Source organism: Aeromonas sp. sif2433 (assembly GCF_019218705.1).
Classification (GTDB): Bacteria; Pseudomonadota; Gammaproteobacteria; order Enterobacterales; family Aeromonadaceae; genus Aeromonas; species Aeromonas encheleia.
In genome coordinates this window covers 1-113388 of record NZ_JAHUXD010000004.1, presented here as the reverse complement: position 1 = coordinate 113388, position 113388 = coordinate 1, and the positions used below count along the sequence as shown (strand labels likewise).

Sequence of the window (113388 nt, the reverse complement as noted above, 5' to 3'; positions counted from 1 at the left end):
ATCGTGCTGTTTCACCAGCCGGTACTTCGCCTTCACCTGCTCGTGGCTCACATCTTTGGGAGGGGTGAACTCGTCTTTGATCACCTTGAACACCACATCGTAGGAGGGGAGGGTGAACACGCTCATCACCATCCCCTTGATGCCGGGGGCGATGACGAACTGCTCCCGGCTCTGGGCCAGGTGCTGCTGATAGTGGCGGTAGAGCTCGGTCTTGCCGTGTTTCTGGCAGCCAATGGCGTTGTAGATCTCGTAATCGGGCTTGCGGGGCATGATCTGGCGCAGGAACAGCACGAACAGCGCCGGCACCGGGGCATAGACCATGAAGTAGGCGCGGGCGAAGCCGAACACGATGGAGGCGAGCTCCGGCTCGAAGATGACGGTATCCACATAGATGCTCTGGCCGGTGCTGAGCAGCGGCAGGATGAAGGGGTGTACCTCGCCCTTTACCCGGATAAGCCCCACCAGATAGGCGCCCTTGTTACGGTAGAACACCTCCTTGAGCAGCTCGATGGCGAACGGCTCATCGTGCAGAATGCCCGGGCCGTTCTCGGCCAGATGACGGTGGATGTCGACGATGTCCCGCTGCTTGTCCTCAAAGGGCAGGGTGAAGCTGTAATCCCCCAGCAGTCGGCTCAGGGTCTGCGGCAGATGGGCGAGGTCGGTGCGATAGACTCGCAGCAGTGCGCTCAGATCGGGGTGATCCCCCCGGCTGCGAAACGGGTGTATGTAGAGGTTCTCGTCGCGGATGTTGCGATGGCGGAAGATGCGGCGGTAGACGGAGTTGAAGAAAGACTCCGCCACCTCGAAGTTGTCACAGCGGGGCAGCAGATCGCTGAAGGCCCCCTTCACCTGCTTGAGCAGCGCCTGGCTCGGCAGCTGCTCCCCCATCATCTGCTTGATCAGGGCCGTGGTGGCACCGACATGATGGTCATAGAGACGGATACGCTCGCGTCCGGCGAGCTGCACCCCCAGCCAGTCGCCGTGCTCGAAGCGGCTCTTGCTGCCCTGGGTGATCTCGAGAAACCGGCTGTAAAACGACTCGAAGCGCTGCAAGATCGTCTCGGCGACGGCCTGTTCCAATGGCTGCTGCATCTCTCTCTTCCTTGTGATGAGCCGGCCCGATAGCACGGCGGTGGTGGCCTGTCTGTCGGCTCGTTCCCGATCCGCACACCGCCGGTCCATCGCGGTAACTTCGTGGATCATTGACGGCAATTTGGCCACCTATTGGGTCACTATGGCAACATTCAAACGTCTGTTCAAGTGGCAATTTTCGGGGATAAACGGTAGATTGCGCCCCTGTTTTGCCGATGCTTTACCCTTGATGAGAGAGGTCGGCCCTGCCCAAGAGGAAACCCAATGAAACTCTATTTTGTCCTGGTGGCACCAGCCCGGGCGGCCAACGTCGGGGCGGCCGCCCGCGCCATGAAAACCATGGGCTTCGATGCCATGCGCCTGGTGGCCAGCCGGGTACACGAAGAGGAAGAGGCGAGTTGGGTCGCCCACGGGGCGCAGGAGATCCTGGCCGAGGCTGAGGCCTTTGATAGCTTGCCTGAAGCCCTTGCCGACATGGATCTGGTGATTGCCACCACGGCTCGCCAGCGAGGTCGCTACCAGCACTACCTGACGCCGGGGGAGATCCGCGACCAGATCCGCGCCAAGCCGTCGGTGAACAAGGTCGCCATCGTGTTTGGCTGCGAGGAGTCAGGCCTCTCCAACGAGCAGCTCGCTCAGGTCGACCTCATCAGCTACCTGCCGCTCAAGGTGAGCTATCCCTCCTTGAATCTGGGCCAGGCGATCATGCTGTATGCCTACGAGATGAGTCCCTTGCTGGACGAACCCCAGGCCGTAGCAGAAAGTTTTGATAGCGCCGGGCAGGTTCGGGTACTCAAATCAAAAACAGCAGAAATTCTCGATGAACTCGGGGTTTCGCAGGATGAAAAACTGCATCAATGGGTGATGGACCGAGTGCCCATGCTGCCGCAGCGGGATTTGAATATGCTGCATCTGCTCTGCAAAGACCTCGCCCGCCGACTCGGCAAAGAGGTTTAAGTTGACAGCCCGGCGCCCGGCGCGGTATTGCTAAAAGCCAGCTTCGTTCAAGAGTGTTCGTCATGCAGTCATTCATCAACGTCATCACCACCACCATTATTACCGGTACCACCACAGGTGGCACTGGGGCCGGTTGATGCGCTGACGAACAAGCACAGAAATCAGAAAAGGCCCGTACCCACCCAGTACGGGCCTTTTTGTTGGACAGTTTTCAGGCCGATTTGCCGGTCACTTTGCAGGGAATACAGGGAGAGAATGCGATGAGAGTATTGAAGTTTGGCGGGTCGTCACTGGCCGACGCAGAGCGTTTCTTACGGGTAGCCGATATCGCGGTCAATACCCACGGTCAGTCCCAGGTTGCCCTGGTGTTGTCGGCACCGGCCAAGGTGACCAATCACCTGGTGGCCCTGGTGGAGCAGACCAGTCGCGGCATGGATGCCAGCAGTACCCTGTTTGAGATCAACGGCATCTTCTCCCGCCTGCTGGCCGGGCTGAAGGCGGCCTATCCGGCGTTGGACGACAAGGCGCTGCAGGCTCGTCTCACCGCCGAGCTGGATCAGGTCGAGCGGCTGATGCAGGGCATCCGCCTGCTGGGGCTCTGCCCGGACAACGTGCAGGCCCGCATCCTGAGCCGGGGCGAGAACCTCTCCATCGCCTTCATGCACGAGCTGCTGCGGGTGCGTGGGGTCGAGCTAGGCTCGATCGTGCCGGAGCAGTTGCTGGTCACCGACGGCGGCTACCTCGAGGCTCACGTGGACATCGAAGCCTCCCGCCTGCGCTTCGCCGCCCATGGGCTTCGCTCAGACTGCCTCTACCTGATGCCGGGCTTCACCGGCGGCAGCGACAAGGGTGAGACCGTGCTGCTGGGTCGTAACGGCTCCGACTACTCCGCCGCCGTGCTGGCCGCCTGTGTCGATGCCGAGTGCTGCGAGATCTGGACCGACGTGGAGGGCTGCTACAACTGCGATCCCCGCCTGGTGCCGGATGCCTATCTGCTCAAAACCCTCTCCTACAAGGAGGCGATGGAGCTCTCCTATTTCGGCGCCAAGGTGCTGCACCCGAAAACCATCGCCCCCGTGGCCCAGTTCCACATTCCCTGCCTCATCAAGAACAGCTTCAACCCTCAGGGGCCTGGTACCCTGATCGGGGTCGATCAGGGGGATGATGACCTGAAAGTGAAGGCCATCTCGGATCTCTCCGGCATGTGCATGTTCAACGTCTCCGGCCCCGGCATGAAGGGCATGGTGGGCATGGCCGGTCGCATCTTCTCCGCCGTCTCCCGCGCCGGGGTCAGCATAGTGCTGATCACCCAGTCATCCTCCGAGTACAGCGTCAGCTTCTGTATCCACAGCTACGACAGCGACAAGACCCGCAAGGTGCTGGAGCGCGAGTTCGAGCTGGAGTTCAAGAACCAGCTGCTGGATCCGCTCGAGATCATGACCGATCTCGCCATCATCTCCCTGATCGGGGATGGTATGCGCACCAGCAAGGGGATGGCGGCCCGTTTCTTCACCTCCCTGGCCCAGGCCTCTATCAATATCGTCGCCATCGCCCAGGGGTCGAGCGAGCGCTCCATCTCGGCGGTGGTGCGGGATCGCAAGGTGGCGGAAGCCATCAAGGCGTGTCATCAGAACTTCTTCGGCAGCCAGCAGTTCATCGACCTGTTCGTGGTCGGTGTGGGCGGCGTCGGCGCGGCCCTGGTGGATCAGATTGCGCGCCAGCAGCCGGTGCTCGCCGAGCAGGGCACTGGCCTGCGGGTGGTCGGCATCGCCAACAGCCGCCAGATGGCGGTCAACAAGGATGGGCTGAGCCTCGCCAACTGGCGTGAGCAGCTGGTGGAAGCCCGTGACAGCTTCAGCCTGGAAGCGGTGAAGAAGCTGGTGGAAGAGAGCCACCTCATCAACCCGGTGATCGTCGATTGCACCTCGAGCGAGGCCGTCGCCGTCCAGTACGCCGACTTCCTGGCCGCCGGTTTCCACGTGGTGACCCCGAACAAGAAGGCCAATACAGGGTCGCTCGATTACTACAAGGCGCTGCGTCGCACCGCCCGCCAGACTCGCCGCAAGTTCCTGTACGAGACCAACGTCGGTGCCGGCCTGCCGGTCATCGAGAACCTGCAGAACCTGATCAAGGCCGGTGACAAACTGCGCGCCTTCGACGGCGTCCTGTCCGGCTCCCTCTCCTTCATCTTCGGCAAGCTCGACGAGGGCATGGCCTTCTCCGAGGCCACCGGCATCGCCCGTGGCAACGGCTTCACCGAGCCGGATCCCCGCGACGATTTGAACGGCATGGACGTGGCGCGCAAGCTGCTGATCCTGGCCCGTGAGTCCGGCATGGCGCTGGAATTGTCTGATGTGGAGGTGGAGCAGGCGCTGCCACCTGGCTTCGATGTGAGCGGTGACGTGGCGGCCTTCATGGCCCGCCTGCCCGAGGCCGACGGCTGGTTCCGCGATCAGTTCGCCCTGGCCCAGAGCGAGGGCAAGGTGCTGCGCTACGTCGGCTCCATCGAGGGGGGCAAGTGCAAGGTCGCCATCAAGGCGGTCGGTGCCGATGAGCCGCTGTTCAAGGTCAAGGACGGGGAGAACGCGCTCGCCTTCTTCTCCACCTATTACCAGCCGATCCCGCTGGTGCTGCGCGGCTATGGCGCGGGCACCGAAGTGACTGCCGCCGGCGTCTTTGCCGACGTGCTGCGCACCCAGAACTGGAAGCAGGAGCTATAAGCATGAGTTCAGACATGAACCCCTATTTGGAAAAGAAAGGCAGTGTGGTTGCCTATGCTCCCGCCTCCAGTGCCAACCTGAGCGTGGGATTCGATGTGTTGGGGGCGGCGCTCGCCCCCGTGGATGGCTCCCTGCTGGGGGATCGGGTGCAGGTCAAGGCGGCGTCAGCAACCGCCGAGCCCTTCGCGCTCTCCTCCGTGGGCCGCTACGCCCACAAGCTGCCGGATGATCCCAAGAAGAACATCCTCTACGACTGCTGGCTCGCCTATGGCGAGGCGCTGGCCAAGATAGGCCGCGAGATGCTGCCGCTGGAGATGGTACTGGAGAAGAACCTGCCGGTGGGCTCGGGCCTCGGCTCCAGCGCCTGCAGCGTGGTGGCGGCGCTGGAGGGGCTCAACGCCTTCCACGGCGATCTGCTGGACGAGCACGCCATGCTGCTGCTGATGGGGGAGATGGAAGGACGCATCTCCGGCTCGGTCCACTACGACAACGTGGCGCCTTGCTATCTCGGTGGCCTGCAGCTGGTGGTGGAGGAGGGGGGGGTCATCAGCCAGGGTATTCCGGTGTTCGAGCAGTGGTACTGGGTGGTCTGCTACCCCGGCACAGTAGTGTCGACCGCCGCCGCCCGCGCCATCTTGCCGGCCCAGTATCGCCGCCAGGATTGCCTCACCTATGGCCGCCGGCTGGCCGCCTTCGTGCACGCCAGCTACACCCAGCAGGAGCCGCTGGCGGCGAGCGTGCTCAAAGACGTGATCGCCGAACCCTATCGCGCGGCGCTGATCGAAGGCTTCAACGAGGTGCGGGCCCAGGCCGCCCAGAACGGGGCGCTTGCCACCGGCATCTCGGGCTCGGGTCCCAGCGTGTTCGTGGTGATGAAGGATCTGGCCCAGGCCGAGCGCATGAAGGATTGGATGGATGCACATTTCGTGCAGAACGAAGATGGATTTGCCCGGGTCTGCAAACTGGACATGGCCGGGGCACGGGTAACAGGAAGCGAGCTATGAATCTTTACAATATCAAGGACAAGAGTGAACAGGTCAGCTTTGCCCAGGCGGTGCGCCAGGGGCTGGGTCGCCAACAGGGACTCTTCTTCCCCGAAACCATTGCACCCCTGACTGACGTGGATGCCCTACTGGCCCTGCCGCTCGCCGAGCGCTCCGCCCGCATCATCAGCCACCTGCTGGGGGACGAGGTGCCCGCCGCCAAGGTCAGCGAGCTGATCGACGCCGCTTTCACCTTCCCGGCGCCGCTGGTGAAGCTCAAAGACGGCACCTACGCCCTCGAGCTGTTCCACGGCCCGACCCTGGCATTCAAGGACTTCGGTGGCCGCTTCATGGCCCAGTGCCTGGCCAGCTTCAGAACTAACGACAAGATCACCATCCTCACCGCCACCTCGGGCGACACCGGCGCCGCCGTGGCCCACGCCTTCTACGGGCTGGAGGGGATCGAGGTGGTGATCCTCTATCCCAAGGGCAAGATCAGCCCGCTGCAGGAGGCACTGTTCTGCACCTTGGGGGGCAATATCCGTACCATCGCCATCGACGGCGACTTCGATGCCTGTCAGGCGTTGGTGAAGGATGCCTTCGATGATGCAGAGTTGAAACAGGCCATCGGCCTCAACTCAGCCAACTCCATCAACATCAGCCGCTTGCTGGCACAGGTCTGCTACTACTTCGAGGCCCTGGCCCAGTTGCCCAAAGCCGATCGCGCCAAGGCGGTCATCAGCGTGCCGTCCGGCAACTTCGGCAACCTGACCGCAGGCCTCATCGCCAAGGCGCTGGGGCTGCCGGTGAAGCGTTTTATCGCCGCCACCAACGCCAACGACACCGTGCCGCGCTACCTGAAAACCGGCAGCTGGGAGCCGCACCAGACGGTGGCGACCCTGTCCAATGCCATGGACGTGAGCCGCCCCAACAACTGGCCGCGGGTGGAAGAGCTGTGCCGCCGGGAAGGCTGGGCGCTGGAGACCCTGGGCTCGGGCATGCGTGACGATGCCCAGACTCGCGCTGCGTTGCAGCGCCTGCACCAGCTCGATTACCTGTGCGAGCCCCACGGCGCCATCGCCTGGGATCTGCTGAACGAGCAGCTCGCCGAGGACGAGGTGGGCCTGTTCCTCTGCACCGCCCACCCCGCCAAGTTCAAGGAGTCGGTGGACGAGATCCTGGGGCTGGATGTGCCATTGCCAGCCCCGCTGGCCAAGCACGCCGCCCTGCCGCTGCTCTCCCACAACTTGCCCGCAGACTTTGGCCGCCTCAAAGCCTTCCTGCTCGGTTAAGTACCCATGAAAAATGAAAATCCCCCGCCTTTTTGCAAAGAGCGGGGGATTTTTTTATCCGGCATAGGGCGGGGAATCCAGCCCTGGATGATTCCCCTGAAACAAAGGAGCACGGTATGAGTCAGCATCCCCTTCGCATATTGATCGAGACCTGTGACGCCGCCATCTCCCGGCGCGACTTCGACGCCCTGATGGCCTTCTATGCCGAGGACGCCGCCCTGGTTATCAAACCCGGCATGGTGGCGCACGGCATTCCCGCCATCCGCCGCGCCTTCACCGCCATCTCCGATTACTTTGACGGCCAGCTTGAGGTGACCCAGGGGGCTATGGAGGTGTTAGAGGGGGCCGACAACGCCCTGGTGATCATGGAGACCCGACTGCGTTATCCCGACGGGCATGGTAGCTGGATCGACGAGAACCGGCGTGCCACCTATGTATTTCGCAAGGAGGCCGATGGGCAGTGGCGCTGCACCATAGATAACTCCTATGGGACTTCATTGCTGGATGTAATCCTATAAGTTGCAGATCCTGCTGATGGTGATGGCCCCACAGACCGGGTTGTGGTTGCTTTATGAGCTGGATAGCCATCTGGATCAGGCTTCCCGCCAGTTGCTCACACAGGTGCTAGTCGACTACCTGGGCACCTTGCTGCTGGTTTTCCACGATCCCGAGTTTGTCGCCGGAGTGGGGATTGGGCGGGAGTTTTGGTTGGATGGATAGGGATAAAACATGAGCCAGCCGAGTAATGGCTGGTTCAGAAAGGTGGGTGTCCTGGACTTCTAGATTTCCTTCCCTACAAATTTATTTATGCCCCAGATTTCATTCCCTTTGAGTAAACAAGACACCGGTTTTAGGCCGGTGTCAGATTATATTTAGAACTGTACAAATAAATTATTTTAATGCAGATTTAATATACTCTATAGTTTCCTGAGAATATCGTTTTAAATTGACATCTATATATGACGCCCCAGTTATTTCACCTAGTGCATTAGCATCGAGATAATACATGTGCTTCTCCAACTTTATTATCCTGTCTTCTTGTAACTTGGATAATAAAGCCTTTCCTTGGTGGCCTTTTAGCATCCGAGAGTGCTCTATCTTATCTTTATATCTAGCAAGTCTGCCTTTACTGTGAGACCTGAAAGCCATGATTATGCGGCGAAACACACGAGTCAAACCATCTATTGAGTCATCTTCTGATATAGCACTGGAAAGACTATAAGGTGTCCAAGGAAATATGTGAGAATTAGGCCAATTCACCATGAAATTAACTCGCCCTCTTATTGTTGGCTGGCTTGTTATTTCTGTAGTAGAGGCATCAGTAGCTTCCAGAACTATTGAGGAGTGTTGTACGCTGCTCTCTCCTTTTATAATTATGTTTTTACAGTGCAAGTCTAGATAATTGCAGTTCACTGAAGTGGGAGATATTATCTCCAGCGTATCCCCATCTCCTAGAGTGACATATAAATCCTCTGCATCAATCATGACATTGGATACTCGACGGCCTAAGCTTAATACCCCAGATAGGTCAGTATGGAACTTTTCAATATATGGATTTTCGCAGTCACTTGTAACTTTAGATATTTCGACATCAAGAGTATCATCTTCACTTTCATCAATATTTAGGCCTATCACCTCTCCCATTCTAGACTTTGCGAGTACAGATTCATAAAGAAGTCCAACATGAGATACAGGAACAACACTATCTTTTTGGTGTTGATAAAAATCGAATAAAAATGGGTTTGGAGCATGGTGCATGTGATTAGAATATGACTCACCACAGCTAACCAGCTTTTGTTCTTTGCTTTTCAAGGCCGCAACAACAATATGTGCTGCAAAGACAGCATTCGATGGATTAGTTCCACTGCCATCTAAAAATGGGTGTTGTGGCAGTAAGCTATTTACAGCCTCCATGTAAGAAGTTGAGTTCTGAGGAGGGATGTTATCAGGTGCTGTGGGGGATGGTAGTTTGAATAAACGGCATGCTAACCTATGTAATTGCTCTGAAGGGGAGTACAAATTCTCGGGTAAGTTTTCTATGCTTAGCTTTAGCTGATCTTCAAGTTTCTTAGACTCCCGATGTAGAATTTCATCACTGAGCCTAATCAATACATCGCTATTCAGGATTCCTCTAAGCTCTTCACCCAAGCGAGATGGGTTTGACTCTAGTGCTATAACTTTTGTAATTGCATCTAAGACAGGAGCGTAACCAACGAAATGATCAAGGGCATTGCTAGATATACTATTCAAACCATCAATAACAATATCTATTGCATCGGAGTAAACCTGCTGGTGTTGATCTAATAGTTTACCCAAATGAGGATACTCAAGTTCACCATCATGGCGCATCAATGTCGTAAGCTTGCTTAATCTTCTTTCTATAAATATTTTTGCTTGTGTAATATCGAATAATTCGATATTAAATATTGGTGGTTCGAAACCATGTAGCTCTGATATGGTTGCCCATGTCTCTTCAATGATCCCCACTCTTCCAAGTAATACAATAGGATATTGACCCATGCTTGATACTTGATAAACATCTTTCAGAAAATCTTCGAAAGCCGGTTGCGTTACTCGTAGTCTAGCTTCATCTAGAGCATCAATAACAAGTGCTGTTTTGCCGGCGCGCCATAAATCCAATGTATTTGTGTAAACTAGACCACCTGTAATGCAACTGCCCCCTACTGTGGCTGCTGTAGCTAGGTCTAGATATATGGCGCCAGTTTTAGCGCATAACTCTTTTGCAAGTGTTGATTTACCAACTGCGCCAGGTGCTGCAATTAACCAGATTGGTTTGGAAATATCATCGTAGCCCTCGCGCAAGCTAAGGTTAGCTTCTACATAAGATTCATCGTGATTATTATCTGAATGCCAACCACTGTAATTTGAGATGGTGATTTTCTTTTGGATATTCGAAAAGGTTGACTGCCAAAAATCATCTACTGAATATTGCATGTTATCCCTTATTTTTTACCTAGGTGTCAAAAGTAAAAGCTCTGAAATTAAGGTGCTTCAATCACTCCCTCTATGCGCTCCATCAACAACCAGCGGGCGGGGCCCGGATGGTGCTGTAGGCGCCGAATGACCAGCATATCCTCAAGCCTCATATGCAAACCAGTCAGAAAGTGACGCAACTATCAGGAAGATCTGCGTTTTTTGCGCCAGCTCAACAATCGCAGGGGCTGAACGGGGAGGAAAGGGCGGGATGTGGGATGGCGTATTCGGCGAGCCGGTGCGCTTTTTGTTGTCACGGGGCGGGGGGACTATAGTGCAGCGAGGCGAGAGTGCCTCGTTTGGCCCGCGTGAGTGGGGGCTAACCACAATGGATAGAACGAAGGGAGTTGGTCATATGAAGCGGATCCTGATGGTGTTGAGTCTGTGTGTGACGGTAATGGGCATGGGAATGGGGGTGGCCCAGAGCGCTACCTCTGGGGCGCAGCAGGAGTGCGAGGCGCAGGCTGCGGCCAAAAAGCTGGCCGGGGCAGCCAAGACCAGCTTTGTGGGCAAGTGCGTCAAGGATGCCCCGGTCAACGCCAAGGCGAGCCAGTGCGAGCAGGCGGCCGCCGACAAGAAGCTGGCCGGTGCCGCCAAGAACAGCTTTATCCAGAAATGCGTGAAGACGGATGCGGCGACCGACAAGACGGCTCAGTGCGAGAAGGCGGCGGCCGACAAGAAGCTGGCGGGGGCGGCCAAGAACAGCTTCGTCCAGAAGTGCGTCAAGACGGCTTGAGTACCCGCATCTGCCGGTCAGTCATGAGATCTAAAGGGGGCCCGCTGGCCCTTTTTTTGGCCTGTGATGCGGGGAGGGCGGCGCGAGATAGCGGGCCTGGGATCATCGCGCTCTGGCCTCTGCGCGGGCGGCCGCCTTGGCTGCGCTCGGTACCCTGTCATCCGATCTGGTTTTAAAACAAAGCGTTAGCGTTATTGCATCTGTTAGTAACGCGTTAATGCAATTTGTTGGGAATAATTTCCCCCGTCTGCCGGTTTTATTGCAGGTAGCCGGATGCCAGACACCGGAGACGCCATTCCCAACGATAAGGATGACTGACATGAACGTGAAAAAGAGCACTGCCATCGCCTCTGCCATGACGGGTCTGCTGGCCCTCGGTGCCCAGTTTATCGCCGCCCCGGCCATGGCGGCCGACGACAAGGAGAAGTGCTACGGCGTGGCCAAGGCGGGGAACAACGACTGCGCCACCAAGAGCAACTCCTGCGCCGGCACCGCCAAGATGGATGCCCAGGGGGATGCGTTCCTGGTGATGCCAAAGGGCCTGTGCGAGAAGCTGACGGGCGGGTCGCTGCAACCCAAGTAAGCGCCATGCCATGATGTGGCGCCCCTGCCACATCATGGTTCCCACTATGACAGCGAGCCCCGCCATGAACCCATTGATCGGTATAGGTTTACGCACCCCCCATCAGGACGAGATCCGCCAGACCCTGCCCGGGGTCGGCTGGCTGGAGGTGCACAGCGAGAACTACTTCGAGCGCCACAGCCGGGGTTTCGAGGTGCTGACCGAGCTGGCCGGGCATTACCCCATCAGCCTGCACGGGGTCGGCATGTCGCTCGGTTCGGCCGATCCGCTCGATCCCCTTCATCTGCGCCAGCTGGCGGCCCTGATCGCGGCCATCAAGCCGGTGCGGGTCTCGGAGCATCTGAGCTGGGGCAGCATAGGCGGGCGTTACTTCAACGACTTGCTGCCGGTGTCCTATACCCGGGCCGCGCTCGGCCATCTGAGCGACAAGATAGAGCGGGTGCAGCAGAGCCTGGGTTGCCAGCTGCTGATCGAGAACCCCTCGTCCTATCTGCAACTGCCCGGCGAGATGAGCGAGTGGGCCTTCCTGGCCGAGCTGCAGCGCCGCAGTGGCTGCGCCATCCTGCTGGATCTCAACAACCTCTATGTCAGCAGCGTCAATCACGGCTTCGATTGCGCCGACTATCTGGCCGCCATCAACCTGGACACCGTCGGCGAGATCCACCTCGCCGGCTTTACCGATCAGCGCCTGCCCGAGGGCCACCTCTATATCGACACCCACAGCGCCCCGGTGGCGCCGCCGGTGTGGGCGCTCTATCGGCAGGTCTGCCGGCAGCGCGCCATCCCCACCCTGATCGAGTGGGATCTGGATATTCCCCCCTTGCCGGTGCTGCTGGAGGAGGCCGAGCGCGCCCACCAGATCCTGAGCGCGGCGCAAGGGACAGGGCAGGAGGCCGCCCATGTCTGAGCTCGCGCAGTTGCAGCAAGCCTTTGCCCGCGGCCTGCTCGGCGAGGATGACGCCATACTGGCGCAGATCCACTCCAGCTTCCTGCCGGCCGAGTCCGTGCTGCGGGTCTATCGCAACCACTTCATCCTGAGCCTGACCGAGGTGCTGGCCGGCAGCTATCCCGCGGTCAAGGCCATGGTGGGGGAGGCATTCTTCGCCGCCGCGGCGCGCGGCTTCGTGCTGGCCGAGCCGCTGCGGGAGGGGAGCGTCATGCACTATGGCGATGGCTTCGGTGACTGGCTCGCCCACTTGCCGACCACGGTCACGCTGCCCTGGCTCGGGGAGCTTGCCCGCTTCGAATGGGCGCTGGACAGGGCCGCCCTGCTGGCGCCCGAGCCGAGGCGCTGGCCCGCCGAGCGACTCGCCGCAGTCCCTCCCGAGCGCTGGGAGCAGCTGGTGCTGCTGCCCGCCAGCGACCTCCTGCTGTTCGAGAGTTCCTACCCCGTGCTGGGGCTGTGGCAGATGGCCCTGCATCAGGGGGCCACCGTGACCGAGCTGGATGCGCCTTGCCACTTGGTGCTGAAGAAGCAGCGGGATCACAGGGTGATGCCGCTCCCCCTGGATCTGGCTGCCTGGAGTCTGCTGCTGGGCTGCCGGCAGGGTGAACCCCTGGCCAGGCTGCTGGCGCAGACGCCCTCTGCGGCCGAGCACCTGACCCCACTCATTACCCTCGATCTGCTGGTCGATCTGGAGCTAATGCCATGACGGAACACCAGCTCTCCAAGCCGCTCTGCCTCTGGGCCGGGCGCATCCAACCCTGGCTCAGCGGCGGCGTGCTGCTGCTGGCGAGGCTGTGGGTGGCCTCGGTCTTCCTGCGCTCGGGCTGGCTCAAGCTGAACGCCTGGGACTCCACCCTCTATCTGTTTGAATCCGAATATCGGGTGCCCCTGCTGCCCTGGCAGTGGGCGGCCTATGTGGGGACGGCGACCGAGCTGCTGCTGCCGCTGTTCCTGCTGGCCGGCCTGTTCACCCGCCCCGTCGCCGCCCTGCTGTTCGCGTTCAACATCATGGCGGTCATCTCCTACCCCACCCTGTGGGCGGGGGGCTTCCACGATCACCAGCTGTGGGGCTGGATGTTGCTGACCCTGGCGGTGTGGGGCGCAGGCCCGCTGGCGCTGGATCACTGGCGCCTTGCCAGGGGGGCGGGCGCCCATTAACGTGAGAGTCAAATGAAGGGGCCTGCTGGCCCCTATTGTCATGGTGACAGGGGGCGAGCCGCCCCGGTCGTGCAACCCGAGGAAGAGACATGATAATTCGCGAGGCCAAGGCCGCCGATATCCCCGCCCTGGTGCGGCTGCGCATGGCGCTGTTCTGCGAGCTGGGGGAGCTCGATGATCCGCTGGCGGATGGGGCGCTGTGGCAGGCGACCGAGGCCTATTTTAGCGCGGCAGAGAGGGATGGCAGCGCCCGCTCCTGGCTGGTGGAGGTCGATGGCGAGGCGGTGGCATGCGGCACCCTGGCACTCTTCGTGCGGCCGCCCTATCCGGGCAACCTGGCGGGGCGCGAGGCCTATCTGCTCAACATGTACACACAATCGGCCTGGCGCAAGCGGGGCATGGCGAGCGCCCTGCTCGATGTCATGGCGGCCTATGCCCGGGAACAGCGGCTGGGCAAGCTGTGGCTGCACGCCAGCGAGGAGGGACGCCCGCTGTACGAGCGGCTCGGCTTCGTGGCGAACCCGGCCTGCCTGGAGTGGTGCCCGGTCCCCTGATCGATCCCGGGTGATCCAGGAGCGATTCTTCTACGTACTGGCGGTCTTGGCGGCGACGCCGCTTTTCTCTACACTGCGCGCCCCGCGCCCCCTCGAGTCATCAGACCACTCATATCGGCGCCCGCGCGGCCGATACCGTCCGGCAGTGGGCGGGCGTGTTGGCCCGGTTCGTCAGTTCAAGGAGTACCATGTTCAATCACAAACTTAAGGCGCAACTGCTGGCGTGCCAGAGCCGGCTCGGCGAGCAGCAGGGCTTCGTCGAGGCCATTCAGCAGGGCATAGCGACCATCATCTTCACCCCGGAGGGGGCGATCCTGGAGGCCAACGAGGCGTTCTTGAGCCTGATGGGGTACGGGGCGGCCGAGCTGCAGGGGCAGCATCACGCTCTGTTCTGCCGTCCGGAGGCGTCCCGCTCGGCGGATTATCAGCAGTTCTGGAGCCGGCTTCGGCAGGGGCAGGCCCAGTCCGGCCTCTTCGAGCGCATCGATCACAAGGGCGAGACGCGCTGGCTGGAGGCGAGCTATTTCCCGGTGAAGCAGCAGGGCAGGGTGACCCGGGTGATCAAGCTGGCCACCGACATGACGGCCCGGCAGCAGCACCTGCAACGCCAGGAGGCACTGGCCCAGGCGCTGGACAGATCCCAGGCGATGATAGAGTTCACCCCGAGCGGCGACATCATCACCGCCAATGCGAACTTCCTCGCTTGCATGGGGTACGGCCTCGGCCAGTTGCAGGGCAAGCATCACCGGCTCTTCTGCGACGACGCCTTCTTGCGTGAGCAGCCGCACTTCTGGGAAGAGCTGGCCCGCGGCCAGTTCAAGTCCGGCCTCTTCAGGCGCTATGACAGCCGGGGCGAGGTCATCTGGCTGGAGGCCACCTACAACCCGATCCGGGACGAGGGCGGCAAGGTGGTCAGGGTGGTCAAGTTCGCCAGCGACATCACCACGCGTATCCACCAGAGCCATGCCACCCGGGAAGCGGCCCGGCTCGCCCACAGCACGGCGCAGGAGACCCTGCACAGCGCCGAGCAGGGAGCCGAGTTGCTGCGCGCCGTGGTCGATACCTCCTCCCTTATCGCCGGCCAGGTGGATCAGGCCATCGCCCTCATCGGCCAGCTCAACGAGCAGTCCAGGCATATCGAGGCCATCGTCTCGACCATCAGCGCCATCGCCGGTCAGACCAACCTGCTGGCGCTCAACGCGGCCATCGAGGCGGCGCGGGCGGGGGCGCAGGGGCGGGGCTTCGCGGTGGTGGCCGACGAGGTGCGCCAGCTGGCGGCCCGCACCTCGCTGTCGACCGGTGAGATTGCCAAGGTGGTGCAGAAGAATCGCGAGCTGACCGCCAGGGTGACCGGCGACATGGCCGGGGTGGCCGACAGCGCCGAACTCGGCAAGCAGCAGATCGCCGGCGTCGATCGGCTGATGAGCGAGATCCGGCAGGAGGCGACCCGGGTCTCGGAGACGGTTTCCAGTCTATCCATCTGAGCCCGGCGGTTCGCCCCGCCGGCCCTTGCGACGGTATCTGGCGAGAGTGCCAAAAGTGTGAGCGGTCGAGCGGCGAAACTGAATCCTGGCTGTACCGCCCCTGCCTTGTGAATTGTCCCGCCCTGCCGGCTTGTTTAGGCTGCCGACTCCTTTTTTTGAGCGGGTAGAGAACGATGGCAGTACGACAGAAAGGCAGGGCAGCGGCCCTGTTGCTGGGGATGGTGGCGAGCATGGGGCTCAGCGGTTGCATGGGACAGATGGGGCTCTCCGCCATGCTGACCAAGGGCAACCTCAGCGTGGTGGACAACCGCTATGGCCGTGCCGGTGTCTTCGTGCTGCTCTCCCCCGTCTATGGCCTGGCGGCGACGGCGGATCTGTTCGTGTTCAACACCATTGAATTCTGGTCCGGCAAGAACCCCATCACCGGCAAGTCGCCGGCGCTGGTGGATCAGAAGGCCGATGCGGTGATCAAGGTCAACCAGCATCTGGATCCGGCCCTCAACAAGGTGCCGCTGGCCATGCTGCCGCAAGGGGTGCGTGAGGTGAAGGTCAGCTATCCGGGCGAGCGCACGGCCCAGATGGAGATCCACTACATCGACGGTCGCAGCAGCATGATGCGCGGCGAGATGCGCGGCGAACTGCTGGACCTCTATCTCGACGACAAGCTGGTCTCGACCCTGACCCAGCGGCAGCTGGCGGAGATGACCCCAGAGGAGCGCCCCCTCGTCTGAGTGCCGGCGACCGGCAGGATGGACGGCACCTCAGGAGCCGTCAGTCAGCAGAAAAAGCCCCGCCTCGGCGGGGCTTTTTCATGGCCACGGCCAGGGCTGGTTGCGGGGCGGCGCCGCGACTCCTGCGGGCGCAAATGGTGCTCTGTATGGCATTTATGTCATTAATTATTAAAAGGTTTGGCCTGAAATCGAGGTGAGGGGTTAATCTTGGTTGATTTACCCCGCTCCTGCGTCCCGGCTGGCGGTAAACAGACATGGACGGCCGGGGTCTGATCCTGATGTTACGGGATGGTGATATGAGAGTTTCTGCTATGCGTCTGCGAGCCTTCATGAGCTCGCGCTTCTCCCGTCTGGCGGCCAGACGGGATCTGCTGTTGCTGGTGCTGCTGGTCCAGAGCGCCGTTACGGCGGGCTACCTCTATCTGGATCGCTACTGGATTGAAGCCGGGGTGGTGCAGAATCTGAGAAACGTGTCGGCGATGCATCTGCGTAGCTTTGAACGGCTGCAGGAGATCCTGGATCATCGGCTCGGCTCGATCGGTACTGCTACTCTGACCAGGCCGGCGCCGCAAGACAAGCAACTCCTGTTGCAACAGGAAGTGAAGCACCCCTGGCTGGATACCGTCGCCGTCCTGGATCCCGATGGCGGCATCCTGAGCATCGCATCCAGCATACCGCTGGCATCGATGCTGCCGCCGACCCTGCTGAAGACCGGCTCCTTCCTGCATTCACCCCGTTATCGGGCCTTCCATGAGAGCGGGGCCGACTCTTCCCTCTTCTTTGTGTCCAGTGATCAGGACAGCGAACAGGGGGGCGGGGGCATGGTGATGTTCAGAAAGATACAGTCTGCGGACGGGCAGTTGCTGGGCAGTGCCATCGGCTATCTCAGCCTGCAGAGCCTGTCAGCCTGGCTCAATACCGATGACACGCGCGGCTTCAACCTGGGGGAAAACGTGGTTCTTGCCATGTTTGACCAGCGCACGAGCAAGCTGCTGTATCGCTATGCGAATTCAGGGGCTCCTGCCGATGGGGTGGCGGGGTGGCAGGCCAGCCACAAACCCTCTTTTCAGGAGACCCGGCACGGTTCGGATGTGAAATTCTACCGCTCCACGGTAGACGGCGTGGAGCGGCTTGCGGTGTTGACTCCGCTGCACCTTGGGCAGTGGCAGCAAGTGGTGGCGGTGAGCAAGGCGGCGTACCTGTTCCACTGGTGGAATCAGGTGATCTTCTCAGTGGTGGCGCTGGTCTGTCTCTCCGTCCTGCAGTGGCTGCTGGTGGAATTCTTGCGCCAGAATCACCAGCAGCGCGAGTTGCTGAACCTGGTCCTCAACACCCTGGACGCCCATGTGTATTTCAAGACCAGCGAGCGGCGCTTCGTCTACGTCAACGCCAAGACCGCCGAGATGTTTGGCCTGCCGGCCGAGCAGATCATCGGGCGCCTGGATCACGAAATCCTGACGCCGGAGGTGGCCGACCATTTCTGGCTCCTCGATAGCCAGGTGTTCGCCACGGGCAACAAGCAAAGCGGCAAGGAGGTAGCCACCACGCCGAGCGGGGAGACCCGTTACTACGAGTCGGTCAAGGTGCCGGTGCAACTGCCGGATCAACCCCTGGCGCTGATCGGTGTCTCCACCGACGTGACCGAATTGCATAACCAGACCATCGCCCGTGAAGCCGCCGAGCGGGAACTGGCGGCGCACAATCACTACCTCTATCTGAACAACCAGGTGCTGGAGCAGCTGGGCCATAACGTCCCCTTGTCCGAGGTGTTGGATGCCATGGTGCGCATCATCAATGCCTATCACCCCGGTGTGCTGGGCACCGTATTTCTGGTGGCTGACGATGGCACCGAGCTGGTCAACTGCGCCGCCCCTGACTTGCCTGATGAGTGGCGAAGCCCCACCGGGCGCATGCCTATCGCGGAGGGGAACGGCTCTGCGGTGGCGGCCGTGCTCCGTGGGGAGAGGGTGATTGCACAGGATGTTGCCACCGATCCCAGTTGGGCCGCGGTGCGCGACAAGGCGGTCGAGAGCGGGCTGCGCGCCGCCTGGGCCCAGCCCATCAAAAACGGGGATGGCCGGATCATCGGCGTATTCAACCTCTATCGGCGGGAACCCGCCGTCCCGGATGCCCATGATCTCGCCCTGCTGGCGGACTACGCCAGACTGGCGCAGCTGGCCATAGAGCGTTCGCGTCTGGCAGAGGCGCTGCAGGAGAGTCAGGCCCTGTATCGCCTGATAGCGGAAAACAGCAACGATGTGATCTGGGTGATGCAATATCCCTCCATGCAATACAGCTACACCAGCCCCTCGGTCGAACGGCTGCGTGGCCTGACCCAGGAAGACATTGCCACCCACCCTCTGCGCCACTGGCTGCCGCCACAGGCTGCCCGCGCGTGGAGCGAGGCGGTGGAGGATCACATCAGACGCATTGATAAGGGAGACCTGACGGCCCGCCACATCGAGATCGAACTGGAGGTCTGGCACAAGGACGGGAGCCTGGTCCCGGTCGAGGTCGTGGCCAACATCATGCTGGACGGTGAATCCAGACCGACCCACATCGTCGGCAGTTCCCGGGACATCACCCGGCGCAAGGCCGCCGAAGACGCCATTCGGAAGATGGCGTTCTACGACCAGCTGACCGGTCTGCCGAACCGCCGGATGCTGGAAGACAGGCTCAGCCTGCTGCTCGCGCTGGGGAGGCGGGAGCAACGCAAACTGTCGCTGCTGTTCATCGATCTGGACAGGTTCAAGGCGGTCAATGACCAGCACGGGCATGGGGCCGGAGACTGGTTGTTGAAGCAGGTCGCGTCACGGATGGGGGCCGTGTTGCGTGAATCCGATACGGCCTCGCGCATCGGTGGCGACGAGTTCGTCATCCTCCTGCCCGATGCCAGGAAGATGGAAGATGCCGTGTTTGTCGCGGAAAAGATCCGCAAGGTGCTCGACATGCCCTTTGTCATGGATGACGGTGTTGAGCTGGATATTTCGTCGAGCATAGGCGTGGTGATGTATCCAGACCAGGCAGACAATGAGCGGGATCTGCTGCACTTTGGCGACGAGGCCATGTACCGCGCCAAGCAGGGCGGCAGGAATGCGGTGGCGGTGTTTGGCGCTCAGACGCCATCCGCGGATTCACCGGCAAGGCCGACCTAGAGAGGGCGCAAGGGCCATGCAGGTCGTGAAATGCGTTCTGCCGTCCCTCAGTCAATTGAAAAGAAAAGCCCCGCCTCGGCGGGGCTTTTTCATGGCCGCACCGAGGGCTTGTTGTAGGGCTGCAGCACCAGCCCCAGCAGGCGGTACAGGTGGCTGAGCTGCTCGATGAGCTGCACGTTGAGCCAGAGGTAGCCGCTGACGGTGGCCTCGGCACCGGTGTTGAGCCGCACCTGGGCTTGAACTTGGGCCGCCGCCGCCTGCAAGCGGGCGATGGCCTGCTCGGCCGCGCGGGGATCCCCGCTCTTGAGCATGAGCGCGAGCTGGGTGATCACCTCCTCGGTGGCCTGCTGGCAGGCGCGCAATTGCGGGCTGCTCTGCATCAGGAAGTGGCTCTGGCGATCGGTCCAGTAGGTGTTGGCCAGCATCTCCAGGGTGCAGAAGGTGTTGCGCATTGTGGTCTGGATGGCCTCGAACAGGGTGCTGCTGAGGCGGGTCTCCTTGACGGCGGGAGTCAGCAAGGGGCGCAGGCTGACCATCCTGGAGAGCAGCTGGGAATGGCTGCGGGCCAGCTTGGGGCGCTCCAGGATGTTGGGGGAGAGGTGGGTGTGATAGAGGCGGTGTGCCTGCTGCAAGGTGTCGTGCATCTGCAGCCGCCAGTGGCTGTAGGCGCGCTGGGGATAGATGCTGCAGAACAACAGCGCCAGCACCGAGCCCAGGATCACGTCGCCGCTGCGCCAGAGCGCTGTCTCTATGTCCCCCGGCATGGCGCCCATGGTCACCGCCAGGGTGATGCCGATGAGCAGCCCCACGTAGGGACGCTTGCCGAGCGCCAGGTAGCCGCACAGGAACATGATGCCGCTGCACCAGATCAACATCAGCGGCATGGAGTAGAGCTCCAGATAGAGCGCCACTACCCCGCAGGCCGCACCGAAGATGGTGCCGACCACCCGTTGCAGGGCACGCGACAGCACGTTGCCCCAGAACGAGATGGGGCCCATCACCACCACCAGGGTGATGAGTGGCCAGGTGCTCTCCGGCAGCTTGAGCTCACGGGTCAGCAGGAAGGTGAGGGTGAAGGCCAGGGAGATGCGCAGGCCGTGAACCAGGCGGTAGCGACCATAGATCAGCAGATCGAAGCGGGAGAGCGGGGCGTTCAGGCGCAAGGGAATCGTCTCATGTCAGATTGATGTTCTCGTGTCGCCGCGCCGGCGTCACGGCATCCACCCCGCCAGCGGACGAACCCAGACCCGCTCGCCGGGGGCGATGGCCGGGCGGGAGGGATCGAGTTCGATCAGACAGTTGGCTGCGGGGAGGGCAGAAGGCATAAAAGCACTTGTCGGGCTGACCTGCAAGATGCCATTGGCATCCTGGCCGAGATGAGCGGGCAGATAGCCGTCGCCCGCCGGGTTGGGGATAGCCGTCATGGCCAGGGCGCTGAGACGCAGTGGCTGCCGGATGAGAGCCTGGCTCGCCAGCAGGGCCGCCTGCGCCGATGGCTGGTCATGGTCGGTAAGCCGGTCTTGCTGGCCGCTGGCCCCTTGCCGCTCGCCCAGCCAGGCGCAGATAAAGTCGGCGATGGCGGGCAGCGCCTCGAAATCGAACTGGGGCAGGGTGGTGGCCTGGGGGCTGTCGCTCACCAGCGCCATCACCTCGCCATCCTCCGGAAACAGCAGTGGCCGACCGATGGCGCTGCGATGCAGCTCTATCTTGGGGAAGTGCTCGTGCTTGAAGCCTTCGATCAGCAGCAGATCGAGCTGAGCCCAGTCGAAGCCGGCCAGCAGGGCGGAAAAGGGAGGCTCGCCGTCCGGGGTCTCGACGATGCGGGCGTGGCGCCGGCTCGAGGCCGCCATCACCTGCCGGGCGCCAGCCTTGCGCAGGCGATAGCTGTCCTTGCCCGGCTGATCCATGTCGAAATCGTGATGGGTGTGCTTGAGCACCCCGAGCCGCAGGCCGCGCTGGCCGAGCAGGGGGATGAGCCGCTCCAGCAAGGTGGTCTTGCCGGTGCCGCTCCAGGCGACGAAGCCGAGCAGCGGCAGCCGGGAGATCATGGCCGCGCTCCCCCCGCCAGCGGTGCATTTTCAGCCAGCAGACGCGCCTCGTAGGCCGAGAGCTCGCGCGGATCGTTGAGATTGATGAAGGCGTCCGGCTGATCGGCAAAGTGCACCACCGCCATCCGGTGGCGGCCGAACCAGCAGGCTATCTTGCGCTCCCCCTCGGCCAGCGCCTGCTGCAGGGAGGGAAGCAGCGACTTGTGCAGCAAGGCGACCACGGGTTGCAGATGCTGGCCGTCATGGGCCACCACCAGCTCGGGGAGCAGTCCGGCCTCCGGCGTCAGCGCGGCGCGAAAGCGGCGCATCAGATCCCGCGGCAGGCCGGGGCCGTCACAGGGCACGAACAGCACCCAGTCGTGGTGGGTGGTGGCCAGGCCGGCCTGCATGCCCGCCAGCGGGCCGAGGAAGTCATGGTTACCATCCTCGATGACGGGGGCTAGCTGCCGATAACGGGCCTGATTGCGGTTGGCGTTGATCAGCAGCTCGTCCACCTGGGGCCGCAGCCGCTCGAGCACATGTCCGATGAGGGGCCTGCCCGCCAGGGGCACCCAGCCCTTGTCTTCGCCCCCCATGCGGGTGGCGCGGCCACCGGCCAGGATCACGGCGGAGACGGGAAAGTGGTCACTCGGGGTTGCAGGATCTGGGGTCATGTCGCTCTGTCGGGTTCGGTGAGATGGATTCTGGCCGCGGGCTTGTTGCTGGCGCTGTTGCCCTGTGCAGCGGCAAGGGGCCAAGGTTGCTGACCCTGGGCTCTAGGCCCGGCTCCGGCCGATCTTGCGCCAAGGGGGCCGGCAGGGCAATGGCATTTATAGCCGGATGATGCGCATCCCGCGGTGATCCAGGTCAATCTGATCCACCTTGAGTCCTTCGTTGTGCCTTGGTACGGCACGGCCCCTCGTTGCCGGGAGCCAGAGCAAGGAGAGAGCTAGTCGGCCTCATGCTCGGCCAGGATGTGCTCGATGCGGCTATCCGGCACCAGCCAGATCAGGGCGGCCAACACATAGATAAGCTGGGACAACCACTGGGCCCAGAAGGCGGCCAGGATGGCGCTGAAATGGAGCAGGGGAGAGATCTTGCCCTTCCAGTCAGTGCCGAGCGCCCGTTTGAGCAGTGAGTGGGGCCCCTGAGAGCGGATGATCAGCGCCTGCAGCAGGAAGTAGGCGATGGCGGCCATCAAGAGTACCAGGCCATAGAGGGCCGTCGGCAGGCTGGCGAAGTGGTTCTCCCCCATCCAACCGGTGGCAAAGGGGATCAGGGAGAGCCAGAACAGCAGGTGCAGATTGGCCCAGAGGATGGGGCCGGTGATCTGGCGGCAGGTGTGCAGCATGTGGTGATGGTTGTTCCAGTAGATACCCAGGTAGATGAAGCTGAGGACATAGCTCAGGAACACCGGCAGCAGCGGGGTGAGTGCCTGCCAGTTGGCGTCGTGGGGCACCTTGAGCTCCAGCACCATGATGGTGATCAAGATGGCGATGACCCCATCGCTGAAGGCTTCCAGTCGAGTGCTTCCCATGATGACCTTCCTTGAGTCAGGTGCTCTGGTGTTGTGTGGCCGGCTCGGCAAGCCGAATAACGGGCGGCAGCTTGTCCATGGGTTAGCTTAGCCACAGGCAGGGGGATTGGCAGGGAGGAGGTCTGTGGGTCGGGGAGAAGGCCGGGGTGGGCGACTTTATGCCCGGCTTCACAAAATGGGTAAGGCAAAAGTTATATGATTGATTTCATTATGTGTCTCGCTTCTTCGCCGCAATGGCACTTCCCACGTATCAAAGAGAACGACTATGGCTACCGGACAATATCTGCTGTGGAAAGACGCACAGGGAGAGGACTTTCGCCCCGTTGCACTGACTGGCACCGATCTGCTCAACGATCGCAATCTCAACAAGGGCACCGCCTTTACCGAACAGGAGCGGGCCGACTTCGAGCTCGACGGCCTGCTGCCACCCCAGGTGCAGACCTTCGAGGCCCAGCTGGATCGGGTCTATCAGGGCTTCCTGAGCGCCTGCAGCGATATCGAGAAGTATCAGAACCTGCGCGCCCTGCAGGATCGCAACGAGACCCTGTTCTACGCCCTGCTCTCCCGTCACGTGGAGGAGATGACCCCCATCATCTACACCCCGACCGTGGGCAAGGCGTGCCAGGAGTTCAGCCACCGCTACCAGAAGGCGCGCGGCCTCTACATCACCCCGAAAAACGTCGATGACATGGGCTCCCTGGCCCGTCACGTGGACAGCAAGTCGGTGCGCATCATAGTGGTGACCGACAGCCAGGGCATCCTGGGGATCGGCGATCAGGGGGTGGGCGGCATGGGCATTCCCATCGGCAAGCTCTCTCTCTATACCCTGGCGGCCGGCATCCACCCCGCCTGCTGCCTGCCCATAGCGCTGGACGTGGGCACCGACAATCAGACCCTGCTCGACGATCCCATGTATCTCGGCCAGCCCCATCGCCGCATTCGCGGCAAGGAGTATGACGACTTCATCGACAAGTTCGTGGCCGGGGTCAAGCGCCACTTCCCCAATGCCGTGCTGCAGTGGGAGGACTTCAGCAAGTCCAACGCCTTCAACAACCTGTCCCGCTACCAGCAGGCGCTGCCTTCGTTCAACGATGACATTCAGGGCACCGGGGCCGTGGTGCTGGCGGGCATCATAGGGGCGGTCAAGGCCAAGGGCGAGAGCCTGGGCCAGCAGAACTACCTGGTCTATGGCGCCGGTGCCGGCGGGGTCGGGGTGGCGGATCAGATCTGTGCGGGCATGATCCGCGAGGGGCTGGATCCACAGGCGGCGCGGGATCGCATCTATATCCTGGATACCCAGGGGCTGGTGTGTGACAACCGGGAGGGGCTGGACGAATACAAGCGCCGCTACGCCAAGCCGGGCCTGCTGCTGGCGCAGTGGGACCTGCAGGGCAAGGCTGGCCTGACCGAGGTGCTGCGCCATGTGCCCATCACCGTGCTGCTGGGTACCAGCGGGGCGGGTGGGGCCTTCCAGGAGCAGCACATCCAGCTGATGCTGGAGCACTGCGATCGCCCCATGGTGTTCCCGCTCTCCAACCCGACCGCCAACTGCGAGGCGTTGCCGGAAGACATCTACCGCTGGAGTCAGGGCCGCGCCATCGTCGCGACCGGCAGCCCGTTCAAGGACGTGCACCACGAGGGGCGGGATTACCGCATCGGCCAGGGCAACAACGTCTTCATCTTCCCCGGCGTGGGCCTGGCCGCCATCGTCAGCCAGATCCGCGAGATCAGCCCCGACATCTTCACCACCGCCGCCTTCGCCCTGGCGGAGTGCGTGAGCGAGGCCGATCTGGCGCAGGGCTCGGTCTATCCACGGATCCGCGAGCTGCGCAGCATCTCGGTGCACGTGGCGACCGCCGTGCTCAAAGACATAGTGCGCCGGGATCCGTCCCACCCGCTGATCGGTCAGGATCTGCAGCAGCACATCCTGAGCCACATGTGGGAGCCGCTCTATCTGCCCTATCGCCGGGTCTGATCGGGTAAGGCGTTGACGAGAAGAGGGGATGGCCTGGCCATCCCCTCTTTCGCTGCGGTTCGCCAGGGCCCGCCATCCTTTGTCTCGCTTGGCCCTGTCGGCAAAAGCTCGGGTCGGCGTTCAATATTTGAACCCGTTGCCGCCCTCATCAATAAGCGGAGCTGGAAAAACGTTTGGCGCCGACCATAAAAGTGCGTAAAATCGCGTATTCGATGCTTGTAGCAACGAATCCCGCCTAAAAAGCCAGTTTCATGCCCTCCCCAAGCAGTAAAAGGTAACAAATGACGCCTTGTTGCGCATTTCACGCCTTGAAAATGTGTTGTGATGACTGAAAAGTGTCAATTATTCCTGTCAGTCATCAAAAAATTAAGGACACCCATGTTTTCCTTGGTCAAGCAAAGTGTCGCCGGGCTGCAAATTCTGTTTGTCGCCTTCGGTGCCATGGTTCTGGTGCCCCTGCTCACCGGATTGAACCCCTCCATGGCCCTGCTTGGCGCCGGTGTAGGCACCCTGCTGTTCCAGCTCTGCACCCGTCGTCAGGTGCCGATCTTCCTCGGCTCCAGCTTCGCCTTCATCGCCCCCATCATCTACGCCACCCAGACCTGGGGGCTGCCGTCCACCATGTTCGGCCTGTTTGCCGCCGGCTTCATGTACTTCATCCTGGCGGCGCTGATCCGCGTGCGGGGCATGGGCTTCGTGCACAAGCTGCTGCCGCCCGTGGTGATTGGCCCGGTGATCATGGTGATCGGTCTGTCGGTCGCCCAGGTCGCCTGCAACATGGCGATGGGCCGGGCCGGAGGTGAGCAGGTGGTGGCGCCTGCCACCGCTCTGACCCTGGCGGGGATCTCCCTGGCGGTGACCCTGATCGCGGCCGTGTTCTGCAAAGGCTGGATCAAGCTCATCCCCATCCTCTCCGGCGTCATCGCCGGTTATGTGGCCGCGGTGCTGATGGGACAGGTGAGCTTCGAGGGCATGGCCAACGCCCCCTGGCTGGCGCTGCCTCACTTCGAGACCCCGGAGATCAACTGGGCCGCCGCCCTGTTCATGCTGCCGGTGGCCATAGCCCCCTGCATCGAACACATAGGTGGCGTGCTCGCCATCGGTGGTGTGACCGGGCAGGACTACACCAAGAATCCGGGCCTGCACCGCACCCTGGCCGGTGACGGCATCGGGGTCTGCTTCGCCGGCTTCATCGGTGGCCCGCCCGTCACCACCTACGCCGAAGTGACAGGCGCCGTGATGATCACCCGCAACTTCAACCCGGTCACCATGACCTGGGCCGCGGTGTTCGCCGTGATCCTGGCGTTCTTCGGCAAGTTCAACGCCCTGCTCACCTCCATCCCCATGCCGGTGATGGGCGGCATCATGCTGCTGCTGTTCGGATCCATCGCCGCCATCGGCCTCAAGACGCTGGTGGAGTCCAAGGTGGATCTGGGCCTCGCCCGCAACATCGCTATCGTCGCCGTGACCCTGACCGTGGGTGTCGGCGCGCTGGAGATGAAGATAGGTGACTTCGCCCTGGCGGGCGTGGGTCTGGCCTCGGTGGCCGCGATCCTGCTCAACCTGATCCTGCCTGCTCACTCCGAAGAGGGCGTGATGGACGCCGCAAAGGATTAAGCGACGGCGTCTCGCCAAGGGTTAGCAGCCAAGAGGCCACCTTAGGGTGGCCTCTCTTTTTTGGCTCGGTTTCATCCTATCCGGCTTCTCTCTGTTCGGTGGTCAGCCGCAAGAGGGCAACGCTGGAGTCCCGACACACGGCCCTGGAGCCTGGCGACTACAATCATGGGCGTCGTTCACGATCGAGGAGATGGCGATGAAGAAGGCATGGATCCTGGCCCTGCTCGGGCTGATATGGAGTGGGGCCAGTCAGGCTGGCGCGGTGCGTTACGACATCGATGGCCAGTCATTCGAGGGCTATTACCTGGCCGCCGGCCCCAAGGCGCCGCTGGTGCTGCTGGTACATGACTGGGACGGTCTGACGGACTATGAGGTCAAGCGGGCCGAGATGCTGGCGGCGCTCGGCTACAGCGTGTTTGCGGTGGACCTGTACGGGGTCGGAGTGCGGCCGACGGCCACGGAAGAGAAGAAGAAGCTCACCGGGGCTCTCTATCAGGACAGGCCGAGGATGCGCAAGCTGCTGGCGGGGGCGTTGGCCGAGGCGGGCAAGCTGGGCGGGCGGCTCGATAACACTGTGGCGCTCGGTTACTGCTTCGGCGGGGCGGCTGTGCTGGAGCTGGCCCGCAGCGGCGCCGAGCTCAAGGGGGTGGTGAGCGTGCACGGCGGGCTGGAGACGCCGGCCGGCCAGGACTACAAGCAGACCAAGGCGAGCCTGCTGATCCAGCATGGCAGCGCGGATCAGGCGGTGTCGCTTGGCCAGTTTGCCGGGCTCATCTCCGAGCTGGAGAGCGCGGGCATCAAGCATGAGGCCATCAGCTACGGCGGGGCCCCCCACGCCTTCAGCGTGTTCGGCTCGGAGAATTACCGCGGCGATGCCGATGCCAAATCCTGGCAGCGCTTCACCGAGTTTCTCGGCGAGGTGACCAAGGGGTAGGGCGGCCGGTGGCAGGCAGGGCCAGATTGGGCCGCCATGCCACTAACACCTTGTATCTGTGTCGGTTTGTCGCACCCGCCCGCATGAGTGCCGGCGGGCGGGTCAGCAGAAGTTCAGTGGAAGCTGGTTATACTGACCCAATGAGGTACTTGTATCCGGTGAGAGCCCATGGGCGACGGAGTCTGAGCACCGATAGTGGGTCACTGGGATTACCTCTGACTTGTCCAGGAGCGGGAGAGGGACTGTGTAACGTATGACAGCCTCATCCCCGTAGTTACATACAAAGGAGTAATGACATGCGTGACTTGCGTCTATGGAGCCCGATTTTCATCATATTGCTGTTGGTGGGTTGTGCCAAGGGAGACAACCCTGCCGAGCAGCGCAGCAACATTCAGCAGATGCGTCAACAGACGCTGTCCACGCTGTATGGGCAGAATCCGAACATCAGACAGGAAGTGGCAAGATCCAAGGGCTATGCCGTCTTTAATAATGTGAACAATAACCTGCTGGTGCTCAGCGCGGGGAGTGGCTATGGCGTACTGCGTGACAACCGCACCGGTCGTGACACCTATATGAAGATGGCGACTGCCGGGATGGGGATCGGCATGGGGATCAAGAAATTCCAGGCCGTGATCATCTTCAACGATACCGCCGCACTGGATCGCTTCATCACCACGGGCTTCGATGCCAGCGCCCAGGCGGACATGGCCGCCAAATCGGCCAACGATGGCAAGGTGGTGGTCAGCGAGGCGGCCAACGCCGATTTCCAGAAGGTGAAGATGTATCAGCTCACCGAGAAGGGGGTCGCGGTGCAGGCCACCATGCAGGGTTACAAGTACTGGCCGGATGATGAGCTCAACGGCACCAAATAATCTCCGCTCGGCTTGATACAACGAAGGCGCGGTGCTCCAACGAGCACCGCGCCTTGTCATTCATGGCTCTCTATTCCCTCTCGACAGACGCCCTTAGCGGGCTTCGCCCTCCAGCGCCAGCACCCTAATCCACATGGCCCCTTCCCCCACGGGTTGGCGGGTTGAGAGGCTGAGCTGGCCCGTCTGTGCCGCGATGCGGTGCACGGCCAGGCTGTGGGACGTCTGCCCGGCGGCGATCAGGTAGTGGCCGCTGTGGTCGATGGCAAAACCACGGGGGCAGGATTCGGTCGGGAAGTGGCCCTGCAGGGTCAGGGCGCCGTCTCCTTCGTCGATCCCGAACAGGGTCAGCAGGCTGCTGGCGCGTTCGCTGGTATAGAGAAAACGCCCGTCTGGGCTGAGGTGGATATCCGCCCCCCAACGCTCCCCTTCATAGCCTGCCGGCATGATGTCCAGGCTTTCCCGCGCACTGATGCGACCATCCGGCTCCCGGTGATAGCGGTTGAGGGTGCAGTCGAGCTCGTTCAGGCAGTAGAGATCGCCATTGGTCGGGTGCAGCGCCAGATGGCGCGGCCCGGCACCGGCGGCGGTGTGGAGGTCGCCTTGCGGATGGGGGCTCAGCCGGTCCTGGTCGTCCAGAGCGAAGCGGCGGATGGCGTCGTCCTTGAGGCAGGCGACCAGCAGCTCCTGATGGCCTTGCTTGTCGTGCAGCAGGGTCACCGAGTGGGCGGCCATCAGCTTATCGATGCGCTGATGGGGCGCCAGCACCCGACCGGCGGCATCCATGCGCGAGACGCTGACGTGGTTGAAGGCGTAGGAGGCGGCGAAGAGCAGCTTGCCCCGAGCGTCGGTGCAGGTGTGGGAGGCGCTGCCTGAGAGCGGCGCCGAGGCGGGCGTCCCGAGCCGACCGTCCGCCGCTATGGGGTAGCTCAGCACCCTGAAGTCGGGCCGCACACCGGCATAGAGCCAGCGCTTGTCCGGGCTGATGACCAGCGGCTGCACTTCACCCCCGGTCTGGACTTCTTGCAGCGGGACCAGCTCATTGTCCTGCAGCTGAAAGACATGGATCAACCCGCTGACCGGGTTGGCGACATAAACGACTTGCTGCATTGCTCGCTCCTGAAAGTGAGGGGGGCCCGCGTCGGCCACCCGTCACGGGGAAAGGGGTCTGGAGGGATGGTCGCACGTATGGGGCCCCGCATCCACAGGGCCTGTGCCGCTCAGCCCGGCGGGCTCAGCAGCTCGTACATGACGGGGGCAACCGACAGGGCCAGCAAGGCTGCCATGGCATGGTTGAAGCGGCGGCGGGCGAGCGTGCTGGTCAGCCAGCGCTTGAGTAGGGAGCCAAACAGCAGCCAGAGTCCGACGCTGGGGAAGGAGACGACGAAGAAGGTCAGGGCTATGGTCAGGTTCTGCTGATAGAAGTCGGCACCTACGCTGGTGAAGGCGGCGATGGCGCCGGTGGCGACCACCCAAGCCTTGGCATTGACCCATTGGAACAGGGCCCCCTTGAGAAAGCCGAGGGGGCGAGCCGCGGGTTGCCCCGTGATCTCATCCGCCGAGCGGGCGATCAGCCAGGCCAGATAGAGCAGGTAGAGGGTGCCCACCCACTTGATGATCAGGTGCAATCCGGGGAAGAGGCTGAACAGCTGGCCGAAGCCCAGCCCGACCAGCAACAACATCAGGGTAAAGCCGACGCAGATCCCGGCGAGCAGCGGCAGGCTCCGCCTGATCCCAAAGTTGGCCCCGGCACTCATCACCATGATGTTGTTCGGCCCCGGGGTGACCGATGCCGAGATGGCAAACAGCACCACGGCGTAGAGATAGTCCATTGCGATCCTCGTGCGATAACCGTCCATAGTCCTCTCTATATTGGGGGTTCCCTCCCGCTTTCAAGCCCGGCCGTCCAGGTAAAAAAACAGGCTCCGTTGAGGAGCCTGTTTGCATGTTAAGGAGGTCGGGATCAGGCGGGGTTGCCGTCGCTTGCCGGTGGCAGGCTCCGGTGGGATTCCACCTTCTGCTCCTCCCCCTTCATGTTCTTGATGTAGACGTCCATCTGGTTGAACGCGATGTCGATGCCGTGCTCGCGGAACAGCAGGTCTATCTTGCGGTTTAGCTCATCGATGGCCGGGTTGCGATCGCCGAGCTCGCTCACGAAGAAGCGCAGCTCGTGATCCAGGGTGCTGGGGCCGAAGGTGAGGAAGTAGACGATGGGGGCCGGATCCTTGAGCACCCGGCTGTTCTCCATGGCCGCCTGCATCAGCAGCTTGCGGGTCAGCTCCAGATCCGAGCCATAGGCCACCCCGACCCGGGCGATGACCCGGGTGACGGTGTCGGACAGGGACCAGTTGACCAGTCGCTCTATCATCAGCTGCTGGTTCGGGATGATCACCTCCTTGCGGTCGAAGTCGGTGAGGGTGGTCGAGCGGATGCGGATCTTGTTGACGGTCCCCGAGATGGTGCCGATGGTGACGGTGTCGCCGATCCGGACCGGACGCTCGAACAAGATGATGATGCCGGAGATGAAGTTGGAGACGATCTGCTGCATGCCAAAGCCGATACCAACCGAGAGACCCGCGGCCAGCCACTGCAGCTTCTCCCACTGGACCCCCAGCATGGCCAGCGCCGTGAGCGAGCCTACCCCGATCAACACATAGTTGAGCATGGTGGTGAAGGCGTAGGCGGTCCCCTGGGCGAGGCGCAGCTTGGAGAGCACCAGCACCTCCAGCAGGCCGGGCAGGTTGCGGGCCAGCGACAGGGCCGCCCCGAACAGGAACAGGCCGGTCAGCACATCGCTCAGGCTGATGGGATAGAGCACGGCATTGGCGCCGGTGCCCTCGCTCTTGTGCCACAGCACCACGCTGTCGAGGTAGGTGAAGACCGCGACCAGATCGGACCAGAGCCAGTAGAAGGCGACGCCGAACACCAGCAGCAGCATGATGCGGGTCAGGCGCAGGGATTGCTGGCTGGCATCCTCCAGATCCATGGGCTGCTCTTCGATGGCTTCGCCCCCTTCCGCATCCTCCTGGGATCTGTGTTCCCGCTTGGCGACGGCGCGGCGATAGGCCAGGCGGCGGGCCGCCAGCTCTAGGCCGCGCAGGGCGGTGCGGTAGACCAGGCCCCAGATGATGATGAGATAGAAGGATTCGATCAGCCGGCCGGTCAGCTTCAGGGCCGTGTAGTAGTAGCCCAGCGCCGCCAGCACCATGAGTGCCAATGGGGCCAGCGCCAGGGCGACCGCCGTCAGGGTCTGCACCATGCTGGCCTCGCCCTTGATGCGGGCGCGGGAGATGGGCAGCACCAGGTAGGCGGTCAGACCGAGCAGCAGCATGGTCAGCGCCTGTCCTATCACGTCATTGCCCAGGGAGGAGGGTTCAACCACCGCCTTGGTCGACAGCATGATGAGCGGCAGCAGCGGCAGCCAGAGGTAACGCATGCTGTTGCGTTTGGCCTGCAGCTCGGCCCTCGGCAGGCGGAAGTGGGTCTCGCCGAGGCCACCGGGTCGCATCACCGACAGGTAGACGCTGAACACCAGATAGCCGAGTGCCAGGTTCAGGGTGATCTGGAAGATGAGCTTGGGGCTCAGCAGACCACAGTAGGTGAGCCAGAGTCCGGCGGCCAGGATGAACAGACTGCCGGGCAGGCGCTGCAGCACGGTGTAGAGCAGGGCGCGCGGGGTGTGCCACTGGCTGTCCTGGCGGAAACGGCCGAGATCCTTGGTGATTGCCTGCTGGCGCTTGAGGAAGGTTGGCCGCTTCCACAGCAGCAGACCGCCGACCAGCAGCAGCGGGAAGGCGAGCAGGGAGACCGGCAACAGCATCTCGCCCCAGCCACTCCAGTCGGGCTTGAGTACCCAGTCGGAGGCTTGCTTGTAGGCCTGGGCGGGCCAGTTGATGAACCACTTGCCATCGATAGGCTTGTTGCTGCTGACCCAGAAGATGTGTTGTTGCAGGGTGAATTCGATGGAGGCATAGACCCGGGTCAGCTGCTGCTGGGTCAGCTGCAGGCTGATGGCGTTGGTCAGCTGGCTGTCGAGCTGGCGGTTGAGCTGATCGAGCAGGCTGATGCGGGTGTCGAGCAGCTTGGCCAGGCTGGCCTTGTCCTCTTCGCTGACCGGCTCGCTGCTGCTGGCTACCAGGTTATCCAGATACTGGGTCTTCTGGAACAGCTGATCCCGTTGCTGGCTCAGCTCGAACTGGGCCAGATGCAGATCGGCTATCTGCTCCTCCAGGTTCTTCACCAGGGTGGAGGGGGCGGCCTCCAGCTGCTGGTAGAGCTGGTAGAGGATGCGCGACAGCAGCAGGTTGCCCTTGAGCATCTGTACCTGTTCGTTGAGGTTGCGCTCGGTCTGGGTGCCACGCTCCAGCCAGCTCTTGGCCTGCAGGTTTTTCTGTGCGAGCGAGTTGAGATTGGAGGTGGCGCTGATCAGTTGCTGGCTGAGCTGGTGGTTGAGTTCCTGCTCTTTTTGCACCAGCGGGTTGTCTGCGATGGCCACCAGCTCACCGGTCTGTTCGGCGGCCTTCTCGGTGTCACCCAGACGCTTGGCGCTGCTCTGCTCCTGCAGGGCCAGCAGCTTCTGCTCCTCGCTGGCGAGGCGGGCACTCTGGTAATCGCGCTGCTTGACCGCGAGATCCTGCATGCTGGTACGGTTGTCCAGCTCCTTCTGCAGGTTGGCCAGCTGCAGGTCCAGCAACACCAGCTCGGTATTGAGCTTCATCTTCTCGGCGCTGCTGATAGTGTCACCTGAGTTCAGGCGGGAGCGGATCTCCTGGCTGCGCTGATAGGCGCGGCTCATGTTGGCCTGGGCTCGCTCAGGCAGGGTCTGCAGGCTGGTGATCTGGCTGCCGATGGTGCCGAGGGCCTCCTGAGAGGCCTGCAGGTTGGCCATGATCTCGGCCTGGCGGCTGTCCAGCTCCGCCAGGCTCATGCTGGCGTATTCGCTCTTGAGCTGCTCCGGGCTCTTGCCCTGGGTCAGGCCGTCGAGCTTGGCACCTATCTCCTTCATCTCGGTGGGGAGGGTGCGTATCCGTTGCGTCTGCGCCTTGGCCTTCTCCTGCTCCTTCTCGATGTTGTCGAGCAGGCTGAGGGTATCGGTCAGAAACTTCTGATCGGCCTGTTGGCTGACGGTGAGGGTATCCGATTTGCCGAGGGCATCGAGCGCCCGTTGTACGGTGGCGCGTTGGGGCACATCCTGCGCCATGGCTTGCGGGGCGCAGAGGCTGATGAGTAAACAGAGCAGCGGCAACAGGGTGGCCGAGACTCTTCTGAACTGTGTTGAGGGCATAAAACTTCCGGGTTATTACGCGAAATTTGGGAGGTTTCCCCCGTGGGGGAAATCCGCGTGGATTCTAACACCGGCCGGGAAGGCGAAGCAGGGGGGCGGGATAAAAAAAACGGCGCCCAAAGGGCGCCGTTTTATCGGTTCAGGACTGGTTAGAGTACGTGAACGGAGGCGGTGTTGGTGGTGCCGCTCGGTACCAGAGCACCGGAGACCATCACGACGACGTCGCCTTTCAGGCCCATGCCGCTGGCCAGCGCCGCTTCTTTACCGATGCGATAGAAATCGTCGGTGGAGGCGATGCTGTCAACCACGTGAGCAACCACACCCTTGGTCAGGACCAGCTGGGCTGCGGTTTTCTGGTTGGTGGTGATGGCCAGGATCCAGGCTTTCGGGAAGTACTTGCGAATGGCCTTGGCAGACTTGCCGCCTTCGGTGGCAACCACGATCAGCGGGGCATCCAGCTTCTCGGAGGTCTCGACGGCGCCTTTACATACGGCTTCGGTGATGCGCAGCTTGTTGCTGTCGTTGGCAGCAGACAGGTTGGACGGCATCACGGCATCGGTACGCTCGCAGATGGTAGCCATGATGGTCACGGCTTCCAGCGGGTACTTGCCCTTGGCGGATTCACCGGACAGCATGACTGCATCGGTACCGTCCAGGATGGCGTTCGCCACGTCACCGGCTTCGGCGCGGGTCGGACGCGGGTTCTTGATCATGGAATCCAGCATCTGGGTGGCGGTGATGACCACTTTACGTGCCTTGTTGCACTTGGTGATGATCATCTTCTGGGCGAAGATCACTTCTTCTACCGGAATTTCCACACCCATGTCGCCACGAGCAACCATGATGCCATCGGACACGGCCAGGATGTCATCGAAGTTGTCCAGGCCTTCCTGGTTTTCGATCTTGGAGATGATCTGGATGGCTTCGCCACCGTGAGCCTTCAGGTGCTCACGGATTTCCAGCACATCTTCTTTCTTGCGAATGAAGGAAGCAGCAACGAAATCAACGCCTTGCTCGCAACCGAAGATCAGGTCACGCTTGTCTTTCTCGGCCAGGGCCGGCAGCTTGATGGAGACGCCCGGCAGGTTGACGCCCTTGTTCTCGCCCAGATCACCGTTGTTCAGCACCTTGCAGATGACTTCGCGTTCGGTGATTTCGATGACGTCCAGACCGATCAGGCCGTCATCCACCAGGATGCGGTTGCCGACGCGCAGGTCGTTGGCGAAGCCGGCGTAGGTCACGGCGACTTTGTCTTTGTTGCCAACAACGGTCTGGTCGGTGGTGAAGGTGAAGGTCTGGCCGGCGACCAGAGAGACATCGTTGCCACCTTCCAGCTTCATGGTACGGATTTCCGGACCCTTGGTATCCAGCAGGATGGCGGCGTGCTTGCCGGTAGCGGCCATCACTTCGCGCAGGTTGCGGATACGGGTGCCGTGCTCTTCGTAATCACCGTGAGAGAAGTTCAGGCGCATGACGTTCATGCCGGCGTCGAGCATTTTGCCCAGCATTTCTTTGGATTCGGTCTTGGGACCTATGGTGCAGACGATTTTGGTCTTTTTCATGTCAGTCTTCATGGTTAAGGAGTTTCCGCCGTGCAATATACACCAGTTTTTGGATACTTTTTATGATCCAGAAACAACGTTTTGAGCTAAAACCGCCCCATTTTGGAAGATAACGTTTTCGCTCACAGCTGATTTTAGGGGCTAAAATAATTGGTTTCCCATATTTAAACCCATTCGGTTCCTATGGTTGGACGCATCAGCGTCCGTCCAGGATGTTGTTAAATGACAAGCAACGGAGCCGCTACCGGACGATGGTGAAGGTACCTGGGCTTGGGGTGGCAGCGCCGCTCCCTGGCTGAGCCGCCCTCAAGTGTAGCCGCGGTGTCGGTCCCTGGTGAGCCGATGGTGGAGATAGCGGACCGTACGCCTTGGAAGATGGCGGATAGCGCGGGGCAAAAGGCCGAGTCTCGCCATCAAAGGAAGCATCATCAGGCAAAAAAAAGCGCCGCTGTCACCTGCGGCGCTTTTCATGTGTCGCGAAATCAGGCGAAGAACCAGTAACCACGGTTGACCAGGCGGGTCAGCAGTTGCAGGAAGCCAGCCTGATCGGCGAGCTCCACCATGTCGGCCTGGGTGATGATGTCTTTGTCACACAGCAGCGAGATGGCGGCGGCGTCCTCGCTTGGCAGGGTCCAGGCTTCGCCATCGATGTAGCACTGCTGGCTGTCGCCGCTGAACCAGACCGAGCGCAGGCCCGGCACCTTGATGGCGGGCTCGCCCTGGGTCAGCAGATCGGCCACTTCCTCGGCGCTGTAGTCAGGCTCCACCGGATTGACGTCCAGATCGTGCTTGGCCTCGGAGATCATGGTGCCAAACCACTCCTTGAACAGGGTCTCGTCGTCCAGCGCCTGTTGCATCAGCTCGCGCAGACGGTGCAGCTCGTGGGGCTGGATCTCGCCGTGATGGGCGCGGGGCTTGAGATCCCCATCGCCGTAGCGCTCTGTGCGCACCTCGTTGTCGATCAGGTGATCGGCGAAGGAGGAGATCAGCGCCTTGGCATCCGGCGCGCGGAAGCCCACCGAGAAGTTCAGGGACGGCTCGATGGCGTAGCCCTCGTGGGGGAATCCAGGCGGGATGTAGAGGATATCGCCCGGCTCCATGATGACGTCGATGATGGCGTCGAACGGTTCGCAGTGCAGCAGGGCGGCATGGGCGGCGAACTCGTTGAGGCTGTTGGCCTCGCCGACTCGCCAGTGGCGCTTGCCCTGGCCCTGGGTGATGAACACGTCGTAGTTGTCGATGTGGGGGCCGACGCCACCGTGAGGGGTGGAGAAGCTCACCATCACATCGTCAAAGCGCCAGCCCGGGATGAACTGGAACGGCAGCGCCAGCTCGTGCACCTCGGGGGCCCAGTGGTTGCAGGCCTGCACCAGCACCGTCCAGTTCTCTTCCCCCAGGTGATCGTAGGATTCGAAGGGGCCGTGGGCCGCCTCCCACTTGCCGTCGAAGCGGGTCACCAGACGGGATTCTATGGTCTCTTCCATGGCCAGACCCGCCAGTTCGTCCGGGCTGATGGGATCCTGAAAGTCGGTGAAGCCGCCCTTGATGAGGAGCGGGCGCTTCTGCCAGTAATGTTCGAGGAAGTGAGCGATATCCAGATTCAGTTCGTACATGGTTCTTCTCGTCAAAAGGTCAGACAAAGTTAAGAGAGGTCTTGCCCAAGGGAGCTGCCGGCCTTGGGCAAGGCCTCTTTATGTATGGCAAAAAGCTTGGCAAACGGTGTGGCAGTCAAAAATAACAGGGGCCCTGCGCGTATCACAGGGCCCCTGTCGTATCAGGCTATCGGCTTACTTCAGCAGATCCACCAGACGCTGGGCCTGACCGATATAGTTGGCCGGGGTCAGCTTCTTCAGCTCGACCTTCACCTCCTCGGGCAATTCGAGGGTGTCGATGAAGGTACGCATGCCTTCGGCGTCGACGCGGCGACCACGGGTCAGCTCCTTGAGCTTCTCGTAGGGCTTCTCGATGCCGTAGCGGCGCATCACTGTCTGGATGGGCTCGGCCAGCACTTCCCAGTTGGCGTCCAGATCGGCGGCCATGGCGCCGGCGTTGGCTTCCAGCTTGGAGATCCCCTTCAGGGTCGCCTGATAGGCGATCAGGGAATAGCCCACCGCCACCCCCAGGTTGCGCAGCACGGTCGAGTCGGTGAGGTCACGCTGCCAGCGGGAGATGGGCAGTTTGCTCGCCAGATGCTGGAACACGGCGTTGGCCAGACCCAGATTGCCTTCGGAGTTCTCGAAGTCGATGGGGTTGACCTTGTGCGGCATGGTGGAGGAGCCGATCTCGCCGGCCACTGTGCGCTGTTTGAAGTGACCCAGGGAGATGTAGCCCCACACGTCCCGATCGAAGTCGATCAGTATGGTGTTGAAGCGGGCCATGGCATCGAACAGCTCGGCGATGTAGTCGTGGGGCTCGATCTGGGTGGTGTAGGGGTTCCAGGACAGGCCGAGGGAAGTCACGAACTGCTCGGAGAACTGGTGCCAGTCAACGAGCGGGTAGGCGCTGACGTGGGCGTTGTAGTTGCCGACCGCGCCGTTGATCTTGCCGAGGATCTCCACCGCCATGATCTGCTTGTACTGGCGCTCAAGGCGGTAGGCGACGTTGGCCATCTCCTTGCCCATGGTGCTCGGGGTGGCGGGCTGGCCGTGGGTGCGTGACAGCAGCGGCATGTCGCGGTACTCATGGGCCAGGCGCTTGAGCTCGCTAATCAGCTTCTCGCAGTAAGGCTTGATCACCTGGTCGCGGGCGGTCTTCAGCATCAGGCCGTGGGAGTTGTTGTTGATGTCTTCCGAGGTGCAGGCGAAGTGGATGAACTCGCTGACGGCGGCCAGCTCTGGGTTCACTTCCACCTTCTCTTTCAGGAAGTATTCCACCGCTTTCACATCATGGTTGGTGGTGCGCTCGATCTGTTTGATGCGGGCGGCGTCCGCCTCGTTGAAGTCGTTGACGATACCGTCGAGCAGGGCGTTGGCGGCCGCGCTCAGGGCAGGGACTTCCGGGATCCCGGCGTGGCTTGCCAGTTTCTGCAACCAGCGAACCTCGACTTCGACGCGAAAACGCAGCAGACCGAATTCGGAGAAGATGGGACGCAGGGCATCGGCCTTGTCGCCATAACGACCGTCAATCGGGGAAACAGCAGTCAGCGCGGACAGCTCCATGGGGTGAACTCCTGATGTGTGTGGGGGTTAGAAACTCAAAAACGTTTGGCCAGTTCCACCATCTTCTTGCGGGCGAAGATGATCTGGGTCCGGCTGCCACCGAGCTGACGCCACAGCACGGCGGCGCGGATGCCCGCCAGCAGCAGGGCGCGCACCTTGTGTTGCACCAGAGGCTGCTGCAGGAACAGCGGAGTGCCCGCCACCTGGATGCGTGGCCCTATGGGGCTGATGAGATCGCTGTAGATGCTCGCCATGTTGGCCAGGATCTGCTCGTCGAGCAGATCGAAATGCTGTTGCTGGCGGCCGATCTGGCCGATCCGCTCCCCCAGCATGTTGAGGATGTCCTTGCGCTTGGCCAGCTTGCGCTCCAGCGCGATCAGGCTCACCACGTAGCGGGTCAGCTCGGCGTTCTTCTGGCTGCCATCGGCGCCAAGCTGCTCCACCAGGGCGCGGTAACCATCGCGGATGGCGAGGTGGCTGCCGAACACTTCCAGCGGCTGCTTGGGATTGGTCACCAGCACGCTTTGCAGGCTCTCGCGCAGGGAGGCTTCATCGCAGCTGCCATCACGGGCCACTTTTTGTACCAGATAGGCCGCCTGGCAGATGCCGGCGAAAGCCATGGTTCTGTCTTGGAATTTGTCGCTCACGTCTGCTGCCTTCTGTTAAGGATTCAAACCGAATGGCTGAAACGCTGTTCGATGATGCCACCGCCCAGGCACTCTTCCCCGTCATAGAAGACGGCGGATTGCCCCGGGGTCACGGCGGCCTGTTTCTCATCGAAGATGACACGAATGGTCTCGTCGTCGATGGGCTGGATCAGGCAGGGGATATCTTCCTGGCGGTAGCGGGTCTTGACGGTGCAGCGGCGCGGCGCGCGAATGGGGGTGCGATCCACCCAGTGCAGCTGGCTGGCGATGAGGCCGTCGGAGTAGAGCCGCGGGTGCTCGCCCTGCGCCACGATCAGGGTGTTGCGTTCCACCTCTTTGTCGACCACGTACCAGGCCTCTTCGGTAGCGTCTTTACGCCCGCCGATGCCGAGCCCCTTGCGCTGGCCCAGGGTGTGATACATCAGGCCCTGGTGCGCGCCGATCACCTTGCCGTCCACGGTTTCGATGGGGCCGGGCTGGGCGGGCAGGAACTTGGCAAGGAAGTCCTTGAACTTGCGCTCACCGATGAAGCAGATGCCGGTGGAGTCTTTCTTCTTGGCGGTGACGAGATCCAGCTGCTCGGCGATGCGGCGCACCTCCGGCTTCTCCAGATCCCCGACCGGGAACAGGCTCTGACCGATTTGTTGCTCGCTCAGGGTGTAGAGGAAGTAGCTCTGATCCTTGTTGCCATCGAGGCCGCGCAGCAGGCGCGGGCGGCCGGTGCTGTCGTCACGGCGCACATAGTGGCCGGTGGCGATGTAGGTGGCACCCAACTCTTCGGCGGCGAATTCGAGGAACGCCTTGAACTTGATCTCCTTGTTGCACAGGATATCCGGGTTCGGCGTGCGCCCTGCCTTGTACTCCGCCAGGAAGTGCTCGAACACATTGTCCCAGTACTCGGCGGCGAAGTTGATGGTATGCAACTTCATGCCCAGCTTGTCGCAGACCGCCTTGGCATCAGCCAAATCCTGGGAGGCGGAGCAATACTCGTCCGTGTCGTCTTCTTCCCAGTTCTTCATGAACAAGCCTTCGACCTGATAACCCTGCTGCTGGAGCAGGTAGGCCGAGACGGAAGAATCCACGCCGCCGGACATGCCGACGATCACCTTGATTTGGCTGTTGTCTGTCATTAGTCGAAGTTACCAGTTCGTTTAAACGGGGCGTATTCTACCAGAATTTCGCGCCCCCGGTCACATATCCATGCCGGCGTCCCCATGAAGAGGAGGTCGACAGGAAATCGTTTTTCTGTTCGTCGGCACCATGATGAAAAAATGGTGCCAAACGACCTCAGATGGCCTGTTCACGATCTGTCACGAGAGGCCGTCAGCAAGGTAAAGAGCAGCGCAGGAACCGGAGTGTGTAAATACACATGAGGATTCCGAGCCGCACATGAGCCTTGATCACGGCCTCGCAGTAAGATCGTGGGCAGGTTCTCAAATAAAGGCCTTGAGGGCCGACAGTGGCAAGCGGGTGCCCCCCAGATAATCCTGGATGCACTGCCACACCAGAGGGCTGCGCAGGGCGGGCTTGCATTCGGCGATCTCGTCCAGGGTGAGCCAGTGGCAGGCCAGCACATCACCGTCAGGATCCTCTGGATGGTGCTGACCCGGCGCCTTTTCAAGGTCGAACACCAGGGCGGTGCGCACAAAGGTGGCCTCGCTGTCCGCCGGTTTGAACAGATAGACCCCCAGCCAGGCGTTGGGACGGGCGCAGAGCCCGGTCTCCTCTTTCAGCTCGCGGCAGGCGGCCTCGATCAGGTTCTCGCCCGGTTCCACATGGCCGGCGGGCTGGTTGAAGCGGCGCTGGCCCGCGATCTCCTCTTCCACCAGCAGGAAGCGGCCCTGCCAGTGCACCAGGGCGGCGACCGTCAATCTGGCCGGCATGGGGGGATGTTCGATCATGATGACTCCTTGTCTTGAGGCGCTCGCGCAGGGCGGCGGGCCGTGCCCCGGCTCGTGCCGCGGGGTTGGCCGCCATTGTGTTCGGCCGTCTGTGCGGCAGGTTGGGCGCTGCGTTCGGATGTAGTTTGCCCAGGGGAGCGCGCCTTGGCGCCGGTCTGGCGTGTCGCCGCGCCCGCGCGCTCCCGTTCGGGCTGGCGGGATCGGCTGCTGGTGCGGGAAGCTGCCGCCAGCTCGGGGGCGGGCAGGCTGTGGCTCTGCCCGGGGGCCAGGCCATCGAGGGTCCAGTCACCGATGGCGTAGCGGATGAGGCGCAGGGTGGGATGGCCGATATGGGCGGTCATGCGCCGCACCTGGCGGTTGCGCCCCTCCACTATCTTGATCTCGAGCCAGCGGGTGGGGATCTCCTTGCGCTCGCGGATCGGCGGATTGCGTGGCCACAGCTCGGGCTCGTCCATGATCCGCGCCCCGGCGGGCAGGGTCATGCCGTCGTTGAGCTCGACCCCGGCGCGCAGGGCCGCCAGTGCCTCCTCGCTCGGCACGCCTTCCACCTGCACCCAGTAGGTCTTGGGGGTCTTCTCCCCCGGCTGGGTGAGGCGCGCCTGCAGCTTGCCGTCGTTGGTGAGCAGCAAGAGCCCCTCGCTGTCGCGGTCCAGCCTGCCGGCGGCATAGATGCCGGGCTCCTTGATGTAATCCTTGAGGGTCTCCCGTCCCGCCTCGTCGGTGAACTGGCACAGCACCATGTAGGGCTTGTTCAGCAGCAGCAACTTGCGATCGGCTGGCGCCAGCACCGGCTTTTGCTCGGCAGGGTTGCCAATGCGTGAGCGTGCATTGAGGGGGCGGTCTGCGGCAGCCGGGCGGCCGGAGAGGGAGAGACGGGGACGGGCAGATTTCATCGAATGCACACCAACAGCAAGGGATGCGGCAGTGTATCACAGGGGGGCGACTGGGAGATGAACGGCGGTGGGCAGGCGGGGAACCTTAACTCAGCTCAGCAGGCTCTCGATGACGATGGCCTGACGGGCGAGGGCCGTGCTGGCGTGCTGCAGCGCCATGCTGACCACCTCGTCCATCATAGCGCGGGCCAGCCGGGTGAGGGGGCGCAACTGCTCGGGGGGAAACCCGGCCGGGATCGCCAGCAGCAGCAGGGTCTGCACCGGGCCCAGGGTTGAGCCCCATTCGATGGGCTCGGCGCAGTGGAGCAGCGAGAGGGCGGGCTGGCGGATGGCGGGGCAGATCACATGGGGCATGGCGAGGCCGGGCCGTATGATGGTCGCGGCGAGCCGTTCGCGGCTGGCGATGGCCTGCTCCAGCATAGGCCTGTCGCGCACCAGCTCGGCCGGTAGCAGATCCACCAGCACCTTCAGCGCCAGGGCCTTGTCGAGGGGCGCCGTGGCGTGGCCGAGCTGACTGAGCGCGAAGCAGTAGTCGGGCTGGGCGGCGGCGAGGCGCTGCTCGGCCAGGGCCGCCGATCCCGGACGGCCAAGGGGCTGACCCAGCTCGCCGCACCAGCAGGTAAACGCCATGTGGGCGAGCTCGGCATCCAGCCCTTCGATCAGCAGCTGGCAGAGATCACCGGGCTGGGTGCCCAGGGTGAGCAGGGCGAGCAGGTTGTCCGCCCCGACGCTCTGGCGACGGCTGATATTGATGAAGCCGATCTGGGACTTGAACAGCCCGGCCAGTCGACTCAGCTGCTTGCCCTGGGCTATGGTCAGGCCCTGACGGCAGCAGAAGGTGAGTTCGCGGCGGAGCATTCAGGCGCCGGGCGTCAGGGTCTTGAGCACGGCGGCCGCATCCAGCAGCACGGCTTCCAGCGATACCTGGCGCAGGGGGCAGCCGAGGAAGCGCTCCTTCTGCTCGATCTCGATATCGGAGGCGATCAGCACCAGGTCCGCGCCGGCGATGTCCCGGGCGGTCAGTATGTTCTCCAGACCCATGGCGCCCTGGGTCTCAACCTTGATCTTCAGCCCCAGCTTGTCGGCGGCTCTTTGCAGCGCCTCGGCGGCCATGTAGGTGTGGGCTATGCCGGTGGGGCAGGCGGTGACGGCGAGGATCTTCATCGGTTCTCGGGGCTCATGACATGGGGGCAACAAGATAGCGCCAACCGCCGGCCTTTACCAAAGCCGCGGGGCAAAAATGGGATCTCGGCGGTGCTCCGGCACCCGGCTCCAGGGGGATGATGGTCGCTCGGAGCCCTCTGCCGACTCCCTCACTGACCCCAGATCCTGGCTCTTTGCCTGAAAAGTGGCCGGACTTGCATCGGCGAGCAGACCCGAGAGTTGGGGAGGTCCTTGGCCAGAGCGCCAGTTTCAAACAAGATCCCGGGTTTCTCTTTGTTCTCTTGAGTCAGGCAAATAATGCCGTCGTCACATCCCGCAACTGATCGTGAGTCTCGCTAAACCAGAGGGAAACAGGTCAATATTCTGGGTGGATATCCAGGGTGAATCGCCTGCAGTACAGGGCACAGCTACTTATCCAGAGGGTTGTCATTTGTCCGCTGCGCTCCCCGACCAACTCTGAAATACCTTTCTTATTTGTTCCGATCAACCGTCTGATAAGTTTGGATTTGATCTGTTGGGCCGAAACGGTACTAGCTGAATCCTAGTCACTCCATCGTGCCAGTAAACGCGCCAGAAAGCCCGGCAGGCCAGGCTGGTGACGACAGCTCTCCAGATTACCGGCCAGCAATTTCAGACCGGCCACCAGAATGCCCAGCCAGAGGAAAACCTCCCCAAGACGTTCAGCCCAGTGCTGACGATGCTCAATCACCTGCTCCAGCACAGTGGCGAGATCAAATGCCCCAGTGGGGCCGGCCTGGGATTGTTGCGATGCCAGGATGCTCTGCAAGAACCAAGGGAGTAACAGGGAGAAGATAATAGACCCTGCAATCCCGATCAGCAGCGCCCCTTGCCAACTGATACGCAGCATGGCGCTGGCGGTATCGCCGACCAGTGAACCGCGTCTGCGCCGATAGTAACCTCGACCCATTATCCCCTCCTTGAGAGGTTGTGGTGATGGGATTAACGGGGAGGTATCGTTCCATGCGCTCCCCACTATCCGATATCCAAGGAATCATTATGTGCACAAAAATGCGTGCATTAAATAGCCTGCGCTCTAATCGGCGCCCCATTTTTCGTGTTTGATAAGGGAGCCATGGAGCACAATCAGGCTCTCTTCGCTGATGACTATGAATCTCTGGGGCTGGCTCGACCTGAACCCTGTCTCCGAGCTCACTGCCAAGTGGTTCAAGGCGCTAGCCGAGCAGGCCTGTGGTATGGGTCGAGGCGGCATGAGGTCATGCCCCTCTTGCATGGGCGAATGCTGCTGAACACGCATCTACAGCTCAAGCTGCATGCCAAGTTCCACTACCCTGTTGGTCGGGATCTGGAAGAAATCGGTTGCCCGGGAGGAGTTGCGATTCATCCAGATAAACAGCCCTTCACGCCAGCGCACCATACCCGGTAAATCGGTGCTGATGAGGTACTCGTAGGAGAGAAAGAAGGAGGTGTTGTTGAGCTTCACTATCAGTTTATGCTCGGCGCAAGCCTGGAATATTTCCGCCATTGACGGGGTCTCCTGGTAACCAAAGTTGGCCACCACCTGCCAGAACCCTGCTCCTATCTGGGTCAACTCCAGTCGCTCCTCCATGGGCAACCAGGGCTCATCCTTTACCCTTACGGTCAGGAAGATCACCCGTTCATGCAACACCTTGTTGTGTTTGAGGTTATGCAAAATGGCATGGGGGGCAACCTTGATCGACTTGGAAAGAAATACCGCGGTACCCGGTACCCGCAGGGGAGGGTGAAGCTGCATATCATCGACGAAAGGCTGCAGTGCCAGCGACTTGTTCTCGAGCTTGTCGAGCACCAGTTCGCGCCCACGCTTCCAGGTGGTCATCACCACTATGGTCAGCAAGGCAAACAACACGGGCAACCAGCCGCCAGAGAAAAACTTGGTGGTGTTGGCTGCGAAAAAGGCCAGATCCAGCAGCAGTAGCGGGGTGCCCACCAAACCGATCAGCCAGAGGGGTTGTTTCCAGCGATGGAGCGCCACAACCATCAGCAACAGCGTGGTGATGACCATGGTGCCGGTCACGGCGATGCCATAAGCGGCAGCCAGATTGCTTGAACTCTTGAACCAGAAGATCACCAGCACTATCCCCCCCAACAGCAGCCAGTTGACCAAGGGTAGATAGATCTGGCCCTTCTCGTGCGCAGAGGTGTAGCGGATCTCCTGGCGTGGCAGAAATCCGAGCAAGATAGCCTGCCGTACCACGGAATAGAGACCGGAGATGACCGCCTGAGAGGCGATAACGGTCGCCATGGTGGCCAGTACAATCAGTGGCAAGGTCATCCAGGAAGGAGCCAGCAGATAGAAAGGGTTCTCGATGGCCTCGGGGTGACGCAGCAATAACGCGCCTTGACCGAAATAGTTGAGCAACAGGGCCGGCATCACCAGGCTGCCCCACGCCAGCTGGATCGCCCCGCGCCCAAAGTGCCCCATGTCTGCATAAAGTGCCTCGGCGCCCGTCACGCACAACACGACCGCACCCAGCACAACAAACGCAGTTCCCGGATTCGTGAGCAGGAAGTCAACCGCATAGAGCGGGTTGATGGCCCTCAGGATGGCGGGGGTCTGCGCTATTTCGAGCAGGCCGAGCAGCGCCAGGGTAGCGAACCAGATCAGCATGATGGGGCCAAACCAACGGCCAATCCCGGCCGTTCCATAGTGCTGGACACCAAACAGCACGATCAGCACCACCAGCACGATAGGGAAGACAAAGGGAGCCAGGTTCGGGGCCACTATCTGTAACCCCTCCACGGCGGAGAGCACGGAAATAGCCGGGGTGATCACCGCATCCCCGACGAACAACCCCACCCCGGCCAGTCCCAACAACATCACCACCGCACGTGTGCGTGAAGAGAGGCGACGGGCGGCGAGGGAGGCCAGGGTCAGTATGCCTCCCTCGCCCTTGTTGTCGGCCCGCAGTACCAGCAGCACGTATTTGAGCGAAACGACAATCATGATGGTCCAGAAGAAGAGAGACACTATCGAGTAGATCTCCTCCTTACCTGGCTGCAACCCCATATGCCCGGCAAAACTCTGCTTCAAGGCGTAGAGCGGACTGGTACCTATGTCACCGTAAACCACGCCCAACGCTGCCAACGTCGTGGCCATTCGGCCTTGCCGTGCTCCATTGCTCATCATGAAATTCCATTTCAATTCACCATGTTAACGATAGCATGGTGAGGCAGATCGACAGTGAAATGACGAGAGGAGGCAAGCGCTTCATCAAGGAAACAGAGGTCACCGTTGCCATCGGATCAACTCGCGAAGTTGAGTGCAGCGTATGCAACCAGCATGAGAGTTCAATGGGGGGAATGGGCTTTGGAATGGGCGAGGAGTGACAGCTATCGATACGGCCAGAGTTTGGTCTGGGGAGCACCATCCACGCTGGGAGTTGTCTACGAGTCGCTTCTAAAATCGTGGCCGAAATGTCATCGCCTCGTGGACAGTGTCGGGGGAACTATGACACTGGCCGGCGTAGGTAATGGCCACCTGATAAACACCATCGATGGCCAGGGAATGGCGCCGCAACCACTTATGAAATCGAGGTTTAACACTCAGTTAAATGTCTACCAAACTCGGTGGTTCTTGATCCGCCACATTTGATAAATGTGGCCTGAGCTCTGTTTGTCGCTTTACCTAGAAAGGTTAACCCCCCCCCCCCCTTTTCCGCCCTCATCGCCACATACTCTCGGCCGTTTCATACCGCCACGCCAGAGCTGATGCTTTCAGCCTGTGGGGGAATTATGCGAGTGACCTCGTTGCTTGATTTTCCATTCCTCTCCATCACTCGACCTGGGCTAAACAACCTGACAATGCCGCGTTTTTGGCAAATAGCGCCGTCAAGGCGCAGGGATATGCCAATACGGGCGTGGGGACTCTCTGCCACATTAGGTGTCCCGGACCGGCGCAGGGAGGCGCCAGCGGCGTGACTACACCGGCACGGGCATCTACCCCAACCATGGAGAGTCCTATGCTTGCACTAAAACCCCTGGCGTGTCTGTTGTTGGCTGGCTGGGCCACCGCCCTGGCCGCCACCGAGGCCCCCGTCTCCCTGCCCTCGCCCGCCATGGTGCCGGCAGATCTGGCCGGCGCCGAGCACGGCCAGTCCCTCACTACCCTGCCGGCGCCGCGGCTGCACCGCCTGCTGCCGCCGCCCGCCGCCCTCGAGCTGGCGCAAGATCCCCACGTCCGGCGCGATCGAGAGCCCGACTGGCGCGCCCAGGCCCAGGCCCAGGCCCAGGCCCAGGCCCAGGTCCAGGCCCAGAGCCTGATGGCCGAGGGGGGCGATTGTCGCGATCCGGCCGGCTTCCTCGACAAATCCGGTGCTGCGCTGGCCGACTACCTGGAGGGTCTGCCCGGGGTGTCGTGTACCTATGGCCTCTTCTCTCTGACGGCGGACGACGGCGCCCGCATCTATGACACCGCCAACCTGCTGGCGGTGGCCGGACGGTTGCAGGCGCGCGCCGCCGACTATCAGGGCAGCGGCCGTGGCCTCGCCAATCTGGTGCTCTATCTGCGCGCCGGCTATTACAACGCCATCGCCCGCGATCTCTACCCGGAGCCACCGCTCACGGTGCGCGACGCGATCCGGGTCGGCCTCGATCGACTGCTGGACAACCCGGCCCTATTCATCCCCAATCCGGACGCGGGCAGCACTATCGGGGAGAGCTTCACCCTGATGACCAATCTCCATGATGAGGCCTATTACCTGCCGCGTCTCAAACCCCTCATCGCCAGTGTCACCAATCGAGACGGACAGCCGGATGCCGCCGATGCCCTCAAGCACTGGGAGGTGGGGTCGGGTTACACCGGCCTGCTGACCGTCCTGTTCATGTCCCACTACCGCGCTGAGGGGCGCGCCCTGGCCGAGCGAGACGGCAGCTACGCCGAGGCCCTGTTCGCCTTCGTGCAGGGCAACCAGGCCGCCCTGCTCGGCACCAGCTACGCCTACCAGCTCACCGACAGCCTGAACGAGGCCCTGCGCTACATGCAGTATCCGGCCCACTTCGCCGCATCGCGGGCCAGGATCGAGCAGATCCTGGTAAAGAGCAGTCTGGATGGTCCCGGCGCCGATCTCTGGTTAGCGGCCGCCAGTGCCGTGAAATACTATGACAATGCCCATTGCGCCGAGTACGGCACCTGTGACTTCGAGCAGCGGCTGGCCGACGTCGTGCTGCCGATCCGCCACGAGTGCGGGTCGACACTGCGCATCCGAGCCCAGGATATGACAGAGCAGCAACTGACCGAGAGCTGCACAGCCTTGGCCAACGAGGAGCAATACTTCCACCGCATGCTGAAGACCCAGAACCGGCCACTGCCGGGCGACGTCAACGACGCGCTGGAGGTGGTGGTGTTCGACGACTACGCCAACTACAGCCGCTACGCTGGCCTCATCTACGGCATCGCCACCGACAACGGCGGCATGTATCTGGAAGGTGATCCCGACCAACCCGGCAACCAGGCACGTTTCATCGCCCACGAGGCCTCCTGGCTGCGCCCCCTGTTCTCGGTGTGGAATCTGGAGCACGAATATGTGCACTATCTGGATGGCCGTTTCAACATGGCCGGCGACTTCGCCCGTGCCATCAGCCAGCCCACCGTCTGGTGGATAGAAGGTCTGGCCGAGTATCTGTCCCTTGGCAACGACAACGCCAAGGCGATCGAGGCGGCCCAGGCCGGCACCTATCCCCTGTCGACCATCTTCGGCAACACCTATGACATGAACGACTATGGGACCCGCGCCTACCGCTGGGGCTATATGGCGGTGCGCTACATGTTCGAACACCACAGGGACAGGGTGGACGATACCGTGACCAGATTTCGCGCCGACGACTATGAGGGCTACTGGTCGACCATGCAGGGTCTGACCCATGACGATGACTTCGCCACCTGGGTGCAGACGGCCACCACGGCCGGCCAGCCGCCCGAGCCGGACTGCGGCTCTCCCGACGATCAGCTCATCGACGCGACCTGTGCCCGCACCGGTATCGCTTCGGACGACATCCGCTACTTCTACGTCTTCGTGCCCCAGGGGACGACACTGCTGACGGTGCAGACCCGAGGTGGCAGTGGCGATGCCAACCTCTATGTCATGCACCGGGGCTGGCCGAACCGGGACAGCTACGATCAGGGCTCGGCCAATGGCGGCAACGACGAGACAGTCACCATCCAGGCACCCGAGGGCGGCGCCTACTACCACATAGCGGTGGACGCCGCTGCACCCTACCGGGATCTGAGCCTCAGTGTGGGGTTGGCTCAATAGGTGGGTACGACGCGCCGCACCGGCGGCGCGTCAATTCCCCCGGCGCAGCAACTGCCGGTACTGGCGTGGAGACAGGCCTGTCAGGGCACGAAACTGCCGCGACAGGGCGCTCTGATCGCAAAAACCGCACCGCAATGCGATGTCAGCGATGGCTATATCGCTGCCCTTTAGCCAGTTGATCGCGATGTCGATGCGAGTCTTGGTGATGAACTGGCCGGCGGAGAGCTGGAAGATTCGCTTCATGCGCCGCTCAAACTGGGCGACCGATACTCCGGCCCGTCGTGCCAGCGATTCAATGCGCAAGGGGGCGGGATAATGGGTCAGGATGTGATCGACCGCCTCGACGAAGCGAGCGTCGATGAATCCGGCCCGGCTCGGCTCGTGCAGATCGCGTGACATGCATACCAGGCCTATGATGGCGCCACCGGAGTCGCGCAGCGGCTCCTTGTTGGTCAGGCACCAGCCGGGGCTGCGGTCGTTAAACAGGGTCAGATCGAGATTGTCCACTACGGGCTCACCGGTGTCGAACAGACGCAGGTCCTGGGCCTGGTAGCGCACGGCCATGTGGGGCGGGAAGATCTCGTGGGCCGTCTTGCCGATGGCGTCATGCCGGCTCGCCAGGCCACAGCGCTCAGTACAGGACTCGCTGATGCTCACATAGCGGCCAGCCCTGTCCTTGATGGAGAAGACAATGTCCGGGGCCCGATCGAACAGGGTCTCGAGGCACCGCGCGTCGGGCAGCGCCCGAAAAAACTGCTGCCGCCAGGTATCCAAATCGGCGTGCAGATGCCCCGGGCTGGGTTTTTTGGGGGGCAGCCGTGCCGCAAGGGCGCTGGGAGTCTCTCTCATCGTCCATATCCTTGTCTGTGTGTCCATACGAATCTCTCCAGCCAGTGTAGCAACCTCCGGTATGGGCTGCCCCGCCCTGTGCCATATCCGGATTGCACACTCAGTTGCCACCGTCGTCCGGCATTGTCAGGTTGTTTAGAGCCGCTAACAAAACCGAGTTGATTCGAATGATGCCAACCCCAACATAGGCGGCATGACATGCTGGCGACGCCTTCATGAAGCCTTGCTGACCGAGTTACACCAAGCGGCTCACATCGACTGGAGTAGAGCAAGCATTGATGGAACAAGCGTCAAACAAAGATGAAAGAATGAAAAGAGGTAGAGAGGGTAGACAGTGGGTAGAGAGTAAATAATTACTGTCTACCTCTCTATATCCCTTATACAGCAAGGCTTTGAGAGCCTTAGGTAGGCAAGGTAGAGAGACTTTTCAAAAAGTCCTACGTATGGGGGAATCAGATAAAAGGGTGCCGCACTGGGTGCCTCTTGGTGTCTGCTGGCTGGTGCTTGGGATTCGCTGGTTTCGTCATGACTCTTGGCTGTCCTACCAAGGGTACTCACAGGCGGAGTACCCATTTCGCCGTTTAGGTGATTGAGTATCGATGTGGTGCCGGCGCTCATGGTGGCCTCGCAGCTCATGGGCCAGGGAGTGATCATCACCGTTCACCACCATGTGCCGCAGCATCAGCAAGGCATAGGCCTGCCCCTGCTGCGCCCCGGCGTTTTCCAGGTGAGCGGCCACGATGTTGTTCTGAATAGCCATCATCAGCGAGTCAGCAGCAAGGGGGATCTGGATCCCAAGGTGGGTAACCAATGGTTTGTAAAGTTCCTTGCCTCCACAAGCCCACAAGAACAGGTGAACATACCCCAAGAATTGGACTATTTGAAAAGTCAGAAGGATACTGCCTAGCGAGCGCAAGCCGTGGGCCACAAGTCGCTCGCCGTAGCCCAGTCGCTTAAGGGCAGCATTCGCGCTCTGGTCGTTGATATGACCGAGCGGATCACGGTATCCGACCGTGCCTTGGCTGCTCGATACTGCCCTGGCCGATGTGGCCATCCCCCGCGCCATCATCACGACGCTAGGCAGTGACTTCCAACCGGGGCAGGCAGCCAACGGGATATGGGTCAGCGGTGGCCATCAGGGCATCAGTGCGCGGGTGCTGCGGCAGGGTACGGCGGGCGAGCGGCAGGCGCCGACCATCACCCACCCGCTGGTGTGCGATGTGTTGGCGGCCCGAGCCCAGGGCGTAGTAGCCCTGGCCAAGACCCTGCCGAGGCGCACCCAGACCATCGAGCTGCCACTGTCGGCAGATACGGGTCTCATCCTGCCGGGGGCGCTGCTCGCGGTGGATGGCAGGAAGGGCTACAACCGGGGCGTCAGGGTCTCTGCTGCGCTGCAGAACAGGGCCATGACGGTGCGCCAGCAACTGAGCGTGGAGCGTTTTGTATGAACCTGTTTAAGCGATTCATGGAGCTGGTGCCCAGCGCCGACCCACTGCTGGTCGGTACCGTCACGGCGACGTCCGGTACTAGCACCACGTTGGAGGCGTTGGGTGGTGGCGTGGTGGTAGCGAGGGGAGGGGTGGCCATTGGCCAGAAGGCATTTTACCAAGCGGGTACGATAGTGGGCTCTGCATCGGGCCTACCCACCTATGAAATCGAGGTTTAACCCCCTGTTAAACGTCTTTCAAACTCGGTGATTCTGAATCCGCCAAGTTTGATAAATGTGGCCTGAGCTCTGTTTGTCGTTTTACCCGGAATGGTTTTTCATTTTTCGCGGCGGGCTACACGTCTCGCGCGTCTTCTTGTTCATCTTATCTCTTAGTACCACTGAATTTAGTACTTCAGCCCTTGTGGTACTCATAATGGTACTAAACAAGCTGGCTCCTGGCGACTCCCTCGGACTTTTTCGGACAACAAAAAACCCGCAAAGCCTTACGCTGTGCGGGTTTCTGTACTTCTTCGTTCCCGGCCGGAACATTGTTTGGTGGAGCTGGGGGGATTTGAACCCCCGTCCAAAATTACTACATCCTCGGTACTACATGCTTAGTCACTCTTTACATTCGCCAACACGCTGCGGAGAGACACGCCACGCATTGACTAGCTCGATTGGTTTTAATGCTTCCGCCCCGAGCAGGACTTCCACACGATCCTGTGAAGGATGACCTTCCGATTCCCTAGGACACAGGCAAGCTAGGGTAGAAGGGCTCAGCGCAGGTTATTAAGCTGCGAGTGCGTAGTTTTCGTCGTTTGCGACTATTTTTTTGCGGTTTGTTAACGAGGCCTACCGCACCTCGGCATGCACCTTGGGTTTCGTGAATCTTGTCGAATCCAGAATCAGCCCCAAGTTGTCAAAAGCGATTGTACGCAAAAATCCTGTCATGGCAAGGCGTTGATGGCAATCGACCGGCCAAGGCCGGTCGATTGCTGGTTTATTGGGCGCCGCGCGGGCACCCGCGACTCGCCATCAGCCGCGGTTCTTGTTCTTCATGATGCGGGCTTTTTCTCTATCCCATTCGCGGGCCTTGGTGTCTTCCCGCTTGTCGTGTTCTTTCTTGCCCTTCACCAGGCCGATCTCGACCTTGACCCAGCACTCTTTCCAGTACAGCGCCAGCGGCACTATGGTGTAGCCCTGGCGGGCGGTCAGGCTCTCCAGCTTGTCGAGTTCACGACGGCTCAGCAGCAGTTTGCGGGTGCGGGTCGGGTCACACACCACGTGGCTGGAGGCGGCATTCAGCGGCAGGAAGGTGGAGCCGAACAGGAAGGCCTCGCCCTGCAGGAAGATGACATAGGCTTCGCTGATGTTGGCCTTGCCCGCCCGCAGGGACTTGACTTCCCACCCTTGCAGGGACAGACCGGCTTCCACGCGCTCTTCGATGAAGTACTCGTGGCGGGCGCCTCTGTTGAGTGCAATGGTGCTGGACCCGGCTTTGTTTTTACTGTTTTTTTTGCTCATGACGGGGGCCTTCGGCAATGTTGATGAAGGCGCATTATACGTGGGTGGCGGCGGCTGTAAAACGCGCAACCGCTCGAGTGGTGGCTTTGTGAGCAGTTATGGAACGATTTTGGCTGGCAGGGTGATGGGAACCAGGGTGACCGTGGCTGCAAAGCGCACCCTGGCTCAGGTGATGGCGCCCTGAGCCGCTTCGAAATAATGTGGGCTGGCGGGGTGATCTGAAGGTGGGGGGAGCGGTTGCACAACACACAAATTGCGCGAGTGACGGCTTTGTGAACGGTTTCGGCGGTGATTTTGGCTGACAAGGTGATAAAATCGGTCCGATTGGATGAGGAAAGCCCATGCCCCGTATTACTCGCAGTGCCCTGGTGATGTTCAGTGCCGAACAAATGTTCCGGCTGGTCAACGATGTTCACGCTTACCCCGAGTTCCTGCCCGGTTGTGTCGGCAGCCGCGTCCACGAGACCGGCGAGGACTACATGACGGCCTCGGTCGATGTGGCCAAGGCGGGTATTGCCAAGACCTTTACCACCCGCAATCTGCTCGATACCAACCGCGCCATCAAGATGGAGCTGGTGGAAGGCCCCTTCAAGACGCTGGCGGGCTGGTGGACCTTCACCCCGCTGGATGTGGATGCTTGCAAGGTGGAGTTCGATCTCGACTTCGAATTCACCTCCAAGCTGATCGAGCTGGCCTTTGGCCAGATCTTCCGCGATCTGGTGGGCTCCATGGTGCTCGCCTTCTCCAACCGCGCCAAGGTGGTCTACGGTGTCTGATCTGCTCAATATCGAAGTCGCCTACGCCCTGCCCGAGCGGCAAACCGTGCTGCGCATCCGGGTCGCCCCCGGCACCAGCGTGCTGGCCGCCATCGAGCAGTCCGGCATAGTGCAGAAGCACCCGGAGATCGATCTCGCGGTCAACAAGTTCGGCATCTACAGCCGTCCGGTCAAGGGCTTCGAGCCGGTGCAGGATGGCGATCGCGTCGAGATCTACCGCCCGCTCATCGCCGATCCGAAAGAGATGCGCAAGAAGCGGGCCGAGAAGGCCAAGGAAGAGGGGCGTGCCGATGTGGTCACCGGCGGACGGCCCGACGTCCACCGCAAGCGGGACGATGGCGAATCGACCTGATGCGGGGAAGACCGAGCAATGAAAAGAGGCGCCATGGCGCCTCTTTGCTATTGGATGTTTTACCACAGGGGCTGCACTGGCCTGGGCCTTACAGGGTTAGCAGCCGCTCGTTCTGCACTATCTCTACCCCCTGCGCCTGATAGGCCAGCACCGTCATGGCGTGGGCCACCTGACTCGCCTCTATGGCCCGCCAGCGCTTGAGGGGTCCCCGCAGCAGCGGCCTGAGCAGCGGATAGATGGCCTGAATGACTTGCTCGGACTTGCGCGGCGGTTGGCGATGGCCAAGCAACATGGCGGGGCGCACCAGCACGAGCCGTTGCCACTCTTGCGCCAGCAAGGCCTGCTCCATCTGCCCCTTGGTGCGGGGATAGAGGGCGGGGGAGCGGGCATTGGCCCCCAGGCTGGAGACGACCAGCAGGCGGCGGCAACCGTGGCGACGGGCGAGGGCGGCGAAGGCCAGCACATAGTCGTGATCGACCCGGCGAAACGCCTCGTCGGAGCCGGCCTCCTTGCGGGTGGTACCGAGGCAGCAGAAGGCGAGATCGATGGGGGTGGGCAGCTCGAGCCTGTCCAGCCGCTCGAAGTCCACCGGCAGCCAGTGGCTGCCGGGGGCCGCTTCTCCCGCCTTGCGACAGAGCAGGGTCAGCTGATGCTCTGGGCCGAGCTGGCGGACCAACGCCTGCCCAATCAGGCCGGTTGCCCCCGCGATCAGGATCTGGCTCATGCTTGCCTCCTCATGACGCAGATAGAACAAAACCGGCCTTGGCCGGTTTTGTGGGATATCAGAGCGGGGTGGTGAAGGCTGCGGGCAGCGGGAAGTCTCCCGTGGCGGTTGCCAGCCTGTCCCCCACGAAGTTCAGGGTCAGCTCCTTGCGTTCCTTGTCACCACGCCCCGGTTGGAACTCATAGAGATAATACCAGGTGTTGGGGTCAAAGCCGTCGCGCAGCATGGGAGAACCCAGCACGAACTCGACCTGCTCGCGGGTCATGCCCTGGCGCAGTTTATCGACCTGTTTTTGTTCCACGTAGTTGCCCTGGGGAATATCGATGCGATAGACCAGGCTGCAACCGGACAGGGTGAGGGCGGTCAGGGCCGCGGCAATCAGGTGTTTCATCCGCATATCGGGTTCAGATCATCCATACAGTCTTTTTAGCTTGGCAAATCATACCCACTCCCTCCACGGAAGTAAAAAGCCATTGATCCATCAGCCAATAAAAAGGGCCGCATGGCGGCCCTTGGCAGAGATGGCGCGGGTTTACATGGCGGCGCGGAAGATGGCGACTATCTCGTCGTGGCTCGCCTGCTGCGGGTTGGTGAAGCCGCAGGCATCCTTCAGGGCGTTGCTGGCCAGCAGGTCGAAGTCGTCGGCCTTCACCCCGAGCTGCTCCAGGCCGGCCGGGATCTTCACGTCGCGGGCCAGCTGCTGGATGGCGTTGATCGCGGCGGCGGCGCCCTGCTCGTCGTTCATGGCGCTCACATCCACCCCCATGTGGCGGGCGACGTCCTTGAGGCGAGCGGCACTCACCTGGGCGTTATAGCGCTGCACGTGGGGCAGCAGCACGGCATTGCAGACGCCGTGGGGCAGGTCATAGAAGCCGCCGAGCTGGTGCGCCATGGCGTGCACGTAGCCGAGGCTGGCGTTGTTGAACGCCATGCCGGCCAGGAACTGGGCATAGGCCATCTGCTCGCGGGCTGGCAGATCGTCACCCTGATTGACGGCGGTGCGCAGGTGGCGGGCGATGAGCTGGATCGCCATGATGGCGCTGGCATCGGTGACCGGGGTGGCGGCGGTGGAGACATAGGCCTCGATGGCGTGGGTCAGCGCATCCATGCCGGTGGCGGCGGTGAGCCCGGCGGGCTTGGCCAGCATCAGCTCGGGATCGTTGACCGACATCAGCGGGGTGACGTGCTTGTCGACGATGGCCATCTTCACGTGGCGGCTCTCGTCGGTGATGATGCAAAAACGCGTCATCTCGGAGGCGGTGCCGGCGGTGGTGTTGATGGCGATAAGCGGCAGCTGCGGCTTGGCGGAGCGATCCACTCCTTCATAGTCCCGAATGCTGCCGCCGTTGGCGGCCACCAGAGCGATGCCCTTGGCACAGTCGTGGGGCGAGCCGCCCCCTAAGGAGATGACGCAGTCGCAGCCATTGGCCTTGAGCATGGCGAGGCCAGCCTCCACGTTGGCCATGGTGGGGTTGGGCCTGGTCTCGTCGAACACCAGGCTCTCGATGCCATGCTCTGCCAGCAGGGCAGCTACTTGAGCGACCACGCCTATCTGGTTGAGGACATGATCGGTGACGATCAGCGCCTTGCGATGGCCATAGCCCTGGATATCGGCTGCCGCTTCTTGCAGGCAGCCCGCTCCCATCAGGTTGACCGCGGGAATGTAGAATTTGAATGTCGCCATGGTGGACTCCGATAATTAGCCATTAAGTGGTATTCAGGTGCCAAAATAACAGCGTCGAGGGAGATGAAAAGGGGTCAATGGTATCTGTTTTATAACTTTGTGGACTCGCTCGCGCTCTGGTCGAATCGTGGCGGCGAGGGCTTGACAAGGGGCGGGAGCGGGAGGAAAGCAGAAAAACGTTTTTCAGGAAATTCATCAAGTTAGCAAACGTTTTGCGCTGATTTTGTCACTGTCAATGCATGGAAGTGTGAGTTGCTTCAAGGAATTGGAAAGCGCTTTCGACCATAGTTGGCGCCTTCCCCAATGGAGGGAAACCGGCTCGAAAGTACCATTAAAGAATCATCTTAACTGCACTCTGCCACCCGCTGGTGGGGCGCAACCAGGAGTCCACTATGTCTGATGTTTTCCACTTGGGTTTGAAGAAAGCTGATCTGCAAGGCGCCACCCTGGCGATCGTTCCTGGTGACCCCGAGCGCGTCAAGCGCATCGCAGAACTGTTGGACAACCCGGTGCACCTGGCCAGCCATCGTGAATTCACCACCTGGCGCGGCGAGATGGACGGCAAGGCCGTGATCATCTGCTCCACCGGGATCGGTGGCCCGTCCACCTCCATCGCGGTGGAAGAGCTTGCCCAGCTGGGTATCCGCACCTTCCTGCGCATCGGCACCACTGGCGCCATCCAGCCGCACCTGAACGTGGGCGACGTGATCGTCACCACCGGTTCAGTGCGCCTCGACGGTGCCAGCCTGCACTTCGCACCCATGGAATTCCCGGCCGTGGCCGACTTCGACTGCACCACGGCGCTGGTCAACACCGCCAAGGAGCTGGGCTCCACGCTGCACATCGGGGTGACCGCCTCTTCCGATACCTTCTACCCGGGTCAGGAGCGTTACGATACCGTATCCGGTCGCGTAGTGAGCCGCTTCCAGGGTTCCATGAAAGAGTGGCAAGCCATGGGCGTGCTGAACTACGAGATGGAGTCCGCTACCCTGCTGACCATGTGCTCCAGCCAGGGCCTGCGCGCCGGCATGGTGGCCGGTGTCATCGTGAACCGTACCCAGCAGGAAATCCCGAACGCCGAAACCATGGCAAGAACCGAATCTGATGCCATCAAGATCGTGCTGGGCGCCGCCCGCAAGCTGATCTGATAGCACCACCACGAGTGGGGGGTGGGGGCCGTTGCGAAAGCGCGGCCCCTATCTTTATCCGTCGTTCGCCCATTGGCGCAGCCTTTCCTTCCTGCTTCTCTTTTCCCTCACGCCGCCATCAGAACGGGCTGGCACAGCTCGCCGCCATCGGCTCACCGCTCACCGGATGCACGAAGTCCAGCGCACTCGCATGCAGCATCAGCCGCGGCGTGTTCTCCGTGCCCGCCAACAGCAGACCGCCGTAGAGATCGCAACCCAGGATGGGGTGGCCCAGCAGCTGACAGTGGATACGCAGCTGATGGGTGCGGCCGGTCTCGGGGGTCAGCACGACCCGGGTCAGCGGCAGGGAAACGCCATCTTCGTTCTGGCGAACCAGGCGCTCCACCACCCGGTAGCGGGAGCGGGCCGGCTTGCCCTGAACGGCGCAGATCTTCATCCGCGGGAACAGGGCCGGATCCTTGGCGATGGGGGCGTCGATCAGCCCCTCGTCATCGGCCAGGTGGCCGCACAGCAGGGCGCCGTAGCTCTTGGTCACGGCGCGCTGGCTGAACTGATGGGCGATCGCGGCGTTGATGGCCTTGTCCCTGGCCACCACCATCAGCCCCGAGGTGCCAAAGTCGAGGCGATGCACCAGGGTGCAACCGGGGAAATCCTGCACCAGCCGATAGTGCACCGAGTCGAGGTTCTGTGGATTCTTGCCGGAGAGGCTGAGCAGGCCGCTCGGCTTGTCGATCAGCAGCAGATGGGCATCCTGATGGAGGATGTTGATCTCGGCCGCACAGGGCGGGGCGATAAAGGTATCGACGATGGCAGACATAGGGGCACGGCAGGCTGGAAACGGGGAGCGATCATACCCGAACCGGCGGTGGGCGGCGAATCCCCGTGTGCCGGCGGCGTCCATCTCGCGAAGTTCGGTGGCAAGTACTTGATAACGTGGGCATAGGCCGTTTTGTGACTCCCTCCAGAGTTAATCTGGTGGTGGCTTGCTAAGGTGTGGATCTTTTTTTGTCGTAGGAGTCCGTCATGTCACTGCCCATCATTCTCGATTGCGATCCCGGCCACGATGATGCCATCGCCCTCATCCTGGCGCTGGCCAGCCCCGAGCTGAGGGTGCTGGCGGTGACCACCAGCGCGGGCAACCAGACGCCGGACAAGACCCTCAACAATGCCCTGCGCATCCTCACCCTGCTCGGTCGCCACGACATTCCGGTGGCGGCGGGGGCGTCGCGGCCCTTGGCTCGGGAGCTCATCATCGCCGACAACGTGCACGGGGAGTCGGGTCTCGACGGCCCCAAACTGCCGGAGCCGGGCTTTGACCCCCAGCCCATGACGGCGCTTGAGCTGATGGCGCAGACGCTGCGCCACAGCCCGGAGCCGGTCACCCTGGTGCCGACCGGCCCGCTCACCAACATCGCCCTGCTGCTGGCGGCGCACCCAGAGCTGCACCACAAGATAGGCCGCATCGTGCTGATGGGGGGCTCGGCCGGGGCGGGCAACTGGACCCCGGCGGCGGAGTTCAACATCTATGTGGATCCCGAGGCGGCCGACATGGTGTTCAAGTCCGGGATCCCCCTCACCCTGTGCGGGCTGGACGTGACCCACGAGGCGCAGGTGATGGACGCGGACATAGAGCGGGTGCGCGCCATCCCCAACCCGGTGGCCCGCTGTGTGGCGGAGCTGCTCGATTTCTTCATGATCTATCATCGGGATCCCAAGTGGGGATTTCGCGGGGCACCGCTGCATGATCCCTGTACCATCGCCTGGTTGCTGGCGCCCGAGCTGTTCCATGGGATAGATTGCTGGGTCGGCATCGAGACTCAGGGAGTGCATACTGTGGGAATGACGGTGGTGGATCGCCATGGCCTGACCGGCCATGCCGCCAACACCCATGTCTTGCTGGGGCTGGATCGGGTCGGCTTCATCGACCTGCTGGTGCAGCGTCTGCAGGCATTTCATTGAGATCAGGGCGAATGGATAAGGGGCAGGGGATGTGGAAGACGACGCTGGCACTGCTGGTCGGTGCACAACTGACGGCCTGTGCCACGCCATTTGAGACGATGTGGCACGGGCTGGCGACCTGCGATCTGGACAACCTCTCTTTCGACGCCGAGCGGGGGGAGGGATCTTCGCCACAGCTCAATGCCTTCAAGCCCTACAAGACGACCGATGGCTTCGCCTGGTACAAGACCCACCAGGAGCTTCATGGCCTGCCGATCCACGGCTTCCTCATCCCGACCTCGAGCTTCGAGGTGCACGCCCTGTTTGTTGACACCCCCATCGCCAACGCCAGGCGGCTGACCCATAACGCCTATGGCAGCGAGTTTGCCGATGAGCGCAAGCACGATCTGGGGGAGGCTCCCCTGCTGCTGCGGGATCCGAACAATCCCAAGCGCTCCATCATCGACTGCACCCAGGGGGAGTCGGAGGAGCCGCTGCCGGAGGAGCCTTTCCCGGAATAGGGACAGGCGGCATGATGCCGATGAGGACACCACAGCAGAGAGGGGAGCCATGGCTCCCCTCTCTTGTTATGCGTTGCTGGTGCTGACAGCCACCATCAGGGGTAGCCCAGGGTCTGCTTGATGGTATCGAGCTGCGCCGCTATCCAGGCCGGGTTGATGGGGCCCCAGTCGCCGATCCGATAGTGGCCCTGCAGGTGGCGTGCCCCCTCGGTCTGCTCGAAGGCGCAGTGGATGTCCAGCTCCGCCAGGGCCGCCAGGGTATCCTGGGCGGTGCGTCGCGGCATGCCGGTGGCCGCCATGATGGCGGGAATGCTGTCGGTGCCTTGGCTTATCAGGTGGGCAACGTAGAGCCGTCGATAGAAGCTGGTCCGGGTCTTGCTCGGCTCTGTCATTGTCTCTCCCCGAGATTTGTCTGGCTGACCGGACAAGCCGCCATATGCCATCGCTGCAGGCCGCTGGCACCGTTTTTGCCTGAGTCGATCATATCTCGTCCTCGAGACGGTCGAAGTAACGCCAGGTGGCGATGGCGGCCTTGCCCATCACCAGCGCCCAGACGCCGAACCAGAACCAGCGGAAGAAGCTCCAGGTGGAGGCGTCAGGCTGGGTGCTCTCGATCTTGGTAACGTTGGGGAACAGGGAGAACATGTTCACGCGCCAGCCGTAGGAGGTGATGATGGCCAGGCGCTTCTCGAACTCCATGGATTTGGCCTTGGCCTGCACGTCGGCGGCATCGAACTTGAAGTAGAAGGGCCAGCCCCAGAGGGTATCCTCGTTGCGAAACACCCGGATCTTCTCACCGGGGCGCTCGGTATAGATGTAGTAGACATCCACGGTGGGGCCATCGGCCGGGTTTTTCTGGCTGATGGGGCCATCCTTGTCGGTGCGCTTCACCTCAACCCCGGTGATGGTGGCGATGGTGTGTTCCGGCAGATAGAAGTCGAGCCAGAGAGCGGAGAGCAGGGCGACGAGGCCCAGCGCGATAAAAGCGGGTTTCTTGAACTTCAGGCTCATGGGATTCTCTACGTGAGGGGGAATGACGTGCCTCTACCATACCCACATTTGCGGATGCAGCCCAGTCCCTAATGACCCCATTCATTCAAAATGTCGTTTAAAACTGGCAGCTTCCAGGCCCCCCGAGGAGGCGCCCCGCGGGCCCGGTGGGCGCGGGCTCAGCCCATCGAGGGTCGGCGGCGGCATCGACGCGGGCCTCTTTGCGCTGAGTCATGTGACAGCATCTGGCCAACCGCCTGGTGCCGGTCGCCGTGCTACCCCCTTGGTAGTGAGTGGGCGGGGATGATGGCCGCCTCGACCTGCAACCCGGGGCGGCGCAGGGCCGAAATCGGCCGGCCGACGGGTTTTTGCTTGTGTGCAAGGGGGGCGGTAGGCAAGATTGAAGCCTTGTTACCATGGAGGTGTAGTGTGTCCCACTGGATTGATCCCGCTATTCTGGCGCTGTTTATTCCCACGTTCTTCTTTGTCTCTGTGACCCCCGGCATGTGCATGACCCTGGCGATGACCCTCGGCATGAGCCTGGGGGTGCGCCGCACCCTGCACATGATGTGGGGGGAGCTCATCGGGGTCGGGCTGGTCTCAGTGCTGTCGGTGATCGGGGTGGCCGCTGTCATGCTCAACTACCCGGCGCTGTTCTCGGCGTTCAAGTACGTGGGCGGGGCCTATCTGGTCTGGCTCGGCATCCAGATGTGGCAGGCGAAGGGCAAGATGGCCATCCCGGCGGACTTGTCGGCCGGCCAGGAGACCAAGCCCCTTGGCCTGGCGCTGCAGGGCTTCGTCACCGCCATCGCCAACCCCAAGGGCTGGGCCTTCATGGTCTCCCTGCTGCCACCCTTCATCAATGCGGCCAAGCCGATGGCGCCCCAGATCAGCGCCCTGGTGATGCTGATCCTGATCATCGAGTTCTCCTGTCTGCTGCTCTATGCCAGCGGGGGCCGCACCCTGCGCCACTTCCTCGCCAAGAGCGGTAACGTCACCCTGATGAACCGCATCGCGGGCTCCCTGATGCTGGGGGTCGGGGTCTGGCTGGCGCTGGGCTGAGTGTTGCGCAATGAAAAATGCCACCCGTCTCTGACCAAGAGGGGTGGCATTTTTTATGGGCGTCTGGCTGCGCCTCAGTCGGTCAGGCAGTCCGGATCGAACACATATTCCCCCGCCAGCCAGCGCAGTATCTCGTCGACGCAGCCCTGATCCTGGAACGGCAGGTAGCGGGCCTGGAGATAGTCGTGCTGCGCCGGGGTGAGCTGGGCCAGCCCTATGTCCTGGAACAGCGACAGATCGGCCTGGATCATGGCGGAGATCTGCGGGCCGCAGGTGGCATTGAGGGAGGCGTGCAGCGCCTTGTCCGGATCGTACTGCTTGCCGAGTCGGTAGCTCATGGGCAGGGTGGCGAGCGGCAGCACCGAGAGCGCCGCCTGCTTCATGGGATTGACCGCGTGGCCCGCCACCAGATCGGCCAGCTCCGCCGGGCGGTTCTCGAAGGCGCGCAGGTGCAGGAAGCTGCTGGCCTTGCTGCCATCGTTGACCGGGTAGTTGTCCCACAGGAAGGGCTTGCGGTGCAGCCAGTCGGCGGCCTGCTTGAGGTGGGGGGCCGGGTAGTCGCTGGAGCAGACCTTGGGGCCGGTCCAGAAGATGTCAAAACGCTTGTCCAGCCCCTGGCCCAGATCGGTCAGGTAATGGGGTGGCATGGCGCCGAACACCTTCTCCAGCACCGGATCCGTCGAGTAGTAGCTGGGGCAGAACAGCAGGCGGCTGGCCTTGCTGTGGGCCGCGATGTCGTGGGCTATGGTGAGCTGCCAGTGGGCGAGATCCTGGGTATCCCCCTTCATGTCATCGAACAGCACCGCCAAGATGTCGGGCTGCAGCGCCTCGTCGATCAGGCGGACCTTCTCCAGCAGCGCCGCACGCTTGCGCGGGTAGTCGTGATGGGCGCCCATGGGGCTCAGGCCCACCCCGAAGGCGAGGCCGTTGTCACGGCACTGCTGGGCCAGGCGGCGCAGCTCCTCGAGCTGGTGCGCAGGCCAGGGCTGGGCCCAGTGCTTGCGCAGATGGCCATCCTCTTTGGGCGCATAGATGTAGAAGCCATAGCCGTGGCGAGGCAGCCACTGGGCATAGCGGGCGCGGGCTTCCCAACTCCAGCCCTTGCCGAAGAAGCCCTCGATCAGCCCCAGTCGGGGCGAGGGGGGATAGAGACCAGACAACAGGCTTTGATAAGGCATAGTGAACTCCCTTCGCGCTGAGCACTTTTTGCTAACAATGGTCAGACCGCTGTCTTAAACCGGATCTTCTTCCAAAAAGCGTACCCCTATCTTGCGAGGCTCACCCTCTTCCATCTCCGCCACCGTCCAGAGCAGACCCTGCCAGGCGAAATGGTCACCTACTACCAGATTATCGCCCAACTGCCCGGCGATAAAATCGCCGAGTGTCTGATCCGCCACCTCGCTCACATCCAGCCCGTAGAGCGGGGCGAGATCCACCAGTCTGGCGGCCGCCTCCAGCAGGAAGTCGCCGAAGAAGCGCGGGCCCAGATCCTGCTCGGGGGCCTGGCTGAACAGCTGGCCGAGGGCGGGCAGATCCCGCTCGTGACCGATGACGCAGAGGATATCATCCGGTTGCAGGCGGGTACTGCCCGAGGGGTGCAACAGCTCCTGGCCCCGGAACAGGGCGCAGATGCGGGTCCCCTGGGGCATGCGCAGCTCGCGCAGCGGCGAGCCGATGCACCACTTCTCGGCGCTGAGGCGATAGATGAAGGTCTCCCACTGGCTGTCAAGATCGATCTCCAGCCCGGAGCGGTTGATGGGGGAGGGCGGTGCCGGCACCTCGACCCGTGCCAGCCTTGAGGCCAGCGGCAGCGAGCTGCCCTGCAGGATGAGGGAGACCAGCACCACGAAGAAGGCGACATTGAAGTAGAGCTGGGCGTTGGGCAGCCCCGCCATCATGGGGAAGACCGCCAGTATGATGGGCACGGCGCCACGCAGCCCCACCCAGGAGATGAACCAGCGCTCGCGGGGGGCGAAGTTCTTGAACGGCAGCAGGCCAATCCAGACCGACACCGGGCGGGCGAACAGTATCATCCAGCCGGCCAGCACCAGCGCCGGCAGGGCGATGGGCAGCAGGTTGCTCGGATTGACGAGCAGACCCAGCACCAGGAACATGCCGATCTGGCTGAGCCAGGTCAGGCCATCCAGCACCGACAGTGTGGTGCTGCGGCTGCGCAGGGAGAGGTTGCCGAGCAGCAGGCCGGTGAGGTAGATGGAGAGGATGCCGCTGCCCCCCACCGCGGTGGTGATGGCGAAGATGAGCAGGCCACCGCTGACGGTGAGCAGGGGATAGAGGCCGGGAGCCAGCCTGGCGCTGTTGATGAGGCGCCACAGCAGCCAGCCGCCGCCGAGGCCTATGCCGGCCCCGAGCCCGAACTGCTTGACCAACTGCAGCAGCAGGAAGGCCCAGTCCAGCCCCTGTTGCTGGGTGGCGAGGATCTCGATCAGGGTGACGGTGAGAAACACCGCCATGGGATCGTTGCTGCCTGACTCTATCTCCAGGGTGGCGCTGACCCGCTCGTTCAGGCTGCGCCCGCCGAGCAGGGAGAACACCGCCGCCGCATCGGTGGAGCCGACGATGGCGCCGATCAGCATGCCCTGCATCAGGTTGAGATCGAACAGCCAGGCGGCGGCGAGACCGGTCAGGCCCGTGGTGATGGCCACCCCGACGGTGGCGAGCGACAGGGCGGGCCAGAGCGCGACCCGAAAGGAGGAGACCCGGGTGCGCATGCCGCCGTCGAGCAGGATGATGGCGAGCGCCAGGTTGCCCACCAGGTAGGCGACCGAGTAGTCGGCGAAATGGATGCCGCCGGGGCCATCCTCACCGGCCAGCATGCCGACGGCGAGGAAGATGACCAGGATGGGGATGCCGACACGGGAGGAGAGCGCGCTTAACAGGACACTGCATCCCACCAACAAGGCACCGATAAGAAAGAAACTGTTGATGGTGGTGGCATCCAATGGCGAACTCCTTTTATAGCAGAATGCAAAACAGGCACATTATATGCAGTTTGGGTCGCCTTGTGTGGCTTAATTGTGCATCGATTTGCAGTTTCTTACATTTAAAGTGCTGTTTTTCAGCGGCTAGGGATGCCGGCCTCCCGGCCAGGAATGGGGGATAAAGTGTGACGACTGGCTCCAGAGGGCGGGTCGGTGGCGTGAGACGGGGATGGTCGTGCGGGGCGGTTTGTGACCCTCCCCGAGGGGAGGGCAAGGCAGAGACCGGGGCACCAGCGGGGTCCCGGTGCGGGATTCAGTCGTCCTCGTCGTCTTTGACTTCCCGGATCTTGTCCCTGTATTTGGGCAGTTGTTTCTCGAGCTGCTTCATGTCCTTGATGGCGTTGAGAAACAGGCCAAGCAGGAACAGCAGCGGCAGGCCTATCCATAACCACAGACTCATGATGTTCTCCTTTCGTCGCGGCAGGGGGTGACGTCATAACTGACCAGGAGCTCGTCGAGCCGGGTCAGCATGGTCAATTTGCCTTCAATATGCCCCGTCTTCATGATGAGCGATTTCTCGCGTCGAGACAGGGGGTGACGTAACGGGCCAGGATCTCGTCGAGATGGGCCAGTACGGTCGCCTTGCCTTCAATATCCGCCTGCTGCAGGCAAAGCGCCAGCGCCGCCTGATCCAGTCGTTGTTCCCCGGACTCCAGCGCGAAGCTGAGGTGCCAGGGCTCGTAGGCGACGCCGCCCTGGGTCCCTGCCGGTTTGGCGTAGGGCAGGAAGAAGCCGAAGTCGTTCATGTGCTCCCCCAGCCAGTCGCTCAGGTCGCTAAACCAGCCACCCTCCTCGTATTCCCAGGGCTCCAGCGCCAGCCTGGTGTCGGCGGGCAGGCAGTCCGGATCGTAGATGTCCAGATCCGTGCCCCAGTGATGGCGGCTGGTGCCGGGCAGGGCGCTCCAGCGCAGGATGGCGTGCAGTCGTTCGGTCTCGCTCAGTTGCAGCGCGTCCAGCGGCTGGCCCGCCGCGTCCAGCAGCGGGCGTTCGCCGCGCCACTTGCCGTTCCAGATGGCGAGCTGGCGCTCGAAGCCGCGCCAGCTGGAGGCCGGCTGCAGGTTGTGACCGGCATAGGCGGCGGCGACCTGCATGTCGTTGAAGGCCGCCGCGGTGGCGGCGGTCAGGCGGTGGGGGCCGCGCCCCACCAGGATGAGGTGGCTCTCGTCGAGCCCCAGCAGTTGATCCTGGGTCATCACAGCCTCCGGGTCGTTTCCCATGGGATGAAGGTCATGCCAGCAACCGTGCCAGTACCCCTTGGTACATGTCGGCCAGCAGATCGAGATCGCTCGCCTTCACGCACTCGTTCACCTTGTGGATGGTGGCGTTGACCGGGCCCAGTTCAATGACTTCGGCCCCGGTGGGGGCGATGAAGCGGCCATCCGAGGTGCCGCCCGTGGTGAGCAGGGCCGGCTGCTGGCCATTGACGCTCTCGATGGCCCCGACGGCTGCCTCCAGCAGGGCGCCGATATCGGTCAGGAACGGCTGGCCGGAGAGGGTCCACTTCAGCTCGTAGTCGAGACCGTGGTGGTCCAGCAGCGCCTCGACCTGGCGGCGGATCTCCCCGTCGGTCAGTTCGGTGCTGAAGCGGAAGTTGAACTGGACCTGCAGCTCACCCGGGATCACGTTGGAGGCGCCGGTGCCAGCCTGGAGGTTGGCTATCTGGAAGCTGGTGGGAGGGAAGTAGGCGTTGCCCTGATCCCAGACCCTGCTGGCGAGCTCCGCCAGGGCCGGGGCCGCACGGTGAATGGGGTTGTCCGCCAGATGGGGATAGGCCACATGACCCTGCACCCCGCGCACCAGCAGATCGCCGGTGATGGAGCCGCGGCGACCGTTCTTCACCACATCCCCCACCTCGCTGGTGGAGGAGGGTTCGCCGACGATGCACCAGCGGATCTTCTCGTTGCGCGCCTCCAGGGTCTCAATGACACGCACGGTGCCGTTGATGAAGGGACCCTCTTCATCGGAGGTGATGAGGAAGGCGATCGAGCCACTGTGATCCGGGTGGGCGGCGACGAAGCGTTCGGTGGCGACCACCATGGCGGCGAGCGACCCCTTCATGTCGGCGGCGCCGCGGCCATAGAGCATGCCATCCTTGATGGTCGGCTCGAACGGCGGGGTGTGCCATTTGTCCAGCGGGCCGGCGGGCACCACGTCGGTGTGACCGGCGAAGCAGAACAGCGGGCCCTGGGTGCCGCGGCGTGCCCACAGGTTGGTGGTGTCTTCAAACACCATGGGTTCGATGACGAAGCCGAGGCGAGCGAGGCGCTCCGCCATCAGGGTCTGGCACCCCTCATCCAGGGGGGTAACTGAGGGGCGGCGGATCAGATCCTTGGCCAGTGCGATGACATCCGACATCGGCGTTCCTTAACAGAAAAGTTTAACGAGAGAAGAGGGATTGGTAGTGGTCGGCCTTGAAGCCCAGGTGCAGCTCGCCACCCAGATCCAGCAGCGGGCGCTTGATCATGGCGGGCTGGGCCAGCAGCAGGGCGCGGGCCCTGGTCTGGTCGAGCCCCTGCTTCGCCTCGTCCGGCAGGGCGCGGAAGGTGGTGCCGCGGGTGTTGAGCAGGGCTTCCCAGCCGAGCTGGCCTAGCCACAGGTCCAACTGGGCAGGGTCCAGCCCGTCGACCCTGTGATCGTGGAAACGGTAGTCGATACCGGCCTCATCCAGCCACTTTCGGGCCTTCTTGATGGTGTCGCAGTTCTTGATGCCATAGAGGGTGGTGGCCATGGGAGGTCCTTTAGCTGCGGGCAGGGCCCTGGATCAACGAAGGCCCGATTCTGGCATTGTGATCCCCTCATGGCAACGCCGGCGCCCCGCCCGGGCGCTTTTTCTGCGGGCGGGCCGCACCGACCCCCGGCCCGAGCGCCAGAAACACAAAACGCGCCCTTGGGCGCGTCGTTGCAAAAACTCTTTGATGGGGCGACTTATGGCGAGAGGGGCCACTGGTAATCGAACACCCTGGCGCGCTCCCAGGGGGCGTTGGGCAGGCTGGAGGAGAGGCCGCCGTACTTGCCCACGTCGTCCACCACTATGGTGGAGAGGATCGGCAGCTGATGCTCGGTGCAATACATGCGAATGCGTTGCAGCAGGGTACGCAGCTCATCCTGGCTGCTCTCCAGCCCGGCCTGTTTGGCCAGCTTGGAGTAACGAATGGTGGTGCGCTCCCTTGCAGACTCGATGAGGATGTCCCACAGCTTGTAGTCGCAGTTGCTGCTCTCTGCGGTGGCCAGGTTTGTCATAACTCTCTCCGGTGCGAAATGGTCGCTCTGTGTCGATGGGCATCTTGGCCAGTTCAACCACCACGGGCGTTGATCCAAAGCAAAAAAAGTGGAGGTTGTTGGCCTGGGGGCCCTGCAATGGGATTCTAATGGTTTTTATTTGGATTTAAAGGCTGCTTTTTGTGATTTATATGGAGTTTCGTGCTGTGAATGAGCGTTCAAATCATCTTTATTGATGGGGATCAAGGGGAAGACGGGACATCGCCACTAGATTTCGCACTTCGATAATCCTATCAGGAGCGCATTTTGGAACTCATATTCGTCTTGCTTGTGCTGGCGGCCGTGGTCTACGGCATCGTCAAGGATTACAACCCCCAGGCGGTACTGGCCCTGGCGGGGATGACCCTCTTCACCCTGGCGTACTGGCTGGGGCTGCATCCCATATTGCCCGCGGACAAGAGCACGGGGTTCGCCCTGTTCGACCTGTTCGAGGTGTTCAAGGGGATCTTCTCCTACCGGGCGGCGGGGCTCGGCCTCACCATCATGGCGGTGGCGGGCTTTGCCACCTACATGTCCCACATCGGCGCCTCCCAGGCGCTGGTGCGGGTGGCGGTCAAGCCGGTGGCGGGCATCGGCTCCAGCTACCTGATGCTGGCGATCTGCTATCTGGTGGCGGTCTTCGTGTCGCTGTTCGTCACCTCGGCCACCGGCCTCGGCCTGTTGCTGATGGTCACCATGTACCCCGTGATGCGCAACCTCGGCATCAGCCCGGCCTCCGCCTGCGGGGTGATCGCCACCTCCCAGGCGTTCGAGATAGGCCCGACCCAGACCAACGCCATCTTCTCCGCCGGTCAGTCCGGCCTGGATCCGACCAGCTACTTCGTCGACTACCAGATCTGGCTGGTGGCCCCCATGCTGCTGGTGACCATGGTGCTGCACTTCTTCTGGCAGCGGCATTGCGATCGGCAGGATGGCTGGGATCCGGCCCTGCATCGCGGCGATCATGCCGAGCTCGACGAGCAGGGGGCGGATGAGCTGAAGGCGCCGACCTGGTATGCCTTGCTGCCCATCATCCCCTTCGTGCTGATGATGACCTTCTCCAAGCTGCTGGTGGGCGACATCAAGATGAGCGTCGAGGTGGCCATGCTGCTGTCGGTGTTCATCGGCATGCTGTGCGAGCTGCTGCGTAGCCGCTCGGCGCGCACCGCCATGGCCGGGCTGTCGAGTTTCCTCGACGGCATGGGCAAGGTGTTCGGCCCGGTGGTGGCGCTGATCGTCTGCGCCGAGCTGTTCGCCGAGTCCCTCAAGGCCATAGGGGCCATCGACACCCTGCTGCACTCCGCCGCCAACGCGGGGATCGGCAGCGGGCTGATGACCCTGGTGATGGTGGGGCTCATCATGGTGGCGGCGGTCATCATGGGCTCCGGCAACGCGGCCTTCCTCAGCTTCTCCACCCTGGCGCCCGCGGTGGCGGCCAAGTTCGGGGTCCCCGCGGTCACCATGCTGCTGCCGATGCAACTGGCCTCCAGCATAGGGCGCTCGGTGTCCCCCATCGCCGCCGTGCTGATCGCCTGTGCCGGCATCGCCAGGGTCTCCCCCTTCGTGGTGGTCAAGCGCACCAGCGTGCCCATGGCGGGGGCACTGGTGACGGCGCTGGCGCTCAACTACCTGCTGTTTATGTGATGGCGGAGCGGGCGGCCTGGCTGCCCGCTCTCATCCTGTTGTTGACCGGCCTGCACCAAGGGTGGCAAGGCTGGCATGGAGAAGATGATGACTGACCTGAAGACTCCGTTTTCCCTCGAGACCTACCTGGCCGAGTTGGCCCCGCTCATCAACCTGGACTGCGGCACCCGCACCCCGGCCGGGGTGGCGACGGTGGCCGACATCATGACCGAAAAGTATGAAGCCATCGGCTGGCAGGTGGTGCGCCACCAGTTTGCCGCCGAGTGCGGCCCCTGCCTCGAGGCAACCAATGCGCCGGGCGCCGATCGCTACGACGTGATGCTGATCGGCCACATGGATACCGTGTTTCCGGAGGGGACCGCCGCCAGGCGGCCGCTGAAGGTGGAGGGCAATCAGGCCTTCGGCCCCGGCGTTTCCGACATGAAGAGCGGCCTGCTCTCCCTCTGGTATGCCCTGAAGGGGCTGGATCCGGCGGTGCTGGCCAAGCTCCGGGTGCTGGTCTGCTGCAACTGCGACGAGGAGATTGGCTCCCCCTGGTCCAGGGATTGGCTGGTAGCCAAGGCCAAGCAGAGCGGCTGCGTGCTGGTGGCCGAGGCGGCCCGCCCGAGCGGGGATCTGATCAGCGCGCGCAAGGGCAATGCCAAGTACCGCATCCGCTTCCACGGCAAGGCCTCCCACGCGGGCTCCGCCCTGGCGGAGGGGGTCTCCGCCATCACAGAGCTCGCTAATTGGGTGCTGGCCATCAACGAGCAGGTCAACATGGAGACAGGCACCACCATGAACGTGGGGGTGGTGCAGGGGGGCACCGGCGTCAACGTGGTACCGGACTTCGCCGAGGCGATCGTCGACTTGCGCTTCTGGAGCAACGAGGAGGCCGCCGCGGTGCACGACAGGCTCGGCTTCATGGCCAACAACCCCTTCCTGGCCGGTTGCCGGGTCGAGGTGGATCGCCAGAGCTTCAAGCCGGCAATGCGCCCCAACGGCGACACCGAGGCCCTGATGGCGCTGGTGGAGTCGGCGGCGCAGGAGGAGGGCATTGCCTTCAACTGGCTGGAGGCGGGGGGCGGCTCGGACGCGAACTTCACCGCCGCCGCCGGGGTGCCGTCGCTGGATGGCTTCGGCCCCATGGGGGGCGGCTTCCACTCCGAGGCCGAATTCCTGCTGCTCGACAGCATAGAGCCACGCATTCGGCTGCTGCAGCGGGTGCTGAGCCGGCTGGCGAACTAGGCGCCCTCAGGGGCGGGATCGGAACGGAACGGGAGGCCAGTGCCTCCCGTTTTTTATGGCCGCTCTGCGGGCAATGGCTCCTCTTCGGTCAGATAGGCCAGATGATCCTGATGCGCCACCCGCCAGCCTGCCAGCCGCAAGGGGGCCGCGAAGCCGGGGCCGTCGGTCACCATGCTGTGATACTCCCCCTGCTCGCCGCAGAGATCGAAGCCCTGGGCGTCGGCCAGTGCCTTCAGCTCGGCCAGGCTGGCTGCGTTCAACGAACGGCCCACCCAGTCTGGGGCCAGGGTGCGGGTATCGACGCAGGAGAGGTGGGCGACTATGCCGCGCGCCAGCATGCCGGCCAGCAGCGCCGCGCGGGATTGCTGCCAGAGCGGGGTGTGCACGGTCAACCCGAGCGGGCGGCAGCGCTCGCGGATCCAGTTGCTGGCGCCCCCCACGCTGTCGATGTCACCGGTCACCACCCCATCGAGGGCCCACTCCTGTCGTAGCCGGGCCAGCGCCGTCTCATAGCCCTGCTCGAAGGGCGCCTCTATGGTGACCAGCCGGTGAGGTAGACCGAGAGCCTGCGCCTGACGGCGTACCAGGGCCAGCGGATGGGCCAGAAAACGGGGCTCGGGTGGGGCAAAGGTCACCAGCGCGACCACCTGATGCCCCTGTTCACGGGCATGACAGAGCGCCAGCATGGCATCTTTGCCGCCACTCCAGAGTGCGATGACGCGAGACATGGGTTTGATTCCAACGGTGAAAGAGGGGACATGCTACCCAGCTGGCGAGCCCTTGGCAAAGCCGCAGCGGCGGGAAATCGCCGCGGGAGAGAGAAGGAGGGAGAAAAGAACAGGCCCCCATGCGGGGGCCTGTCAGGCAAGAGCGTGTCGAACGCCGTTGGTATTACAGCAAGATGGTGGTCAGCACATAGCCCAGGGCGCAGGAGCTGCTGACCCCGATCAGCCCCGGAATGATGAAGCTGTGGTTGATGATGAACTTGCCGATGCGGGTGGTGCCGGAGCGGTCGAAACCGATACAGGCCAGATCGCTCGGGTAGGTCGGCAGCACGAAGTAGCCGTAGCTGGCCGGCAGGAAGGCGATCAGCAGCTTCGGCTCCACCCCCAGCGCCAGGCCCATGGGGGCGATGGCGGTCAGGGCGGCGGCCTGGCTGTTCACCAGCTTGGAGATGAGGAACAGCACCAGGGCGTAGGTCCAGGGTTGGGCCTGTACCACGTGGGCCAGCGACTCCTTGAGCAGCGGCATGTGAGCCTGGAAGAAGGTCTCACTCATCCAGGCGACCCCGAACACGGAGAAGATGGCGACCATGCCGGCCTTGAACACCGCACCGTTGGAGATGTCACCCGGCTTGACCTTGCAGCGCATCAGTATGATGGCGCCGGCGATCAGCATCATCATCTGGATCACCAGGTTCATGGAGAGCGGGCCAGCCTTGCCCTTGATCTCGAACACGGGTCTCAGCCCTTCGTTGGCCCCCAGCACCACCACGGCGGCGATGGCGGCGAAGAAGATCCAGGTCGACCAGTAGGCTTCTTTCGGGAACTTGGTGTTGAGCAGGGTCTCGCCGCCGCCATAGATGAAGGCGCGTTGCTCAGGATCCTTGATCTTGGCCTGGAACTCCTGGTCCTGGTCCAGATCCTTGCCGCGACGCAGGCTCCACAGGGCCGCCATGATCACGCCGGTCAGGGAGGAGGGGATGGCGATCATCAGGATGTCCAGCAGGCCGTAGGCCTGACCTATGCCGTGACCGGCCGCCAGGATGGAGACCATGGAGACCACGGCCACCGAGACCGGGGAGGCGCAGATGGCCATCTGGGAGGCGACGGAGGCGACCGCCATCGGCCGCTCGGGACGGATGTTCTTCTGCAGCGCTATGTCGGCGATGATGGGGAACATGGTGTAGACCACGTGACCGGTACCGCACAGGAAGGTGAGGGTCCAGGTGGTGAGCGGCGCCAGAATGGTGATGTATTGCGGGTGACGGCGCAGCAGGCGCTCGGCAATCTGCATCATCAGGTTGAGGCCGCCCGCGGTCTGCAGGGTGGCGGCGCAGCCGATCACCGCCAGTATGGTCAGCATCACCTGCACCGGTGGCTCACCCGGGGTCAGCCCGAACACGAAGGTCAGCAGGAACAGACCTATGCCGCTGATGAGACCCAGTCCCATGCCCCCAAAGCGGGTACCCAGCAGCAAGCAGCCGAGTACCACAAAAAACTCCATCAAGATCATTCCATTACCTCGTGTGATTAATCCATCTCTGCGTCGGACCCTGGGTCCGCCATTCGCGTTGTTATTTAGCCCTAAGGGGTTAGTGGGTATTCTGCCCTCCCTAAAGAGGTAAAAAATTGAGGTGGTTCAATAACAGACCCTTTTCCGATTTAAGTGCATAAAAACTATGGATATGCCCTTGAACAGGGGCGTTCGGGAGCGTGGCAGGCAGGGGAAGAGGGGGGGATTTATTCGAGGATCAGGATGAGATGCAGGGGTCGCCCCTGTCAGGAGTCGGCAGGGGACGATGAAGGGGCGTCACAGGCCGGGGCTGGCCTGCGAGCCTGGCAATGAGTCCGGCTGGTCGGCTCAAGTGTCCTGGTTTGACTCGGCGGTGGCCGCCTCTTCGGATGAGGAGAGCCGGGACAAGAGGGCTGCGCTGCAGGCATCCAGGATCTCATCGGCCAGTGGCGACTCATCCGGACAGGCCCGTGACAGCATGATGGCCCCTATCATCTGTGCCATCAGCGCTATCCCCTTGGCGCGACGGGCCCGGGTGTCCTGCGCATCCGGCGTGTCGCTCAGGCCACAGGTGCGGGCCAGCATCTCTTCGATACCGGCCTCGAAGGCGGTTTTGACCTGGGCCGGCTGCCGCGCCGCATCGGCGCACAGTGCGGCCATGATGCAGCCATCCCCAGGGGCATCGCGGTGCTCTCTGGACAGGTAGTGCCTGACAAACTCGGGGGCATCGAGGGGACTGGTTTTCTCCAGGCTCTGTTCAAACCCGCAGGTCGCGGCCTCTGCCATCAGATCCGCCTTGGCGGGGAAGTGCTTGTAGAAACCGCCGTGAGTGAAGCCGGCCGCCGCCATCAGATCCGCCACCCCCACGCCATCGTAACCCCGCTCGCGAAACAGCTTGGCTGCGGTGGCGACTATGTGTGCCCGGTTTGCCTGAGCCTGTGCCTTGGTGACCCTCATACCCGGTCGTCCTCTGAATCATGGAAGTGGTGATCACTATACATTGATGTTGGTCATCATCAAAATCCTTGACTGAAAAGATTATGATCGTCATCTTTAATGCGCAGACCCCGGGAAGGGGTTGAGCGCCGTGACACTCGATTGACGCTTGCAGCCCCTGATCATGGCGGCGCTATGTCGGGATACGGACTACCTTCCTCCCCAGACCCATGTTCCACATGACAGAGGCACGCCATGACAGACAAGAGACTCTTCGAGGCCTATACCCTTGGCCCCATCACCCTCGCCAACCGCATCGTGATGGCGCCACTCACCCGCAACCGTGCCGGCCCCGGCCTGGTCCCGAGCGAGCATGCCGCCACCTATTACAGCCAGCGGGCCACGGCGGGTCTGCTGATCGCCGAGGCGACCCAGGTCTCGGCCCAGGCGCAAGGCTACCAGGACACTCCCGGCCTCTACACGGCGGCGCAGATTGCGGGGTGGCGCAAGGTGACCGATGCGGTGCATGCCAGGGGAGGCCGGATCTTCGTGCAGCTGTGGCACGTCGGCCGCGTCTCCCACGTCGCGCTGCAACCCGATGGGGTGGCGCCGGTGGCCCCCTCGGCCCTTCGGGCCCAGACCAAGACCTTCGTCAACAATGACTTCGTCGAGGTGTCTATGCCCCGGGCATTGGCGCTGGAGGAGCTCCCCGGCATCATCGACGATTTTCGTCAGGCGGCTGCCAACGCCATGGCGGCTGGCTTCGACGGGGTCGAGATCCACGGTGCCAACGGCTATCTGCTGGAGCAGTTCCTCAAGGATGGGGCCAACCTGCGTACCGACGGCTATGGCGGCTCCATCGAGAACCGCGCGCGGCTGCTGCTCGAGGTCACCGCCGCCGTGGCCGAGGAGATAGGGGCCGATCGCACCGGGGTCCGGATCTCCCCCGTCTCTCCGGCCAATGGCATCTCCTGCAGCAATCCCCAGCCGCAGTACGACTATCTTGTCGAGCGGCTCAGCGCGCTGGGGGTCGTCTACCTGCACGTGATAGAGGGCGCCACAGGTGGCCCCCGGGATGTCGCCCCTTTCGACTTCGCCTCCCTGCGTCGGCGCTTCAAGCAGAGCTATCTGGCCAATAACGGCTATGACCTGACGCTGGCCAGCAGTGCTCTGGCCCAGGGCAAGGCGGACCTGTTTGCCTTCGGCCGCCCCTTTATCAGCAATCCGGATCTGGTCGAGCGCCTGCAGCAGGGCGCCCCGCTCGCCACATTGAAACCCGAGACCCTCTATGGCGGCGGCGCCGAGGGCTACATCGATTACCCGGCCCTGGCGGGTGCCGGCGAGTAAACGTACATCGGCAGGGGGCGTCATAGCAGGTCCCCCTGTCGACACAGCGCCATCGGCCGTTGAGTGCCTGGCACTGTATCCAGCCCAGTTCAAAACGATCACAGAGAGAACGACATCATGACCATTAAACCCAGAGTGCTTATCACCGGCGCCTCCAGTGGCATTGGCGCCACCTATGCCGACCGCTTCGCCCGGCGCGGCCACGATCTGGTGCTCGTCGCCCGCGACGAGGCGCGGCTGACGGCGCTGGCCGGCCGCCTGCGCCAGGCGTACGGCGTCGCCGTCGACATCCTGCCCGCCGACCTCACCCAATCCCGGGAGCTGGCCGCCGTGGAGGCCCGGCTACGGGATGATGCCAGCATCGGTATCCTGATCAACAACGCAGGGGCGGGTCAGGTGGGCCACTTCCTCGCCCAGACCGCCGGCAGCGTCGAGCAACTGGTGACCCTGAACACCACGGCACTGGCTCGCCTGGCGGCCGCCATAGCCCCACGGCTGGTGCAAGCCGGGGAGGGGAGCATCGTGAACATCGGCTCCGTGGTCGGGCTCGCGCCCGAATTTGGCATGACGCTCTATGGCGCGACCAAGGCCTTCGTGCTGTTCCTCTCCCAGGGGATGAGCCTGGAGCTCGCTCCTGCCGGGGTCTATGTGCAGGCGGTGCTGCCCGCTGGCACGCGCACCGAGATCTGGGCACGCTCCGGCATCGATCCCGACAGCTTGCCGGAGTTGATGGCGGTGGAGGAGCTGGTGGACGCGGCCCTGGTCGGTTTCGATCGCCGGGAAGTGGTCACCATACCGCCGCTGCATGAGGCCAGTCGCTGGGATGAGCTCGATGGCGCGCGCAAGGCGCTGCTCTCCGACCTTCGGCAGGCCCATGCCGCCGAACGTTATCAGGTTGCGCCTCAGGGCCGCTGATCCCGGCAACAAGACCGGTGGTCTGCTGGGGACGGCGCCACGCCCAACCCGCAATTCTCTCTCCAGACCGCCTCTTTTATCCTCGCGATGAGGCGTGCCTGACCTGTGCCGCTGCCCTGTGTGGGACAGGGCGGTTTGCCTGGTTCGGTCACCTCATGCTTTCTGGTAACAAGATGATGAAAGCCTTTGTGTTCAAACACTATGGTCGCTCGGCACGACCCAGGTTCGCGGAACTGCCGCACCCGACCATGGGGCCGGACGAGATCCTGGTCAAGGTGCATGCCGTCGGCCTCAATCCCATCGACAACATGATCCCGCGAGGCACTTTCAAACCCCTGCTCAAGTTTGAGCTGCCCGCCGTGCTCGGCAGCGATCTGGCCGGTGTGGTGGTGGAGGTCGGCAGCCGGGTGACGCGGTTTAGGCCGGGGGATGCCGTCTATGCCAGCCTCTTCGATCTGGGGCGCGGCGCCCTGGCGCAATGGGTTGTGGTGCCCGAACACGCGGCGGCCCTCAAACCGGCCAGCCTCGACTTCGTTCAGGCGGCGTCCATTCCCATGGTGGCGCTGACGGCCTGGCAGGCCTTCACCGAGCAGGCCTCACTCGCGCCTGGTCAGAGAGTGTTCATTCCCGCGGGTTCCGGCGGCATAGGCTCCTTTGCCATCCAGCTTGCCAGGCACCTGGGGGCCTTCATCGCGACCACCACCAGCACGGCGAACGTCGAGTGGGTAGGGCGGTTGGGGGCCGAGGTGGTGGTCGACTACAGACGGCAGGAGTTCGATGCGCTATTGCAGGGGTACGATCTGGTGCTGGGGACCTTGCGGGGAGACGCGATCGAGCGGTCACTGTCGATCCTCCGGCCGGGGGGGCGGCTCCTGTCGCTGGTCGGCCCGCCGGATGCGGCCTTTGCGCGGGCGAGAAACATGAATGTCATCATGACCGCCCTGTTTGGCCTGATGAGCTGGAAGATCCACCGTCTTGCCCGGCGACGGGGTGTCACCTACGGCATGATGTTCGTGCGCCCGGATGGTGCCCAGCTGACCCGGATTGCCGCGCTGCTCGACGGGGGCAAGCTCAGGCCCGTGATCGACAAGGTCTTTCCGTTTGAACAGATTGACGAGGCGCTCGCCTATCTGGCGACCGGTCGCGCAAAGGGCAAGGTGGTGGTCAGCCTGGCGTGACAGACGCAGGGCGACAGCAAAGAACAAAAAAGCCGACCCAAGGGTCGGCTTTTTGCGATTCGTGTGCTGTCCGCGATTAGAACTCGGCGGTGCGAGGGGTGCGCGGGAAGGGGATGACGTCGCGGACGTTGCCCATGCCGGTCACATAGACCACCAGGCGCTCGAAGCCGAGGCCGAAACCGGAGTGGGGCACTGTGCCGTAGCGACGCAGGTCGCGATACCACCAGTAGTCTTCCTTGTTCAGGCCCATCTCGGCCATGCGCTGATCGAGCACCTCGAGGCGTTCCTCACGCTGGGCACCACCGATGATCTCGCCGATCCCCGGGGCCAGCACGTCCATGGCGGCGACGGTCTTGCCGTCGTCGTTGAGGCGCATGTAGAAGGCCTTGATGTCTTTCGGGTAGTTCTTCACCACCACAGGGGACTTGAAGTGCTCCTCGGCCAGGTAGCGCTCGTGCTCGGAGGAGAGATCGATGCCCCAGGAGACCGGGAACTCGAAGGTCTTGCCGCAGTTTTTCAGCACTTCGATGGCGTCGGTGTAGTCGATCTGGGCGAAATCGGAGGCGACGAAGCGCTCGAGACGGCCGATGGCATCCTTGTCGACGTGCTGGGCGAAGAACTCCAGATCGTCGCGGCGTTCGGCCAGGACGGCGTTGAAGACGTACTTCAGCATGGCTTCGGCCAGGGCGGCGTTATCTTCCAGATCGGCGAAGGCTACTTCCGGCTCTACCATCCAGAACTCGGCCAGGTGGCGGCTGGTGTTGGAGTTTTCGGCGCGGAAGGTCGGGCCGAAGGTGTAGACCTTGGACAGGGCGCAGGCATAGGTCTCGACGTTGAGCTGACCGGAGACGGTCAGGAAGGTCTCCTTGCCGAAGAAGTCCTTGTCGTAGTCGACCTTGCCGGCCGGGGTGCGCGGCAGGTTTTCCAGATCCAGGGTGGAGACGCGGAACATCTCGCCAGCGCCTTCGGTGTCGGAGGCGGTGATGAGCGGGGCGGCGATCCACAGGTAGCCTTCTTCGTGGAAGAAGCGGTGAATGGCCTGGGCCAGGCAGTTGCGTACCCGGGTCACGGCGCCGACCACGTTGGTACGGGCGCGCAGGTGAGCCTGCTCACGCAGGAACTCGATGCTGTGACGCTTGGCGGACATGGGGTAGGTGTCCGGATCTTCGACCCAGCCCACTACCTTGACCTCGGAGGCTTGCAGCTCGAAGGCCTGGCCGCTGCCCTGGGAAGCCACTACCACACCGGTCACTTCCACGGAGCAGGCGGTGGTCAGACGCAGCACTTCATCCTCGTAATTGGCCAGGGTATTGGGAACGACGGCCTGTACCGGATGGAAACCGGAACCATCGGATATGGCCAAAAATGAGATCCCCGCCTTGGAATCGCGGCGGGTCCGGATCCACCCTTTGACTGTCTGGGTGGTGCCAACCGCATACTTACCGGTCAGCACATCTACTACGGATGCGTGCGTCATCGAAATATTGTCTCCAGCTTGTTCTTGCAGCGCTATTTGCAACACTAGGGGTCTGGCCCGGGCATGAATGGCCCACCCTGGCAGACTAAGCCGTCAATCTTACCCGCGCGGGTTTGATAAACAAGCAAAAATGTCGGGCGTTTGCGGGCGTTTGCGGGCGTTTGCGGGCTTTTCGGCAGGGTGAAGGCCGGATGGGGCCATCTGGTTGGGGGTGGAGAGTGCAGGCGCGAAACAGGGTGCAGATGAGATGACTGGGGGTTGAGGGCTGGCGGATCCTCTGCCGGGGCGGCCTCATGGTGCCGCTCCTTATAGATAGCCAAGCTGCCTGGCCGGTGCGCGGATCAGCCGCGCTTCTGCTCGTCCTGCTCCGGATGGGGCGCCGGGCGCTTGCCGAGCTGGCGCTCCACGCTGTCGAGCATCTGGTTGTAGGCCAGCGCGACGCGGCCTATCTCGTCCCCCTCATCCCCTTCCAGCCGATGACCGAACTCATGCAGATCGGTGGCCTCCTCCATGGAGCGGGTCAGCTGGTTGAGCGGGCGCACTATCCAGGTGCGGATGGCCCAGAGGGTCAGCAGCAGGCCCAGCCCGAAGATGACGGTGAGGCTGAGCGCCGAGGTGAGGATGTTCTGCTCGACCCGGGTGAACAGGCTGTCGAGGGAGTAGTCGAAGCGCACCGCCCCCAGCACGGTGTTCTCCGGCACCTGATGGCAGCTGGTGCAGTCGGTGCCGCGAAAATCTTTCTTCGCCAACAGCGGGCGGGTCACCACCAGCCGGCTGTGCATGTCGTTATGCACCACCTCCAGGCTGCCCTTGCCCGCCAGCGCCAGCGCATCGAACCTGTCCTTGGGTGCCTCGCTCTCGCGGCCCGGCCCGTACTGCTTGTTGACCGGCGCCCCGCGCACTATGCGGGCATCCTCCACGTGGGCGTGCTCCATGAACTTGTGGCGCAGGGTATCGCGGGCGTCCATCTTGCCGGTCAGCATCAGCATGTTGAGGCTGTCAAAATAGGCCTCGGTCTGCTCGTGGCTCTGCTCCTTGATGAGGGAGAGGATGAGGTCACGCTCGCGCACCGCCTGATAGGCGGCGGAGAACACCAGCACCATGGAGAAGATGAACAGCAGGAAGAAATTGATTTTGGCAGCGATGGAGAGGCGCATGGGAACGGTACATCTGTTGGGTAAAACCCGCGCAGTCTACCCTTCTCGTGCGCAGGTTTTTGATGAGTTGCTCACATTCTGATGAAAAAGATTCAAAAGACCCCGTCCGATCGAGCGGGGCCTGTTGTGACGGATCAGAACTCGCCGTCGTGGATGGCCTGCCCGATGGCCCTGGTCAGCACGCTCAGCTGCGCCGGGCTGATGACGAAGGGAGGCATCAGGTAGATGAGCTTGCCAAAGGGCCGGATCCAGGCCCCCAGCTCGACAAACTTGCGCTGGATGCGCGCCACGTCCACCCGCTCCTTCATCTCCACCACCCCGATGGCGCCGAGCACCCGCACATCGGCCACTGCTGGGTTGAGGGTGAGCTGTACCAGCTCGGTCCTGAGTTGATGCTCGATGGCCTGCACCCGCTCCTGCCAGGGGGAAGCCAGCAGCAGCTCGATGGAGGCATTGGCGACCGCACAGGCCAGCGGATTGGCCATGAAGGTGGGGCCGTGCATGAAGACGCCGGCCTTGCCATCGCAGATGGTGTGGGCCACCCGCTCCGTGGTGAGGGTGGCGGAGAGCGTCATGTAGCCGCCGGTGAGCGCCTTGCCCAGGCACATTATGTCGGGGCTGATGCCCGCCCAGTCACAGGCAAACAGCTGGCCGGTGCGGCCGAAACCGGTGGCGATCTCGTCGGCGATGAGCAGGATGCCGAACTCGTCGCACAGGGCGCGCACCCACTGCAGGTAGCGGGGGTGATAGAAGCGCATGCCGCCCGCCCCCTGCACTATGGGCTCGAGCACGATGGCGGCGATCTCCTCGTGGCGATCCGCCACCAGGCTGGCGAGCTCCACCACGCAGTTTTCGTCCCACTGGGCGTGGAAGCGGCAATCGGGCGCTGGGGCGAACAGCTGCTCCGGCAGGAAGCCCCAGTAGAGCTCGTGCATGCCGCCATCGGGATCGGTGACGCTCATGGCGCCGAAGGTGTCGCCGTGATAGCCGCCGCGCAGGGAGACAAACTTGGTGCGCGGCTGATCCTTCGCGTGCCAGTACTGCTGGGCCATCTTGAGCGCCACCTCCACCGCCACCGAGCCGGAGTCGGCCAGGAAGACCCGATCCAGCCCAGCCGGGGTGATCTCCACCAGCTTGCGACACAGCTCGACGGCGGGTGCATGGGTCAGGCCGCCGAACATGACGTGGGCCATCTTGCCGAGCTGGGCATGGGCCGCCGCATCCAGTTCCGGCACCTGATAGCCGTGCACGCAGGCCCACCAGGAGCTCATGCCATCCACCAGCTCGCGGCCGTCGCTCAGGGTGAGGGTCACGCCCTTGGCGCTGGCCACCTCGTAGCAGGGCAGGGGCTGGGTGAGGGAGGTATAGGGGTGCCAGATGTGGTGCAGGTCGAATTCTTGATTGGTCATTTTGTGTTCTATTGTCAATTAATTTGATCTGGTCGGTGTTGACAGTCTACGCGCGCTCTCTACACTAGCCAACAATTTCAGCCACTTGGCTTGGCCCTCCCGTTGCATTGACGAGGGCGGCCGGTGGCGGGTTTGGCGGTCTGCCCGGCAAGGATGCGGACCGGCGGATCCCCTTCATCACAGGAAGCCATCCCCATGCATGCTCTCTCGACGGGCGCCTCAGCCCTGCGTCACGACTGGACTCACGACGAGGTCCAGGCGCTGTTTGCCCTGCCGTTCAACGATCTGCTGTTCCAGGCCCAGACCATTCATCGCGCCCATTTCGATCCCAACGAGGTGCAGGTGAGCACCCTGCTCTCCATCAAGACCGGCGCCTGCCCGGAGGATTGCAAGTATTGCCCCCAGAGCGCCCGCTATCATACCGGACTCGAGGCCGAGCGGCTGATGGAAGTGGAAAAGGTGCTGGAGCGGGCCCGCGAGGCCAGGGCCAACGGCTCGTCCCGCTTCTGCATGGGGGCCGCCTGGCGCAACCCCAGGGAGCGGGACATGCCCTACATACTGCAGATGATCGAGGGGGTGCGCGGCCTCGGCATGGAGACCTGCATGACGCTAGGGATGCTGACCGCGGAGCAGGCCTCCCGCCTCGGCGCCGCCGGGCTCGACTACTACAACCACAACCTCGACACTTCCCCCGAGTTCTACGGTGACATCATCACCACCCGCACCTATCAGGACAGGCTCGACACCCTGGAGCACGTGCGTGGCGCCGGCATGAAGGTGTGCTCCGGCGGCATCGTCGGCATGGGGGAGCAGGCGCGGGATAGAGCGGGCTTGCTGATCGCGCTCGCCAACCTGCCGCGCCACCCGGAGAGCGTGCCCATCAACATGCTGGTCAAGGTGAAGGGCACCCCGCTGGAGAACGAGGAAAACCTCGATTCGTTCGAATTTATCCGCACCATCGCCGTGGCGCGGATCATGATGCCGAGCTCCCACGTGCGCCTCTCGGCGGGACGGGAGAAGATGAACGAGCAGATGCAGGCCCTCTGCTTTATGGCGGGGGCGAATTCGATTTTTTATGGCTGTAAGCTGCTGACCACGCCGAACCCGGATGAAAACAGCGACATGCAGCTGTTCAAGCGGCTCGGCATTCGTCCCGCCCAGCGCCCCCAGAAGCCGGATGCGGTGCAGACCGAGGAGCTGGAGGCCGAGTTGCTGGCCCAGGCGAGGCGCGCCCCCGGGGTCGACGATCTGTTCTATGACGCCACCCGCACGGCGCCGTCCCGCGCAACACAATCTGCCGCCGAATCCTCATGAGTGCCGTGCTCACCTCTGCGGCGCGGGGCCCCTTCGCGCTGGGTGAGGCGCTGGCCGCCCGCGAGCGCGAGGCCCTGCGCCGGTGCCGTACCCCGACCGAGGGCGGCAGCGGCGCCCGGCTGCGGGTCGGCGGTCAGGACTATCTCAACTTCTCGGCCAACGACTATTTGGGGCTGGGGGCTAATGCCGCCATCAAGCAGGCGTTCAAGGAGGGGATCGATCGCCATGGGGCCGGCGCCGGCGCCTCGCCGCTGGTGACCGGCTACAGCCGGGCCCATCAGGCGCTGGAGGAGCAGATCGCCGACTGGCTGGGGCTGGAGGCGGTGTTGCTGTTCAACTGTGGCTTCTCGGCCAACCAGGCGGTGCTCAAGGCGCTGCTCGGCAAGGATCACCTGCTGTGGCAGGACAGGCTCAACCACGCCTCCTTGCAGGAGATGGGCAGCCAGCTGCCCTGCAGGATGAAGCGCTTCGGCCACAACGATATGGCCGCTCTCGAGCGTCAACTCGAACCAAACCGGGGCTTGATCGTCTCGGAAGGGGTGTTCAGCATGGACGGGGATCAGGGGCCCTGGCGCGAGCTGAGCGAGCTGGCCGCCCGGAGCCGCAACTGGCTGATGATCGACGACGCCCACGGCCTCGGCGTGCTGGGGCCAGAGGGGCGCGGTACCCTGGCGGCCCAGGGGGTGGCGCCTGCCGCCGTACACATCCAGATGGGCACCTTCGGCAAGGCGCTCGGGGTGGCAGGGGCCTTCGTCGGCGGCAGCCGCGAGTTGGTGGAGTACCTGGTCAACTTCGCCCGTCCCTATGTCTACAGCACCCACATGCCCGCCGCCCAGGCTTGTGCCGTAGCCAAGAGCATAGCGCTGGTGCGGGGCGCCGATGAGGCGCGCGCCCATCTGCAACAGCTGATCCGGCGCTTCCGACAGGGCGCCGATCAGCTCGGCTGGACGCTCGGGGCGAGCGAGACCCCGATCCAGCCACTGCTGGTGGGAGAGAGCCGGGCGGCCCTGCAACTGGCCGAGCGGCTGCGCGGGGCTGGCCTCTGGGTCGGTGCCATCCGGCCACCGACTGTGCCGGCGGGCACGGCGCGGCTGCGCATCACCCTGAGTGCCGCCCATAGCGAGCAGGAGATCGATCGCCTGCTGGACGGCCTGGGTCAGGCCGGGATTGAACCAATGCAAGAGCAAGGGGAGGCCAAGCATGCATGACGCCTTCCAGCGGGTCGACAAGGTGCAGCTGGCGCGCCGTTTCGGCGCCGCGGCCCACCGATACGACGCCCATGCCCAGTTCCAGCAGGAGGTGGGGCAGGCCTTGCTGGCCAGGATGCCGGACGGCTCGGCGCTGCCCGAAGCTGGGCTGGATCTCGGCTGCGGCACCGGCTTCTTCCTGCCCCAGCTGGCCGGCCGTTGCCGGCGGCTGCACGGGCTGGATCTCGCCCCCGGCATGCTGCAACAGGCGGCCCTGCGCGGCAGCGGGGCCCAGCTGCTGTGTGGCGATGCGGAGCGGCTACCCTTCGCCGATCAGAGCCTGGACTGGGTCTTCTCCAGCCTGGCCCTGCAGTGGTGCGAGCGACCGGCCCAGGCGTTCGCCGAGCTGCACCGGGTGCTCAAGCCCGGTGGCCAACTGCTGTTCTCCACCCTGCTCGCGGATTCGCTCTGGCAATTGCGTGAGGCCTGGCGCACGGTTGACGGCGCTGCCCATGTCAATCGCTTCCTCAGCTTGTCACAATTGCAGCACGCCATCGCCGCCGGGGGCTTCGGCGCCCCCGCGCTGGAGTGCCTGACCTGGTCGCTCGCCTACCCGGAGCTCAACGGCCTGCTGCGGGATCTCAAGGGGATAGGCGCCAGCCAGATCAACGACGGGCGTCGACCCGGGCTCGGCAACCGCCAGCGCCTGCAGCGCCTGAGCCAGGCCTATGAGCGCCACCGTCAGCCGGACGGCCTGCTGGCCGCCAGCTACCAGGTCTGCCTCGGGCGCGTGATCCGCAGCTAAGCCACCCGTCCCACGGATCTCGCCGGGGACAGAGCCGCAGGCGTACCGCCTGCGCCCGAATAAATAACGCGTGGGTGGACAGGCCAGGACCTGCCACCCCTGTTGAGAGCATGGCTACGCGGGGGCGCCAGTCTGGCGTCACCCGATGTGCGTTGAGGAGTCATCATGGTCAAATCATTTTTCATCACCGGCACCGACACCGACGTGGGCAAGACGCTGGTCGCCCGCACCCTGTTGCGGGAGTTCGCCGCTCAGGGGATTCGCTGCGCCGGTTACAAGCCCGTCTCGGCGGGTTGCGCCCGCACCGCCGAGGGGCTGCGCAACCAGGATGCTCTATTGCTGCAGCAGGCCGCCAGCCTGGCGCTGCCCTATGAGCGGGTCAACCCCTTCGCCTTCGAACCCCCAATCGCGCCCCATATAGCCGCGCGGGAAGTGGGCGAGACCATCAGCCTGAGCGGCCTGTCGGCGGGCCTGCGAGAGATAGAGCAGGCCGGGGCCGAGCTGGTGATCGTCGAGGGGGCGGGGGGCTGGTTCCTGCCTCTGGACAGAAACCACCTGCTGTCGGACTGGGTCAAGCAGGAGAACCTGCCGGTGATAGTGGTGGTGGGGGCCAAGCTCGGTTGCCTCAACCACGCGCTGCTCACCTTCGCCGCCATTCGCCACATGGACCTGCCGATCGCCGGCTGGGTGATCAACCGGCTGAGCGACGGCATGAGTCATTATCAGGAGAATCTGGAGACCCTGAGGGGCTTGCTGCCGGCGCCGTTTTTGGGTGAAATACCCTTTGTAAACAATCCACTCGAGGCGGATCTGCGAGGGTGCCTGGATATTTCACCCCTGCTCTGAGGCTGACATTCAGCAAACATTCATCGGATCTATCTATTATCTGGAGCTGGTGTGGTATTGGGCCGACAATGGATCGGCCCGGACCGTGCGTCTATATCTCACAAGGAGTCAATATGAAGCGAATTATGCTATTCCTGGTGACCAACCTGGCCGTCATGCTGGTGCTGGGGGTGGTACTCAATATCCTGTTCTCGGTTCTGGGGATCAACAAGTCCAGTATTTCCGGTCTGTTGGTGTTCTGCGCCGTGTTCGGTTTTGGGGGTTCCTTTATCTCCTTGCTGATGTCCAAGTGGATGGCCAAGCGCAGCTATGGTGTCCAGGTCATCGAGCAACCCCGTAACGAGACAGAACACTGGCTGGTGAGCACCGTGGCCCGTCAGGCCCGCGAGGCCGGCATCAAGATGCCGGAAGTGGGGATCTACGACTCCCCCGAGATGAACGCCTTCGCCACCGGTGCCCGCCGCGACGATTCGCTGGTGGCCGTCTCCTCCGGCCTGCTCTACAGCATGAGCCGTGACGAGGCGGAGGCCGTGCTGGCCCACGAGGTGAGCCACGTGGCCAACGGTGACATGGTCACCCTGACCCTGATCCAGGGGGTGGTGAACACCTTCGTGATGTTCTTCGCCCGCATCGTGGCCGGCGTCATCAGCAACTTCTTCAGCTCCAACAACAGCGAAGAGAGCAGCAGCTCCGGTGGCTTCGCCTACATGATCACCGTGTTCGTGCTGGAGATGCTGTTCGGCGTGCTGGCCTCCATGATCGTCATGTGGTTCAGCCGTCAGCGTGAGTTCCGCGCCGACGCCGGTGCCGCCAAGCTGGCCGGTCGCGACAAGATGATTGCCGCGCTGCAGCGCCTCTCCCGTGGTGCCGAGCCGCAGATGGAAGGGGCCATGATGGCCTTTGGCATCAACGGCAAGCGCTCCGTGAGCGAGCTGTTCATGAGCCACCCGCCCATCGAGCAGCGCATCGCCGCCCTGCGTGGCTGATAGCCAAACGCGATAAGAAAACGGCTGCCTCAGGGCAGCCGTTTTCGTTTCTGTGGTCTGGTGGTTCGGGCCGGGCTCCCGACCCCTGGCTTATCGCGGCACGATCATCAGATTATTTGATCACCAGATCGGTCAGCGGCACGGCGCAGCAGGTGAGGATCTTGCCCTCGGCCCGCTCGGCCGCGGTGATGGCCGGCGCCTCCGGGTGATCCACCTCGCCTTCGAGCAGGGTCTGCTTGCAGCTGCCGCAGATGCCGGCGCGGCAGCTCCAGGGCAGCTCCACTCCCTGCTTGTGGGCCTGATCCAGCACTGTGCCCTGGTTGTTGCCGGCGAAGCTCTTCTCGCCGATCCGCAGCTGCACCACCTGATGGGGACGGGCCACCGAGAGGATGGCGCCGCCGAAGCTCTCCTGCCGGATGCGCTCGGCGGTGACCCCCTGCTCCTGCAGCAGCTTGACCGCCTCGCTCATAAAGCCGTGGGGGCCGCACAGGAAGATCTCCCGTGCCAGCAGATCCCTGACCTGCTCGAGGTGCCCCTTGCCAAGGCGACCGCTCATGCCCTGCCAGTGACCATCGGGCTGGCTCAGGATCAAGGAGAGTTGCATGCCGGCAAGGCGTAGGGCGTGCAGCTCGGCGGCGGCCGGGATGTCGGCCTCGCTGCGGCACAGGTGCATAAAGTGCACCTCCCCGAGTTCGTGTCTCAGATGCAGGGTGCGGGCGATGGCCAGCATGGGGGTGACGCCGGAGCCGGCCGAGAGCAGCAGCAGCTTGCGCTCGGTGCCCAGATGGAAGTCACCGGCGGGAGGGGCGGCCAGCAGGCTGTCCCCCACACGCAGCTGATGGTGCAGCCAGGGGGAGAGGCGGCCATCGCCGAGTCGCTTGACGCTAATGCTGTAGCGATCCGGCTGATCCGGGCTGGAGCTCAGGGTGTAGCGCCGCTGCAGCCGCTCACCCTTGATGTCGAGGCTGATGGGCAGGTGCTGACCGGGCAGGTAGTCGGGTAGGGGCTCGCCATCGGCCGCCTCGAACCAGAAGGTCTCCAGATCCCGTGCCAGCGGCTCGCGGGCGACGCAGACCAGCGCCCGCTTCTGCGGCGCCGCATTGGGGTAAACCGGCGGGCGGGTGCGTTCCAGCACCTCGATCTCGCTGCCGGCCTCGATCCAGCCTTCGTTCAGCGCCACCAGATTCTGGCCGAAGTAGACCTCCCCATCCTCGCCGCGGCGATAGCGGGTGAGGGTGGCGAGCGGCTCTTTGAGGGCGTTGAACCTGTCGCTGCCCGGCTCCACCGTGGTCATGATGCAGCGACTGCAGGGCTTGGCGACCCGAAATTCCACCTCGCCGATGCGGATCCGCGTCCATCCATCTTCCTCGAACGGGCGGGTGCCGCTCGCCACCAGGTTGGTGCGAAACTGACTCATCTGGTGCAGGGCATCGGATCTCAGGTTGAGGTCGTCGAGGGATCCCTGGCCGATCAGCAGCAGGGGGTAGCCGTCGGCGAAGCTGACCCTGGTGCCGGTCTTGGTTCTGAAGCGATCGGATTTCTCCCCCAGCCAGAGCAGCCGGACCGGCTCGCCGGCGACCCGGCTCAGCCACGCATCGGCCTGGGCCGTGGTGTGCAGGGCGCTGAAGCTGTCGCTCCAGACGCCGGTGGCCTGCGGGGCCCGGCTGAATGCCTGCTCCAGCAGGCTGAGGGGATCCTGGCCCGGGTAGCGCAGCAGCAGGCCGCCCTCGATGGGGGTGGCCACCACCAGCTGCAGCTGGGGATGGGTGCGGGCGGTGATGAAGCTGCCGTCCGGCTTGACCACCATGTAGCGGCGATCCCCCAGCAGACCCTCTTCGGTCACCAGGGCGCGGGTCAGTGGCATGCCTGCCGTCGATTTGATGGGATAGAGATGAATGCTGTCGAGCCTTGGCATGTCCGGGTCCTTGTAACGTGGCGAGAGGGCGACGGGGCGACTCCCGCCCGGCATGCTCGGGCGACGAGGCCGGCGCGGGTCGGGGAGTGCAGAGAAGGGAGATGTTACCCGGCTTGGCGGCACCAACCAAGCCCTGAGAGAGCAGTATTTCCAGGGAACCTGATGGCGGTATGGCGGGCAATAAAAAGCCCGGCATACAAGCCGGGCTGGGGGATAAGTTGCTTATCCGGGTATTCGTCGAGGCGTCAGTGTGGATGTTGTTTGAGGATGTCGTATATCTCCTCTTTCAGTTTAAGTTTCTGTTTTTTCAGATCCTTCACCTCGGAGCTGTAATCGCTGGCATGATGCTTTTCCAGTTTTCTAATCTCCGCATCCAGGTCGTTGTGCAAGTCAAACTTCTGCTGGAAATGGACATCACTGCTCTTCAGTTTCGAGATGAGATCTCTGTACTCAGGGAACATGTAATGAAGCCTCCTTGTTGTCGTTTGATTGTGCCTTGACCTTCAAAGTACCCCTAACCCGGACGAAGAAATGTGATCCAACTCAAATTCGGGAGCAATGATTTATCGTGCCGGGGAGCTCGCGTTTAACTGCTTGAATCGCAACCTGATAAGGGATTTATGAGTAAGCATTCGCGCGTAAAATTGCGACACTCATCACAACTTTACGCTGGCATGACTGCCGCGGGCAGCAAAAAGGGGCACAGGGCCCCTTGTTGCGATGCAGAGGAGATTACTCCTTTTTCTTTTTCTTCTCGGGCAGCGGCTTGCCGTCACGGGCGATCACCTTGCCCACCTCGAAGCCGATCTGGGCCGCCAGCTCTTCCAGATCCGGGGCCTTGGCCTCGTTGCCGATGGCGTACTGGTAGTTGGCTATGGTGATCTTCTCGGCCACCGGGGTGCCGGGGACTATGGGCTCACGCCAGCCCTGGCCCACATGGGCGACCAGGGTGCCGTCCATGATGAGCTCGCCGACGATCTCCTGGGTCGGGATGCCCTTGCCGTAGGTGAGGGCCTGGGGATGTTTCTTGCCGACCAGGGGGGCGGTGCTGGCGGGCAGCAGCCTGGTGCGGATCAGCCACTTGGGATCCTTGTGCTTGCCCAGCGCCTTGCCGGTCTGGTACTCGTTGATCTTGATGGTCTTGATCATCTGGGCCATGAAATCCTTGGTCAGCGCCTTCTGGGCCTCGCTGCTCTCATCGATGGCGATGGGGGCCACATACCAGGTCTGGGGGGCGGGTGCCTTGGGGGTTTTGGGGGCGGTCTGCGCCATGGCCAGGGGGCTGAGCAGGATGGCCGCCAACAAGAGTCCGATTTTCTTCATCATGATTCCGCTTATGATTCCACGAGGATTTTGTTTTGCCAGCGGCGACTGCGCCAGCGCCAGAACATGGCCAGACCGCGCACCCACTCATCGCAGGCGAGCGCCAACCAGATGCCGACCAGCCCATAGCCTTGCATGATACCAAGGAAATAGGCGAGCGGAACGGCAATGCCCCACATGGAGACGAGCGCCATGTAGAGCGGGAAACGGGCATCCCCGGTGGCGCGCAGGGCGTTGATCACCACCAGGTTGAAGGTGCGGCCGGGTTCGAGGATGAGGCTGATGAGGAACAGCTGCGCCACCTGGGTGATGATGTCGGGGTCGTCGGTGAACAGGCTGATGATGGCGCGCCCGTTCAGGGCCGCGGCGATGGCGATCAGGGTGGTGACGATGAGGCCGAGCTTCAGGCTCTTCATCAGCTGCTTATAGGCCTGCTCGAAGCGGCGGGCCCCCGCCAGATGGCCGATGATGATCTCGTTGCCAAGGCCGATGGAGAGGCCGAACAGCAGGATGAACAGGCAGATCTGGAAGAAGTAGGACTGGGTCGCCAGCGCCTTGTCGCCGAGCAGGCCGACGAAGGCGGTCACCACCATGAACTGCAGCATCCAGGAGAGGTTCTCCCCTGCCGCGGGCAGGCCAATGTGCAGCACCTTGTCCAGCATGACCTTGCTGGGGCGCAGGATCTCCGGCAGGCGCAGGCGGATGCCGGTCTTGCGTCCCACCAGCCATACCAGCAGCACCACGCCGACGATGCGACCCACCACAGTGCTGATGGCGACCCCGGCTACCCCGAGCTGGGGCAGGCCGAACCAGCCGTAGAGCAGCAGCAGGTTGCCGACGAAGGTGATGAGGTTGACGGTCAGGGTCACGTACATGGCCTGCCGGGTGTGGCCGTGGGCACGCAGGGTGGCGGCCAGGCAGAGCGCCGCCGCCTCCGGCAGCAGACAGAGGCCGATGATCTGCAGGTAGAGGGTGGCGTCGCCCATCAGGTGGGCCGGCAGGTTCATCAGCGCCAGCATGGTGCTGGCACCGGCCATGACCCCCACCGCGGCCACCAGCCCCACCAGCAGGTTGAAGCCGATGGCGGTGTGGATCACCACCCGCGCCTTCTCCCGATCGCCTGCCCCCAGATACTGGGTGATCACCACGCTGGTGCCAATGCTGACGAAGCTGAACAAGGTGATGGCCAGATCGAACACCTGGTTGCCGACCGCCAGCGCCGCCACCCCCTGATAGGAGACATGGCCCACCATGAAGGTGTTGAGGGCCCCGGTCAGGAAGTGCAGGGCGAGATCGATGAACAGTGGCCAGGTCAGGGCGAAGAGGGTGCCCGGGCCCGCGTGGGATTGAGTCTGCATGGCATATCCAAATAGCAATGATGGCCCTCGTCAGCGCCATCTGGACGGGCATTTAACACCAAGAGTCTGAGCTGTGCAATGGCTGACTCCGTCATCCGGTGGGGAGGGTGGGGCCGCCGATCCGGCTCAGGCCGGGGCCGAGCCTGCCTCCTGCTCGCAGGGCAGGGTCAGTCGCGCCGAGTCCGGCAGCGCCTCATCCCGGGGCCAGCGAGCGAGCTGGCTGTCGGTGGTGCTCTCCACCACCTCATCGTCCTTGAACACCGGCTCGCGGTAGCTGCGGGTCATGCGCAGCGCCTGGTACATGTCGGGATAGAGGGTGATCCCCTCGTCGCCGACCCGGATCCCCGCCTGCTGCAGCCAGTGGGTCATCTGGCCGTGGCGACCGGCCATCACCATGTGGATGCCGCGGCGCTTCAGCTCCTTGTGCAGCTCACCCACCATGCTCATCACGCTGATGTCCTGGTGGGTGAAGCAGGCGACGGCGTCGATCACCAGGCACTTGGGATTCTGGGGATCCTGCACCAGCAGCGCCAGCACCCGCCGCTTGAAGTAGGGGGCGTTGAAGTAGGTGAGCGGCGAGTTGAAGCGATAGACCAGGATGCCGGGAATGGCCTTGGCCTGCTCGTTGTCCCCCAGGGTGCGCACCACCCCCTCGTCATCCATGCCGAGCAGCTGATCCGTTGGTCGCATCACGTTGCGCAGGAACTGGAACAGGCCGAGCAGGACGGCGAGGGTGATCCCCGGGATGACCCCCATGGCCAGCACGCTGACGAAGGTGATGAGGGCGAGCCAGAAGGCGGCGCGGTCGGAGTCGCGCAGCCCCCAGAGGCCGCGAAAGTCGGTCAGCGACAGCGAGGCCATCACCAGCACCACGCCGAGGGCGGCGGTGGGGATGTACTGCAGCGGCGCCGTCAGGTAGAAGGTGACCAGGGCGATGATGAGGGCGGCGATGATGGAGACCAACTGGCTCTTGCCGCCGTTGGCATCGTTGACCGCGGTGCGCGAGTCGGCGCCGCTGATGGCGAAGCCCTGGGAGAGGGCCGAGGCCAGGTTCGCCATCCCCAGCGCCCGGAACTCCTTGTCCGCATCTATCTCGTAGCCATTCTTGGCGGCGAAGCTGCGGGCGGTCAGCATCATGGAGACGAAGCTCACCATGGCCAGGTTGAGGGCCGGCAGCACCAGCTCACGCATCAGGCCGGGGGGGAACTCAGGCACCTGAAACTCCGGCAGGCCTGAGCCGATGGTGCCCAGGGTGGCGATGCCGAAGCGGCCGAGATCCAGGGCCCACACCAGGGCTGCCGTCACTATCATGGCCACCATGGAGGAGGGCCAGGCGGGCCTGTAGCGCTTGGTCAGCACCAGGGTCAGCAGGGCCGTCAGGCTCATGGCCAGGGTCGGCAGGTGGGTCTGGGTGATGTAGCTGGCACCGTTGAGGATGCGCTCTATCAGGTAACGCTCGCTGAAGGTGAAGCCGAAGATCTTGGAGAGCTGGCCCACCATGATGGTGATGGCCACCCCGTTGAGCAGCCCCATCAGAATGGGGCGGGAGAGGAAGTCCGCCAGCACCCCCAGCTTGAAGCGGCTGGCGATGAGGCACCAGAAGCCGGTCATGGCGGTCATGGTCATCACCAGCTGCCATTGCAGGGTGGCGTTGCCGGCGGCGAGGGGGGTCACCACGGCGGCGATGACGGCGCAGGTGGCGGCATCCGGGCCGACGATGAGCTGGCGGGAGGTGCCAAACAGCGCATAGACCAGCATGGGCAGTATGCAGGAGTAGAGGCCGACGATGGCACCCACCCCGGCCAGCTCCGCATAGGCGATGGCCACGGGCAGGGCCACGGCGGCCACCGACAGGCCGGCGCGAAGGTCCGGCATCAGCCAGGCCCGCTGATATTGCAGCAGGGCGGCGAGGCCCGGCAGCCAGCGTTCGAGAGAGAAGAAGTCGCGCATTAATTAACCCATTGAGTCATATAGATCTTTTTCTTAGTTTGCCTATGCATGGCGGGGCATTGCAACGGCGTTATGGCCACTCGACCTCAAGGTCCGGCCAGATGGATTGCCAAGCCTTGGCCAGCACGCGTTGCACGAATACCTGGCTGTCCTGGCGGCATTTCGGGTTAGCGCTCACTCGCAGCGACCAGTTGTGGCCAAAGCCATGGGGCGCCAGCCATTCAAACTCATCGTTGGCCAGCAGCCTGACCCCGATGCAGGTGGGGATCTCCACCCAGTGACTGAGCGCTTCCAGCGAGCTGGCAAAGGGGGGCACCTGCTGGCGGTGATGCATGCGCGCCTGATTGCGCGCCTCCCAGCGCTGCCCTGGCAGCCTCGCCGCCAGCCAGGCCTCGTGCGCCGCCTCGGCCAGCCCGTCGGGATCCCCCTGGTCCAGGTAGATGAGGTCGATGTCGTTGAGCGGAGTCGGCACCGTTTTCTGATGCAGGTGATCCCAGATCAGATTGCGCACGAAGCCGGCACCCAGCGCCCAGTCGGGCAGGGACAGCTCCCGCGCCGCCCGCAGGCAGGCCATGCGCATGGGATCGGCGCGCAGCAGATCTTCAGTGCGTGTCTGGAGGTGCCTCTGTTCAGTCATGGCCGAGGTGGCTGTGGCGGTGGCGTGCATCAGCCCTTCCCGCCATGACGGCGCAACCAGACGTCGACATAGCTGCAGCTGGCCACTATGGTCAGCCCCTGAGCCTGGCACCAGTCATGGAAGCTGCGCGCCAGCCGATCGGCGATCCCCTGTCCCCTCAGCTCGGAGGGCACCTGGGTGCTGTGCGCATCGACAGTGTTCGCATCCAGCCAGCGGTAGCTGAGCCGCGAAGTCTTGCCGTCCACCACGCAGATGAACTGCTGCTGGTCGGCCTGATGAAGAATGTCGCTCATGGGGGCTCCTCAAAGGGTGGGGAAGGGTTATCAGAGCATGCTGGCCGGACTTTGCCAACCGCGCTCTTTGCCGGCCGATGATGCTCGCTTACACTGGCCAGCCGGCGAGCGGCTCGCTAGGCAAGGTATAGAACAGTTAGCAGAGGATGGATCCCCTTATGGCCTTCGCCACCCTGGACAGCCTGATCGGCAATACCCCGTTGCTGCGTCTGCAGCGCATCAATCCCCATTCAAGGGTGACGCTGCTGGTGAAGCTGGAGGGCAACAACCCCGCCGGCTCGGTCAAGGACAGGCCGGCCCTGCACCTCATCAAGGCGGCGGAGGCGAGTGGCCGCTTGCTGCCAGGGGCGCGGCTCATCGAGGCCACCTCCGGCAACACCGGCATAGCGCTGGCCATGGTCGCGGCGGCCAGGGGGTACAAGATGCGGCTTGTCATGCCGAGCAACATGAGCCAGGAGCGGCGGGACGCCATGCAGGCCTACGGCGCCGAGCTGGTGCTGGTGGCGGATGGCATGGAGGGGGCGCGGGATCTGGCGCTCAGTATGCAGGCGCGCGGCGAGGGGCTGGTGCTGGATCAGTTCAACAACCCGGCCAACCCGGATGCCCACTATCAGTCGACCGGCCCCGAGATCTGGCGCCAGAGCGAGGGGGCAATCACTCACTTCGTCTCGGCCATGGGCACCACGGGCACCATCATGGGGGTCTCCCGCTACCTCAAGGAGCAGAACCCGGCGGTGCAGGTAATCGGTCTGCAACCGGCCGAGGGGAGCCAGATCCCGGGTATCCGCCGCTGGCCCGCCGCCTATATGCCCGCCATCTTCGAACCAGAGCGGGTCGATCGGGTGCTGGATGTGACCCAGGACGAGGCGCTCACCATGATGCGCCGGCTGGCGCGGGAGGAGGGGATCTGCTGCGGGGTCAGCTCGGGTGGCGCCGTGGCGGGGGCCCTGCGGGTGGCGGCCGAGCTGAGCCAGGGGGTGGTGGTGGCCATCATCTGCGATCGGGGGGATCGCTACCTCTCCACCGGGGTGTTCACGCCGCCGGCCTGACTCCTCATGTCATCAGCTGTGAGCCGATGCCAGGCAGCATACCGGCATCGGCAGTGCTCTCGCCTCGGCCCGCCGATCCTCCTCTATTCCCACACCTGCTCCAGCAGCGCCAGCAGTTGCTCCCGATCTGCATCCTTGCGGTTATAGAGCAGGGCGCCGTCGTTGATGGCGAGATCCCGGATTTTGGCGAGCACGGCTTTGTCGGTCACCCCCGCCTCCGCCAGGGTGCGTGGCAGCCGCACCGCCTGCCACAGGCTGTCGCGCAGAATACACAAGGCATCCAGGCTGGCCTGGGCTCGCATGGCGGCGGGGGTGGCCGCGAAGCGCTCCGCCCCCACCAGGGGCAGCAGCAGGCGGGCCAGCTCCTCATCGATGCCGGGCCTGTTGTAGTCGAGCACGGCGGGCAGGAACAGGTTCATGCACAGGCCGTGGGGCAGATGGCAGCGGGCCCCCAGGCTGTGGCCGAGGGCGTGTACCAGCCCCACCATGGAGTTGGAAAACGCCATGCCCGCCAGGGTGGAGCCCTCCGCCAGTTGCAGCCGCAACGCCGGATCCTGCGGGCGCACCAGCACCTGCGGCAGGGCGTCGGCGATCTTCTCCACCGCCATCAGGGCCAGGGCGTCGCTGACCGGGTTCTTGGCATTGCCGATGAAGGCCTCGATGGCGTGGGTCATGGCATCCATGGCGGTGGCGGCGGTGATGGACAGCGGCAGCCCCTGGCTGAGGCGCGGGTCCAGTACCGCCAGCTGGGGCAGCAGGAAGGGGGAGGTGAAGGGCAGCTTGCGCCCGCTCCCTTCGTCCCGGATCACCGCCACCTGGGTGACCTCGGAGCCGGTGCCGGCGGTGGTGGGTACCGCCGCCAGCGGCTTCAATGGCCGGGTCAGGCAGCCGGCCCCGGCGTGATCCAGCAGCCGCTCTCCCCCCAGGCTGGCGAGGATATTGACCGCCTTGGCGGTATCTATGACGGAGCCGCCGCCGAGCGCCACCAGGCTGTCACACCCCAGCTCCCGGTAACGGGCGGCGATGCGCTCCACCACGGCGGTGGAGGAGTCGGCCGGGATCTCGTCCCAGCAGGCGGCCACCGGCAGCCCGCCCTCGGCCAGCACCTGGCTCAGCAGGGTGGCGAGCCCGCTGCCGCTGACCCCCTTGTCGGTGAGCAGCAGCGGGCGGGTGGCTCCCAGCGCCATCAGCTCGCCGGCCAGCTGCTCCAGCGCCTGCTCCCCCGCCATCAGCTTGACCGGGCAGAAGAAATCATAATATCGGCTCATCTCGTCACTCCTGGTACTCGGTCAATTCAAAGGGTCCTGCAAGGCAATGGCCCCAGCCTGTGGTGGCCGGTGCTCAGCCGGTCAGCAACCCCAGGTAGATGCGGCCGGCGCGGCTCAGCTTGTCGGCGGGATCCGGATAGTGGCGCAGCAGTGGCCGCACCATGAAGGCGGGCAGGATCAGGGACTGCAACTGCTCCAACCCGCGCACCAGGTGCATGGCGGCCGTGATATCCCCCTCCACCAGCAGCCGGTTCTCGCAGAAGGCCTGGTTGATGCCGAGGCGAAAGCTGAACACCCGAAAGGCGATGGCGGGGTGCTTGAAGCAGACTCGCAGCGAGTGGGGTGCCGGCGTGGCGGGGGCCCCGCAGCGCCAGCGTCCGGCCACTTTATGGAGGGTCAGCCCATGGCGCAGTCCATGTACCTCCAGCCGGATGCAGAGCCCCTCGGGCAGGGGGGCCAGCTCGCGGCGCACCGCCTCGTCGACCCGGGCGGCACGGCACAGGGTGCGGCCAATGATCCAGAGCAGGGCGATGATCCAGCCGCGGCGACCGGCGGCGAGCAGGGCATCAGGCGCCATGGCGCCCTCTGGCGATGGCGGACCAGAACAGGGCGAAGGCGCTGGCCTGCCAGTCGGGGTCCCGTCCCAGCTCGGGCTCGTCGACAAACAGCGAGGCACAGGCCAGGAACTGGCTCTGGCAGACCTCCAGCATCAGGGCCGGGGGGGCTTGCCTCAGCTCGCCACTGGCCAGCCCCTGGCTCAACAGCTGTGGCAGGAAACCCAGGGTGTCGCGCAGGATCTGGCTGCGCAGCGGCCGCGCCAGCAGGGGGGAGTGGAAGAACCCCAGCACGAACTTGAGCTCGTGGGGGTGGGCCTGCATCCAGTCCATCGCCTGGTGCCAGTAATGCCTGGCCTGCTCCTCGAGCGGCAGGGCCGGGTCCGCCTCGCGGATGGCGGCGCCGAGGCGCTGCTTGATGTCCTGATAGAGCTGCTGGATCAGCAGCTCCTTGCTGGGGAAGTGGTGAAACAGAGTGCCGTTGGCCACCCCGGCCGCCTTGGCGATGCGGGCGGTAGCGGCACCTTGCAGGCCATCTTCGGCGCACAGGGCGAGGGCGGCATCCAGGATCTGGCGGCGCTTGTCGGTCATGGGGCTCTCCTAGCGCAGGAACAGGGCCATCATCAGCCGCTGGTACCAGCGCCGATAAGGGGGGTGGATCAGGGCGCCGGTGCTGAACCGGCCACGGCGCAACACCGTCTTGGCCTTGGAGAAGGTGAGAAAGCCCTCGTGGCCGTGGTAGTGCCCCATGCCGGAGGCGCCGATGCCGCCGAAGGGGGCATCGTCCGCCGCCACCTGGAACAGGCTCTCGTTGATGGCCATGCCGCCGGCGTGGGTCTCCCGGATGAGCCGCGTCTGCAGCGCCGGGTCCAGGCTCATCAGGTAGAGCGCGAGGGGGCGGGGCCGCGCCGCTATGTAGGCGAGCGCCTCGTCGAGGCTGTCGTAGGGCACCAGCGGCAGCAGGGGGCCGAAGATCTCCTGCTGCATCAGCTGGCAATGGCCGGGCACCTCGGTCAGCAGGTGGGGCACCAGCCGCCGGGTGGCGTCATCCCGGGCGGGGGAGGCGCAGGCATGGAGCTGGGCACCCGCCTGCTCCGCCTCCGCCAGCCAGGTGGTGAGGCGCTCATACTGGCGGGCATTGATGATGGCGCCGTAATCCGGGCTGCCGAGTCCCTTGGGATAGAGTCGGCTGAAGTGGCGCTGGTAGGCCTCAATGAAGGACTGTTCCTGCCCCTGCGGCAGCAGCACATAATCGGGGGCCACGCAGATCTGGCCGGCGTTGAGGCTCTTGCCGAAGATCATCCGCTCCACCGCCAGGGCCATCGGCATGTCGGGGGCGATGAGGCAGGGACTCTTGCCGCCGAGCTCCAGGGTGAGCGGGGTGAGCTGGGGGGCTGCCGCCGCCATCACCTGTCGCCCCACTGCGGTCGAGCCGGTGAACAGCAGATGATCGAAGGGCAGGGCGCTGAAGGCGGCCGCCAGCTGGGCATCCCCCTCGACGACGGTCAGCTGCTGCTCATCGAACACCTCCGCCAGCAGGGTGCGCAGCACGGCATTGGTGTGGGGGGTGAACTCGGAGAGCTTGAGCATGGCGCTGTTGCCAGCTGCGATGGCGCTGATGAGGGGGCCCAGGCTCAGCATCACCGGAAAGTTCCAGGGCACCATGATGCCGACCACGCCGAGCGGCTGGTAGTGAACCTCGACCCTGGCGGGGGCCAGCAGCAAGCCGGCGTGGCGGCGCTGAGGCTTCATCCAGCGCTTGAGCCGCTTCTGGCTGTAGTTGATCTGCATGACGCAGGGCAGGATGTCGGCGATCAGGGAGTCGTAGTCGCTGCGCCGGCCATAATCCCGGGCCAGGGCGTCGCACAGCCCCTGCTTGTGGGCGAGCAGGCTGCGCTTGAGTTGCAGCAGCCGGGCGCTGCGCTCGCCGTGGCTCGGCATGGGGTGAGCCTGGTACGCCTGCTTGAGACGAATGAGCCGCTCGGCCAGGGCAAACTTGTCGGTAGGGGGGGATTGCAACTGTCTCGCTTCCATGGAGGCTCCGCTCAAGATTTGGCCGACTGATTAGTCGGTCCAAATGTACTGCCTGGTTACAGCTTTGTAAACAGGGGGCCAGGATTGCGTTGAGGGGGAGAGGATGAGGTGGCCAGAACTGTGTTCAGCGCCACAGTTTCAGGGGGCCGAGGTTGGCTGGCTATCCAATAAGGGATAGTTTTTGTTATCCATTCAGAGAGAGAGCCGCACATGACAAGGGAACTGCACAGCCTGTTGACCCGGCTGGACGATGTGATCGAGCGTATGCCTGACTGTTTCAACACCTATGAGTTTGCCCAGAAGCTGGCACTGCAACATCAGCGCGAGTTTTTCGCCGCGGGTCACTCCCTGGCGGAGCAGGAGGGCCGCCTGCTGCAGGTGCTGCATCAGAAGATTGCCGAGGCGCTGGCCGGCAGCGACAGGGTGATCGAGGGCGCCCTGCTGCCCTGCGTCACCCCCTGGGGGGAGCGCGCGGTCTCGCCGCGCTGGCACCGCAAGCATTGAGTCGTTGAACGCGAAAACGAAGAAGGCCCATCAGGGCCTTCTTCGTTATGGACGCTTGGCTATTGGGTCAGCCGGCGCGCCTGCCAGTAGCGACTGTTCCAGTAGACGTTGTCGAGCCGGGAGCGGATCACCCCCTTGCTGGTGGAGGCGTGAATGAACTCCCCCGCGCCTGTGTAAACGCCGACGTGATACTGCTGCCAGCCGGTCTTGAAGAACACCAGATCGCCATATTGCAGGCGGTAGCGATCCACCGGCCGCCCCAGATTGGCCTGGGACTCCGTGGTTCTGGGCAGCTCGAAGCCCAGCACCTGGCTGTAGGCGAGCTGGGTGAAGGCGGAGCAGTCGAGGCCGGCGCGATTGGTGCCGCCCATGCGATAGGGGACGCCGCGCCACTGCTGGTAGAAGCCGTCGAAGGCCCCGCTCTGGCGGGCAGGGGGGGCTGGCTCGGGCGTACTGGAGCAGGCGGCCAGCAACAGGACCAGCAGGGGCAGCAGCAACGTGCGAAACATCGGGACTCCTTCGGTAGGGCACGCGACTCATGATAGCCAGTGTTTCTGCCTGGAACCTGAACGCCGATAACAAAATGGCCCGGCCGGTGCACAAAATGCGCAACCGGCCAGCGGTGGTTCAGCTCACCGGCTTGGGCTCGATCAGAGGCGAGAGCAGCTCGGCGATCTTGTAGAAGGTCTGCACCCGGGTGGTGCTGGGGCGCCACACCAGGCCGATCTCGCGATAGGGCTTCTCCCCCGGCAGGGGAATGGCCACCAGATCCGAGTTCTCGAGGATGCCGGCGTCGATGGCCATCTGCGGCAGGAAGGTGGTGCCCAGGCCGGCGCCGACCATCTGCACCAGGGTGTGCAGGCTGGTGGCGGCGAACGGGTTGATCTTGCTCTTGTCCCGCAGCCGGCAGGCGCTCACCGCATGCTCGGTCAGGCAGTGCTCCCGCTCCAGCAGGAAGATGCTCTGGTTGGGCAGCTCCTTGTAATCGAACGGCATGTGCAGGCCCGCCGCCATGTTGGATGGCATCACCATGTGGAAGGGATCCAGCCCCACCGTCTTGCTGTGAAAGCCGCCGATCTCCACCGGCAGTGCCAGGATGAGCAGGTCGAGCTGACCCTGCTCCAGCTGCTTGAGCAGATTGGTGGTGGTGTCCTCCCGCAGCAGCAGCTCCAGATCTGGATACTCCTTGCCGCACACCTGCAGCAGCTTGCTGAGCAGGAAGGGGGCTATGGTGGGGATGCAGCCGAGCCGGACCGTGCCGTGCATGACGCCGCCCTGCTGCTGGCCGAGCTCCATCAGATCGCGGGCATCGGAGAGCAGGTTGCGCGCCCGTGCGACTATCTCCATGCCGACCGGCGTCATGATGAAGCTCTTGTGGTCACGCTCCACCAGTTGCAGGTTCATCATGTCCTCCAGGGTCTGGATCCCGGTGCTCAGGGTCGACTGGCTGACATGGCAGGCCTTGGCGGCGCGATTGAAGTTCTTGTGCTCGTCGAGAGCGACCAGATATTGCAGCTGTTTCAGGCTGGGCCAACGTTGCATAGGGGGAATCCGATCGTTGCTATCTATTTGATTTAATTAATCTACCATCGGGAGGGCGGTTTGTCGCCGACATTAGGCGCCATCCTGTCCCCTGGCAGAGGCTTGCGTCACTCAGCGCTAGGGCCAAGAGGCAAGGCGCAATGGCGACCTTAAGCGTCACTGCCCCGGAGCTTATCGCCTTCCCGCCCCCCGTTGAAGCGGCGCGGCCATGGGATGTGATGGCGATCGGCCTTCCCGGGGCGCCACGTACTGGCCGCGGGTGAACCCGGGCGCCGTCCATAAAAAAACGCGCCAGGGGCGCGTTTTTTACGAGTCAGGCAGCTGGGCTACCTAGCTCTACTCATCGAAGATGCCGAAGTGATCCTTGGCGAAGTTGACGCGCTGCTCCACGTTCATCTTGACCTGACCCAGCTTCTCGATGGTCTTGAGGTTGGGCACCAGGCCGCGGCCGTTGGCGATCTGGATGGCGAGACCGGGACGGGCGTTGAGCTCCAGCAGCATGGGGCCGCGGAACTTGTCGAGCACCATGTCGGTGCCGATGTAGCCAAGCCCCGACATCTCGTAGCAGGAGGCCGCCAGGGTCAGCAGGGTGTCCCAGTGGGGCACCTTGAGATCGTACAGATCGAGGCCGGTATCCGGGTGGTGGCGCAGCGGATTGCCAAACTGGACCGCCCGCAGCGCGCGGCCGGTGCGGATGCACAGGCCGACGCCGACGGCGCCCTGGTGCAGGTTCGCCTTGCCATCGGAGGCCGAGGTGGAGAGCCGCATCATGGCCATCACCGGGAAGCCCTTGAAGATGATCACCCGCGCATCGGGCACCCCTTCGAACGAGTAGCCGTCGAACACATCATCGAAGTTGATGAGGCCTTCCACCAGCGCCACGTCGGGCTTGCCACCCAGCGAGTAGAGCCCCGCCAGGATGTTGGAGACATGACGCTCCAGATCCTGACCGTTGCAGGCACTGCCGTTCGGCTTGTAGAACAGGCCATCTTCCTGGCGCAGGATCACCAGGATCCCCTTGCCGCCGGAGCCGCGGGCCGGCTTGATGCAGAAGCCAGGCCACTCCTTGACCAGGGTGGTGATCCGGCCCACATCGTGCTGCTCGCGGATGGTGCCGATAAGCTCGGGCACCGTCACGCCCGCGTCCAGCGCGATGCGTTTGGTCTGCAACTTGTCATCCACCAGCGGATAGAGGCTGCGCGGGTTGTAACGGCTGATGTAGGAGTGGTTGCGCTTGTTCATGCCGAGGATGCCTGCCTGGGACAGGCTCCACGGACTGGTGTATTTTTCCCAGAACCACATCTGTTACTTGTCCTTACCCGGGGTGCGACCAGACTTCATCTCGTTCACCAGCGGCTTGAAGCGCTTGAGCTCGCTCAGCTTGTAGCCGGTGTAGTTACCCATCAGCAGCACGGTCGCCATCAGCACCAGCTGCAGGCCGAGGAAGTTGAAGGTCAGGTGACGGATCAGCTCGTTGTCCATGGCCAGGTAGGCGATGACCGCCACCAGCAGGGAGCCGCCGCCCTGGCGAACCACTTCCTTCGGACCCTCTTCCTCCCACAGGATGGACATCCGCTCTATGGTCCAGGAGAGGATGATCATCGGGAAGAAGGTGATCTTCATGCCGTCGGTCAGCCCCAGCTTGAAGGCGAAGGCCGAGAAGATGCCGATCATCGAGATCACCATGATGATGATCGCCGATATTCGGGCCACCAGCAGCAAGTTGAGCCGCGACAGGTAGGAACGGATGATGAGGCCGGTACCGACGATCAGCAGGAAGCCCACCAGACCTGTGATGAGCGAGGTCTGGATGAAGGCGACCGCGATCAGCACCGGCATGAAGGTGCCGGAGGTCTTGATCCCCACCAGGACCCGCAGGAACACCACCATCAGCACGCCGATGGGGATCAGCAGCAGCCCCTTGAACAGGGCCTGCTCTTCCAGCGGCAGGCTGTGGATGGAGAAGTTCATCATCTCGGACTTCTCGAATTTCTGCGCCAGCGCCACGTTCACCGGTTGCTCCTGCTCGATCATCGAGAAGGTCACGCGGGAGTTGTGGCCGCCGGTCACGTCCAGCAGGGCGCCCGAGTTGTACTCCCACAGCAGCAGGTTGGCCGGCTGGCCCTGGCTGCCATCTTGCGGGTTGAACAGCTTGTAGTCGGTCGGGTTGTTGAACACCTGCAGATAGTCCACCAGCTCCTGGCGACGACGGCCATCTTCCAGGCTGAGGGCGTGTACCACCCGGGCCGGTACGTTGGCGTTGTTGAGCAGCTCGGCGATCAGATTGGCGCGGCTCTTGTGCGACTTCAGCAGCTCGGCGTTCTGCTCCTGCTTCTCGATCTCCTTGATGATCTCGCGGGTCAGGGTGTAGCCGTCGGCGGAGCGCTCCTGGGCGCGCTCGAGGATCTGCTTCATCGCGGTGGCGTAAGGCTCACTCTCGATCTGCTTCTCGATGGCGGGGGGCTGGGGATTGGCGGCCGGTTTGGCATGGGCATCGGCCATCATGTCGACCCGGTAGTAGAGCTCCTGGCGGCCGGAGGCGGTGCGGATGGACCACTCGGCGCGGGCATCACCGTTTTTCTCGACGAAGGAGAGGCCGTAGCCGGGGCTGGCGGCGTTCTCGTTCATCAGGGTGAAACCGGGCTGGGTGCCCGGAATGGCGAGGGAGGCGATGACCGGCTCACCGGTGGCCTCGAATTCCAGCTTGGCTTCGATAGACCAGATCTGACGTTTCTCGCCTGGCGTCAAAGGCACGTCCAGCGCGACATGGTGATAAAACGTCATTCCCAGGCCGACAATGTACAGCAGGGCGACCAGCAGATAGAACGGCTTACGGGAAACCATGGATTATTTTACATCCTTGAGCTTGGGTTTTGGTTGGATATATTCGCGGGCCACATCGACCACGGCGATGTCTTTGAGGAATTCACGGCCCAGCAGCACAGGGAAGGTCATGTCGCTGCGATCCTTGAGGGTAAACTCGGCTTTCTCGGTCATGTCGCCGATGCGCACCGTGAGGCGCACCACCGGACGGCGGTCGAGATCGTCAGCGGAGGCCTGACGCACGCGCACGTGGCGTACCAGCGGGGCCTCGATCTGGATCTTGTCGTCCATCTCCTGATGGCTCAGGAAGAAGCGCACCCAGTTCTTGCCGTTGCGCTCGAAGATGGTGATCTCCTGGGCGCTGATGGAGGAGGTGGTGGCACCGGTATCGACCCGCGCCTGGAAGGCGTCGTTGGCGGCATCGACCCAGATCCACTCCGCTTCACCCACCAGCAGCTTGCCGTCGACGGTGTGACCCTGGCTCGGGGCCTGGCACTTCTCGGTCGGAATGGCCATGGGCTTGGGGGGCTCTGGTGGCAGGGTAGCCAGCTTGCTGTCGACTTTCTTCACGGACTCTTTCATGTTGGTGACATCGGTGTTGAGCTGAACCAGCAGGTGCTGTTGCTGCACATACTGCTTCTGTTGCTGTTCCATGGATGTTTGCAGGCGTTGTTCGCTCAGGGTGATCTCGTTGCGAATCTCGGCCAGCGTCAGGGTCGGGACAGGGGGTGCTTTCTCCATACTGACACACCCGCCGAGACTGAGCAGGGAGAGCAGGGTCATTCCTTTTAATTTGCTTTTCATGTCATTCATTTAACTGTGCTTCCTGGAATTGGGTCAGTGTAACTTCCTGAGCTGCCATCGGCTAGTCTTTGGCCTTCCTGGCGATCAGCACGGCACGTTTGGGTGCCGGGTATCCTTCGACCGTGAGTGCCGGATCGGCGGGATCCAGGTAATCACTCAGGGATTCATTAATCATCCAGTCGGTACGACGCTGTTCGTCGGTGCTGGTCATATTCTCGTCCACTATCCGCACATCGGTGAATCCACAGCGCTCGACCCAGAGTTTGAGGGCCGCGCTGGAGGGAATGAACCAGACGTTGCGCATCTTGCCGTAGCGGTCGGTGGGCACCAGTACCTCGTTGACCCCGCCATCCACCACCAGCGTCTCCAGCACCAGCTCGCCATCGTCTTTGAGCTGGTTGCGCAGCTGCTCGATATGTTCGATGGGGGACTTGCGGTGATAGAGCACCCCCATGGAGAAGACGGTGTCGAAGGCGCGCAGTTCGGGCAGCTCCTGAATGCCGAGCGGCAACAGGTGGGCCCGTTGATCGTTGCCGGCGAAGTGGCGAATGGCCTCGAACTGGCAGAGGAACAGCGGGCTGGGATCGATGCCGACCGCGAGCTTGGCCCCTTCCCCGACCATGCGCCAGAGGTGGTAGCCGCTGCCGCAGCCCACGTCCAGCACGTAGCGGCCGGCCAGGGGGCTGATATGGGGCAGCACCCGATCCCACTTCCAGTCGGAGCGCCACTCGGTGTCGATGTGGATGCCGTGGACATGGAAAGGTCCCTTGCGCCAGGGCATGAACTGGCGCAGCAGGCTCTCGGTCTTCTTGCGTTCGCCCTCGCTGAGGCTGTCATCGCTGCCGATCTCGACCCGGCTGTGCAGTTCGATATGGCCGGGGGCGACGGTGGGCAGCTTGTTGAGCGCCCGGTTCCAGCGCGGCAGATCCCCGTGCAGGTTGTCGTGCTGCCAGGCGTGCAGCTGGGCGGGCAGGCTATGCAGCCAATGGCTCAGCCGGTTCTTGGCGATCAGTTGATAGAAGTTGGCAAAGTCGATCATGGCTTAGTTGGCGTCGCTGGCTTTGATGGCAATCATGGATCCGAAGTTGAAGCACTGGAACCAGAGATCCTGATGGACGAAACCGGCCGCGCGCAGGCGAGCCCGATGCACCGCCAGCGTGTCGGTGCGCATCACGTTCTCCAGGGCGTTGCGCTTCTGGCTTATCTCCAGTTCGCTGTAGCCGTTGGCCCGCTTGAAATCCAGATGCAGATCGATGAGCAGCTCGTTGACCTGGGCATCCTCGAAGCGGAACTTCTCGCTCAGGATCAGGATGCCGCCCGGGCGCAGGCCGTCGTGGATGCGTTTGATGAGGGCGGCCCGCTTCTCGGGCTCGACGAACTGCAGGGTGAAGTTGAGCACCACCACGGAGGCGTTCTCGATCTCGATGTCGCAGATGTCCGCCTCGATCAGCTCCACCGGCACCTCGGACTTGAAGCCGGAGAGGTGGGCGCGAGCGCGTTCGATCATGGGGTGGGAGAGGTCGACCGCGGTGATGCTACAGCCCGGTTGCGCCACGTGGCGACGCATGGCCAGGGTGGCGGCGCCGAGGGAGCAGCCGAGGTCATAGAGGCGGCTGTCTGGCTGGGCGTAACGGGCGGCCATCATGCCGATGGCGGAGATGATGTTGCTGTAACCCGGCACGGATCGCTGGATCATGTCGGGGAACACGTCAACGACCTGTTCGTCAAAACAAAAATCCCCCAGGCGGGCGATGGGGGCAGCAAAAATCTGATCTTTGGTATGCATGTCTGCGCAACCTGACAGCCGGTGTACAAATCGACTGTTTTTGTTCAATTGAATCTTGGGTAGACGGGCATCGAGATGGCGTCGTCACCGGTTGACGAACGGGTAGCAGGCCTTGAAATCCCTTGGGCCAGTTCCGTTCGCAACGGGCCATCGTCCTGGCCCTTATTCTGAGTCGGGCCATCAGTCACAACGGACTGGCAGCCGGGCCCATATCCTGAGCCGTGTTATCAAGTTGCAACGGATTGCAACGGACGAATACCAGAGCCCTCGTATGGGGCGCTAGTGTAGTGGATTGACCGGCGTTTGTCTTGACGTGCGGCCCGGCCGTACCACAAAAAAGCGGCTTTTTTTGCGCCCGGCGGAGGACAACGAAAAGGGCTGACTACTAAAAACACAGCAGCTCTTTTTGGCCCGGCTTAAAAGTCCAGTGAGCCTTGCCGCGCGCGATCGTTTTCCCCCGGCCAGGGTGCCATTGGGTGGCCGAGCAACTGGCTTATCTGGCGCGCCAGTTCGGGGGCTCTGGCATTGTCGGCGGTATGAATAAAGAGATAGAGATCCTTTCCCTCCGCCAGCCACTGTTGCCAGCGGGGCAGCCAGGGCGGCAGGAAGGGGTGGTTGGCGGCCGGATCCGGCAAGCCGATGAGGCGCACCACAGGGGCATCGGCGGTGGCGAGCAGGTGCACCGGCAGCCTGGGCTTCTTGCCCTGGGCGTCGATCATCGCCGGGGTGCTGGCCGGCACCGAGAACAGCGGCCGGCTGTCGAGCATGATGCGGTTGACGCCCTGCTCCATCAGCAACCGGTTCAGGGCCCGCTCCGCCTCACCCTTGGCGAAGAAGTCGGGGTGACGCACCTCCAGCGCATAGCGAAAGTCTTGCGGCAAGCGCTGGAAGAAGGCGGCAAGGCGCGGCAGGCCGGCGGGGCCGAAGCGGGCGGGCAGTTGCAGCTTGAGCAGCCCCAGCTTGTCGTGCAGCGGGCCGAGCAGGGCGATGAAGTCGCTCACTTGCTTGTCGACGCTGACCAGATCGCTCTGGTGGCTGATGGTCTGCGGAAACTTGAAGCTGAAACGGAAGCTGTCAGGTACCGCCTCGCTCCAGCGGCGCACCGTGTCCGGGGTCGGCGAGGCGTAGAAGGTGGTATTGCCTTCCACCGTGTTGAAGACTTGGGCATAGTGGGCGAGGTGGTCGGCGGGCTTGGCACCCATGCCCAGTAACTGACCGGGCCAGGCCGGGTGTGACCACTGCGGCAGACCCAAATAGAGGCTCATGACGGATCCTGTGTGCTGGTTTCGCTCTTTTTGCACTCATTTTTGATCCTGAATGATAAAAACAGGGCAAAGGAGGCTGCGGGCCATTTTACCCAAATGGGGGTTTTCCTCTATAATGCCAGCCCTTTTGTTTGCCAATTTGTTGTGACCCACGGGGTCATGCGCCTAAGGTGGCGATGGCGGCGACCATACACTTGCCAAACAACGACGCTTGCCGATGCCCTCGCACCGACTTTTCGGCCCCCTACGGGTTGCCTCCGGTCGCGCCGACATCGCTGGCAACGGTCCGGTTCTGGGGAGCCGGATGGTACGAGACTGATTTCAAACCGGGTAAGAACAAGAATCTGGCCAGCTGTGAGACAGACGGTGCTTGCCAGTCGTGCCCGGCGGCCCAAGGTTAACCGTCTCTCTACAATTTCGAAGGAAGAAGTCCATGCGCTCTATCTATTGCGGACAGGTCAATGAGGCCCATGCCGGGCAGACCATTACATTGTGCGGTTGGGTCCATCGTCGTCGTGACCTCGGCGGTCTGATCTTTATCGATATGCGCGACCGGGAAGGGATCGTGCAGGTATTCTTCGATCCGGACAAACCGGACGCCTTCGCCCTGGCCTCCGAACTGCGCGGTGAGTTCTGCATCCAGGTGACCGGCGTGGTGCGTAGCCGCCCCGACTCCCAGCGCAACAGCGACATGGCCACCGGTGCCATCGAGGTGTTTGGCCACGAGTTGACCATCATCAACCGCTCAGAGCCCTTGCCGCTCGACTTCAACCAGACTAACAGCGAAGAGATCAGCCTCAAGTACCGCTATCTGGATCTGCGTCGCCCCGAGATGGCCAAGTACCTGAAGACCCGTGCCAAGGCCAGCGCCTTCGTGCGCCGCTTCATGGACGAGCAGGGCTTCCTCGACATCGAGACCCCCATGCTGACCAAGGCCACTCCGGAAGGGGCCCGTGACTACCTGGTGCCGAGCCGCGTCCACAAGGGCAAGTTCTACGCCCTGCCGCAGTCCCCGCAGCTGTTCAAGCAGTTGCTGATGATGTCCGGCTTCGATCGTTACTACCAGATCGTCAAGTGCTTCCGCGATGAAGACCTGCGGGCCGACCGTCAGCCTGAATTTACCCAGATCGACGTGGAGACCTCCTTCATGACCGCACCCCAGGTGCGCGAGCTGATGGAAGAGATGATCCGCCAGCTGTGGCAACACGTGCTGGCCGTGGATCTCGGCGACTTCCCGGTGATGACCTTCGACGAGGCCATGCGCCGCTTCGGCTCCGACAAGCCTGACCTGCGCCTGCCGATGGAGCTGGTCGACGTGGCCGATCTGCTGACCGACGTCGAGTTCGCGGTGTTTGCCGGTCCGGCCAAGGATCCGAAAGGCCGCGTGGCGGCCCTGAAGGTACCGGGCGGCGCCGAGCTGTCCCGCAAGCAGATCGACGAGTACACCAAGTTTGTCGGCATCTACGGTGCCAAGGGCCTGGCCTGGATGAAGGTCAACGAAGCCGCTAATGGCCTCGAAGGTGTGCAGTCTCCGGTTGCCAAGTTCCTCTCCGACGCCATCGTGCGCGAGATCCTGGCCCGTACCGGTGCTGCTGATGGCGACATCATCTTCTTTGGCGCTGACAGCAAGAAAGTAGTGTGCGATGCCATGGGCGCCCTGCGTCTGAAAGTGGGCCGCGATCTGGGTCTGGTGGAGAACAGCTGGAAGCCGCTGTGGGTCATCGATTTCCCGATGTTTGAAGAAGACAGTGAAGGTGGTCTGGCCGCCATGCACCACCCGTTCACCGCGCCGAGCAACCTGGGTCCGACCGAGCTGAAGGCCAATCCGCTGGAAGCCTATGCCAATGCCTACGACATGGTGATCAACGGCTACGAAGTGGGCGGCGGTTCTGTCCGTATCCACAACAGCGAGATGCAGTCCACCGTGTTCGACATCCTGGGGATCACCCCGGACGAGCAACGCCTCAAGTTCGGCTTCCTGCTGGATGCCCTGAAGTACGGGACCCCGCCGCACGCCGGTCTGGCCTTCGGCCTGGATCGTCTGAGCATGCTGCTGACCGGTACCGACAACATCCGGGACGTGATCGCCTTCCCGAAAACCACGGCCGCCGCCTGTCTGATGACGGACGCCCCCAGCTTCGCCAACCAGGCTCAGCTGACCGAGCTGGCCATCGCCACCGTTGCCAAGGCCGAGGTTGAGGCGAAAGCCTGAGAACATGCTTAAGACCGGGTCGCTGCGCGGCCCGTATCCCATTGATTTAAAATTATAACGGAGAGTTTTTATGGCAGGTCACAGCAAATGGGCCAACATCAAACACCGCAAGGCGGCGCAAGACGCCAAGCGTGGCAAGATCTTCACCAAGTTGATCCGTGAAATCACCACCTCAGCCCGGATCGGTGACGCGGATCCGGCCAACAACCCGCGTCTGCGCGCGGCGGTGGCGGCGGCCCTGACCGGCAACATGACCCGTGACACCATCAACCGCGCCATCCAGCGCGGCGCCGGTGGTGGCGATGGCGAACAGCTCGAGACCATTATCTATGAAGGTTACGGCCCGGCCGGCTCCGCGGTGATGGTGGAGTGCCTGACCGACAACCGTAACCGCACCGTCGCCGAGGTGCGTCACGCCTTCAACAAGTGCGGTGGCAACCTGGGCACCGACGGCTCGGTGGCCTACCTGTTCAGCAAGAAAGGCCTTATCACCTTCGTCGGCGTGGACGAAGATGCCCTGATGGATGCGGCGCTGGAAGCCGGTGCCGATGATGTGGTGACCGAGGAGGATGGCTCCATCGAGGTGTACACCACCCCGAACGACTTCGGCACCGTGCTGGATGGCCTGGAAGCGGCTGGCTTCAAGCCCGAGAGCGCCGAAGTGACCATGATCCCCTCCACCGAGGCCGAGCTGGATGCCGAGACCGCACCCAAGCTGATGCGTCTGATCGACATGCTCGAAGATCTGGACGACGTGCAGGAGGTGTACCACAACGGCTCCATCTCCGACGAAGTGGCAGAACTGCTCTGATCGTCAGGTAGCGTTATCGCCGGGTAGAAAACCCGGGAGGGGCATCACCACGGTGTCACCTCCGACGAGAGCACGAAACGGCAGCCCTGGGCTGCCGTTTTTTATGTCTAAATGGCCCCGTTTGAGTTTATTTTATCCAATCTGCTCCAGCCTTAATTCCCGCTTAAGTTTGCCTGCTTACTCTCTCCTGCATCCGGGCCGCTGTGCCCATCACCCTGTTGTCTGCTCGGGAAGAGAGACGGGTGATCTGGATGTTCAAAACGGAGCCCCCATGCAGGGCCTCCCGATCTACTGGCTTGTCGGAGTATCGTTATGCGTCTCACCCTGGGAGTGATGAAGGTCAACCTGTTGCTGGTGCTGCTGTTTGCACTGGTCTTCAACTGGCCCATTTTTCTGCACTTTTACCGCATTCTCACCGCCCTTGAGCATGTCAAGGCGGGCTTCGCCCTCTCGATCCCCTTTGTGCTGATGGCCGCGCTTAACGCCGTCTTCCTGCCGTTTACCTTCAGGTATCTGCTCAAACCCTTCTTCATACTGCTGATCATGACCGGCTCCATCGCCAGCTACGCCATGCTCAAGTACGGGGTGATCTTCGATGTCGGCATGGTGCAGAACATCATCGAGACCAACAGCGGCGAGGCGACCTCCTACCTCAATGCATCCGTCATGCTCTGGTTCCTGCTGACCGCCGTGCTGCCGGTGATCTGCCTGCTGTGGATCAAGATCGAATACCCGACGCCCTGGTACAAGGGGCTGGGCATGCGCCTCGGCGGCATCGCCCTCCCCCTGCTATTCCTGGTCGGGGTTGCCGCCCTCTATTACCAGGATTACGCCTCGGTCGGGCGCAACAACCACTCCATCGTCAAGGAGATAGTGCCCGCCAACTACGTGCGCGGCCTCTATCGCTACGCCCGGGACATCGTCTTCGCCACCCCGATCCCTTATCAGCCGATGGGAACCGATGCCAAGGTGGTGGCCAAGAGCGACAAGCCGACCCTGATGTTCCTGGTGGTGGGGGAGACGGCGCGCAGCCAGAACTACTCCCTCAACGGTTACAAGAAAGAGACCAACAGCTTTACCGAGCAGGAGCCGAACCTCGTCTCCTTCAAGGATGTGCGCTCCTGTGGCACCGCTACCGCGGTTTCCGTGCCCTGCATGTTCTCCAACCTGACGCGCCGTGAATACGACGAGACCCTGGCCAAGTCCAGGGACGGTCTGCTGGACGTGCTGCAACACGCCGGTGTCTCTGTGCTGTGGAAGGAGAACGACGGCGGCTGCAAGGGGGTGTGCGACAAGGTGCCCACCATCGAGATCGAGCCCAAGCAGTTTCCCACCTACTGCGAAGGCGACTCCTGCTATGACGAGGTGCTGTTGCAGGGGCTGGATCAGCAGATCGCCGACATGAAGGGCAAGCAGGGCGACAAGCTGGTGGCCTTCCACCTGATGGGCAGCCACGGTCCGACCTACTACCGCCGCTACCCGGCCGCCGATCGCTTCTTTCTGCCGGACTGCCCGCGCAGCGACATCGAGAACTGCAGCAACGAGGAGCTGGTCAACACCTACGACAACACCATCCGTTACACCGACAAGGTGCTGTCCCAGCTCATCGCCAAGCTCAAGACGCTGGAGAGCCAGTACAACGTGGGGCTGGTCTACCTGTCGGATCACGGCGAATCTCTGGGGGCCATGGGGCTCTACCTGCACGGCACTCCCTACAAGTTCGCGCCGGATGATCAGACCCGGGTGCCGCTGCTGACCTGGTTCTCCCCCCAGCTGCAACGCGACCGCCAACTGAACCAGGATTGCCTGCGCCAGGAGGCGAGCAGCAAGCGCTTCTCCCACGACAACCTGTTCCACTCCATGCTCGGCATCATGGACGTGCAGACCAGCATCTATGACGGCAAGCTGGATCTGTTCAAGCCCTGCCGCGCGGGCTAAGCCTGAGCGAGGCGTCATCAACAGCAACGGCAGCCGATGGGCTGCCGTTTTTTATGGCTCTGTCCCAATTACATGTTGAAAGGCTAACCTTGAAGTAGGTCATCACCCGAGGGCCGCCATCATGGATACCCAAGCCTTTCAACACCTGCTGTCTCTCTTCCCACAGCTCAGCTTGCGCCA

103 protein-coding genes, 1 other RNA gene and 5 pseudogenes (1 of these 109 only partly in view) are annotated in these 113388 nt (G+C 62.9%); 46 read left to right on the top strand and 63 right to left on the bottom strand.

What is annotated here, in order from left to right; translation table 11 throughout:
- Positions 1 to 1092, bottom strand: partial view of a bifunctional isocitrate dehydrogenase kinase/phosphatase gene (gene aceK, locus KW825_RS07830; RefSeq protein WP_218328854.1) — the 5' portion only. The gene continues 636 nt to the left of window position 1, outside the view; 1092 of the gene's 1728 nt are visible here — the first part of the coding sequence; its start codon is at positions 1090 to 1092; the stop codon falls past the left edge of the window.
- Between the two features lie 264 nt (positions 1093 to 1356).
- Between aceK and KW825_RS07825 the strand changes: the two genes are divergently transcribed.
- The 6 genes and pseudogenes from KW825_RS07825 to KW825_RS07800 form a co-directional block, all read left to right on the top strand.
- Complete coding sequence (locus tag KW825_RS07825; RefSeq protein ID WP_218328853.1) at positions 1357 to 2049, top strand: tRNA/rRNA methyltransferase; 693 nt, start codon at positions 1357 to 1359, stop codon at positions 2047 to 2049.
- 260 nt (positions 2050 to 2309) lie between these two features.
- Positions 2310 to 4769: a bifunctional aspartate kinase/homoserine dehydrogenase I gene (gene thrA / locus KW825_RS07820; protein WP_218328852.1), complete on the top strand. Its 2460-nt coding sequence runs from the start codon at positions 2310 to 2312 to the stop codon at positions 4767 to 4769.
- 2 nt (positions 4770 to 4771) lie between these two features.
- The gene (gene thrB, locus KW825_RS07815; RefSeq protein ID WP_042653905.1) at positions 4772 to 5773 is read left to right on the top strand and encodes a homoserine kinase; all 1002 of its coding nucleotides are present in this window, start codon (positions 4772 to 4774) and stop codon (positions 5771 to 5773) included.
- Positions 5770 to 7044, top strand: a complete 1275-nt coding sequence (gene thrC, locus KW825_RS07810) for a threonine synthase (protein WP_218328851.1) — start codon at positions 5770 to 5772, stop codon at positions 7042 to 7044. The genes thrB and thrC overlap by 4 nt, the downstream gene beginning before the upstream one ends.
- A 116-nt stretch (positions 7045 to 7160) precedes the next feature.
- Complete coding sequence (locus tag KW825_RS07805) at positions 7161 to 7562, top strand: SgcJ/EcaC family oxidoreductase (RefSeq protein WP_218328850.1); 402 nt, start codon at positions 7161 to 7163, stop codon at positions 7560 to 7562.
- A gap of 10 nt (positions 7563 to 7572) precedes the next feature.
- A pseudogene (locus KW825_RS07800) lies at positions 7573 to 7764 on the top strand (ABC transporter ATP-binding protein); the annotation flags it as partial.
- A gap of 171 nt (positions 7765 to 7935) precedes the next feature.
- On the opposite strand, the gene KW825_RS07795 reads toward KW825_RS07800, so the two are convergent.
- Complete coding sequence (locus tag KW825_RS07795) at positions 7936 to 9999, bottom strand: hypothetical protein (protein WP_218328848.1); 2064 nt, start codon at positions 9997 to 9999, stop codon at positions 7936 to 7938.
- Positions 10000 to 10393: 394 nt separating this feature from the next.
- Here KW825_RS07795 and KW825_RS07790 point away from each other — a divergent pair, with 394 nt between their 5' ends.
- The 9 genes from KW825_RS07790 (at position 10394) to KW825_RS07750 (ending at position 19385) form a co-directional block, all read left to right on the top strand.
- A complete protein-coding gene (locus KW825_RS07790) occupies positions 10394 to 10774 on the top strand; it encodes a hypothetical protein (RefSeq protein ID WP_218328847.1) in 381 nt (126 codons plus the stop codon).
- A 319-nt stretch (positions 10775 to 11093) separates the two neighbouring features.
- The gene (locus tag KW825_RS07785; protein WP_084228363.1) at positions 11094 to 11357 is read left to right on the top strand and encodes a DUF2282 domain-containing protein; all 264 of its coding nucleotides are present in this window, start codon (positions 11094 to 11096) and stop codon (positions 11355 to 11357) included.
- A gap of 64 nt (positions 11358 to 11421) precedes the next feature.
- Positions 11422 to 12264: a DUF692 domain-containing protein gene (locus KW825_RS07780; RefSeq protein ID WP_218328846.1), complete on the top strand. Its 843-nt coding sequence runs from the start codon at positions 11422 to 11424 to the stop codon at positions 12262 to 12264.
- The gene (locus KW825_RS07775; RefSeq protein WP_218328845.1) at positions 12257 to 13009 is read left to right on the top strand and encodes a putative DNA-binding domain-containing protein; all 753 of its coding nucleotides are present in this window, start codon (positions 12257 to 12259) and stop codon (positions 13007 to 13009) included. The genes KW825_RS07780 and KW825_RS07775 overlap by 8 nt, the downstream gene beginning before the upstream one ends.
- The gene (locus KW825_RS07770; protein ID WP_218328844.1) at positions 13006 to 13461 is read left to right on the top strand and encodes a DoxX family protein; all 456 of its coding nucleotides are present in this window, start codon (positions 13006 to 13008) and stop codon (positions 13459 to 13461) included. The genes KW825_RS07775 and KW825_RS07770 overlap by 4 nt, the downstream gene beginning before the upstream one ends.
- Positions 13462 to 13550: 89 nt before the next feature.
- Entirely contained in the window at positions 13551 to 14015 is a 465-nt protein-coding gene (locus KW825_RS07765; protein WP_218328843.1) for a GNAT family N-acetyltransferase, read from the top strand.
- 188 nt (positions 14016 to 14203) lie between these two features.
- On the top strand, positions 14204 to 15499 hold the full coding sequence (locus tag KW825_RS20670; protein WP_218328842.1) for a PAS domain-containing methyl-accepting chemotaxis protein: 1296 nt from the start codon (positions 14204 to 14206) through the stop codon (positions 15497 to 15499).
- Between the two features lie 173 nt (positions 15500 to 15672).
- Positions 15673 to 16230 (top strand): DUF3332 domain-containing protein, encoded by a 558-nt coding sequence (locus tag KW825_RS07755; RefSeq protein ID WP_218328841.1) that lies wholly within the window; start codon positions 15673 to 15675, stop codon positions 16228 to 16230.
- A gap of 296 nt (positions 16231 to 16526) precedes the next feature.
- Positions 16527 to 19385, top strand: coding sequence for a diguanylate cyclase (locus KW825_RS07750; RefSeq protein ID WP_218328840.1), 2859 nt, complete (start codon positions 16527 to 16529; stop codon positions 19383 to 19385).
- An 89-nt stretch (positions 19386 to 19474) separates the two neighbouring features.
- Here the strand turns inward: KW825_RS07750 and KW825_RS07745 are convergent, their stop codons facing one another.
- From KW825_RS07745 to KW825_RS07730, 4 genes and pseudogenes are all read right to left on the bottom strand, one after another.
- A complete protein-coding gene (locus tag KW825_RS07745; RefSeq protein WP_218328839.1) occupies positions 19475 to 20548 on the bottom strand; it encodes an FUSC family protein in 1074 nt (357 codons plus the stop codon).
- 375 nt (positions 20549 to 20923) lie between these two features.
- A pseudogene (gene mobB / locus KW825_RS20745) lies at positions 20924 to 21433 on the bottom strand (molybdopterin-guanine dinucleotide biosynthesis protein B); the annotation flags it as partial.
- A complete protein-coding gene (mobA, locus tag KW825_RS07735; RefSeq protein ID WP_218328837.1) occupies positions 21430 to 22086 on the bottom strand; it encodes a molybdenum cofactor guanylyltransferase MobA in 657 nt (218 codons plus the stop codon). The gene mobA and the pseudogene mobB, both read right to left, overlap by 4 nt.
- Positions 22087 to 22361: 275 nt before the next feature.
- The gene (locus KW825_RS07730; protein ID WP_218328836.1) at positions 22362 to 22949 is read right to left on the bottom strand and encodes a TMEM175 family protein; all 588 of its coding nucleotides are present in this window, start codon (positions 22947 to 22949) and stop codon (positions 22362 to 22364) included.
- Between the two features lie 265 nt (positions 22950 to 23214).
- Here KW825_RS07730 and KW825_RS07725 point away from each other — a divergent pair, with 265 nt between their 5' ends.
- The 4 genes from KW825_RS07725 (at position 23215) to KW825_RS07710 (ending at position 28347) form a co-directional block, all read left to right on the top strand.
- On the top strand, positions 23215 to 24924 hold the full coding sequence (locus KW825_RS07725; RefSeq protein ID WP_042653891.1) for an NAD-dependent malic enzyme: 1710 nt from the start codon (positions 23215 to 23217) through the stop codon (positions 24922 to 24924).
- A 378-nt stretch (positions 24925 to 25302) separates the two neighbouring features.
- Positions 25303 to 26541, top strand: coding sequence for a uracil-xanthine permease family protein (locus KW825_RS07720; RefSeq protein WP_042653890.1), 1239 nt, complete (start codon positions 25303 to 25305; stop codon positions 26539 to 26541).
- Between the two features lie 196 nt (positions 26542 to 26737).
- Positions 26738 to 27475: a dienelactone hydrolase family protein gene (locus KW825_RS07715; protein WP_218328835.1), complete on the top strand. Its 738-nt coding sequence runs from the start codon at positions 26738 to 26740 to the stop codon at positions 27473 to 27475.
- A gap of 296 nt (positions 27476 to 27771) precedes the next feature.
- The gene (locus tag KW825_RS07710; RefSeq protein ID WP_252994762.1) at positions 27772 to 28347 is read left to right on the top strand and encodes a YSC84-related protein; all 576 of its coding nucleotides are present in this window, start codon (positions 27772 to 27774) and stop codon (positions 28345 to 28347) included.
- Positions 28348 to 28440: 93 nt separating this feature from the next.
- On the opposite strand, the gene KW825_RS07705 is transcribed toward KW825_RS07710, so the two are convergent.
- From KW825_RS07705 to KW825_RS07640, 14 genes are all read right to left on the bottom strand, one after another.
- Positions 28441 to 29454, bottom strand: a complete 1014-nt coding sequence (locus KW825_RS07705; RefSeq protein ID WP_218328834.1) for a beta-propeller fold lactonase family protein — start codon at positions 29452 to 29454, stop codon at positions 28441 to 28443.
- Positions 29455 to 29564: 110 nt separating this feature from the next.
- Positions 29565 to 30176 carry a LysE family translocator gene (locus tag KW825_RS07700; RefSeq protein ID WP_218290021.1) on the bottom strand — a complete coding sequence of 204 codons (612 nt, stop codon included), beginning with the start codon at positions 30174 to 30176 and terminating at the stop codon, positions 29565 to 29567.
- 131 nt (positions 30177 to 30307) lie between these two features.
- Complete coding sequence (mscK, locus tag KW825_RS07695) at positions 30308 to 33628, bottom strand: mechanosensitive channel MscK (protein ID WP_218328833.1); 3321 nt, start codon at positions 33626 to 33628, stop codon at positions 30308 to 30310.
- Positions 33629 to 33777: 149 nt separating this feature from the next.
- On the bottom strand, positions 33778 to 35190 hold the full coding sequence (gene pykF, locus KW825_RS07690) for a pyruvate kinase PykF (protein ID WP_042653884.1): 1413 nt from the start codon (positions 35188 to 35190) through the stop codon (positions 33778 to 33780).
- 482 nt (positions 35191 to 35672) lie between these two features.
- Positions 35673 to 36803: a cupin domain-containing protein gene (locus KW825_RS07685; protein ID WP_218328832.1), complete on the bottom strand. Its 1131-nt coding sequence runs from the start codon at positions 36801 to 36803 to the stop codon at positions 35673 to 35675.
- A 174-nt stretch (positions 36804 to 36977) separates the two neighbouring features.
- The gene (gene purB, locus KW825_RS07680; RefSeq protein ID WP_218328831.1) at positions 36978 to 38348 is read right to left on the bottom strand and encodes an adenylosuccinate lyase; all 1371 of its coding nucleotides are present in this window, start codon (positions 38346 to 38348) and stop codon (positions 36978 to 36980) included.
- A gap of 35 nt (positions 38349 to 38383) precedes the next feature.
- Positions 38384 to 38995 (bottom strand): high frequency lysogenization protein HflD, encoded by a 612-nt coding sequence (gene hflD / locus KW825_RS07675; protein ID WP_042653881.1) that lies wholly within the window; start codon positions 38993 to 38995, stop codon positions 38384 to 38386.
- A gap of 23 nt (positions 38996 to 39018) precedes the next feature.
- Positions 39019 to 40125 (bottom strand): tRNA 2-thiouridine(34) synthase MnmA, encoded by a 1107-nt coding sequence (mnmA, locus tag KW825_RS07670; protein WP_218328830.1) that lies wholly within the window; start codon positions 40123 to 40125, stop codon positions 39019 to 39021.
- 303 nt (positions 40126 to 40428) lie between these two features.
- Positions 40429 to 40896 carry an NUDIX hydrolase gene (locus tag KW825_RS07665; RefSeq protein WP_042653879.1) on the bottom strand — a complete coding sequence of 156 codons (468 nt, stop codon included), beginning with the start codon at positions 40894 to 40896 and terminating at the stop codon, positions 40429 to 40431.
- Positions 40893 to 41789: a pseudouridine synthase gene (locus KW825_RS07660; protein ID WP_218328829.1), complete on the bottom strand. Its 897-nt coding sequence runs from the start codon at positions 41787 to 41789 to the stop codon at positions 40893 to 40895. The genes KW825_RS07665 and KW825_RS07660 overlap by 4 nt, the downstream gene beginning before the upstream one ends.
- A 90-nt stretch (positions 41790 to 41879) precedes the next feature.
- A complete protein-coding gene (locus KW825_RS07655; RefSeq protein ID WP_218328828.1) occupies positions 41880 to 42647 on the bottom strand; it encodes a PTS sugar transporter subunit IIA in 768 nt (255 codons plus the stop codon).
- Positions 42648 to 42953 carry a PTS fructose transporter subunit IIB gene (locus KW825_RS07650; protein ID WP_218328827.1) on the bottom strand — a complete coding sequence of 102 codons (306 nt, stop codon included), beginning with the start codon at positions 42951 to 42953 and terminating at the stop codon, positions 42648 to 42650.
- A 541-nt stretch (positions 42954 to 43494) separates the two neighbouring features.
- Positions 43495 to 43881 carry a hypothetical protein gene (locus KW825_RS07645; RefSeq protein ID WP_218328826.1) on the bottom strand — a complete coding sequence of 129 codons (387 nt, stop codon included), beginning with the start codon at positions 43879 to 43881 and terminating at the stop codon, positions 43495 to 43497.
- Positions 43882 to 44229: 348 nt separating this feature from the next.
- On the bottom strand, positions 44230 to 46098 hold the full coding sequence (locus KW825_RS07640; RefSeq protein ID WP_218328825.1) for a potassium transporter Kup: 1869 nt from the start codon (positions 46096 to 46098) through the stop codon (positions 44230 to 44232).
- Between the two features lie 526 nt (positions 46099 to 46624).
- Here KW825_RS07640 and KW825_RS20540 point away from each other — a divergent pair.
- Positions 46625 to 46729 (top strand): annotated as a pseudogene (locus tag KW825_RS20540) (IS6 family transposase); the annotation flags it as partial.
- A 204-nt stretch (positions 46730 to 46933) separates the two neighbouring features.
- Positions 46934 to 49225, top strand: coding sequence for a M9 family metallopeptidase (locus KW825_RS07635; RefSeq protein ID WP_218328824.1), 2292 nt, complete (start codon positions 46934 to 46936; stop codon positions 49223 to 49225).
- 30 nt (positions 49226 to 49255) lie between these two features.
- On the opposite strand, the gene KW825_RS07630 is transcribed toward KW825_RS07635, so the two are convergent.
- Positions 49256 to 50074, bottom strand: coding sequence for an AraC family transcriptional regulator (locus KW825_RS07630; protein WP_218328823.1), 819 nt, complete (start codon positions 50072 to 50074; stop codon positions 49256 to 49258).
- A 190-nt stretch (positions 50075 to 50264) separates the two neighbouring features.
- On the opposite strand from KW825_RS07630, the pseudogene KW825_RS20740 reads away from it, so the two are divergent.
- Together KW825_RS20740 and KW825_RS07625 are read left to right on the top strand one after the other, a co-directional pair.
- A pseudogene (locus tag KW825_RS20740) lies at positions 50265 to 50366 on the top strand (IS5/IS1182 family transposase); the annotation flags it as partial.
- Between the two features lie 297 nt (positions 50367 to 50663).
- On the top strand, positions 50664 to 50981 hold the full coding sequence (locus KW825_RS07625; protein WP_218328822.1) for a hypothetical protein: 318 nt from the start codon (positions 50664 to 50666) through the stop codon (positions 50979 to 50981).
- Here the strand turns inward: KW825_RS07625 and KW825_RS20735 are convergent.
- A pseudogene (locus tag KW825_RS20735) lies at positions 50955 to 51083 on the bottom strand (integrase); the annotation flags it as partial. The gene KW825_RS07625 and the pseudogene KW825_RS20735 sit on opposite strands and share 27 nt — an antisense overlap.
- A 4-nt stretch (positions 51084 to 51087) precedes the next feature.
- On the opposite strand from KW825_RS20735, the gene KW825_RS07620 reads away from it, so the two are divergent.
- Both KW825_RS07620 and KW825_RS07615 read left to right on the top strand, forming a co-directional pair.
- Entirely contained in the window at positions 51088 to 51522 is a 435-nt protein-coding gene (locus KW825_RS07620; protein ID WP_256353803.1) for a hypothetical protein, read from the top strand.
- Positions 51519 to 51740 carry a hypothetical protein gene (locus tag KW825_RS07615; protein ID WP_218328821.1) on the top strand — a complete coding sequence of 74 codons (222 nt, stop codon included), beginning with the start codon at positions 51519 to 51521 and terminating at the stop codon, positions 51738 to 51740. Before KW825_RS07620 ends, KW825_RS07615 begins: the two co-directional genes overlap by 4 nt.
- Positions 51741 to 52056: 316 nt before the next feature.
- On the opposite strand, the gene ssrA is transcribed toward KW825_RS07615, so the two are convergent.
- Together ssrA and smpB are read right to left on the bottom strand one after the other, a co-directional pair.
- Positions 52057 to 52416, bottom strand: a transfer-messenger RNA (tmRNA) gene (gene ssrA, locus KW825_RS07610).
- A 122-nt stretch (positions 52417 to 52538) separates the two neighbouring features.
- Positions 52539 to 53027: an SsrA-binding protein SmpB gene (gene smpB / locus KW825_RS07605; RefSeq protein WP_042652537.1), complete on the bottom strand. Its 489-nt coding sequence runs from the start codon at positions 53025 to 53027 to the stop codon at positions 52539 to 52541.
- A gap of 341 nt (positions 53028 to 53368) precedes the next feature.
- Between smpB and KW825_RS07600 the strand changes: the two genes are divergently transcribed.
- Both KW825_RS07600 and KW825_RS07595 read left to right on the top strand, forming a co-directional pair.
- Positions 53369 to 53803: an SRPBCC family protein gene (locus KW825_RS07600; RefSeq protein WP_218328820.1), complete on the top strand. Its 435-nt coding sequence runs from the start codon at positions 53369 to 53371 to the stop codon at positions 53801 to 53803.
- The gene (locus KW825_RS07595) at positions 53796 to 54155 is read left to right on the top strand and encodes an RnfH family protein (RefSeq protein ID WP_218328819.1); all 360 of its coding nucleotides are present in this window, start codon (positions 53796 to 53798) and stop codon (positions 54153 to 54155) included. The genes KW825_RS07600 and KW825_RS07595 overlap by 8 nt, the downstream gene beginning before the upstream one ends.
- 88 nt (positions 54156 to 54243) lie before the next feature.
- Here KW825_RS07595 and KW825_RS07590 read toward each other — a convergent pair whose 3' ends face one another.
- The 3 genes from KW825_RS07590 to yiaY form a co-directional block, all read right to left on the bottom strand.
- Positions 54244 to 54879, bottom strand: coding sequence for an NAD(P)H-binding protein (locus tag KW825_RS07590; protein ID WP_218328818.1), 636 nt, complete (start codon positions 54877 to 54879; stop codon positions 54244 to 54246).
- A gap of 58 nt (positions 54880 to 54937) precedes the next feature.
- Positions 54938 to 55276 carry an outer membrane protein assembly factor BamE gene (locus KW825_RS07585; protein ID WP_005325779.1) on the bottom strand — a complete coding sequence of 113 codons (339 nt, stop codon included), beginning with the start codon at positions 55274 to 55276 and terminating at the stop codon, positions 54938 to 54940.
- Positions 55277 to 55411: 135 nt separating this feature from the next.
- Positions 55412 to 56563, bottom strand: a complete 1152-nt coding sequence (gene yiaY, locus KW825_RS07580; protein ID WP_218328817.1) for an L-threonine dehydrogenase — start codon at positions 56561 to 56563, stop codon at positions 55412 to 55414.
- A 392-nt stretch (positions 56564 to 56955) separates the two neighbouring features.
- On the opposite strand from yiaY, the gene udp reads away from it, so the two are divergent.
- Positions 56956 to 57711: a uridine phosphorylase gene (gene udp / locus KW825_RS07575; RefSeq protein ID WP_042651303.1), complete on the top strand. Its 756-nt coding sequence runs from the start codon at positions 56956 to 56958 to the stop codon at positions 57709 to 57711.
- A gap of 118 nt (positions 57712 to 57829) precedes the next feature.
- On the opposite strand, the gene KW825_RS07570 is transcribed toward udp, so the two are convergent.
- Entirely contained in the window at positions 57830 to 58528 is a 699-nt protein-coding gene (locus tag KW825_RS07570) for an RluA family pseudouridine synthase (RefSeq protein WP_218328816.1), read from the bottom strand.
- Positions 58529 to 58734: 206 nt separating this feature from the next.
- On the opposite strand from KW825_RS07570, the gene rihA reads away from it, so the two are divergent.
- The gene (rihA, locus tag KW825_RS07565; protein WP_218328815.1) at positions 58735 to 59670 is read left to right on the top strand and encodes a pyrimidine-specific ribonucleoside hydrolase RihA; all 936 of its coding nucleotides are present in this window, start codon (positions 58735 to 58737) and stop codon (positions 59668 to 59670) included.
- 29 nt (positions 59671 to 59699) lie between these two features.
- The gene (locus KW825_RS07560; protein ID WP_218328814.1) at positions 59700 to 60170 is read left to right on the top strand and encodes a hypothetical protein; all 471 of its coding nucleotides are present in this window, start codon (positions 59700 to 59702) and stop codon (positions 60168 to 60170) included.
- Positions 60171 to 60265: 95 nt separating this feature from the next.
- On the opposite strand, the gene KW825_RS07555 is transcribed toward KW825_RS07560, so the two are convergent.
- Both KW825_RS07555 and KW825_RS07550 read right to left on the bottom strand, forming a co-directional pair.
- Positions 60266 to 60562, bottom strand: a complete 297-nt coding sequence (locus tag KW825_RS07555; protein WP_042651307.1) for a helix-turn-helix domain-containing protein — start codon at positions 60560 to 60562, stop codon at positions 60266 to 60268.
- Positions 60563 to 60650: 88 nt separating this feature from the next.
- Positions 60651 to 61181, bottom strand: a complete 531-nt coding sequence (locus KW825_RS07550; RefSeq protein ID WP_042651308.1) for a DUF1523 family protein — start codon at positions 61179 to 61181, stop codon at positions 60651 to 60653.
- A 408-nt stretch (positions 61182 to 61589) separates the two neighbouring features.
- Here KW825_RS07550 and KW825_RS07545 point away from each other — a divergent pair, with 408 nt between their 5' ends.
- Positions 61590 to 62222, top strand: a complete 633-nt coding sequence (locus tag KW825_RS07545) for a LysE family translocator (RefSeq protein ID WP_218328813.1) — start codon at positions 61590 to 61592, stop codon at positions 62220 to 62222.
- 74 nt (positions 62223 to 62296) lie between these two features.
- On the opposite strand, the gene KW825_RS07540 is transcribed toward KW825_RS07545, so the two are convergent.
- From KW825_RS07540 to KW825_RS07510, 7 genes are all read right to left on the bottom strand, one after another.
- A complete protein-coding gene (locus KW825_RS07540) occupies positions 62297 to 63400 on the bottom strand; it encodes a beta-N-acetylglucosaminidase domain-containing protein (RefSeq protein ID WP_218328812.1) in 1104 nt (367 codons plus the stop codon).
- 54 nt (positions 63401 to 63454) lie between these two features.
- A complete protein-coding gene (locus KW825_RS07535; RefSeq protein ID WP_218290055.1) occupies positions 63455 to 65182 on the bottom strand; it encodes a potassium/proton antiporter in 1728 nt (575 codons plus the stop codon).
- Positions 65183 to 65474: 292 nt separating this feature from the next.
- Positions 65475 to 65621, bottom strand: coding sequence for a hypothetical protein (locus KW825_RS07530; protein WP_005325762.1), 147 nt, complete (start codon positions 65619 to 65621; stop codon positions 65475 to 65477).
- 100 nt (positions 65622 to 65721) lie between these two features.
- On the bottom strand, positions 65722 to 66414 hold the full coding sequence (locus KW825_RS07525) for a M15 family metallopeptidase (RefSeq protein ID WP_218328811.1): 693 nt from the start codon (positions 66412 to 66414) through the stop codon (positions 65722 to 65724).
- Between the two features lie 34 nt (positions 66415 to 66448).
- On the bottom strand, positions 66449 to 67576 hold the full coding sequence (gene dapE, locus KW825_RS07520) for a succinyl-diaminopimelate desuccinylase (protein ID WP_218328810.1): 1128 nt from the start codon (positions 67574 to 67576) through the stop codon (positions 66449 to 66451).
- 22 nt (positions 67577 to 67598) lie between these two features.
- Entirely contained in the window at positions 67599 to 67949 is a 351-nt protein-coding gene (locus KW825_RS07515; RefSeq protein ID WP_218290059.1) for an ArsC family reductase, read from the bottom strand.
- A gap of 197 nt (positions 67950 to 68146) precedes the next feature.
- Positions 68147 to 68461: a hypothetical protein gene (locus KW825_RS07510; RefSeq protein ID WP_042651315.1), complete on the bottom strand. Its 315-nt coding sequence runs from the start codon at positions 68459 to 68461 to the stop codon at positions 68147 to 68149.
- A gap of 285 nt (positions 68462 to 68746) precedes the next feature.
- Between KW825_RS07510 and dcuC the strand changes: the two genes are divergently transcribed.
- Together dcuC and KW825_RS07500 are read left to right on the top strand one after the other, a co-directional pair.
- The gene (dcuC, locus tag KW825_RS07505) at positions 68747 to 70123 is read left to right on the top strand and encodes a C4-dicarboxylate transporter DcuC (RefSeq protein ID WP_218328809.1); all 1377 of its coding nucleotides are present in this window, start codon (positions 68747 to 68749) and stop codon (positions 70121 to 70123) included.
- An 87-nt stretch (positions 70124 to 70210) separates the two neighbouring features.
- Positions 70211 to 71350 (top strand): M20 family metallopeptidase, encoded by a 1140-nt coding sequence (locus tag KW825_RS07500; RefSeq protein ID WP_218328808.1) that lies wholly within the window; start codon positions 70211 to 70213, stop codon positions 71348 to 71350.
- A 53-nt stretch (positions 71351 to 71403) separates the two neighbouring features.
- Here KW825_RS07500 and KW825_RS07495 read toward each other — a convergent pair whose 3' ends face one another.
- From KW825_RS07495 to KW825_RS07485, 3 genes are all read right to left on the bottom strand, one after another.
- On the bottom strand, positions 71404 to 72078 hold the full coding sequence (locus KW825_RS07495) for an adenine nucleotide alpha hydrolase (RefSeq protein WP_218328807.1): 675 nt from the start codon (positions 72076 to 72078) through the stop codon (positions 71404 to 71406).
- A gap of 163 nt (positions 72079 to 72241) precedes the next feature.
- On the bottom strand, positions 72242 to 73585 hold the full coding sequence (locus KW825_RS07490; RefSeq protein ID WP_042651319.1) for an anaerobic C4-dicarboxylate transporter: 1344 nt from the start codon (positions 73583 to 73585) through the stop codon (positions 72242 to 72244).
- A 348-nt stretch (positions 73586 to 73933) separates the two neighbouring features.
- The gene (locus KW825_RS07485; RefSeq protein ID WP_218328806.1) at positions 73934 to 74542 is read right to left on the bottom strand and encodes a TetR/AcrR family transcriptional regulator; all 609 of its coding nucleotides are present in this window, start codon (positions 74540 to 74542) and stop codon (positions 73934 to 73936) included.
- Positions 74543 to 74776: 234 nt separating this feature from the next.
- Between KW825_RS07485 and KW825_RS07480 the strand changes: the two genes are divergently transcribed.
- The 3 genes from KW825_RS07480 to KW825_RS07470 all read left to right on the top strand — a co-directional run bounded on the left by KW825_RS07480 (position 74777) and on the right by KW825_RS07470 (position 77961).
- Complete coding sequence (locus KW825_RS07480) at positions 74777 to 75868, top strand: alkene reductase (protein WP_218328805.1); 1092 nt, start codon at positions 74777 to 74779, stop codon at positions 75866 to 75868.
- 117 nt (positions 75869 to 75985) lie between these two features.
- Positions 75986 to 76783 (top strand): SDR family oxidoreductase, encoded by a 798-nt coding sequence (locus KW825_RS07475; protein WP_218328804.1) that lies wholly within the window; start codon positions 75986 to 75988, stop codon positions 76781 to 76783.
- A gap of 173 nt (positions 76784 to 76956) precedes the next feature.
- Complete coding sequence (locus KW825_RS07470; RefSeq protein WP_256353801.1) at positions 76957 to 77961, top strand: NADP-dependent oxidoreductase; 1005 nt, start codon at positions 76957 to 76959, stop codon at positions 77959 to 77961.
- 76 nt (positions 77962 to 78037) lie between these two features.
- Here KW825_RS07470 and asnS read toward each other — a convergent pair whose 3' ends face one another.
- The 3 genes from asnS to bioA form a co-directional block, all read right to left on the bottom strand.
- On the bottom strand, positions 78038 to 79438 hold the full coding sequence (gene asnS, locus KW825_RS07465) for an asparagine--tRNA ligase (RefSeq protein WP_042651320.1): 1401 nt from the start codon (positions 79436 to 79438) through the stop codon (positions 78038 to 78040).
- Positions 79439 to 79779: 341 nt separating this feature from the next.
- Complete coding sequence (locus tag KW825_RS07460; protein WP_042651321.1) at positions 79780 to 80595, bottom strand: HAMP domain-containing protein; 816 nt, start codon at positions 80593 to 80595, stop codon at positions 79780 to 79782.
- Positions 80596 to 80729: 134 nt separating this feature from the next.
- The gene (gene bioA, locus KW825_RS07455) at positions 80730 to 82004 is read right to left on the bottom strand and encodes an adenosylmethionine--8-amino-7-oxononanoate transaminase (RefSeq protein ID WP_218328803.1); all 1275 of its coding nucleotides are present in this window, start codon (positions 82002 to 82004) and stop codon (positions 80730 to 80732) included.
- A 195-nt stretch (positions 82005 to 82199) separates the two neighbouring features.
- Here bioA and bioB point away from each other — a divergent pair, with 195 nt between their 5' ends.
- From bioB to htpX, 5 genes are all read left to right on the top strand, one after another.
- A complete protein-coding gene (bioB, locus tag KW825_RS07450; protein ID WP_218328802.1) occupies positions 82200 to 83318 on the top strand; it encodes a biotin synthase BioB in 1119 nt (372 codons plus the stop codon).
- Complete coding sequence (bioF, locus tag KW825_RS07445) at positions 83315 to 84526, top strand: 8-amino-7-oxononanoate synthase (protein WP_256353800.1); 1212 nt, start codon at positions 83315 to 83317, stop codon at positions 84524 to 84526. The genes bioB and bioF overlap by 4 nt, the downstream gene beginning before the upstream one ends.
- Positions 84519 to 85310 carry a malonyl-ACP O-methyltransferase BioC gene (gene bioC / locus KW825_RS07440; RefSeq protein ID WP_218328801.1) on the top strand — a complete coding sequence of 264 codons (792 nt, stop codon included), beginning with the start codon at positions 84519 to 84521 and terminating at the stop codon, positions 85308 to 85310. Before bioF ends, bioC begins: the two co-directional genes overlap by 8 nt.
- A gap of 165 nt (positions 85311 to 85475) precedes the next feature.
- Complete coding sequence (gene bioD, locus KW825_RS07435; RefSeq protein WP_218290074.1) at positions 85476 to 86156, top strand: dethiobiotin synthase; 681 nt, start codon at positions 85476 to 85478, stop codon at positions 86154 to 86156.
- A gap of 113 nt (positions 86157 to 86269) precedes the next feature.
- On the top strand, positions 86270 to 87142 hold the full coding sequence (gene htpX, locus KW825_RS07430; protein WP_042651327.1) for a protease HtpX: 873 nt from the start codon (positions 86270 to 86272) through the stop codon (positions 87140 to 87142).
- A gap of 112 nt (positions 87143 to 87254) precedes the next feature.
- Here htpX and KW825_RS07425 read toward each other — a convergent pair whose 3' ends face one another.
- The 7 genes from KW825_RS07425 to KW825_RS07395 all read right to left on the bottom strand — a co-directional run bounded on the left by KW825_RS07425 (position 87255) and on the right by KW825_RS07395 (position 94618).
- Complete coding sequence (locus tag KW825_RS07425) at positions 87255 to 89057, bottom strand: MOSC N-terminal beta barrel domain-containing protein (protein WP_218328800.1); 1803 nt, start codon at positions 89055 to 89057, stop codon at positions 87255 to 87257.
- A 245-nt stretch (positions 89058 to 89302) separates the two neighbouring features.
- Complete coding sequence (locus KW825_RS07420) at positions 89303 to 89518, bottom strand: YdcH family protein (RefSeq protein ID WP_050718646.1); 216 nt, start codon at positions 89516 to 89518, stop codon at positions 89303 to 89305.
- A 271-nt stretch (positions 89519 to 89789) separates the two neighbouring features.
- Positions 89790 to 90380, bottom strand: a complete 591-nt coding sequence (locus tag KW825_RS07415) for a hypothetical protein (RefSeq protein WP_218290078.1) — start codon at positions 90378 to 90380, stop codon at positions 89790 to 89792.
- Positions 90381 to 90391: 11 nt separating this feature from the next.
- The gene (locus KW825_RS07410) at positions 90392 to 91738 is read right to left on the bottom strand and encodes an MATE family efflux transporter (protein WP_218328799.1); all 1347 of its coding nucleotides are present in this window, start codon (positions 91736 to 91738) and stop codon (positions 90392 to 90394) included.
- A 126-nt stretch (positions 91739 to 91864) separates the two neighbouring features.
- Entirely contained in the window at positions 91865 to 93688 is a 1824-nt protein-coding gene (locus KW825_RS07405) for a SulP family inorganic anion transporter (protein WP_042651332.1), read from the bottom strand.
- 70 nt (positions 93689 to 93758) lie between these two features.
- Entirely contained in the window at positions 93759 to 94355 is a 597-nt protein-coding gene (locus tag KW825_RS07400; RefSeq protein ID WP_218328798.1) for a nucleotidyltransferase family protein, read from the bottom strand.
- Positions 94355 to 94618 carry a GNAT family N-acetyltransferase gene (locus tag KW825_RS07395; protein ID WP_218328797.1) on the bottom strand — a complete coding sequence of 88 codons (264 nt, stop codon included), beginning with the start codon at positions 94616 to 94618 and terminating at the stop codon, positions 94355 to 94357. Before KW825_RS07395 ends, KW825_RS07400 begins: the two co-directional genes overlap by 1 nt.
- A gap of 146 nt (positions 94619 to 94764) precedes the next feature.
- On the opposite strand from KW825_RS07395, the gene cysM reads away from it, so the two are divergent.
- Positions 94765 to 95667, top strand: a complete 903-nt coding sequence (gene cysM, locus KW825_RS07390) for a cysteine synthase CysM (RefSeq protein ID WP_218328796.1) — start codon at positions 94765 to 94767, stop codon at positions 95665 to 95667.
- 83 nt (positions 95668 to 95750) lie between these two features.
- Here the strand turns inward: cysM and KW825_RS07385 are convergent, their stop codons facing one another.
- From KW825_RS07385 to KW825_RS07370, 4 genes are all read right to left on the bottom strand, one after another.
- Entirely contained in the window at positions 95751 to 96935 is a 1185-nt protein-coding gene (locus tag KW825_RS07385) for an iron-containing alcohol dehydrogenase (protein ID WP_218328795.1), read from the bottom strand.
- 73 nt (positions 96936 to 97008) lie between these two features.
- Entirely contained in the window at positions 97009 to 97512 is a 504-nt protein-coding gene (locus tag KW825_RS07380) for a hypothetical protein (protein ID WP_218328794.1), read from the bottom strand.
- The gene (locus tag KW825_RS07375) at positions 97502 to 98080 is read right to left on the bottom strand and encodes a TetR/AcrR family transcriptional regulator (RefSeq protein WP_218328793.1); all 579 of its coding nucleotides are present in this window, start codon (positions 98078 to 98080) and stop codon (positions 97502 to 97504) included. The genes KW825_RS07380 and KW825_RS07375 overlap by 11 nt, the downstream gene beginning before the upstream one ends.
- A gap of 9 nt (positions 98081 to 98089) precedes the next feature.
- Positions 98090 to 99523, bottom strand: coding sequence for a coniferyl aldehyde dehydrogenase (locus tag KW825_RS07370; protein WP_218328792.1), 1434 nt, complete (start codon positions 99521 to 99523; stop codon positions 98090 to 98092).
- Between the two features lie 210 nt (positions 99524 to 99733).
- Between KW825_RS07370 and KW825_RS07365 the strand changes: the two genes are divergently transcribed.
- A complete protein-coding gene (locus tag KW825_RS07365; protein ID WP_218328791.1) occupies positions 99734 to 100027 on the top strand; it encodes a hypothetical protein in 294 nt (97 codons plus the stop codon).
- A 59-nt stretch (positions 100028 to 100086) separates the two neighbouring features.
- Here the strand turns inward: KW825_RS07365 and KW825_RS07360 are convergent, their stop codons facing one another.
- The 8 genes from KW825_RS07360 to KW825_RS07325 all read right to left on the bottom strand — a co-directional run bounded on the left by KW825_RS07360 (position 100087) and on the right by KW825_RS07325 (position 108247).
- Positions 100087 to 100536: a C40 family peptidase gene (locus tag KW825_RS07360; protein ID WP_218290092.1), complete on the bottom strand. Its 450-nt coding sequence runs from the start codon at positions 100534 to 100536 to the stop codon at positions 100087 to 100089.
- A 118-nt stretch (positions 100537 to 100654) separates the two neighbouring features.
- Complete coding sequence (locus KW825_RS07355) at positions 100655 to 101569, bottom strand: hydrogen peroxide-inducible genes activator (protein WP_218328790.1); 915 nt, start codon at positions 101567 to 101569, stop codon at positions 100655 to 100657.
- Positions 101570 to 101905: 336 nt separating this feature from the next.
- Positions 101906 to 102871, bottom strand: a complete 966-nt coding sequence (locus tag KW825_RS07350; RefSeq protein WP_042651341.1) for an alpha-L-glutamate ligase-like protein — start codon at positions 102869 to 102871, stop codon at positions 101906 to 101908.
- Between the two features lie 3 nt (positions 102872 to 102874).
- Positions 102875 to 104413, bottom strand: a complete 1539-nt coding sequence (locus KW825_RS07345; protein ID WP_042651342.1) for an inactive transglutaminase family protein — start codon at positions 104411 to 104413, stop codon at positions 102875 to 102877.
- A 3-nt stretch (positions 104414 to 104416) separates the two neighbouring features.
- The gene (locus KW825_RS07340) at positions 104417 to 105175 is read right to left on the bottom strand and encodes an ATP-dependent zinc protease (protein ID WP_197720935.1); all 759 of its coding nucleotides are present in this window, start codon (positions 105173 to 105175) and stop codon (positions 104417 to 104419) included.
- A gap of 82 nt (positions 105176 to 105257) precedes the next feature.
- Positions 105258 to 106235 carry a tRNA 5-methoxyuridine(34)/uridine 5-oxyacetic acid(34) synthase CmoB gene (gene cmoB / locus KW825_RS07335; protein ID WP_042651344.1) on the bottom strand — a complete coding sequence of 326 codons (978 nt, stop codon included), beginning with the start codon at positions 106233 to 106235 and terminating at the stop codon, positions 105258 to 105260.
- A gap of 3 nt (positions 106236 to 106238) precedes the next feature.
- Positions 106239 to 106982, bottom strand: a complete 744-nt coding sequence (cmoA, locus tag KW825_RS07330) for a carboxy-S-adenosyl-L-methionine synthase CmoA (RefSeq protein WP_218328789.1) — start codon at positions 106980 to 106982, stop codon at positions 106239 to 106241.
- A 416-nt stretch (positions 106983 to 107398) separates the two neighbouring features.
- The gene (locus tag KW825_RS07325) at positions 107399 to 108247 is read right to left on the bottom strand and encodes a DUF72 domain-containing protein (RefSeq protein WP_218328788.1); all 849 of its coding nucleotides are present in this window, start codon (positions 108245 to 108247) and stop codon (positions 107399 to 107401) included.
- Between the two features lie 433 nt (positions 108248 to 108680).
- On the opposite strand from KW825_RS07325, the gene aspS reads away from it, so the two are divergent.
- From aspS to KW825_RS07310, 3 genes are all read left to right on the top strand, one after another.
- Complete coding sequence (aspS, locus tag KW825_RS07320; RefSeq protein WP_218328787.1) at positions 108681 to 110459, top strand: aspartate--tRNA ligase; 1779 nt, start codon at positions 108681 to 108683, stop codon at positions 110457 to 110459.
- 70 nt (positions 110460 to 110529) lie between these two features.
- Positions 110530 to 111270, top strand: coding sequence for a YebC/PmpR family DNA-binding transcriptional regulator (locus KW825_RS07315; RefSeq protein ID WP_042651348.1), 741 nt, complete (start codon positions 110530 to 110532; stop codon positions 111268 to 111270).
- A 312-nt stretch (positions 111271 to 111582) separates the two neighbouring features.
- Entirely contained in the window at positions 111583 to 113208 is a 1626-nt protein-coding gene (locus KW825_RS07310; protein WP_218328786.1) for a phosphoethanolamine transferase, read from the top strand.
- Here KW825_RS07310 and KW825_RS07305 read toward each other — a convergent pair.
- Positions 113186 to 113388, bottom strand: a 203-nt coding sequence (locus tag KW825_RS07305; protein ID WP_218328785.1) for a hypothetical protein, incomplete at its 5' end; no start/stop codon positions are given. The genes KW825_RS07310 and KW825_RS07305 overlap by 23 nt on opposite strands.

Bases quoted from the DNA above. Each gene is read 5' to 3' on its own strand.
- rihA (WP_218328815.1), top strand. From the start codon at position 58,735: ATGTCACTGCCCATCATTCTCGATTGCGATCCCGGCCACGATGATGCC.
- KW825_RS07540 (WP_218328812.1), bottom strand. From the start codon at position 63,400: ATGCCTTATCAAAGCCTGTTGTCTGGTCTCTATCCCCCCTCGCCCCGA.
- KW825_RS07410 (WP_218328799.1), bottom strand. From the start codon at position 91,738: ATGCAGACTCAATCCCACGCGGGCCCGGGCACCCTCTTCGCCCTGACC.
- KW825_RS07560 (WP_218328814.1), top strand. From the start codon at position 59,700: ATGTGGAAGACGACGCTGGCACTGCTGGTCGGTGCACAACTGACGGCC.
- dapE (WP_218328810.1), bottom strand. From the start codon at position 67,576: ATGTCGGATGTCATCGCACTGGCCAAGGATCTGATCCGCCGCCCCTCA.
- KW825_RS07510 (WP_042651315.1), bottom strand. From the start codon at position 68,461: ATGACAAACCTGGCCACCGCAGAGAGCAGCAACTGCGACTACAAGCTG.
- pykF (WP_042653884.1), bottom strand. From the start codon at position 35,190: ATGAAAAAGACCAAAATCGTCTGCACCATAGGTCCCAAGACCGAATCC.
- yiaY (WP_218328817.1), bottom strand. From the start codon at position 56,563: ATGGCGACATTCAAATTCTACATTCCCGCGGTCAACCTGATGGGAGCG.
- mobA (WP_218328837.1), bottom strand. From the start codon at position 22,086: ATGACCCCAGATCCTGCAACCCCGAGTGACCACTTTCCCGTCTCCGCC.
- KW825_RS07470 (WP_256353801.1), top strand. From the start codon at position 76,957: ATGATGAAAGCCTTTGTGTTCAAACACTATGGTCGCTCGGCACGACCC.
- KW825_RS20670 (WP_218328842.1), top strand. From the start codon at position 14,204: ATGTTCAATCACAAACTTAAGGCGCAACTGCTGGCGTGCCAGAGCCGG.
- KW825_RS07315 (WP_042651348.1), top strand. From the start codon at position 110,530: ATGGCAGGTCACAGCAAATGGGCCAACATCAAACACCGCAAGGCGGCG.
- KW825_RS07785 (WP_084228363.1), top strand. From the start codon at position 11,094: ATGAACGTGAAAAAGAGCACTGCCATCGCCTCTGCCATGACGGGTCTG.
- KW825_RS07665 (WP_042653879.1), bottom strand. From the start codon at position 40,896: ATGATCGAACATCCCCCCATGCCGGCCAGATTGACGGTCGCCGCCCTG.
- bioB (WP_218328802.1), top strand. From the start codon at position 82,200: ATGCATGCTCTCTCGACGGGCGCCTCAGCCCTGCGTCACGACTGGACT.
- KW825_RS07660 (WP_218328829.1), bottom strand. From the start codon at position 41,789: ATGAAATCTGCCCGTCCCCGTCTCTCCCTCTCCGGCCGCCCGGCTGCC.
- KW825_RS07360 (WP_218290092.1), bottom strand. From the start codon at position 100,536: ATGTTTCGCACGTTGCTGCTGCCCCTGCTGGTCCTGTTGCTGGCCGCC.
- bioD (WP_218290074.1), top strand. From the start codon at position 85,476: ATGGTCAAATCATTTTTCATCACCGGCACCGACACCGACGTGGGCAAG.
- KW825_RS07705 (WP_218328834.1), bottom strand. From the start codon at position 29,454: ATGCAGCAAGTCGTTTATGTCGCCAACCCGGTCAGCGGGTTGATCCAT.
- KW825_RS07630 (WP_218328823.1), bottom strand. From the start codon at position 50,074: ATGAGAGAGACTCCCAGCGCCCTTGCGGCACGGCTGCCCCCCAAAAAA.
- bioA (WP_218328803.1), bottom strand. From the start codon at position 82,004: ATGACCAATCAAGAATTCGACCTGCACCACATCTGGCACCCCTATACC.
- udp (WP_042651303.1), top strand. From the start codon at position 56,956: ATGTCTGATGTTTTCCACTTGGGTTTGAAGAAAGCTGATCTGCAAGGC.
- KW825_RS07755 (WP_218328841.1), top strand. From the start codon at position 15,673: ATGGCAGTACGACAGAAAGGCAGGGCAGCGGCCCTGTTGCTGGGGATG.
- KW825_RS07640 (WP_218328825.1), bottom strand. From the start codon at position 46,098: ATGAGCAATGGAGCACGGCAAGGCCGAATGGCCACGACGTTGGCAGCG.
- KW825_RS07655 (WP_218328828.1), bottom strand. From the start codon at position 42,647: ATGCTCCGCCGCGAACTCACCTTCTGCTGCCGTCAGGGCCTGACCATA.
- KW825_RS07375 (WP_218328793.1), bottom strand. From the start codon at position 98,080: ATGACCGACAAGCGCCGCCAGATCCTGGATGCCGCCCTCGCCCTGTGC.
- KW825_RS07585 (WP_005325779.1), bottom strand. From the start codon at position 55,276: ATGCGGATGAAACACCTGATTGCCGCGGCCCTGACCGCCCTCACCCTG.
- KW825_RS07355 (WP_218328790.1), bottom strand. From the start codon at position 101,569: ATGCAACGTTGGCCCAGCCTGAAACAGCTGCAATATCTGGTCGCTCTC.
- KW825_RS07795 (WP_218328848.1), bottom strand. From the start codon at position 9,999: ATGCAATATTCAGTAGATGATTTTTGGCAGTCAACCTTTTCGAATATC.
- bioC (WP_218328801.1), top strand. From the start codon at position 84,519: ATGCATGACGCCTTCCAGCGGGTCGACAAGGTGCAGCTGGCGCGCCGT.
- cmoB (WP_042651344.1), bottom strand. From the start codon at position 106,235: ATGATCGACTTTGCCAACTTCTATCAACTGATCGCCAAGAACCGGCTG.
- KW825_RS07765 (WP_218328843.1), top strand. From the start codon at position 13,551: ATGATAATTCGCGAGGCCAAGGCCGCCGATATCCCCGCCCTGGTGCGG.
- smpB (WP_042652537.1), bottom strand. From the start codon at position 53,027: ATGAGCAAAAAAAACAGTAAAAACAAAGCCGGGTCCAGCACCATTGCA.
- KW825_RS07555 (WP_042651307.1), bottom strand. From the start codon at position 60,562: ATGACAGAGCCGAGCAAGACCCGGACCAGCTTCTATCGACGGCTCTAC.
- KW825_RS07400 (WP_218328798.1), bottom strand. From the start codon at position 94,355: ATGCACGCCACCGCCACAGCCACCTCGGCCATGACTGAACAGAGGCAC.
- mscK (WP_218328833.1), bottom strand. From the start codon at position 33,628: ATGCCCTCAACACAGTTCAGAAGAGTCTCGGCCACCCTGTTGCCGCTG.
- KW825_RS07385 (WP_218328795.1), bottom strand. From the start codon at position 96,935: ATGAGCCGATATTATGATTTCTTCTGCCCGGTCAAGCTGATGGCGGGG.
- purB (WP_218328831.1), bottom strand. From the start codon at position 38,348: ATGGAGCTGTCCGCGCTGACTGCTGTTTCCCCGATTGACGGTCGTTAT.
- KW825_RS07780 (WP_218328846.1), top strand. From the start codon at position 11,422: ATGAACCCATTGATCGGTATAGGTTTACGCACCCCCCATCAGGACGAG.
- KW825_RS07310 (WP_218328786.1), top strand. From the start codon at position 111,583: ATGCGTCTCACCCTGGGAGTGATGAAGGTCAACCTGTTGCTGGTGCTG.
- KW825_RS07720 (WP_042653890.1), top strand. From the start codon at position 25,303: ATGTTTTCCTTGGTCAAGCAAAGTGTCGCCGGGCTGCAAATTCTGTTT.
- KW825_RS07475 (WP_218328804.1), top strand. From the start codon at position 75,986: ATGACCATTAAACCCAGAGTGCTTATCACCGGCGCCTCCAGTGGCATT.
- cmoA (WP_218328789.1), bottom strand. From the start codon at position 106,982: ATGCATACCAAAGATCAGATTTTTGCTGCCCCCATCGCCCGCCTGGGG.
- KW825_RS07600 (WP_218328820.1), top strand. From the start codon at position 53,369: ATGCCCCGTATTACTCGCAGTGCCCTGGTGATGTTCAGTGCCGAACAA.
- KW825_RS07725 (WP_042653891.1), top strand. From the start codon at position 23,215: ATGGCTACCGGACAATATCTGCTGTGGAAAGACGCACAGGGAGAGGAC.
- KW825_RS07715 (WP_218328835.1), top strand. From the start codon at position 26,738: ATGAAGAAGGCATGGATCCTGGCCCTGCTCGGGCTGATATGGAGTGGG.
- KW825_RS07615 (WP_218328821.1), top strand. From the start codon at position 51,519: ATGAACCTGTTTAAGCGATTCATGGAGCTGGTGCCCAGCGCCGACCCA.
- KW825_RS07770 (WP_218328844.1), top strand. From the start codon at position 13,006: ATGACGGAACACCAGCTCTCCAAGCCGCTCTGCCTCTGGGCCGGGCGC.
- KW825_RS07750 (WP_218328840.1), top strand. From the start codon at position 16,527: ATGAGAGTTTCTGCTATGCGTCTGCGAGCCTTCATGAGCTCGCGCTTC.
- htpX (WP_042651327.1), top strand. From the start codon at position 86,270: ATGAAGCGAATTATGCTATTCCTGGTGACCAACCTGGCCGTCATGCTG.
- KW825_RS07805 (WP_218328850.1), top strand. From the start codon at position 7,161: ATGAGTCAGCATCCCCTTCGCATATTGATCGAGACCTGTGACGCCGCC.
- KW825_RS07405 (WP_042651332.1), bottom strand. From the start codon at position 93,688: ATGCGCGACTTCTTCTCTCTCGAACGCTGGCTGCCGGGCCTCGCCGCC.
- KW825_RS07415 (WP_218290078.1), bottom strand. From the start codon at position 90,380: ATGAAGAAAATCGGACTCTTGTTGGCGGCCATCCTGCTCAGCCCCCTG.
- KW825_RS07530 (WP_005325762.1), bottom strand. From the start codon at position 65,621: ATGAGTCTGTGGTTATGGATAGGCCTGCCGCTGCTGTTCCTGCTTGGC.
- KW825_RS07460 (WP_042651321.1), bottom strand. From the start codon at position 80,595: ATGCGCCTCTCCATCGCTGCCAAAATCAATTTCTTCCTGCTGTTCATC.
- KW825_RS07345 (WP_042651342.1), bottom strand. From the start codon at position 104,413: ATGGTTTCCCGTAAGCCGTTCTATCTGCTGGTCGCCCTGCTGTACATT.
- KW825_RS07515 (WP_218290059.1), bottom strand. From the start codon at position 67,949: ATGGCCACCACCCTCTATGGCATCAAGAACTGCGACACCATCAAGAAG.
- KW825_RS07380 (WP_218328794.1), bottom strand. From the start codon at position 97,512: ATGGCGCCTGATGCCCTGCTCGCCGCCGGTCGCCGCGGCTGGATCATC.
- thrB (WP_042653905.1), top strand. From the start codon at position 4,772: ATGAGTTCAGACATGAACCCCTATTTGGAAAAGAAAGGCAGTGTGGTT.
- KW825_RS07350 (WP_042651341.1), bottom strand. From the start codon at position 102,871: ATGTGGTTCTGGGAAAAATACACCAGTCCGTGGAGCCTGTCCCAGGCA.
- KW825_RS07790 (WP_218328847.1), top strand. From the start codon at position 10,394: ATGAAGCGGATCCTGATGGTGTTGAGTCTGTGTGTGACGGTAATGGGC.
- KW825_RS07685 (WP_218328832.1), bottom strand. From the start codon at position 36,803: ATGTACGAACTGAATCTGGATATCGCTCACTTCCTCGAACATTACTGG.
- KW825_RS07395 (WP_218328797.1), bottom strand. From the start codon at position 94,618: ATGAGCGACATTCTTCATCAGGCCGACCAGCAGCAGTTCATCTGCGTG.
- KW825_RS07825 (WP_218328853.1), top strand. From the start codon at position 1,357: ATGAAACTCTATTTTGTCCTGGTGGCACCAGCCCGGGCGGCCAACGTC.
- cysM (WP_218328796.1), top strand. From the start codon at position 94,765: ATGGATCCCCTTATGGCCTTCGCCACCCTGGACAGCCTGATCGGCAAT.
- KW825_RS07365 (WP_218328791.1), top strand. From the start codon at position 99,734: ATGACAAGGGAACTGCACAGCCTGTTGACCCGGCTGGACGATGTGATC.
- KW825_RS07645 (WP_218328826.1), bottom strand. From the start codon at position 43,881: ATGGGTCGAGGTTACTATCGGCGCAGACGCGGTTCACTGGTCGGCGAT.
- mnmA (WP_218328830.1), bottom strand. From the start codon at position 40,125: ATGACAGACAACAGCCAAATCAAGGTGATCGTCGGCATGTCCGGCGGC.
- aspS (WP_218328787.1), top strand. From the start codon at position 108,681: ATGCGCTCTATCTATTGCGGACAGGTCAATGAGGCCCATGCCGGGCAG.
- KW825_RS07635 (WP_218328824.1), top strand. From the start codon at position 46,934: ATGCTTGCACTAAAACCCCTGGCGTGTCTGTTGTTGGCTGGCTGGGCC.
- KW825_RS07325 (WP_218328788.1), bottom strand. From the start codon at position 108,247: ATGAGCCTCTATTTGGGTCTGCCGCAGTGGTCACACCCGGCCTGGCCC.
- KW825_RS07525 (WP_218328811.1), bottom strand. From the start codon at position 66,414: ATGACCCAGGATCAACTGCTGGGGCTCGACGAGAGCCACCTCATCCTG.
- thrC (WP_218328851.1), top strand. From the start codon at position 5,770: ATGAATCTTTACAATATCAAGGACAAGAGTGAACAGGTCAGCTTTGCC.
- KW825_RS07340 (WP_197720935.1), bottom strand. From the start codon at position 105,175: ATGACCCTGCTCTCCCTGCTCAGTCTCGGCGGGTGTGTCAGTATGGAG.
- KW825_RS07420 (WP_050718646.1), bottom strand. From the start codon at position 89,518: ATGTTCCCTGAGTACAGAGATCTCATCTCGAAACTGAAGAGCAGTGAT.
- KW825_RS07710 (WP_252994762.1), top strand. From the start codon at position 27,772: ATGCGTGACTTGCGTCTATGGAGCCCGATTTTCATCATATTGCTGTTG.
- KW825_RS07700 (WP_218290021.1), bottom strand. From the start codon at position 30,176: ATGGACTATCTCTACGCCGTGGTGCTGTTTGCCATCTCGGCATCGGTC.
- thrA (WP_218328852.1), top strand. From the start codon at position 2,310: ATGAGAGTATTGAAGTTTGGCGGGTCGTCACTGGCCGACGCAGAGCGT.
- KW825_RS07490 (WP_042651319.1), bottom strand. From the start codon at position 73,585: ATGATCTTGATGGAGTTTTTTGTGGTACTCGGCTGCTTGCTGCTGGGT.
- KW825_RS07495 (WP_218328807.1), bottom strand. From the start codon at position 72,078: ATGTCTCGCGTCATCGCACTCTGGAGTGGCGGCAAAGATGCCATGCTG.
- asnS (WP_042651320.1), bottom strand. From the start codon at position 79,438: ATGACGCACGCATCCGTAGTAGATGTGCTGACCGGTAAGTATGCGGTT.
- KW825_RS07550 (WP_042651308.1), bottom strand. From the start codon at position 61,181: ATGAGCCTGAAGTTCAAGAAACCCGCTTTTATCGCGCTGGGCCTCGTC.
- KW825_RS07650 (WP_218328827.1), bottom strand. From the start codon at position 42,953: ATGAAGATCCTCGCCGTCACCGCCTGCCCCACCGGCATAGCCCACACC.
- KW825_RS07590 (WP_218328818.1), bottom strand. From the start codon at position 54,879: ATGAGCCAGATCCTGATCGCGGGGGCAACCGGCCTGATTGGGCAGGCG.
- KW825_RS07485 (WP_218328806.1), bottom strand. From the start codon at position 74,542: ATGAGGGTCACCAAGGCACAGGCTCAGGCAAACCGGGCACACATAGTC.
- KW825_RS07570 (WP_218328816.1), bottom strand. From the start codon at position 58,528: ATGTCTGCCATCGTCGATACCTTTATCGCCCCGCCCTGTGCGGCCGAG.
- KW825_RS07500 (WP_218328808.1), top strand. From the start codon at position 70,211: ATGACTGACCTGAAGACTCCGTTTTCCCTCGAGACCTACCTGGCCGAG.
- KW825_RS07425 (WP_218328800.1), bottom strand. From the start codon at position 89,057: ATGCCAAGGCTCGACAGCATTCATCTCTATCCCATCAAATCGACGGCA.
- KW825_RS07730 (WP_218328836.1), bottom strand. From the start codon at position 22,949: ATGGGAAGCACTCGACTGGAAGCCTTCAGCGATGGGGTCATCGCCATC.
- KW825_RS07370 (WP_218328792.1), bottom strand. From the start codon at position 99,523: ATGGAAGCGAGACAGTTGCAATCCCCCCCTACCGACAAGTTTGCCCTG.
- KW825_RS07480 (WP_218328805.1), top strand. From the start codon at position 74,777: ATGACAGACAAGAGACTCTTCGAGGCCTATACCCTTGGCCCCATCACC.
- bioF (WP_256353800.1), top strand. From the start codon at position 83,315: ATGAGTGCCGTGCTCACCTCTGCGGCGCGGGGCCCCTTCGCGCTGGGT.
- KW825_RS07775 (WP_218328845.1), top strand. From the start codon at position 12,257: ATGTCTGAGCTCGCGCAGTTGCAGCAAGCCTTTGCCCGCGGCCTGCTC.